Raw genomic sequence first — 115,343 nt, forward strand, 5'->3', positions numbered from 1 at the left:
CCTCGGGGTCGAGCGAGCAGGGCGGTAACCCAGCGGCACCTCGGGTGCATCAGCAGCATCTCAGCTACCGACAAGAGGATGGTGCACCAGTGAGCGGCGTCGCCTTCGTCTTCCCCGGCATGGGTCCCGCCGGCACCGGGGAGGCGGTGGCCTTCATGCGCGGCGACCCCGTGGCGGGCGAGCTGGCCGGCCGCGCCTCCGACACGCTCGGCTACGACGTGGCCGAGCGGTTCGCCGAGGGGGACCACGACTACAGCGAGTCCGCGCAGGTGGTGTTCCTGGTGAACTGCCTGGCGCTCGCCTCCTGGGCCGAACGCGAGCTGGGCCTCACCCCCGACCTGTGCGTGGGACCCAGTTTCGGCGGGAAGCCCGCCGCCGCCTACGCGCAGGCGCTCGGCTTCGAGCAGGCGGTACGGATGACCGCCGGGATCGCCCGCCTGACCGAGGCGTACTTCGCCGAGGCCCATCCCGGCGTCGTCACGCACTCCTTCGTCCGCGTGCCCGGCCCCGCCCAGGCGGAGATCATGGCCGATCTGGATCGGCGCGGGGTGTGGCACGAGCTGTCGTGCCGCGTGGACCACGACTTCGTCATGCTGTCGCTGCCCGGCACCGAGCTGGAGTGGCTGGACGGGCAGATCCGCAAGGCGGGCGGCCTGTCGCTCTACACCATGCGCCCGCCCATGCACGCCGCGGCGTTCGCGCCGCTGCGGCGCAGGGTCGAGCGGGAGGTCCTGCCGGAGCTGGAGTTCGCCGACCCCAAGCTGCCGGTGCTGGACGACGCCGACGGCACCGCGCTCACCACCGGGGAACAGGTGCGCGGGCTGCTGCTCGACGCGTTCGTCCGGCCGCCGTCGTGGCCGAAGGCGGTCGAGGCGATGCGGCGGCGGGGCGTCGGGAGGATCTGTGTGACGGGCCAGGACAGCCTGTTCGGCCGGGTCCCCATCACCAGGCGGAACTTCGCCGTGGTCGCCGTCAACCCGCGGCTGGCGCTCAAGGGACGCTGACGCGGGCGGAGCCGCGAGGGCTCCGCCCGCGGTCAGTTCGCGGCGGACAGCGCCCGCCAGAGCGTGGCGGGCGTGCCGAACGTCTCCCTCGTCAGCGCCTCCGCCGCCAGGCGCACGCCGTAGGCCTGCTCCAGCGACGTCAGCAGCTCGACAATCGCCATCGAATCGAGGCCGGCGTCCGTCAGGTCGGTGTCGGCCCGCAGTTCTTCGCCTGGCGGAAGAAAGGGCAGGGCGCCGCGGACGAGTTCTTCGAATGTGTCGTCCCAGGGGGAGGTCATTATTCCCTCGCTTTCATCAGATCAGCTTTGTCCGACGGTATATGCGGAGCCGGGATATGTCCACGACGAAAATCACGGAATCTCTTTATTCGATATTCAGGAGAGGGCTGGCGAGGAATCCCGGCGGGCGCGCGTTCACGGTCGGCGGCGACAGCCTCACCTACGCCGAGCTGGACGCGGCGGCGCGGCGGCTGGCGGGCGGCCTGACGGGCAACACGGCGGGCAACACGGCGGGCCACACGGCGGTGGGCGTGCTGGCGCCCCGCGGCCGGACGGCCTACACGGGCATCCTGGCCGGGCTGTACGCGGGGCTGACGGTCGTGCCGCTCAACCCGGCCTTCCCGCCGGCCCGCAACCTGGCGATGGCGCGGGCGGCGGGCGTGTCCGTGCTCGTCGCCGACGGCCCCGCCGCCGAGCTGGGCATCCCCGCCGCCGGTGAAGGACCCGCGCTGGACGAGCCGGTCCCGGTCCGGGCCGGGGACGTCGCGTACGTGCTGTTCACCTCGGGCTCCACCGGCACGCCCAAGGGGGTGCCGATCACCCACGGCAACCTCGCCTCCTACTTCGCGTGGGCGGCGCGGCGCTTCGGCTTCACCCAGGACGACGTCTTCTCCCAGACCTTCGACCTGACCTTCGACTGCGCCATGTTCGACCTCTTCTGCGCCTGGGGCGCGGGCGCGCAGGTGCGGGACGTGCCCCCGCACGCCTACCGCGACCTGCCCGGATACCTCGCCGCCCACGGCGTGACCGTCTGGTTCTCCACGCCCAGCGCGATCGGCGCGGTCCGCCGGGCCGGCGGCCTGACCCCCGGCTCGATGCCCGGCCTGCGCTGGAGCCTGTTCGCGGGGGAGGCGCTGAAGTGCGCCGACGCCGAGGAGTGGCAGGCCGCCGCGCCCGCCGCCACGCTGGAGAACCTGTACGGCCCCACCGAGCTGACGATCACGATCACCGCCCACCGCTGGACCCCCGGCTCGCCCGGCCTCGGCGTCAACGGCCTGGCCCCCATCGGCGCCGTCAACGACGGCCACGACCACCTGCTCCTCGACGAGGACGGCCGGCCCGCCGCCGAGGAGGGCGAGCTGTGGATCACCGGCCCCCAGCTCACCCCCGGCTACCTCGACCCGAAGCACGACCACGGCCGGTTCGTGGAGCGCGACGGCCGCGTCTACTACAACACCGGCGACCGGGCGCGCCGGACCGGCGGCGGCGAGCTGGTCTACCTCGGCCGGGCCGACTCCCAGGTGCAGGTGCGCGGCTGGCGGGTGGAGACCGCCGAGATCGACCACGCCGTGCGCGGGCTGGACGGCGTCGAGGACGCGGTCACCATCGGCGCCGGCAACGGCGACACGACCGAGCTCGTGGTCTTCTACACCGGCGTTCAAAAGAGCCCCGCCGAATTCGCTCGCGGATTACGCGAGACGCTGCCCGACGGCATCGTCCCACGGCACTACCGGCATTTTCCCGAACTGCCGATGAATGGCAACCGGAAAACCGACCGGGCACGGCTGAGGGATCTCGCCGAAGCGGTGCTAAGGGGCGAGGCATAAGCCTTTAGGGGGCCGTTAGGGGTGTGGCCCGCCGAGAGGCCGCAGTTACTTTCTCCGTTGGATTCGTACACACCTGGAGGAGCGAACATGGCCGCGACGCCGTCCCTCCGCACGGGCCTCGTCCACGGGCTCCTGGACGAGGCCGCCACCCGTCACCCGCAGGGCCGGGCGGTGCGCGACGCCCGCGGCTCCTGGACGTACCAGCAGGTCGCCGACCTGAGCAACGCCGTCGCCGGCTGGCTGGCGGCCGAAGGCGTGCGGCCGGGCGACCGCGTGCTGCTGCGGACCCGCAACCGGCGCGAGCTCGTCCCCGTGCTGCACGGCATCTGGCGGCTCGGCGCCGCCGCGGTGCCGATCAACCCCGGCATGAAGCCCTTCCACCTGCGCTCGGTCCTGGCCGACGCCGAACCGGCCCTGATGATCACCGACGGCGGCGGAGCACCGGAGGGGAGCGGCGTCCCCGGGCTCGTGCTCGACGAGGTCTGGCCGGACATCGAGATCCTGGCCGGGATGGCCGCCGTGCCCGACCCGGTCCAGGTCCGGCCCGACGACGTCGCGCTGCTCATCTACACCTCCGGCAGCACGGCCGCCCCCAAAGGAGTGGTGTGCCCGCACGGGCGGGTGTCCTTCGCCGCCTCCGCGATCAACGCGGTGCTCGGCTACCGCGCCGACGACGTCGTCTACTGCAGGCTGCCGCTCTCCTTCGACTACGGCCTCTACCAGATCCTGCTGGCCACGCTCGGCGGCGCCGAACTCGTCCTCGACACCGACGAGGCCGACCTCGGCCTGCTCAAGGCCATCGAGGCGTGCGGCGCGACCGTGGTGCCCATCGTGCCCTCGCTCGGCGCGATGATCTCCTCGCTCGCCGGGCGCGGCGGGCACGACCCGGGCCGCGTGCGGATGTTCACCAACACCGGCGCCGCGCTGCCCGAGACCACCATCCGCGCCCTGCGGGACGGCTTCCCCGGCGCCGCCGTGGTGCGCATGTACGGCATCACCGAGTGCAAACGCGTCACCATCATGCCGCCGGAGCTGGGCGACGAGCGGCCGGGCGCGTCCGGGCGGGCGCTGCCCGGCACCACCGTCCTCATCCTCGGCGAGGACGGCCGGCCCGTGCCGCCCGGCGTCACCGGCGAGATCGTCGTCGCCGGGCCGAACGTCATGGCCGGCTACTGGCGGGCGCCCGAGCTCACCGCCAAGGTCTACCGCCCCGACCCGGAGACCGGTGAGCCCCGCCTGCACACCGGCGACTACGGCCACCTCGACGAGGACGGCTTCCTGTACTTCGAGGGCCGCCGCGACGACATGTTCAAGCGCCGCGGCACCCGGATGAGCACCGTCGAGATCGAGGCCGCCGCCCTGGACGTGCCCGGCGTGCGCGCCGCCGCGGCCCTGCCGCCCGGCGACGGCCACGACCTGGTGATCTTCGTCGAGGGCGAGCTGGAACCGCAGGAGGTGCTGCGGGGCATCCGCGAACGCCTCGAACCCGCCAAGACCCCCGCCGCCTGCCACGTCCTGCCCGCCTTCCCGCTGACGCTCAACGGCAAGAACGAGCGCGCCCGGCTGGCCCTGCTGCTGGAGGAGACCCTCGGATGAGCATCAGCTACGACGACCTCACCTCCCGCTTCGGGAGTCCCCTGTACGTGTACGACCTGGACAAGGTCGCCGCCGCCCACGACGACCTCAAGGCGGCCCTGCCCGACGGGGTCACCCGCTACTTCTCCCTCAAGGCCAACCCGCATCCGGAGATCGGCCGTACCCTCCGCGAGCGCGGCGCGCGCGCCGAGATCAGCTCGACCGGCGAGCTGGACGCGGCGTTCGCGGCCGGGTTCGACGCCGCCGAGATCCTCTACACCGGGCCCGGCAAGACCCCCGACGAGCTGGCCGTCGCCCTCGACGCCGGGGTCCGCACGTTCTCCGTGGAGTCGCTGTCGGACCTGCGCCACGTCGGTGACGCCGCCACCGTGCGCGGCGTCGTCGCCGACTGCCTGATCCGCGTCAACAGCGCCGAGTCCGGCGGCACCACCAGCATCCGGATGACGGGCACGCCCTCCCAGTTCGGCATCGACAGCGAGACGCTGCCCGCGCTCATGCCCGAGCTGAGCGCCGTGCCCGGCACCCGGCTGGCCGGAGTGCACCTGTTCTCGCTGAGCAACGCCAAGGACGAGGGCAGCCTCATCGCCGAGTTCCGGCACACCGCCGCCACCGCCGCCCGGCTGCGCGAGGAGACCGGGATGCCGATCGGCCTGCTGGACCTCGGCGGCGGGTTCGCGGCGCCCTACCTGTCCCACGGCGAGCGCACCTTCTACGCGGGCCTGCGGGCCGCGCTGGAGGAGGTGCTCGACGGGTACTTCCCCGGCTGGCGCGACGGGACGCCGCGGGTGGCCGTCGAGTCCGGCCGCTACCTGGTCGGCGACTGCGGCGAGCTGGTGTGCACGGTGGTGAACGTCAAGGAGAGCCGCGGCCGGCGGTTCGTCATCCTCGACGCCGGCATCAACGTGCTCGGCGGCATGTCCGGACTGGGCCGCCTGCTGCCCATCACCGTCGGCGTCGACGCCGCCCCCGGCGAGCCCACCGAGCCCGCCACGCTGGTCGGCCCCCTCTGCACCCCCGGCGACATCCTCGGCAGGAACGTCGACGTCCCCCGCCTGAACCCCGGCGACGTGGTGACGATCCCGAACGCCGGCGCGTACGGCATGACCGCCAGCCTCGTGATGTTCCTCGGCCGGCCCGCCCCGGCCGAGGTCGTCGTGCACGGCGGCGAGGTCGTGTCCATCTCCCGCGTCGAGTTCCACCGCAAGTACGAGTGACCTCGAACCAGATCTCAACTGACGGAGTACGGAATTGAGCGAGCAGCGCAGCTTCCTGGTCAAGCTGGTACGAGACGTCACCGCCGAGATCCTGCGGGCGATGCTCCCGGATCCGCCCGGCACCGTGGACCCCGGGCGCGGATTCCGGGAACTGGGCCTGGACTCGCTCGGCGCGGTGGAGTTACACGACCGGCTCGCCGAGGCCGTCGGGGCCGACCTGCCCATGACGCTCGCGTTCGACCACCCCACGCCGGAGGCCGTCGCCGACTACCTGCACACCCTGCTGCACGGGGATGGTGAGGACCGCGACGTGGTCAGGGCCGCCGCCGGCTCGGACGAACCCATCGCGATCATCGGCATCGGCTGCCGCTACCCGGGCGGCGTCACCACCCCCGACGAGCTGTGGCGGCTGGTGGCCGAGGGCCGCGAGACCGTCAGCGGCTTCCCCGAGAACCGCGGATGGGACCTGGAGCGGCTGTTCGACGACAACCCCGAGACGCCCAACACCTCCTATCTGCGCCGGGCGCACTTCCTGCACGACGCCGACGCCTTCGACCCCGGCTTCTTCGGCATCAACCCGCGCGAAGCCCTCGCCATGGACCCGCAGCAGCGGCTCGTCCTGGAGACCGCGTGGGAGGCGCTCGAACACGCCGGCATCGACCCGGCGACGCTCAAGGGCAGCCAGACCGGCGTGTTCATCGGCGCCGAACCCCAGGACTACGGGCCCCGCCTGGACAAGGCGCCCGCCGACGTCGAGGGCTACCTCGTCACCGGCAACGCCACCAGCGTCGTCTCCGGCCGCGTCGCCTACACCTTCGGCCTGGAAGGCCCCACCTTCACCGTCGACACCGCCTGCTCGGCCTCCCTCGTCGCCCTCCACCTGGCCTGCCAGGCGCTGCGCAACGGCGAGACCGACCTCGCGCTGACCGGCGGCGTCACCGTCATGTCCACGCCCGGCACGTTCACCGCGTTCAGCAGGCAGCGGGTGATGTCCCGCGACGGCCGATGCAAGGCGTTCTCCGCCTCCGCCGACGGGGCCGCCTTCTCCGAGGGCGTCGGCATCCTCGCCGTCGAACGCCTCTCCGACGCGCTGCGCCGCGGCCACCCCGTGCTCGCCGTCATCCGCGGCTCGGCCGTCAACCAGGACGGGGCCAGCAGCGGCCTCACCGCCCCCAGCGGGCCCTCCCAGGAACGCGTGATCCGCCAGGCCCTCGCCAACGCCGCTCTCACCCCGGACCAGGTGGACGTGGTGGAGGCGCACGGCACCGGCACCAAACTCGGCGACCCGATCGAGGCCCACGCCCTCCTCGCCACCTACGGCCGCGACCGCGACGGGCGGGGGCCGCTCCGGCTCGGCTCCATCAAGTCCAACATCGGCCACACCCAGGCCGCGGCGGGCGCCGCCGGGGTCATCAAGATGGTCATGGCCATGCGTCACTCCCTGCTGCCCCGCACCCTCCACGTCGACGAACCCTCCCCGTATGTGGACTGGTCGTCCGGCAGCGTCGAACTGCTCCTGGATGACACCCCGTGGCCCTCCGCCGGCACCCCTCGGCGCGCCGGCGTCTCCTCCTTCGGCGTCTCCGGCACCAACGCGCACGTCATCATCGAAGAGCCCCCGGCTCCGGCCATTTCGGGAGAAGGCCCCAAGCAGGTTCCGGCCCATGCCACGGTTGCGGATGATGTCGGGTCGGACACCGCCGTTGCGGATGAGTCCGGAAATGTCGGGCAGGTGCCGGCGGCTTCCGCAGGTCCCGAGCAGGTGGTGTTCGCCGGAGGCGACGGGGCGGCTCTGCCCTTCGCCGTGTCGGGCAGGAGCGAGGCGGCGCTGCGGGCGCAGGCGGCGAGGCTGGCGGAGCACCTGGCCGGGCATCCCGAGGTGCCGCTCGCCGATGTGGCGCGTTCTCTGCTCACGACCCGTACTCCGTGGGAGCACCGCGCCGTCGTCGTCGCCGAGGACGCGGACGAGCTGAAGGCCGCACTGAGGGCGCTGGCCGAAGGGGAGGCCGCGCCGAACCTCGTCCAAGGCACCGCCCACAGCAGCGCCGAGGCCGTGTTCGTCTTCCCCGGCCAGGGCTCCCAGTGGCCCGGGATGGCCGCCGAGCTGCTGGACGCCAGCCCCGTGTTCGCCGCCCGCATGGCCGAGGTCGCCGCCGAGATCGAGAAGCACGTCGACTGGAACGTCCACGAGGCCCTGCACGACCCCGCCGCGCTGGACCGGCTGGAGGTCGTGCAGCCGGTGCTGTTCGCGGTGATGGTGTCGCTGGCCGCGCTCTGGGAGTCCGTGGGGGTGCGGCCGTCCGCCGTCGTGGGTCACTCCCAGGGTGAGGTGGCCGCCGCCTACGTGGCGGGCGGCCTCTCACTGGAGGACGCCGTACGAGTGATCGTCCTGCGCAGCCGCCTGTTCGCCGAGACGCTCGTCGGCAAGGGCGCCATCGCCGCCATCGCGCTGCCCGCGCAGGACCTGGAGCGACGCCTGACCGCCTGGGACGGCCGCCTGTCGGTGGGCGCCAGGAACGGCCCCTCCCACTCCACCGTCGTCGGCGACGAGGAGGCGCTGGCCGAACTGGTCGCCCAGTGCGAGGCGGAGGGCATCCGGGCCCGGCACCTGGCCAGCACCGTCGCCTCCCACAGCGACCAGGTGGACCCGCTGCGCGCACGCATGCTCGACCTGCTGGCTCCCATCCGCCCGCGCACCGGCCACACGCCCTTCTACTCCACCGTCACCGGCGACGAGGTGGACACCGCCGACCTCGATCCCGAGTACTGGTTCCGCAACGCCCGCAGTCCCGTCGCGTTCCACGACGTCGTCACCGCGCTGCTGCGGGACGGGCGCGGCGCGTTCATCGAGTGCAGCGCCCACCCGGTGCTGGTGATGAGCGTCCGCGACACGATCGAGGCGGCCGAGTCGGACGCCTGCGCCACCGGCACGCTCCGCCGCGACGAGGGCGGACCCCGCCGGTTCCTCACCTCGGCGGCCGAGGCCTACGCCGGCGGCGCGCCCGTCGACCTGGCCGCCGCCGTCACCGGCGGGTCGCCGTACCGGGTCGAACTGCCCACGTACGCGTTCCAGCGGCGCCGCTTCTGGCTGGACGCCTCGACCGGCGGAGGGGACGTGACCAACGCCGGGCTGTCGGTGGCGGGCCACCCGCTGCTGGGGGCGGCGGTGGTGCTCGCCGAGTCCGGCGGGATCGTGCTGACCGGGCGGCTGTCCACGCGGACGCAGTCGTGGCTGGCCGACCACGCCGCCGAGGGCACGGTGCTGCTGCCGGGCACGGCCTTCGTCGAGCTGGCCATCGCGGCCGGCGACCACGTGGGCTGCGGGCAGCTCGCCGAGCTGACCCTGGAGTCCCCGCTGGCGCTGCCCGAGCGCGGCTCCGTACAGCTGCAGATCGCCGTCGGCCCGGACGAGGACGGCGGCCGGCGGGTCAGCGTGCACTCCCGGATCGGCGACGGCCCCTGGACGCGGCACGCGGCCGGGCTGCTCACCCCGCACGAGGACCCGGCCGACATCGACCTCACCGCCTGGCCGCCGCCCGGGGCCGCCCCCGCTTCGGTGGACGGCCTGTACGGACGACTCGCCGAGGCGGGTTACGGGTACGGCCCGATGTTCCAGGGGCTGAAGGCGGCCTGGATCCGGGACGACGAGGTCTTCGCCGAGATCGCACTCCCCGAAGGCGCCGGCGCCGACCGCTACGGCCTGCACCCCGCCCTGCTGGACGCCGCCCTGCACGCCGAGGCCCTGCTGGGCGGGGAGGAACAGGGCGTCCGCCTGCCCTTCGCCTGGACGGGCGTCACCCTGCACGCGTCCGGCGCGGCCACGGCCCGCGTCCGGCTGCGCCGCTCGGGCCGCGACACCGTGTCGCTGGTCCTGGCCGACGCCGCCGGAGCCCCGCTGGCCACGGTCGGTTCCCTGGTCTCGCGCCCCGTCTCGGCGGCCGGGCTCGCGCCTGCCCGGCACGACTCCCTGTACCGGGTCGAGTGGACGGCCCTCCCGGACCTCCCCGCCCCCGCAGGACGCCCCGCCGTAGCCCTCGGGACCGGCGCCGACGCCCTCGTCCGCCACGGCCTGGCCACCGCCGCCTACCCCGGCCTGTCAGAGCTGACCGCCGTCGACCCGCTGCCGGGCACGGTGTTCGCCACGCTGCCGAGAGAGTCCGGCCTGACCGCCCTCAGCCTGCTGCCCGGCACGGTGCCGGGAGAGTCCGCCGCCCACCCCGGCCTGTCTGACCTCGGCCCGCAGTCGGGAGAGTCCGCCGCCCGGCTCGGTGAGACCGCCGAGCAGGCGCTCGCGCTCGTGCAGGCGTGGCTGGCCGAGGAGCGGCTCGCCGACACCAAGCTGGTGATCGTCACCGTGGGAGCGGCGCCCGCGGGGACGGACGGCGACGTCACGGACCTGGCCGCCGCACCCGTATGGGGCCTGATCAGGTCCGCCCAGTCCGAGCATCCCGGCCGGTTCGCGCTGCTCGACCTGGACCCGTCCGGCTGTGCCGTGCCCGCCGGCGCGGTGCTCGCGGCGCTGGCCGACGGCGAACCGCAGCTCGCCGTACGCCCCTCACCCGACCCCGCCGCCAGGACGGGCGTCCTGCTCGCCCCCAGGCTCGCGCGCGCCGCCACCACCCCCACCCTCGTGCCCCCGGCCGGCGTCGCGGAGTGGCGTCTGGACGCCCCCGCCAAGGGCAGCCTGTCCGCCCTGTCGCTGGTCCCGGCTCCCAGCCGCCCGTTGGAGGAGGGGGAGGTACGGGTCGCGGTCCGGGCCGCCGGGCTCAACTTCCGCGATCTGGTGGTCGTGCTCGGCATGGTCCCGGAGAACGACGAGCCGATCGGCGGCGAGATCGCGGGCGTGGTCACCGAGGTGGGCCCCGGAGTGTCCGGGCTGGCCGTGGGTGACCGGGTGATGGGCCTGATGGACGGGGCGTTCGGACCTACCGGAGTCACCGACCGGCGCCTTCTCGCCCCGATGCCCGAGGGCTGGACGTTCGCGGAGGCGGCGGCGGTCCCGGTGGCGTTCCTGACCGCGTACTACGGCCTGGTGGACCTGGCCGGGCTCCAGCCGGGGGAGAAGGTCCTCATCCACGCCGCTGCGGGCGGCGTGGGGATGGCGGCGGTGCAGATCGCCCGTCATCTGGGCGCGGAGGTGTACGGGACCGCCAGCGAGAGCAAGTGGCCCGCGACCGGCCTGGACCAAGAACATCTGGCCAGTTCCCGCACGCTCGGCTTCGCGGACAAGTTCCCGCAGATGGACGTCGTCCTCAACAGCCTGGCCGGAGAGTTCACCGACGCCTCGCTCGGCCTGCTCAAGCCCGGCGGACGGTTCCTGGAGCTCGGCAAGACCGACATCAGGACCGACAGCGGCGTCGACTACCTGCTCTACTCCCTCATGGAGGCCGGGCACGACAGGCTCGGCACCATGCTCGGCGAGGTGCTGGAGCTGTTCCGCCAGGGAGCGTTCGAGCGGCTGCCCGTACGAACGTGGGACGTACGCCGGGCGCCGGAAGCGTTCCGGCTCATGCAACGAGCCGGGCACGTGGGCAAGCTCGTCCTGTCCATCCCCCCCGTACTCAACCCGGACCGCGCGGTACTGATCACGGGCGGGACGGGCACGCTCGGCGGGCTGGTGGCCCGCCACCTCGTCCAGTCCCACGGCGCACGCCGACTGCTGCTGCTCAGCCGACGAGGCGAGGCAGCGCCGGGCGCGGCCGAACTCCGGGCAGAGCTGGAGGAACTGGGAGCACAGGTGGAGATCGCCGCCTGCGACGCAGCCGACCGTGACGCCCTGGCACAGGTTCTGCAGGGACGGTCGCTGACGGCCGTGGTCCACTGCGCAGGTGCGCTGGACGACGGCATCGTGGAGTCGCTGACCGCCGAGCGGCTGGAGCAGGTGCTGGCACCCAAGGCGGTCGCGGCCTGGAACCTGCACGAGCTGGCCGGCGACGTCGACGCCTTCATCCTGTACTCCTCGGCGGCGGGCGTCTTCGGCGACGCCGGGCAGGGCAATTACGCGGCGGCCAACGTGTTCCTCGACGCCCTCGCCGCCCACCGCAGAGCGCGCGGCCTGCCCGCCCAGTCGCTCGCCTGGGGCTTCTGGGAGCAGCGCAGCGGCATGAGCGCCCACCTCGGCGACGCCGACGTGGCCCGCATGGAACGCGCGGGCGCCCGCGGCCTGTCCTCCGAGGAAGGACTCGCGCTGCTGGACGCCGCGCTGAGCATCGACGAGCCGCTGCTCGTCCCCATCCATCTGGACCCGCGGCGCGTCACCGGCGCGCCCCGGCTCCTCGACAACCTGGTACGCAAGCCTGCCCGGCGCGGCGCCGCGGCGGGCCCGGCGGCGGGCGGCGCCGCGGGCGCACTGGAGCGGCAGCTCGTCGGCCTGCCCGAGGCGGAGCGCGACGAGCTGCTGCTCCGGCTCGTCAAGGCCCAGGTCGCGACCGTGCTCGGCCACGCCGATGCGGACTCCGTGTCGGCGCAGCGGGTGTTCACCGACATCGGGTTCGACTCGCTGACCGCCATCGAACTGCGCAACAACCTGAACGCGGCCACCGGGCTGCGGCTGCCCTCCACCCTCGTCTTCGACCACCCGACACCCGTCGCGCTCGCGGCCCATCTCAAGGAACGCCTGCTCGGCAGCGCTCCGGCCACCGCACCGGCGACTCCGGCGGCGGCCACGGCGGAGCACGACGAGCCGATCGCGATCGTCGGCATGGCCTGCCGGCTCCCCGGCGGCGCGAACTCGCCCGAGGCGCTGTGGAACCTGCTCATGGAGGAGCGCGAGGGCCTGTCGCCCTTCCCCGAGGACCGGGGCTGGGATCTGGAGAGCCTGTTCGACCCCGACCCGGACAAGCACGGCACCAGCTACGTCCGGCAGGCCGGATGGCTCCACGAGGCGGGGGACTTCGACGCCGAGTTCTTCGGCATGAGCCCCCGCGAGGCGCTGGCGACGGATCCGCAGCAGCGGCTCGTCCTCGAAGTGGCGTGGGAGGCGCTGGAGCGGGCCGGTCTCGCCCCGTCCGCGCTCAAGGGCACCGACACCGGCGTCTTCGTGGGTGCCACGGCCACCGGCTACGCGACCGGCCCCGGCCCGCTGCCCGAGGGCGTGGAGGGCTACCTGATCACCGGCACGTCCATCTCGGTCATGTCGGGCCGGGTCTCCTACCTCCTCGGCCTTCAGGGCCCCGCGGTGACGGTGGACACGGCGTGCTCGTCGTCGCTGGTGGCCTTGCACCTGGCGTGTGAGGCGCTGCGGCGCGGCGAGTGCTCGATGGCCCTGGCGGGCGGGGTGACCGTGTTGTCCACGCCCGAGGTGTTCGTCGAGTTCTCACGGCAGCGCGGGCTGGCCCCGGACGGCCGGATCAAGGCGTTCGCCGAGGCCGCGGACGGGACGGTCTTCTCCGAAGGCGCCGGAATGGTGCTGCTGGAGCCGCTGTCACGAGCCCGGGAACTCGGCCATCCGGTCCTGGCGGTCGTCCGCGGCTCGGCGGTGAACCAGGACGGCGCCTCCAACGGCCTGACCGCCCCGTCCGGCACCGCCCAGCGGCGGGTCCTCAGCCGGGCGCTGGAGCTGGCCCGCCTCACGCCTTCCGACGTGGACGTGGTCGAGGGCCACGGCACCGGCACGGTGCTGGGCGACCCGATCGAGGTGCAGGCCCTGCTCGAGGTGTACGGGCAGGGACGGGAGGTGCCGCTCTGGCTGGGTTCGGTGAAGTCGAACTTCGGTCACACCCAGGCCGCCGCCGGCGTGGCGGGTGTCATCAAGATGGTGCTGGCCCTGGAGCACGGCGTCGTCCCCGCCACTCTGCACGTGGACGAGCCGACCTCGCACGCCGACTGGTCCCGGGGCGACGTGCGCCTCGCGGGCCACGCGGTGGACTGGCCGGAGCTGGGCCGCCCCCGCCGGGGCGGGGTCTCGTCCTTCGGCATCAGCGGTACGAACGCGCACGTCATCCTGGAGCAGGCACCCGAGAACGCTCCCTCCGACACGCCTGGGAACGTGGAGCATGACTGGCCCGTGCCGGTGGTGCTGTCCGCGCGGAGCGAGGCCGGGCTCACGGCCGTCGCCGAGCAAGTGAAGGCGACACTGCCCGGCACACCGCTCGTGGACGTCGCGTACTCACTCGCGGCCAGCCGCGCGGACCTGGAACGCCGTGCGGTAGTCGTGGCCGCCGACCGGGACGAACTGGTCTCCGCTCCGCTGATCACCGATGCGGTGGCGGAGGGCAAGACCGCCTGGCTGTTCCCCGGCCAGGGCAGCCAGCGCCTCGGCATGGGGCGCGAACTCGCCCAGACGTTCCCGGTGTTCGCCCAGGCAATGGAAGAGGCCCTGGCCGGGTTCGGCGACGACGAAATCGGCGAGGTCATCTGGTCCGACCCCGAGCGCGTCGATCAGACCCAGTTCACCCAGTGCGGGCTCTTCGCGATCGAGGTGGCCACTGCCCGGCTCCTGCAATCGTGGGGCATGCAGCCCGACATCCTCCTGGGCCATTCCATCGGAGAACTGGCCGCAGCGCACGTGGCCGGGGTGCTGTCCCTCACCGACGCCTGCAAGCTGGTGGCGGCGCGAGGCCGGTTGATGCAGCGACTCCCGTCCGGCGGGGCGATGGTCCAAGTCTCCGCCGGCCTGGAGACCGTCAAACCGCTGCTGAGCGACGAGGTGGAAATCGCCGCGGTGAACGGCCCAGCGGCGCTGGTGCTGTCCGGCCCGCAACAAGCCGTCCTCGCCGCAGCCGACCAGCTCACCGCCCAAGGAGTACGCTGCCGCCCCCTCACCGTCAGCCACGCCTTCCACTCGGCGCTGATGGAGCCGATGCTGGACGAGTTCCGCGCAGTCGCGCGTACCCTCACCTTCCACCCGCCGCAGATCCCCGTGATCTCCAACCTGGACGGCACCCCGGCAGGGGAGCGGCTGACCGACCCCGAGTACTGGGTCGCCCACGTACGCCAGAGCGTCCGCTTCTCGGAAGGAGTAGCAGCACTGGCCGAAGCAGGAGTGGTGACCTGCCTGGAAGTGGGCCCGGGCCGGGCACTGTCCGGGCTCGGCCCCCAGACCACCGGCGACACCATCACCTACATCCCGACCTCCGGCCGCCGAGAAGACTCCGAGGCAAGAGCACTGGTGACAGCGGTAGGCCGTGCCTACGCCCGCGGCACCGACGTCGACTGGGACGCCTTCTACGCCCCTCTCCAGCCGCGCCGCGTCGACCTGCCCACCTACCCGTTCCAGCGCCGCCGCTACTGGCTCACCCTCAAGCCCGCCGGCACCGGTGACGCGACCGGGTTCGGCCAGCTGGCCGGTGGTCACCCGCTGGCCGGGGCACTGGTCCCGGTCCCAGGCGAAGAGCTGGTCCTGACCGGCCAGGTGTCGCTGAAGACCCACCCCTGGCTGGCCGACCACACCATCCTGGGCACCGCCCTGCTCCCCGGCACCGCCTGGGTCGACCTGGCCCTGCACGCCGGAGCCCAAGCAGGCTGCCCCACACTGCGGGAACTGACCCTGCACGCCCCACTCCCGCTCACCCACGACCCCGTCGCCCTGCACGTCACCGTCGAGGCACCGCACGAGGACGGCGACCGGGCCCTGACCATCCACTCCCGCACCGCCGACGGAGCCTGGACCCAGCACGCCAGCGGCACCCTCACACCGCAGACCACCCCTGCCAGAGGGCTCGACGCGTGGCCACCCCAGGGAGCCACCCCGGCAGACCTGGACGGTTTCTACGACCGTCTGGCCGAACAGGGCGTCACCTACGGCCCCCTCTTCCAGGGCATGACCGCCGCCTGGACCGCCCCCGACGGCACCGTCTACGCCGAGGTGGCCCTGCCCGAACGCGACGAAACCGGCTTCGGCATCCACCCGGCACTACTGGACGCCGCGCTGCACGGCACCGAGCTGACAGGCACCGGCACAGGCCAGGTGGAGCTGCCGTTCGCCTGGACCGGCGTCACCCTGCACGCCACCGGCGCCACCAGAGCCCGGGTCCGCCTCACCACCGCGGACGGGGTGACGAGCGTGCTCCTGGCCGACAGCACCGGCGCACCCCTGGCCGAGGTGGGCGGGCTGACCATGCGCCCCGTCTCCGACGCCCCCATGACGGCGCCTCCCGCCGCTTCCCGCGACGGCCTCTACCAGGTCACCTGGACCGCGACCCCACACCCCGCAGCGCCTTCGGGCGCGGCCGCGGTGGCCGGCTGGTTGCGGGAGGCGCTCACCGCCGCCGGAGTCACGGTGACGGACGACCCGGACCAGCGGACGCTCATGTACGGCGCGCCGCCGCACACCTGGTCGGCGGGTGACACACCGTCCGCCCTCCACGCCGTCCTGGACACCCTCAGGACCTGGCTGTCCGACGAGCGCTCGGCCACCACCCGCCTGGCCGTGGTCACGAGACGCGCCGTCGCCGCCCGTACCGAAGACCCGGCCCCCGAGCCGGAGCAGGCGGCGATCACCGGCCTCGTACGGGCCGCCCAGGCGGAGAACCCGGGCCGCATTCTGCTCGTCGACGTGGACGGCACCGACGCCTCCTACCGGGCGCTCCCCGCCGTCGTCCACGGAGAAGAGCCCGAGCTGGCGCTGCGCGACGGCGCGGCGCTGGCCCCGAGGCTGGCCAAGGCGGACCCGCCGCCCCTCGCGGCGGACGGCCCCTGGCGGGTGGACGTCCGCGAGAAGGGCACCATCGAGCAGCTGACCGCCGCCCCGATCGCGGACCGGCCGCTCGGCGAGGGCGAGGTCCGGGTGGCGATGCGCGCCTGCGGCCTGAACTTCCGCGACGTGCTGATCGCCCTCGGCATGTATCCGGGCGACGCGGAGCTGGGCAGCGAGGGCGCCGGCGTGGTCACCGAGGTCGGTCCCGGGGTGACCGGGCTGAGTGTGGGCGACCGGGTGATGGGCCTGTTCGACCGCGCGCTCGGCACGCACGCGGTCGCCGACCGGCGGCACCTCGTCCCGATCCCGGAGGACTGGTCGTTCGCCACGGCGGCGGCCGTCCCCGCGGTCTTCGCCACGGCCTGGTACGGCCTGGTGGACCTGGCCGCGCTCCAGCCGGGGGAGAAGGTCCTCATCCACGCCGCGGCAGGCGGCGTCGGCATGGCCGCGGTGCAGATCGCCCGTCATCTGGGCGCGGAGGTGTACGGAACCGCAAGCGAGAGCAAGTGGCCCGCCACTGGCCTGGACCACGACCACCTGGCCAGCTCCCGCACGCTCGACTTCGTGGACAAGTTCCCGCAGATGGACGTCGTCCTCAACAGCCTCGCAGGAGAGTTCACCGACGCCTCTCTCAACCTCCTCAAGCCAGGCGGGCGCTTCATCGAAATGGGCAAGACCGACCTGCGCACCGGCACCCCCGGCTACACCCCCTTCGACCTGGACGAGGCCGGACCCGACAGGACCGCCGAGATCCTCGGCACCCTGCTCGGCCTCTTCCGGTCTGGCGAGCTAACCCCCCTGCCCGTCCGCGCCTGGGACCTGCGCCGCGCCCCCGAGGCGTTCCGGCACATGCAGCAGGCCCGGCACATCGGCAAGGTCGTCCTCACCGTCCCGGCCCCGCTCGACCCCGACGGCACCGTACTGATCACCGGCGGCACCGGCGGCCTCGGCAGCGCCGTCGCCAGACACCTCGTGACCAGGCACGGCGCCCGCAACCTGCTGCTGGTCAGCAGACGAGGCGAGGCGGCGCCGGGCGCGGCCGAGCTCCGGGCGGAGCTGGAGGAGCTGGGCGCGCAGGTGGACATCGCCGCCGCCGACGCGGGCGGCGACAAGGGACTGGCGGAGGTCGTCGCGGGCCGCAGGCTCACCGCCGTGGTGCACACGGCGGGCGTCGTGGACGACGGCGTGATCGGCGCGCTCACCCCCGACCGGCTGGACGCGGTGTGGCGGCCCAAGGCGAAGGCCGCCGCGCACCTGCACGAGCTGGCCCGCGACCACGATCTGGCGGCGTTCATGCTGTTCTCCTCCTGCGCGGGCACGTTCGACGGCGCGGGGCAGGCCAACTACGCCGCCGCCAACGCCTACCTCGACGCCCTGGCCGCGCACCGCACGGCCGCCGGGACGCCCGCCACCTCGATCGCCTGGGGCATGTGGGCGCCCGAGAGCGGCGGCATGACCGCCCAGCTCGGCGAGGCCGACCTGCGCCGGGTGCGCCGCGACGGGCTGCGTCCCATGACCACGGAGCAGGGACTGGCGCTGCTGGACGGCGCGCTCGGCCTCGCCGCCCCGGCGGTCGTCGCCGCGCCGCTCGACCTGGCGGCCGTGCGCGACCGGCAGGACGGGCCGCCCGCCATGCTGCGCGGCCTCGCCGCCGGCGGGGCCCGCAGGACGGCCGACGACGCGGGCCAGCCCGCCGAGTCGCTCGCCGACCGCCTGCGCGCGCTGCCTCGTACGGCGGGGTCGCGGATGCTGCTCGACCTCGTCCGCACGCACACGGCGAGCGTGCTGGGCCATGCGGGCGCGGAGGAGATCGATCCCCGGCGCGGGTTCACCGACCTGGGGTTCGACTCGCTCACCGCGGTCGAGCTGCGCAACCGGCTCGGCACGGTGTCCGGCGTCCGGCTGCCCGCCACGCTCGTCTTCGACTACCCCACCCCGGAGGCCGTCGCCGCGTACCTCAGAACCGAGCTGGTCGGCGAGGAGCCGCCCCTTGAGGCCGAGCTGGCCGAGCTCGAACGGGCCATGGCCGGAGCGGAGCCCTCGCCCGCCGACCGCGCCCGGATCGCCGCGAAGCTGCGCGACCTCGCCGCCGCCTGGGCGGGAACGGGCGGCGACGACCTGTCCGAAGCCGGCGCCGACGAGCTGTTCAGCATTATCGACGGATCCCTATAACTCAAGTAATGCCTCGTAGTCATTACTACGGAGGATATGCAGATGGTCCTGCGGTTCGATTGCGGACGGAGCGTCACAACATACGATCGGCCTATGGGTAACGATGGGGAGGAAATCGTCCGGCTCGAATCAGTGACCAAATACTACGGCGCGAAGAAAGCCCTGGAAGACACCACCCTGCGCTGTCCGAAAAAGGACTTCACCGCCGTGCTCGGGCCGCCCGGGGCCGGTAAGACCACGCTGCTGAGGTGCGCGGCCGGTCTCGACCGGCCCACCTCCGGCACCGTGTCCATCGCGGGCCAGAACATCACCGACATGAACGAGGCCGCGCTCGACGTCCTGCGGAGCGAGCGCGTCTCGTACGTGTTCTCCTCCCGGAACCTGCTGCCTTCCCTGACCGTCGCCGAGAACCTGACCCTGCCGCTCCGCCTGACCAAGCGGTCGGCGCCGCCGTCGCTGGTCATCGACCTGGTGCGGCGGGCGGGCCTGTCGGAGCACCTCGACAGCATGCCCACCGACCTGTGCCAGAGCCGTCAGCAGCTGGTCGCCGTCGTCCGCGCCATGATCACCAGCCCGGCTGTGATCCTGGCCGACGACCCGGCCCGCGGGCTCGACCCGCGCAGCGCGGGCGAGGTGCTGGACCTGCTCGCCTCGTACGTGCGAGAGCACGACGGCAACGTCCTGCTGGCCAGCCACGACCCGATGGTGGCCGCCTACGCCGACCAGACGGTGCTGCTGAAGTCCGGCCGCGTGGTGCGGGAGCCGGGCTTCCCGGCGGGGAAGGCGGCCTTGGAACGTGCCGTTCACCTGGCGGTCTGGGAGGCGAGAGACCCGTTCTGATGTGGCCGCTGATCCTGCGCAACCTCCGTCACCGCAGGAACGCCTTCGCCTCCGCGTTCGTCGCGATGGCGGTGGCCGCGGCCGTCGTGTCCGCCTGCGCCGCGCTCGCCGCCACCGGCGCGCGGGCCGCCGTGCCGCCGTACCGGCTGGCCGGGGCCCCCGTCGTCGTGGTGGGCGACCAGACGCTCGCCCGCGCCGACGAGCGGGTGTGGCTGCCGGAGAAGGTCCGCCTGCCCGGCTCCGCCGCGGCGGCCCTGCGCGCGGTCCCAGGTGTCGCCGCGGTCGTCGAGGACGTCACCTTCCCCGCCGTCACCGCCGGGGCCGCCGCGCTCGGGCAGGACTGGGCCACCGCCCGGCTCGGCCCCTACGAACTACGGGCCGGGACCCCACCCGCCCGTCCGGGCGAAGTCGTGCTCGACGCCGAGCTGGCCGCACGCGGCGGCACCCGGGTAGGCGGCCACGCCGACGTCGAGGTGCACGGCGTCACGGCGCGCTACACCGTGACCGGCCTGGCCGCGGCCGCCCCCGGCGGGCCCGCCACGCGCCCGGCCGTCTTCTTCTCCGCCGCCGACGCCCGGCGGCTGAGCGGCCACCCGGGAACATCCGACGCCCTCGCCGTCCTGCCCGCGCCCGGCCTGTCCGTCGCCGAGCTGGAACAGCGCGTGTCCGACGCCCTCGCCGAGCTCGACCAGCGTGTGTCCGGCACCCTCGCCGGTCTTGAAGAGCGCGTGCGCGCCGTCACGCTGACCGGCGACGAGCGCGGCCTGGCCGAGTTCCCGGGGGCCCGCCAGGACGCGGGGGACCTGGCCGTCGTCTCCGCCGCGCTCGGCGCCATGACGCTGCTGGCCACCACGCCGCTGGTCGCCGGGGTGCTCGGCTCGGTGGCGGCGGGCAGGCGGCGCGAGCTGCTGATCCTGCGGACCCTGGGGGTGCCGCGGGCCCGCGTCCGGCTCATGCTGCTGGGCGAGGTCGCCGTGCTGGCTGCCGCCGCCACGCTGGCCGGGTCGATCCCGGGCCCGCACCTGGCGCGCTGGCTGTTCGACCGGATGGTGGCCGCCGGGGTGGTCGCCGCGCCGGTCGTCTTCGCCCCCGCGCCGGTCGCGCTGTCGGTGGCCGCCCTGGCCTGCCTGGCCGCCGGGCTCGTCGCCGCGTACATCACCGCACACCGTGTTTGCCGGGCCCGCCGGCCCGGCGCGGCGGGCCGCCGCTGGTCCCCGATGGCCAAGGTCTGCCTGGCCGGGGCGGGCGCGCTGACCGTCGTGACCGCTCTGCTCGTACGGGCTCCGCACGTCGGCGTCGCGGGCCTGGCCGTGGCCATCCTCGCGCTGGCCGGAGCCCTGACGGTGGGCAGGCTGACCGTGGCGATCGGCCGGGCGCTGGCCGGGCCGGTGCGCGCGCTCTCGGCCAGGACCGGCCACCTCGCCCTGCTCAACGTGAGCGGCGGCCGGGCCGGGCGGGCCGTGCTGCCGATCATGCTGGCCACCTGCCTGGCCACCACGAACCTCTTCCTCCAGGACGGCGAGGCGGACGCGGCCGGGCTCGCCTTCCACGGGCACCTGCGGGCCGACGCCGTCATGGAGACCGCCTCCGGCGGGATCGCGCCCGCCGCGCTCGACCGGGTGAACGCCTTTCCCGGCGTGACCGCCGCCGGGCTCGTCACCAGCAGGGTGCACCTGCGGGGTGACCGCTGGCAGGGCGAGACGGGCTCGCCCGCGTACGCCGTCACCGACCCGTCCGTCCTGGACAGGCTCCCGGTGACGGCGGGGTCGACGGCCGGGCTGGGCGGGAACGGCGTCGCCCTGGGAGAGCGGCAGGCACGCCGCGCCGGAGCCGCGCTCGGCGGCCCGGTCACGGTCTGGCTCGGCGACGGCACCCCCGTGAACCTGCGCGTGGTGGCCCTGCTGGAGCTGGAGCGCGACGCCGAATACCTGGTGCTGCCCGCCGCGCTGCTCGCCCCGCACACCACGGCCGCGCTGCCCGCCCAGGTCGTGATCCGCGGCGGCCCCGGCGTGGACGCCCGCCGGACGGGCGAGGCGCTGGGCCTGCGTCCCGCGGGCGCCGCCGGCCCCGACGAGCACCCCCTGCGCCGCTACGTCGACTACATGATCACCGCTGTGATCATGGTGTTCACCGCCATCGCCGTGGCCTCCGCGCAGGGCAGCGCCGCGGCCCGGCGCGGCCGGGAGTTCGGGGTGCACCGGGCGGGCGGCGCCACCCGCGCCCAGGTGATGCGCATGCTCGGCGTGGAGGCGCTGCTGCTGGCCGGCATCGGGGTGGTGCTGGGGACCGTCGGCGTGGCGCCCGTCTTGATCCCCTACTCGGTGGCCGTCAGCGGCGTGGCCCTGCCCTCCGGCTCCGCCTGGCTCTACCTGGCCGTCGTGGTGTCCGGCACGACCTCCGCGCTCGTCGCCACCCTCTACCACGCCTGGTTCACAGGGGGGCGAGAGGGGTGGCTTAGGGGTCGGAGGCAGGGCCGCCCCTAGGTAATTTCCCGGTGAACGGGAAATGCGGCCCTGGAGGAATGGTAAATGCGGGTCCTGCTCACCCAGCACGCGGCGACCGCCCATCTCAATTTGATGGTGCCGGTCGCCTGGGCGTTGAAAGCGGCCGGGCACGACGTCGTGATAGCGGGCCAGCCCGACATCGTCGACGGAATTCGCGAGACCGGAATCACCGGGGTTTCCGTCGGAAAGCTTTCCGATATCGCGGCGCGGCTCGCCGCCATGCCACCCGAGGAACACATCTACGGCTCCGGGTACGACCTGACGGAGGAGCGCGCCGACCGGCTCACCTACCCGTGGGTCCGCGACTGCCTGGCCGCCTGGGCATCCCCGCTCGCGTTCGACCTCATCACCGACGAGAGCATGTACGACGACCTGGTGGCCTTCTGCCGCGCCTGGCGGCCCGACCTGGTCATCTGGGACTCCATCACGTTCCCCGGCCCGGTGGCCGCCCGCGCCTGCGGCGCCGCCCACGTCAGGACCACCTTCGGCCGCGACCACTGGGCGCGGATGCGCGACCTGTTCCTGGAGCTGCGCGGCGACCGGGACGAGGACCCGGTGGCCGCCTGGCTGGAGGGCAAGCTCGCCCGGTACGGGGCCGACTACCACGACGACGTGATCCTCGGCCAGGCCACCATCGACTTCCTGCCGGGCTGGTCGCGCTTCCCGATGCGGCACGGGCCCGCCTACCTGCCGGTCCGCTACGTCCCGCACAACGGGCCCGCCGTCATCCCGTCCTGGCTGGTGCCCGAGCCGGAGCGGCGCCGGGTCTGCTTCACCCTCGGCGTCAGCGGCGGCGAGATGTGGGGCGGCCAGGGCAGCATCGGGGTGGCCGACCTGTTCGACGCGGTCGCCGACCTCGACGTCGAGGTGGTCGCCACCATCGCACCCGGCGGGCTCCCCGACGGGCGCAAGGCCCCCGACAATGTGCGGCTGGCCGGATTCGTCCCGCTGCACGCGCTGCTGCCGACCTGCGCCGCGATCGTGCACCACGGCGGCACCGGCACCACCTGCACCGCGCTGGTGAACGGCGTGCCGCAGCTCATCGTCCCCGCCGCCCTGTACGACGAGCGCGGCATCGCGGACGCCCTCGCGCTCCAGGGCGCCGGCATCACCGTGCAGCCCGCCGAGCTCACCCCGGAAACCCTGCGCGCGGGCCTGGTGCGCCTGCTCGACGAGCCCTCGTACACCTCGCGCGCCGCCGACCTGCGCGACGACGCGGTGTCCGCGCCGTCCCCCGCTGACCTCGTACGCGACCTTGAGGACCTGGTCGCCCGCCAGAAGAGGTGACGCATATGGAAAACGAGGCCAAGCTCCTCGACTACCTCCGCCGCGCGACCACCGACCTGCGCGAGGCGCGCCGCCGGCTCCAGGAGTACGCCGAACCCATCGCGGTCATCGGCATGGGCTGCCGGTTCCCCGGCGACGCCGACACCCCGCAGGCGCTCTGGCGGCTGCTGGAGTCGGGCGCCGACGCGACCACCGGCTTCCCCGCCGACCGCGGCTGGGACACCGGCGCCCTGTACGACCCCGACCCCGACGCGCCCGGCAAGAGCTACACCCGCCAGGGCGGGTTCCTGCACGACGCCGCCTGGTTCGACGCCGCGTTCTTCGGCATCAGCCCGCGCGAGGCCCTGGCCATGGACCCGCAGCAGCGGCTGCTGCTGGAGACCTCGTGGGAGGCGTTCGAGGACGCGGGCATCGACCCGGCCGGGGCCAGGGGCAGCGCCACCGGCGTGTACGCGGGCGTCATCTACCACGACTACGGCACCCGCGTCTCCTCGCGCGAGGACGTCGGCGGCTACCTGAGCAACGGCAGCGACGGCGCGGTCGCCACCGGCCGCGTCGCCTACGTCATGGGGCTCGAAGGCCCGGCGATCACCGTGGACACCGCCTGCTCGTCCTCCCTGGTGGCGCTGCACCTGGGCGTGCAGGCGCTGCGCCGCGGCGAGTGCGCGCTCGCCCTGGCGGGCGGCGTGACCGTCATGTCCACGCCCTCGACGTTCATCGAGTTCAGCAGGCAGCGCGGCCTGTCGCCGGACGGCCGCTGCAAGGCGTTCTCGGCCGACGCCGACGGCACCGGCTGGGCCGAGGGCGCCGGCATGCTGCTGCTGGAGAAGCTGTCCGACGCCCGCCGCAACGGCCGCCGCATCCTGGGGATCATCCGCGGCAGCGCCGCCAACCAGGACGGCGCCAGCAGCGGGCTCACCGCCCCCAACGGCCCCTCCCAGCAGAAGGTCATCCGCCAGGCCCTGGCGGACGCCGGGCTCACCCCCGCCGACATCGACGCCGTGGAGGCGCACGGCACCGGCACCGTGCTCGGCGACCCCATCGAGGCGCAGGCCCTCATGGCTGTGTACGGGGCCGACCGGAGCGGCGCGCCGCTCCGGCTGGGCTCGATCAAGTCGAACCTCGGGCACACCCAGGCGGCAGCCGGGGTGGCGGGCGTCATGAAGATGCTGCTCGCCCTGCGCCACGGCGTCCTGCCCCGTACCCTGCACGTCGCCGAACCCACCCCCAAGGTCGACTGGTCCGGCGGCGGCGTCGTCCTGGCCACCGCGAACGAGCCGTGGCCCGCCACCCCGGACCGGCCCCGCCGGGCGGCAGTCTCGGCCTTCGGCGTGAGCGGCACCAACGCCCACCTCATCCTGGAGGAGGCCCCGGAAACCGAGCCGGAACCGCCCGCGCGGGACTACCCGGTCCTGCCGTGGCCGGTGTCCGCCCGCACGCCCCAGGCGCTCACCGCCCAGGCCGCCAAGCTGCTCCGGCACCTGGAGAACGACCCCGGCACGACCCCTGACGCCGTGGCGCGGACGCTGACCCGCGCCAGGACCCCCTTCGAACAGCGGGCCGTCGTCATCGGCCGCGACCGCGACGAACTGCTCACCGGCCTGCGCGCCGTCGCCGCGGCCGACCCCGGCGCGCCCGGCGTCGCGACCGGCACCGCCGCGGCCGACCCCAGGATCGTCTTCGTCTTCCCCGGCCAGACCTCCGTCGCCCCGGGCGCGCTGCGCGACCTGCTCGACACGGCGCCCGCCTTCGCCGCCCGCATCCAGGAATGCGAGGCCGCGCTCGCCCCGTACGTCGGATGGAAACTCACCGACCTGCTGCGCGCGGACCCGGGCACCACCGCACCGACCGGCATGGACGTCGTCCAGCCCACCTCGTGGGCGGTCATGGTCGCCCTGGCCGAGCTGTGGCGCTCGTACGGGGTCGAACCGGACGCGGTCGTCGGCCACTCGCAGGGCGAGATCGCCGCCGCGGTCGTCGCCGGAGCCCTGAGCGTCGAGGACGGCGCCAAGGTCGTGGCCCAGCGCAGCCGCCTCATCGCCGAGCTCCTGGCCGGGACCGGCGGCATGATGGCCGTCGCGCTGCCCGCCGGCGAGGCCCGCGCGCGCATCGAGCCGTGGGCGGACCGGGTGTGGATCGGCGCGGTGAACGCGCCCGGCGGCGTCGTCGTCACCGGCGAGCCCGGCGCGCTCGACGAGCTCCAGGAACGGCTCCAGGCCGACGGTGTGCGCACCAACCGCATCCAGCCGCTCGACTACGCCTCCCACTGCCCCCTGGTCGAGCCGCTGCGCGACCGGCTGCCGGAGCTGCTGTCCGGGCTGCGGCCGCGCGCGGCGGAGGTGCCGTTCTGCTCGTCCGTCACCGGTGAGCCGATCGACACCCGCGCCCTGGACGCGGACTACTGGTACACCAACCTGCGCTCGCCGGTGCTGTTCGAGCAGGCCGTCGAGCACCTGGCGGGCACCGGGCACGGGCTGTTCGTCGAGGTCACCGCGCACCCCGTGCTCACGTACGCGGTGCAGGAGACCGCGGCGGGCGCCACCGTGCTCGGCACGCTCCGCCGCGACGAGGGCACGCTGGCCAGGTTCGCGCTCTCGGCCGCCGAAGCGCACGCGCACGGCGCGGCCGTGGACTGGTCGCCGCTGCTCGGTGACGGCCCGTCGGCGCCGCTGCCCACGTACGCCTTCCAGCGCGAGCACTACTGGCTCGACGGAGAGGACCGCGCGAACCTCGAGTCCGCGGGCCTGGCCGAGGCGGGCCACCCCCTGCTGGGCGCCGCCGTCCAGGTGGCCGGGACGGACGAGCTGGTGCTCACCGGGCGGCTGTCGCTGTCGTCGCACCCCTGGCTCGCCGACCACGAGGTGTCGGGACGGATCATCCTGCCCGGCACCGCCTACGTGGAGCTGGCCGCGCACGCCGGCCGGAGCACCGGGCACGGCCGGGTCGAGGAGCTGACCCTGCGGGCCCCACTGACGATCGCCCTCGACGCCACCGTACGGCTCCAGGTCGTGCTCGGCCCGCCCGGCGACGACGGCACCCGCGCGGTCGGCGTGTACGCCCGCCACGACGACGACGCGCCCTGGACCTGCCACGCCACCGGCACCCTGGCAGGGGACGAGCCGCCCGCCTCCATCGACGGCGAGGTCTGGCCGCCGCCCGGCGCGACCCCCGCGGACCTGGACGGCTTCTACGACACGCTCGCCGGGCACGGCCTGGAGTACGGCCCCTCCTTCCAGGGTGTCGTGGCCGCCTGGGTGCAGGACCAGACGGCGTACGCGGAGGTCGCCCTGCCCGACGGCACCGCGACGGCGGGCTACGGGCTGCACCCGGCGCTGCTCGACGCCGCCCTGCACGTGGAGTCCCTGCTGCTGTCCGGCAGCCCCGGCCTGCCGTTCTCCTGGTCCGGCGTGCGCGTCCGGCCGACGGAGAGCACCCGGCTGCGGGTGCGGCTGTCCCGGTCTTCCTCCGGCGAGCTCAGCGTGTACGTGACCGATGTAGACGGACGGCCGGTGGCCTCGGTGGACTCGCTCGTCTCGCGCCCCGCCGAGGGCCCGAACCTGGACCACCTCTACCGCCTCGACCGCACCCCCTCCCCGTACCACGCTCACCCTCCCCGCCGCACCAAGGTCACCGGAGACGGCGCCGCCGCCGCGGCCCTGACCGCCGCGGGGCTGGGCACGGACGACACCGGCGCGGCCGAGATCGAGTTCCTCGCGCTCCCTGCCGGGCCGGACATCTCGTCGGCCGCCCGTGCGGCGCTCGACGCCGTCCTGGCCAGGCTCGCCGGCGATGCCCCCGGTCTGCTGGTGCTGGTCTCCGTCGGCGCGGCCGAGGACCCCGCGGGTGCGGCCGTCCACGGTCTGGTACGAGGCGCGCAGGCGGAACATCCCGGCCGGTTCGCGCTGCTGGACCTCGACCCCGCCGGGGGAGAGGTCCCGGTGGCCGACGTGCTGGCCGCGCTGGAGGAGGAGCCCGAGGTCGCGGTCCGGGACGGCGTGGTCCTGCTGCCCCGGCTGGCCCGCGCCGCCAGTACTCCGGCCCTGCTGCCACCTCCTGGCCCCTGGCGTCTCGACGCTCCCGAGCCCGGCACGCTGGACGCCCTGGCTCTGGTGCCCGTCGAGGACCGGCCGCTTGAAGAGGGCGAGGTCCGCGTCGGAGTCCGGGCCGCCGGCATGAACTTCCGCGATCTCGTCGTGGCCCTCGGCATGGTCCCGGAGCGCGGCACCCCGATGGGCGGCGAGGGCGCGGGCGTGGTGACCGAGGTGGGTCCCGGCGTGTCCGGGCTGGCCGTGGGCGACCGGGTTCTGGGTCTGATGGACGGCGCGTTCGGCCCCTCAGTGATCACCGACCACCGGTTGCTCGCGCCGATCCCCGACGGATGGTCGTACGCGGACGCGGCCTCGGTGGCGGGCGTCTTCGCCACGGCCTGGTACGGCCTGGTGGACCTGGCCGCACTCCAGCCGGGGGAGAAGGTCCTCATCCACGCCGCTGCGGGCGGCGTGGGGATGGCGGCGGTGCAGATCGCCCGTCATCTGGGCGCGGAGGTGTACGGGACCGCCAGCGAGGCCAAGTGGCCCGCGACCGGCCTGGACGAAAACCACCTGGCCAGCTCCCGCACGCTCGGCTTCGCGGACAAGTTCCCGCAGATGGACGTCGTGCTGAACAGCCTGGCCGGAGAGTTCACCGACGCCTCGCTCGGCCTGCTCAAACCGGGCGGGCGCTTCATCGAGATGGGCAAGACCGACCTGCGCACCGGCATCCCCGGCTACACCGCCTTCGACCTGATCGCCGTAGACCCGGACCGCATCCAGGTGATCCTCGGCAAGGTGCTGGAGCTGTTCCGCCAGGGAGCCTTCGAGCGGCTGCCCGTACGAACGTGGGACGTACGCAGGGCACCCGAGGCGTTCCGGCTCATGCAACGAGCCGGGCACGTGGGCAAGCTCGTCCTGTCCATCCCCCCCGTACTCAACCCGGACCGCGCGGTGCTGATCACGGGCGGCACGGGCACGCTCGGCGGGCTGGTGGCCCGCCACCTCGTCCAGTCCCACGGCGCACGCCGCCTGCTGCTGCTCAGCCGACGCGGCGAGGCAGCGCCGGGCGCGGCCGAACTCCGGGCAGAGCTGGAGGAACTGGGCGCACAGGTGGAGATCGCCGCCTGCGACGCAGCCGACCGCGACGCCCTCGCACAGGTCCTGCAGGAACGACCGCTGACGGCCGTGGTCCACTGCGCAGGCACCCTCGACGACGGCGTGATCGAATCGCTGACACCCGAACGGCTGGAAGCGGTACTGGCCTCCAAGGCGGTGGCTGCCTGGAACCTGCACGAGCTGGCCGGTGACGTCGACGCCTTCATCCTCTACTCCTCCGCAGCCTCCCTGCTCGCCCCCGCCGGCCAGGCCGCCTACTCCGCCGCCAACGCCGCGCTGGACGCCCTCGCCGCCCACCGCAGAGCACGCGGCCTGCCCGCCCAGTCGCTCGCCTGGGGGCTGTGGGAGGAGCGCAGCGGCATGACCGCGCACCTGGAGGGCACCGAGGTCGACCGCATCGGCCGCTCCGGACTCGGTACCCTCACCACCGACCAGGCGCTCACCCTGTTCGACGCCGCCTGGAACGTGGACGAACCGCTCCTCGTGGCCACGCCGCTCGACCTGGCCGCCTTCCGGTCCGGCCCGGTGCCCGCCCTGCTCGCGGGCCTCGTCGCGCCGCGCGCCTCCCGCGCCGCCGGAGCCCCGGCCGAGGGCGATCTCGCCGACCTGAGCGAGGCCGACCTGACCAAGCTCGTCTGCGCGCACGCCGCGAACGTCCTCGGGCATTCCGGCTCCGACGCCGTGCAGCCGGACCGCGCGTTCAAGGAGCTCGGGTTCGACTCGCTGACCGGCGTGGACCTGCGCAACCGGCTCAACGCCGCCACCGGGCTGCGGCTGCCGTCCACCCTGGTCTTCGACCACCCGACACCCCGCATGCTGGCCGAGCACCTGCGGTCCGAACTCTCCCCGGAAACCCGCCACGACCCCGCGCAGGACGTCCTGGACGAGGTGGACCGGCTGGAGTCGGCCCTGGCCGCCGTGCCCGGCGACGACGCCGCCCGGGTGACGGCCCGGCTGCGGGCCCTGCTGCGGCGGTGGACCGACGCCCACGCGGACGACGCACAGGAGTTCGACCCGGACAGCGACGACGAGCTGTTCGGAATCCTCGACAACGAGCTCGGCACCCAATCATGAGGCGGGACGGCATGGCCAACGACGACAAGCTCCGCGACTACCTCAGACGCGCCACCGCCGACCTGCAGCGGGCCAACCGGCGGCTCCGCGAGCGCGAGGACAAGGACCACGAGCCGATCGCCATCGTCTCCATGACCTGCCGCCTGCCCGGCGGCGTGCGCGGCCCCGAAGACCTGTGGCAGGTGCTCGAATCGGAGAAGGAGGCCATCACCCCGTTCCCCGCCGACCGCGGCTGGGACCTGGACGGCCTGGCCGACCCCGACCCCGACGCCACCGGCACCTCCTACGTCACCAGGGGCGGGTTCATCGAGGACGTCGCCGACTTCGACGCCGAGTTCTTCGGCATGAGCCCCCGCGAGGCGCTCGCCTCCGACCCCCAGCAGCGGCTGCTGCTTGAGGGCGCGTGGGAGCTGTTCGAGCGGGCCGGCATCCGGCCCGGCGCGCTGCGCGGCAGCGACACCGGCGTGTTCATCGGCGCGGCCTCCAGCGGCTACGGCCTCGGCGCGGGCCAGGACGGGGTCGAAGGCCACCTGCTCACCGGCTCGTCCACCGCCGTGATGTCCGGACGCCTGTCGTACGCCTTCGGCCTGCGGGGTCCGGCGGTGACGGTGGACACGGCGTGCTCGTCGTCGCTGGTGGCCTTGCACCTGGCGTGTGAGGCGCTGCGGCGCGGCGAGTGCTCGATGGCGCTGACGGGCGGGGTGACGGTGCTGTCGACCCCTGAGGTGTTCGTGGAGTTCTCGCGGCAGCGGGGGCTGGCCCCGGACGGCCGGATCAAGGCGTTCGCCGAGGCCGCGGACGGGACGGTGTTCTCCGAAGGCGCCGGGATGGTGCTGCTGGAGCCGCTGTCACGGGCTCAGGAACTGGGCCATCCGGTCCTGGCGGTGGTACGCGGCTCGGCGCTGAATCAGGACGGCGCCTCCAACGGGCTCACCGCGCCCTCCCAGGCGGCGCAGCGGGAGGTGCTGGCCCGCGCTCTGGAGAGGGCCCGGCTGACCGCGGACGAGGTGGACCTGGTCGAAGGCCACGGCACCGGCACCACGCTCGGCGACCCGATCGAGGCGCAGGCCCTGCTCGCGGTGTACGGGCAGCGGCGTCAGGCGCCGCTCTGGCTGGGCTCGGTCAAGTCGAACATCGGTCACACCCAGGCCGCCGCCGGCGTGGCGGGCATCATCAAGATGGTGCTGGCTCTGCGGCACGGGGTCGTCCCCGCCACGCTCGGCGTCGACGAGCCGACCTCCCACGTGGACTGGACGCAGGGCGACATCCGGCTGCCCGGACGTGCCGTCGAGTGGCCCCGCCGCGACCGGCCGCGCCGCGGCGCGGTGTCGTCCTTCGGGATCAGCGGTACGAACGCGCACGTCATCCTGGAGCAGGCGCCCGAGAACGTTCCCTCCGACACGGCGAGGGACGTGGAGCTTGGCTGGCCGGTGCCCGTAATGCTGTCGGCGCGGAGCGAGGCCGGGCTCACCGCTGTGGCCGAGCGGCTGCGAGCGACGCTGCCGGAGGTGTCGCCGGCGGACGTCGGCCATTCGCTCGTGACCACCCGGGACGCGCTTGAGCGGAGAGCTGTGCTGGTGGCCGCCGATCGGGCGGAGCTGCTGTCGGCTCCGCTGATCACCGATGCGGTGGTGGAGGGCAAGACCGCCTGGCTCTTTCCCGGCCAGGGCAGCCAGCGCCTCGGCATGGGACGCGAACTCGCCCAGACGTTCCCGGTGTTCGCCCGAGCGCTGGAAGAGGCGTTGGCCGGGTTCGGCCAGGACGAGATCCGTGAGGTGATCTGGTCCGACCCCGAGCGGGTGGATCAGACCCAGTTCACCCAGTGCGGGCTGTTCGCGATCGAGGTGGCCACCGCCCAGCTCCTGCAGTCGTGGGGCATGCAGCCGGATGTGTTGCTGGGCCACTCGATCGGCGAGCTGGCGGCGGCGCACGTGGCCGGGGTGCTGTCGCTGACCGACGCGTGCAAGCTGGTGGCGGCACGGGGCCGGTTGATGCAGCAACTCCCGTCCGGCGGGGCGATGGTCCAAGTCTCGGCCGGCCTGGAGACGGTCAAGCCGCTGCTCGGGCCTGAGGTGGAGATCGCGGCAGTGAACGGCCCAGCGGCCCTGGTGCTGTCCGGCCCGGAAGAAGCCGTGCTCGCCGCCGCCGACCAGCTCGCCGCCCAAGGAGTACGCTGCCGCCGCCTGCCGGTCAGCCACGCCTTCCACTCGGCGCTGATGGAGCCGATGCTGGCCGAGTTCCGCCAGGTCGCACAGTCTTTGACCTTCCGTCCGCCGCAGGTCCCGGTGATGTCGAACCTGGACGGCACAGCGGCGGGGGAGCGGCTGACGGATCCGGAGTACTGGGTCGCCCACGTGCGCCAGAGCGTCCGCTTCTCCGACGGGGTCGCGGCGCTGGCCGAGGCCGGAGTGGTGACCTGCCTGGAAGTGGGCCCGGGGCGCGCGCTGTCCGGGCTCGGTCCGCAGACCACCGGCGACAGCATCGCCTACATCCCGACCTCCGGCCGCCGCGAGGAATCGGAGGTGCGGGCGCTGGTGACTGCGGTGGGCCGCGCTTTCGCCCGTGGCGTCGAGGTGGACTGGGACGCCTTCTACGCTCCGCTGCGACCACGCCGGGTTGATCTGCCGACATATCCGTTCCAGCGCCGCCGTTTCTGGCTTGCTCCGAAGGCTGCCGGGCCGGGCGATGCGACCGGATTCGGGCAGCTGGCCGGTGGTCACCCGCTGGCCGGGGCGCTGGTCCCGGTCCCGGAGCGCGACGAACTCCTGCTCACCGGCCAGGTCTCGCTGAAGACCCATCCGTGGCTGGCCGACCACACCATCCTGGGCACCGCCCTGCTCCCCGGCACCGCCTGGGTAGACCTGGCCCTCCACGCCGGAGCCCAAGCAGGCTGCCCCACACTCCGAGACCTGACCCTGCACGCCCCGCTCCCGCTCACCCACGACCCCGTCGCTCTCCACGTGAACGTCCACGCCCCCGAAGAGGACGGCAGCCGCGCCGTGTCCATCCACTCGCGCACCGCTGAAGGAGTGTGGACCCGTCACGCCGACGGCACCCTGACCCCAGAGACCACGACCGCCGACCAGATGGGCGCCTGGCCGCCACCCGGAGCCGCCCCGGCAGACCTGGACGGCTTCTACGACCGCCTGGCCGAACAGGGCGTCACCTACGGCGCCCTGTTCCAGGGCATGACCGCCGCCTGGACCACTCCGGAAGGCGTCTTCGCCGAGGTGACACTGCCCGAACGCGACGAAACCGGCTTCGGCATCCACCCGGCCCTGCTCGACGCCGCCCTGCACGGCATAGAACTCGCAGGCACGGACGGAGTACAGCTCCCCTTCGCCTGGACCGACGTCACCCTGCACGCCACCGGCGCCACCAAGCTCCTCGTCCACCTCACCCCCACCGCCCACGGTTTCGCCATCGAGGCGGCGGACGAGGCGGGCAACCCCGTGGTGTCGATCGGCGCGCTCGCCCTGCGCGAGGTGTCGGCCGACCAGCTCACCCAGCCGTCGACCTTCCTCTACCAGCTCGACTGGGCCCCCGTGGCACCGGGCAGACCTACCGGCGGCCACCGCCTGCTCACCCCCGGTGCCCCGATCCCCGACGACCTGGCGGAGAACGAAACCCTGCTCGCACGGGTGGACGGCGACCTGCCACAGGCACTCACCCTGCTCCAGAACTGGCTCGGAGAGGACCGCCCCCAGGGCGCCAGGCTGGCCGTCGTCACCGGGGACGCCGCAGACCCGGCCACCGCCGCAGTCTGGGGCCTGGTCAAGTCGGCCCAGGCCGAACACCCCGGCACGTTCCTCCTCGCCGAGGCAGGCGACGACGACGCCGACCTCGTCCTGGCCGCGTTCGCCGCCGGTGAGGAGCAGGTCAGGGTCCGCGAGGGCAAGGTACAGGCGGCCCGGCTCGGCCGCCTGCCCGCCGTGCTCACCCCGCCTTCGGACGTGTGGCGGGTGGACAGCGAGGACAAGGGCAGCCTCGACGCCCTCGCCGCCGTCCCCGCCCCGGAGGCCGCCGCGCCGCTCAAGGACGGCGAGGTCCGGATCGCGGTCCGCGCGGCCGGGGTGAACTTCCGTGACGTGCTCAACGCCCTCGGCATGTACCCGGGGGAGAGCGGCCCGATGGGCATGGAGGGCGCCGGCGTGGTCACCGAGATCGGCCCCGGCGTGACCGGCCTGACCGCGGGCGACCGGGTGATGGGCCTCTTCGACGGCGGCGCCTTCGGCCCGCTGGCCGTCACCGACCACCGCCAGATCGCCCCCGTCCCGGAGGGCTGGACGTTCGCGGAGGCGGCGGCGGTCCCGGTGGCGTTCCTGACCGCGTACTACGGCCTGGTGGACCTGGCCGCACTCCAGCCGGGCGAGAAGGTCCTCATCCACGCCGCTGCGGGCGGCGTCGGCATGGCCGCGGTGCAGATCGCCCGTCATCTGGGCGCGGAGGTGTACGGATCCGCCAGCGAGAGCAAGTGGCCCGCCACCGGCCTGGACCAAGAGCACCTGGCCAGCTCCCGCACCCTCGGCTTCGCCGACAAGTTCCCCCAGATGGACGTCGTCCTCAACAGCCTCGCAGGAGAGTTCACCGACGCCTCACTCAACCTCCTCAAGCCCGGCGGGCGCTTCATCGAGATGGGCAAAACGGACCTGCGCACCGGGACCCCCGGCTACACCCCCTTCGACCTGGGTGACGCCGGCCCGGCCAGGATCGGCGAGATGCTCCGCCACCTGCTGGAGCTGTTCGCCGCAGGCCACCTGCACCACCACCCGCGCACCTGCTGGGACCTCCGGGAGGCCAAGGACGCCTTCCGGCACATGCAGCAGGCCCGGCACATCGGCAAGGTCGTCCTCACCGTCCCGGCCCCGCTCGACCCCGACCGCACCGTACTGATCACCGGCGGCACCGGCGCGCTCGGCAGCGCCGTCGCCAGACACCTCGTGACCAGGCACGGCGCACGCAACCTGCTGCTCACCAGCCGCTCCGGCCCCGACGCCCCCGGCGCCGCCAAGCTCCTGGCGGAGCTGACGGAACTGGGCGCCGAGGTCGAACTCGCCGCCTGCGACGCCGCCGACCGGACCGCCCTGGCCGCCCTGCTCGACGGCCGCTCGCTGACCGCCGTCGTGCATTGCGCGGGCGTCCTGGACGACGGCGTCATCGGCGCCCTCACCCCCGACCGTCTCGACCACGTACTGCGCCCGAAGGCCGAGGCCGTGCGGCACCTGCACGAGCTCACCCGCGGGCACGACCTGCGGGCGTTCGTCCTCTTCTCGTCCCTGGCCGGTACGGCGGGCAGCTCCGGCCAGGGCAACTACGCCGCCGCCAACGCCCACCTCGACGCGTTCGCCCGCCGCCGCCACGCGGCAGGGCTCCCCGCGCTCTCTTTGGCCTGGGGGCCGTGGGCGGGCGGCATGCTCGACGGGCTCGACGAGGCCGAGCTGGCCATGCTGGCGCGCGAAGGCGTGGTGCCGCTCTCCGCCGAGGACGGGCTCGGCCTGCTGGACGCCGCGCTCGCCCGGCCGGAGCCGGTGCTCGTGCCCGCCAGGTTCGACGTCAAGGCGCTGGCCGCGCGGGGCGACGCGCTGCCGCCGCTGCTCCGCGGCCTGCTGCCCGGCCACCGCCCCCGCCGCGCCCCGGCATCACGCGGGCAGCAGGCCGATCTGGCGGCGCGGCTGGCCGGGATGGCGGAGGAGGACCGCCGGAAGCACGTCGGCGGCCTGGTGCTCGGCCAGGTCGCGGAGGTGCTCGGCTTCGGCTCGGCGGAGGAGGTGGCGGCGGACCAGACGTTCGAGCATCTCGGCGTCGACTCGCTGACCGCCGTCGAGCTGCGCAACCGGCTGAGCGCGGCCACCGGCAGGCAGCTGCCGTCCACGCTCGTGTTCGACTACGCGACGCCGGCCGCGCTGACCGAGTTCGTGCTGGGCGAGCTGGCCCCCGACGCGCCCGGCGACCAGCAGGTGCTGCGCGAGCTGGACCGGATCGCCGCCCTGCTGGCCGGGTTCGACGCCGACGAGGAGACCAGGTCCATCGTCACGGACCGGCTCGACGGGATGCTCACCCGCTGGCGGGGAGAGCACGGCGGCGGCACCGGCGGCATCGAGACAGCCAGCGCCGACGAGCTGCTCGCGCTGATCGACAAAGGTCTCTGAACCCCTCGGAAGGTGAGACGACGTGGCGGATGAACAGCGGCTCCTCGAATACCTCCGGCGGGTCACCGCCGACCTCCACGGGGCCAGGCAGCGGCTGCGCGAGATCGAGCAGGAGAGCCGGGAGCCCATCGCGATCGTCGCGATGAGCTGCCGCTTCCCCGGCGGCGTCCGCGACCCGGAAGGGCTGTGGCGGCTCGTCGCGGAGGGCAGGCACGCCATCGGCGCCTTCCCCGAGGACCGCGGCTGGGACCTGGACGCCCTCTACGACCCGGACGGCCGCCGCCCCGGCACCAGCTACACCCGGGAGGGCGGCTTCGTGGCCGGCGCGGGCGACTTCGACGCCGGGTTCTTCGGCATCTCGCCGCGCGAGGCGCTGGCCGCCGACCCGCAGCAGCGCATGCTGCTGGAGGTGGCGTACGAGGCGTTCGAACGGGCCGGGCTGGACGTGGCCGCGCTCAAGGGCAGCCCGGTGGGCGTGTTCGTGGGCGCCTTCGACAGCGGGTACGGCACCGCCGCCGGGGCCGAGGCGGAGGGCCACCTGCTCACCGGCAACGCCACGTCGGTGATCTCCGGCCGGATCTCCTACGTGTTCGGGCTCAAGGGCCCGGCCATCACCGTCGACACCGCCTGCTCGTCCTCGCTCGTCGCGCTCCACCTGGCCTGCGAGTCACTGCGCCGCGGGGAGAGCGCGATGGCGCTGGCGGGCGGCGTGACCGTGATGTCCACGCCGGACGTGTTCGTGGAGTTCAGCCGCCAGCGCGGCCTGTCACGCGACGGCCTGTGCCGGGCGTTCTCCGACGACGCCGACGGCACCGGGTGGGGCGAGGGCGCCGGTCTGGTGCTGCTGGAACGCCTGTCCGACGCGCGCCGCCACGGCCACCCCGTGCTGGCGCTGGTCACCGGCACGGCGGTCAACCAGGACGGCGCCAGCAACGGCCTGTCGGCGCCCAGCGGCGTGTCCCAGCAGCGGGTGATCCGCCGCGCCCTCACCAACGCCGGGCTCGGCCCCGCCGACGTGGACGTGGTGGAGGCGCACGGCACCGGCACCACGCTGGGCGACCCGATCGAGGCGCACGCGCTGCTCGCCACGTACGGGCAGGACCGTCCTGAAGACCGGCCGCTCTGGCTGGGCTCGATCAAGTCCAACATCGGCCACACCCAGGCGGCGGCCGGCGTCGCCGGGATCATCAAGACCGTCTCGGCGCTCCGCGCCGGGGTGCTGCCGCCCACCCTGCACGTCGGCACGCCGTCGTCGCACGTCGACTGGTCCGCCGGTCACGTACGCCTCCTCACCGACGCGAAGCCCTGGCCCGAGCTGGACCGGCCGCGCCGCGCCGGGGTGTCGTCCTTCGGCGTCAGCGGCACCAACGCCCACGTCATCCTCGAACACCCCGCCGAGGACGAACCCGCACCCGCGCTCCAGTCAGGCCCCACGGCCTGGGTCCTCTCCGGCAAGACCGAGCAGGCCCTGCGCGACCAGGCCGCACGCCTCGCCGACCACCTCGACCAGCACCCGACGACCCCGCCCGCCGACGTCGCCCGCACCCTCGCGGCCCGGACCCCGTACCGGCACCGCGCCGTCCTCGTCGGCGCCGACCCCGACCGCCTCCGCGCCGACCTGCGCGCCCTCGCCGATGGCGGCGCCCCCGGCCCGCACGGCACCGCCGAGGCACGCGGCAAGATCGCGCTCGTCTTCCCCGGCCAGGGCTCCCAGTGGACCGGCATGGCCCTCGAACTGCTCGACCGGTCACCGGCCTTCGCCGACCGGCTCCACGCCTGCTCGCGGGCGCTGGAACCGTACGTCGGCTGGGGCAAGGTCGAGGACGTGCTCGGCGACGAGGAGGCGCTGCGCCGCGTCGACGTCGTCCAGCCCGCGCTCTGGGCGGTGATGGTCTCGCTCGCCGAACTGTGGCGCTCGTACGGAGTCGAACCCGACGCGGTCGTCGGCCACTCGCAGGGCGAGATCGCCGCGGCCGTCGTCGCCGGCGCCCTGTCGCTGGAGGACGGCGCCCGCGTGGCCGCCCTGCGCAGCAAGGCCATCGGCGAGGTGCTGGCCGGGCGCGGCGGCATGGTGTCGGTCGCGCTGCCAGCCGGCGAGCTCCAGGACAGGCTCGGCGACCTCTCGCTCGCCGCCGTCAACGGCGCCCGCTCCGCCGTGGTGTCCGGGCCACCGCAGGCGCTCGACCGGCTGGTGGCCGACCTCACCGCCGAAGGCGTCAGGGCCAGGCACGTGCCCGTGGACTACGCCTCGCACTCCGCCCAGGTGGAGGAGCTGCGCGACCGCCTGCTGCGCGAGCTCGCGCCCGTCCGGCCGCACGCCGCCGGCCTGCCGCTGCTGTCCACGGTGACCGGGCGGTGGTGCGACGGCACGGAGCTGGACGCGGCCTACTGGTACGAGAATCTGCGCCGGACCGTGGGCTTCCACGGCGCCGTGACGACGCTGGCCGGGGAGGGGTACGGCGTCTTCGTGGAGTCCAGCCCCCACCCGGTGCTCACCGGCAGCATGCAGGAAACCCTGCACGAGCTGGGCCGGGACACCGCCGTCGTCACCGGCACGCTCCGCCGCGACGACGGCGGCCCGGAACGCGCCCTGGCCTCCGCCGCCGAGCTGCACGTCAGCGGCGTCCCCGTCACCTGGCCTGCCGGCGGCCGTCTCGTGGACCTGCCGACCTACGCCTTCCAGCACACCCGCTACTGGATCACCCCCACCAGGACCCAGGCCGCTCACGAGGACGACGGCTTCTGGGCCGCCGCCGAGCGCGGCGACCCCGGGGTGGGCCTGGAGCCGGAGATCGTCGGCAAGGTGCTGCCCGCGCTGACCGCCTGGCGGAGCCGCCGCCGCGAAGAGGCCACCCTCGACGCGTGGCGCTACCGGGTGTCCTGGCGCCTGCTCCAAGACCAGCCGGACGCGTCACTGACCGGACACTGGCTCATACTCACCGGCCAGGCGTCCGACCTGGCCGAGCAGGTGGCCGCCGTCATACGGGAGCGCGGCGCGACCGTGACCGTCCTCGACGCCGACCTCGCCCGGAGCATGCCGCACACCGGCCCGGACCAGAACGCGCCGGACACCGGCCTCACCCGGAGCGCGCTCGGTGACGGGACCGCCTTCGACGGGGTGCTCTCGCTGGCCGCCCTGGACGACCGGCCGCACCCGGAGCACCCCGTGCTCACCAGGGGCACCGCCGCCACGCTCGCCGCCGCCCAGGCCCTCGCCGCCGCCGGCATCACCGCCCCGCTCTGGGCCGTCACCTGCGGCGCCGTCGCCACGGAGAACCACGCAGAGGTCGCGGCGTACCAGGCCGCCGTCTGGGGGCTCGGCACCGTACTCGCCCTCGACCACCCCGCCACCTGGGGCGGCCTCATCGACCTGCCCGCCACCCCGGGCGGCGCCGACCTCGACGCCCTGCTCGCCACCCTGACCGGCGACGAGGACCAGGTCGCGATCAGGGACGGCAAGGCGTACGGCAGGCGCATGACCCGCGCCACCGGCGCGGCCCCCGACGACACCTGGCGCCCGCACGGCACGGTCGTCATCACCGGCGGCACCGGAGGCGTCGGCGCGCACGTGGCCCGCCACCTCGCGGAGCACGGCGCCGAGCACCTGGTGCTCCTGGGCCGCCGCGGCCCAGCAGCGCCGGGCGCCGCCGACCTGGAGGCCGAGCTCACCGCGCTGGGCGCGCGCGTCACCATCACCGCCTGCGACGTGAGCGACCGCGACAGCCTGGCCACCGCGCTCGACGGCCTCACCCCCACCGCCGTGTTCCACGCCGCCGGAGTCGTCCACGACAGCGTCTCGCTCGCCGACCTCACCGTGTCCGAACTCGCCGCGGTGGCCGAGGCCAAGGTCGCGGGCGCGGCCAACCTCGACGCCCTGCTCGATCACGCCCTCGACCGGTTCGTGCTGTTCTCCTCGGGCTCGGCGGTCTGGGGCCAGGCCGGTCAGGCGGCGTACGCGGCGGCCAACGCCGTGCTGGACGCGCTCGCCCACGCCCGCCGCGCCAGAGGCGGCCACGCGCTCTCGATCGCCTGGGGCGCCTGGGACGGCGGCGGGATGGCCGACGGCGAGATCGGCGAGTGGCTGCGCCGCCTCGGCCTGCGCGCCATGGACCCGCGCCGGGCCGCCGCCGTGCTCGACCGCGCGGCACGACAGGACGAGTCGCACCTGGTGGTCGCCGACATCGACTGGGCCGCGTTCGCTCCCGCCTACACGATGGCCAGGCCCCGCCCGCTGCTGCGCGGCCTCCCCGAGGTCCAGGAGATCCTGGCCGCGGACGACGGCGAGGAGAGCACCGAGGCCGACCCCGGGCTCGCCGCGCTGCCCGAGGAGGAACGCCTGCCCGCGCTCCGCGACCTCATCAGGACGCACGCGGCCAAGGTCCTCGGCCACGCGAGCGCGGACACGTTCGACGCCGACCAGAACTTCCTGGAGGCCGGGTTCGACTCGCTCACCTCCGTCGAGCTGCGCAACGCCCTCAGCAAGGCCATCGGCGTGCGCCTGCCCACCGCCGTGGTCTTCGACCACCCCAGCCCGTCCGCGCTGGCCGCCCACCTGTCCGGGCGGATCGGCCGTACGGGCGAGCAGGGCGGGCTCAGCACCCTGCTGCGCCAGGCCATGCGCACCCACCGGGTCCACGAGGGTCTGGTGCTGCTCGAAGCCGCCGCCGCCCTGCGCGACCGGTTCGGCTCGCCCGCCGACCTGCCCGCCCTGCCGCCCGCGCTCAAGCTGGCCGACGGGCCCGCCGACATGCCGCTGTTCTGCATGAGCACCCCGATGGCGCTCGGCGGCGCCGCCCAGTTCGCCCGGCTGGGCGCGGCCTTCCGCGGCGTCAGGGACCTGTACGCGCTGCCGGTGCAGGGCTACGCCGAGGACGAGAGCCTGCCGGACAGCGTCGAGGCCGCCGTCTCCCTCTGGGCCGAGATCGTGGCCGCAACCGTCCCGCCCGGCGGCCGGTACGCGCTGCTCGGCTACTGCGCGGGCGGCAACTTCGCGCACCGGGTCGCCTCCCTGCTGGAGCGGCGCGGCCTGCCGCCCGCCGGGCTGGTGCTGCTGGACACGTTCCTCCCGGACGACGCCCTCATCGACGACCTGGGCGCGGACATGATGCGGGGGATGTTCGACCGCGAGGGCAAGTTCGGCCCGTTCTCCGACGCCCGGCTGTCCGCGATGGGCCGCTACTACCGGCTCTTCCGCCAGTGCGCGCTGGAGGAGGTGTCGGCGCCGATCCTGTTCATCACCCCGGACACGCCGCTGTCGCAGCCCGCCCCTGAGCGGTGGCGGTCGTCGTGGCCCGCCGCCCAGTGCGCCAAGGAGGTCAAGGGCGACCACTTCACCATGCTGGAAGAGATGGCGCCGTCCATGACGGAGGCCGTCGAGGAGTGGCTGTCGGCACTGGGGCGGCTCTGAAGACCGGGGAAAAAAATGTCGCGGGGGATGTCGAGAATGCGCAAGCGGCTCCGTCCCCGCAGTGAACACGGCCACAATGGGCCGTGCCGCGACAAGGAGAAAATCATGGCCAAGTACCTGCTGCTCAAGCACTACCGAGGCGCGCCCGCGGCGGTCAACGACGTGCCGATGGACCAGTGGACACCCGAGGAGCTGTCCGCCCACCTGAAGTACATGCAGGACTTCGCCGACCGGCTGGAGAGCACCGGCGAGTACGTCGACAGCCAGGCGCTCTCCCCGGAGGGCACGTTCGTCCGCTACGACGGCGAGGGCCGGCCGCCGGTCACCGACGGCCCGTTCGCGGAGACCAAGGACCTCATCGCCGGCTGGATGGTGATCGACGTCGACAGCTACGAGCGGGCGCTCGAACTCGCCGCCGAACTGTCCGCCGCCCCGGGCGCGGGCGGCAAGCCGATCCACGAATGGCTGGAGGTGCGGCCGTTCCTGACCGCGCACTCGCCCACCACGGAGTGACCGGCCCGGTGGACGAGTCCCTGCTGCGGACCCTGACACCCACCGTGATCAGTGTGCTCGTCCGCCGCGGAGCCGACTTCGCGGCGGCCGAGGACGCCGTCCAGGAAGCCCTCATCGAGGCCGTGCGGGTGTGGCCGGACGACCCGCCGCGCGACCCCAAGGGCTGGCTGGTCACGGTGGCCTGGCGCAAGTTCCTCGACGCCGCCCGCGCCGACGCCTCCCGGCGGGACCGCGAGGCCCGCGCCGAGGCCGAACCCGGGCCCGGGCCGGGCGAGGCGGCGGACGACACGCTCCAGCTGTACTTCCTGTGCGCGCACCCGTCCCTGACCCCCGCCTCGGCCGTCGCGCTCACGCTGCGCGCGGTCGGCGGCCTGACCACCCGACAGATCGCCCGGGCCTACCTGGTGCCGGAGGCGACCATGGCCCAGCGGATCAGCCGGGCCAAGCGGACCGTCTCTGGTGTCCGGTTCGACCAGCCGGGCGACGTGGCCACCGTGCTGCGCGTGCTCTACCTGGTCTTCAACGAGGGCTACTCCGGCGACGTGGACCTGGCCGCCGAGGCGATCCGGCTCACCCGCCGGCTGGCCGCCATGACCTGCCACGAGGAGGCCGCCGGTCTGCTCGCGCTCATGCTGCTCCACCACGCCCGCCGCCCGGCCCGGACCCGGCCCGACGGCTCGCTCGTACCCCTCGCCGAACAGGACCGCGGCCTGTGGAACACCCGGCTCATCGCCGAGGGCGTCGACGTGCTCCAGGCGGCGCTCGCCCGTGACCGCCTGGGCGAGTTCCAGGCCCAGGCCGCCATCGCGGCGCTGCACGCCGACGCGCGGACGGCCGACGAGACCGACTGGGTGCAGATCGTCGAATGGTACGACGAGCTGGTCCGCATCACCGGCAGCCCGGTGGCCCGGCTCAACCGGGCCGTCGCGGTCGGCGAGGCGGACGGCCCGCGGGCCGGGCTGGCCGCCCTGGCGGAGCTCGACCCCGCCCTGCCCCGCTACGCCGCCGTCGCCGCCTACCTGCGCGAACGCGACGGTGACCTGCCCGCCGCGGCCCGCCTCTACGCCGACGCCGCCCGGTCGGCGCCCAGCCTCCCTGAACGCGACCACCTCCTGCGCCAGGCCACACGCCTCAACGCCCGCCTCCGCAGCTGATCACCGCACCCCGCAACGCGCGCCGTCTTTGGTGACCACCGCACGCCTCATCGGGCCCCCTGTGTGGCTGACCGCCGCACCGTCAGCCCACGCTTGCGCCGCTGGCCACCGCACCCCGCAGCGCGCGCCTGCGCGGCCGTCTGTCGCAGGCGGGAGAATTGGCGATCAGCTGCCGGAGGAGGGTCCTTGACCGTACGACTGACCTGGCTGGAGGGCGAGCCCGGAGGACCGGCGGAGTCCACCTGGGGCACGCCGTGGCCGAGGGACTGGGCCACCTGCCCGAGTGGGGCGACTACACGCTCAGCCAGCTCTCCTCCCGCGGCTTCACCGTCCGCAAACGCACCAGGAAGGGCTACGCCTGGATCCCGGTCGACCAGGGCGGCCGGGCCCCCGGCCTCGGTTACGCAGGAGGGGCGAGCGGCGGTCTGGCCTTCGGGCTGCGCGACTTCTGGCAGCGGCACCCGACGCGATTGGACGTCCGCGACGACGCCCACACCGACGCGGCCGAGGTCACGGTCTGGCTCTGGTCACCGGAGGCCGAGCCGATGGACCTGCGCTTCTACCACGACGGCCTCGGCCAGGACACCCACCGCAAGCAGCTGGACGGGCTAGCCCTGACGCACGAGGACTACGAACCCGGCTTCGCCACCCCGTACGGCATCGCCCGCAGCAGCGAGCTGACCTTCTGGGCGCTGCCCGCCACCCCGAGCGGCGAGCGGCTGGGGGAGATGGCCGACCAGGTGCGCGTCCCGCCCCAGCTGGTCAACCCGGTCGGGCAGCTCGTCGCGGCCAAGGTGTTCGGCGGGCTGTTCGCGCCGGTCGACCGTACGCATCCGATCAAGAAAGAGATCGAGGAGCACCTCGACTTCCTGTTCAACTACCACCGTTCCCAGGTGGACGAGCGCCACTGGTACGGCTTCTGGCACTACGGCGATGTCATGCACAGCTTCGACGCCGACCGGCAGGTCTGGTGCTACGACGTCGGCGGGCATGCCTGGACGAACTCGGAGTTCTCGCCTGACCTGTGGCTCTGGTACGCCTTCCTGCGCTCGGGACGCGCGGACATCTTCCGCTTCGCCGAGGCCATGACCCGCCACACCGGCGAGGTCGACGTCTACCACCTGGGGCCGTGGGCGGGCCTGGGCACCCGGCACGGGGTCACGCACTGGGGAGACAGCTGCAAGCAGCACCGCATCGCCAACGCCCTCTACCGCCGGATCTTCTACTACCTCACCGCCGACGAACGCGCCGGCGACCTGCTGCGCGAACTGGCCGATTCCGAGCGGACGTTCCTGATGCTGGACCCGCTCCGCAAGATCCGTACCGACTCGTACACCCCTGACCCGGCCGCGCTCGACGTCGGCGTCCGCACCGACTGGGGCGCGCTGGCAGGCGCCTGGTTCACCGAGTGGGAGCGGAACGGGCCGCGCGCGGCGGAGGCCCGCGACAAGCTGCTCACGAGCATGGCGTCGATCGCCGCGCTGCCGCGCGGCTTCCTCCAGGCGGACGCGCGGTACGACCTAGCCACCGGCAGGCCCACGCCCGCCTGGACGCCTACGCGGCGGCGCGGCTCGCGGACGGCGCGTACGCCGCCCGCGCCTGGCGCCACTTCCTCACTCCGTCCCTGCCGTGGGAGTACGGACATGACCGCGACTGGTCGGCCGGGCAGGTGCGGACCACGCTGAACCCCTCCACCGGCGCGCCGTGGGTGCTCACGCCGGGCACCGCGCAGTTCGCCCTGTCCGCCATCCAGTGCCTCGCCCTCATCGGCGACCGCCTCCCGTAGCAGGTCACGCACCGCCCCAGATGGGGATGTCGCCGATGTCGTCGTGCTTCCAGCTGAGGTCGTCGCGTACGGAGACGACGCCGTCGACGTTCTCGGCCAGGCGGACGGCCACGGCGGCGCGGCTGCGCTCGGGCAGGGTGCCGGCCAGGGTGACCACGCCTTCGTCGACGGTGACGTCCAGGTTGTGGGTGTCGGCGCGGAGGATCAGCCGTATCTGCCGCTCGATGTCCTCGTCCGGGCGCAGGAAGACCTTGACCAGGTCGTGGCGGCTGACGATGCCGACCAGCCGGCCGTCCTGGTCGACCACGGGCAGGCGCTTGACGCCGTAGCGGTCCATCAGGCGCGCCGCGGAGACGACCGGCGTGTCGGGGGTGGTGACGCGGGCGGGGCTGGTCATCAGCTCGCCGGCGGTCTCGCCGAGCGACTTGCGGTAGCCGCCGCCTCCGGCCCGGGTGCTGTGGCGGATGCGGGCCCGCAGCGGCGGCCGGTAGTCGTCGCCGTAGTAGCGCTGCTTGAACTCCTGCTTGGCCAGCAGGTCGTCCTCGGAGACGACGCCCACCACGCAGTTGTCGTCGTCCACGACCGGCGCCCCGCTGACGCCGCGGCTGATCAGCAGCTCGGCCACGGCGTGGAAGGAGGCGTCGCGGTTGACGGAGGCGACGTCGGTGGTCATCACGTTCTCGACGAGGGTGGTCATGGCGTTCTCCTCTGCTGTGTTTAAGGGCTTTCTCACGGTGGTCACCGGGCCTCCCACGCGGAGTCGTCCAGGTCCCAGGTGAGCTTGTCGACGACGTCGATCACGCCGTTGACGCGGGCGGTCATGCGGGCCGCGATGGCCGCCTCGGAGCGGCGCTGCATCGAGCCGGACAGCGTCACGACGCCCTGGTGCACGTCCACCCGGACGCCCGAGGTCTCCACCCACAGGGCGCGGTCGAGGATGTCGTCCCGGACCTCGGCGGCGATCTCCTCGTCGCTGCGCAGGAACAGCTTCACCAGGTCGCGGCGGCTGACGACGCCGGCCAGCCGGCCGTCCCGGTCGACGACGGCGAGCCGCTTGACGGCGTGCGCCTCCATCAGGCGGGCGGCCTCGACCGCCGACGCCTCGGGGGAGACTGTGATCGCGGGGCTGGTCATCAGTTCGGCGGCGGTCTCGCCCTCGGCCTTCTGCCGCCCCTTGGGGTGGCGCAGCCGGGCCCGCAGCGGCGGCCGGTAGCCCTCGCCGTAGAACTGCTCCCGGAACTCCTCCTTACGCAGGAGGTCGGCTTCGGACACCATGCCGATCACGTGCCGGTCGTCGTCCACCACCGGGACGGCGCTGATGCCACCGGTGATGAGCGCTTCGGCGATGTCCTTGAACGGGGTGGGGGCGGTGACGGAGACGACGTCGGTCGTCATCACGTCCGCGACGGTCATACGCATCGGGGATTCTCCTTCTCCGGTTACCTCTATGGCACCTCGCGGAGAAGGCGCGTTGCAGGGCCGGAAGTCCCCGCCGGGACCGCCTTTGGTCAGCGCTGCGTGCCCCTGGGGCGGATCACGACGACGGCGCGGACGTCCGCCAGCGGCACGGAGAACTCCTTCCGCCCCTTCTCACCGGGGAGGAAGGTGAGCCGGGCACCGTCCAGCACCAGCAGCGCCTGGTACGACCCGCACGCCGTTCCTTCGCGCCGAACCGCTTGTACTCGGGGAAGTCGAGCGGCGAGAACGCGACGGCGAAGGCCGACGGATCGCCGAATCGAACCCGAGGCAGGCAACCAATAAGAGTTACCGGTGATTCAGCGCCACCTGCTGCGTGGTCCCGGGGATAGGGGAGAAGCGTGTGCTTCGGCGATTTCATCGGACACGCGGGGCCGCCCCTCAAGAGGGTGAACAGGAGGACGCGGAGACCATGCGTCATCGCCGATCACCGGCGCGGAGCTCCGCCCGGAGGGGTGATGAGGGTCAGGACTCGGCCGGAGCGGCGTGCCGCAGGGCCGCCTCGACGATGCGGAGCGCCTCGTGCGGGTCGATGCCGACGCTGGACACCACGGCCGCGTAGTCGGCGGCGGCGCGGCGGGCGCGTTCGCGGCCCTCCTCGCCCGCGGCCGACACGAACGACCCGGCGCGGCCCCGGGTCTCGATCAGGCCCGCCTCCTCCAGCTCCCGGTAGGCCCGGCCGACCGTGTTGACGGCCAGGCCCAGGTTGGCGGCGAGGTGGCGGATCGTGGGCAGCCGGGCGCCGACGGGCAGGGTGCCGTCGTGGATCTGCGCGGCGAGCTGGGCACGCAGCTGCTCGTACGGGGGAACGGGCGACGCCGTGTCGATGACGATCATCGTACGCTCAAGACCTGACGCGCGACCGCGACGCTCGACGGCGTCCGCTTGCTGATCAGCGCGAGCACCAGAACCCCGGCGATGACGAGGGCGATGGCGGCGGCGTCCCACCAGACGGGCGCGAAGCCGAACAGCAGCAGCACGGGGAGCGTCCACGGCACGCTCGGGACGGTGAGCTCGCGCGCGTCCTCGACCCGCATGATGACGTCCGCCGTCAGGGACGTCTCGTCCTCCGCCACGATCGGCCGGACCAGCAGGTCGCGGAGCTGCAGGGCGATCCCGGCGGCGACCCCGAGCAGGCCGGCCAGCAGGACGAGGGCCGAGTGCCGCACCGTCGCGTCCTGCACGGTCAGCGCGCTCGCCGCCAGGACGATCGCGCCGCCGGAGGTGGCGATCATGAAGGCGGCGTGCGGCGTGCCGAGCAGGGTCCGCCAGCCGGGCTGGGCCAGGTGGGCCGTCCGCCGAGGCAGGGCCGCGCCGGCCCGCCGGTCGACCCGCCGCACCCACTGGTCGAGCAGGACCTGCGCCAGCAGCAGCGCGGCCACCATCGCGGCCAGGAGCAGCAGGGGCAGCGCGTGCTGCGGCCGGAACCCGAAGGTGACGCGGATGAGCGCGGCCCCGATGAACAGCGCGGCCAGCAGGACCTGATTGGCCAGCCGCGCCCGCCGCCGCACCGCGAGCCGGACGGCGAGCAGCGGTGTCGGCCGCGCCTCGGCGAGCCCGTGCCCGGACAGCCAGGCACCCGCCAGCGCCAGGTCCTTCGGCTGTAACGCGTCACTCGACATGACCCCTCCAGGTTTGTCGCAAGCATTGTCTCAATAGGATGAGTCAATCCTTGCGACAAATCAACCCCGTGATACAACCCTCGATGTGGAGAACCGACCGACACCCCTGGCCGAACGGGAAGCGGCGCTCGCCGCGCGGGCGCGCGCCTCGCGGTGGATGGCGGTGTTCTCCCCGGCGATGATCCCGCCGCTGCTCCAGACTCCTGAGTACGCACGACTCGCGCTGACGCTCGGCCGCGACGCCCCGGATGACGAGGCCGCGGCGATCAGGATGGAGGCGCAGACCGTGCTCCACGAGGAGGGGCGGCGCTTCGCGTTCCTGCTGACGGAGAGCGCGGTCCGCACCCGTCCGGGCCCCGCGTCCCTGATGCCCGCCCAGCTCGACCGGCTGGCCCAGGTCGCCGCGCTGCCCCACGTCCGGATCGGCGTCATCCCCTGGACGGCGCCGGCGGCGGTCTTCCCGCTCCACGGCTTCACCCTCTACGACGGCACCGCGAGCGTGGTCGAGACCCTGACCGGCGACCTCACGCTGACCTCGGAGGCCGAGCTCGCCGCCCACGAGGACGCCTTCGAATCCCTCGCCGCCACCGCCGTGTACGGCGACGAACTGCGCGAACTGCTCGACAAGATCGCCCGAGAGGCGTGATTACCGAGCGTCACTCACCTGGGCGGCAGTGGAAGATCACTTACCGTCACCGAACTGTCCCTGGCCGCCCGGCCGCGTGGTCCGTACCGTCCTGGTGAGAGGTCGTTCATACGTCCAGGCGAGGGAATCCATGCAAGCGTACGAGGGGGTCCCGTCCGAACCGAAGGAGAGGCACCCGATCCTCCGGCTAGGCAGGAGACGAGTCCACCAAGAGCTTCTCCAGCCCATCGAACAGAGCCGCCTCCAGCAGAAAGACCTCACGCGGAAACTGACCAAACTGGCTGAGGACATGGGCGAGCAGGTCGATCGCCTGTCCGGCGCGCCCCGCGAGACTCCCCTTCCGGAGTGGGCGGTGCGGGCCTTCACCCGGCTGGCGGAGGATCCGCTGCATACCCGGGAAAGGCCCGCGACGGATCAGTCCTCGTCCTGATAGCCGCGCAGCTCGCGGCGCGCCTGGTGACGGCTGCGGCGGCGCTCCTGGCGGCAGATGTAGTACCACTCCCGGTGCCCGCCCCGGGTCTTACGGACGAGCACGTGGTATCCGGGGGCGCCCCAGAAGCAGCCGTCCCGGCGCCAGTCGGCGCTCTCGGGGGTGATCTCTTCCGGCAGCGTGCACGGCCCGAAACGATGGTCATGCACGGGCACGCACGTGGTCAGGGGCGCGTCGGCCATCCGCACCCACCAGGGCCGGGTCTTGTCGGTCCTGCTCATACGGTCACCTTCCCGCGCGCACAGCAGATCTGCCTGGCGGGGCCATTCCGCGGGTGTGAAAGAGCGGCCCGCGAGGCCGCAGAGCGCGCCGACCAGGTCCTTCAGGCAGGCGCGTGTTCCGGATGCCGTCCGGGCTGAGCGCCACCCAGACGCGCATCTCCGACGTTGTCGACATCCGGCGGAAATCTGCCTGGGGTGAGCCTTGTCCCGCATGCCTGCGGGTTCTTCAGAGGGGATCTTCTGGGCGGAAGCTGGCTTTGATATGGACGCGTTCGCCCTGAGGTCCGAGGGTGCTGAGGAATTCCACATGATGTTCGTCGGCGTTGCCGAACCAGTCCCAAGGCCTTTGCGTTCTCGGTTGATGGACGCTCGATGGCTCGATGAGGCAGGTGTTGAGGGCACCCCAGGGTGCACATGAAGAACGCGACCCCCGATGATCGTCGGTGTCTAGCCAGTCGATCAAGAACAGGGATCGCGTTCGCGTGCCATCATCCCCGATCGACGTGCTCTCCCGCCACTTGAAACACGTCACCGTCGCCGACCCCTGCCCACCGACTGCCCGCCGAGCCGTTCGATCTGCCCACGCTCGCCGAACTCCTGGACACCATCCCGGACCCGCGCAGCCGCCGGGGCCGCCGTTACCCCCTCGGCCCGCTGCTGGCGTTATCCCTGCTCGCCGTCGCACACCCAGCACGCCCACGCCCCCCACGCCGCCCAGGTCATCCAGGTCAAACGCCGCCGCGCCGGCCACCGCACCGGCAAGACCACCATCGTCACGTGTCGAGCCTCGACGATCTCCACGTTGCGGAAGGCGCGCCCGGCCACGGTGGCGTCGATCCGGATCGGTTCGAGCGGCTCGTCGTACACGTCGCGCTGCCCGGCCAAGGGCACCAGCAGCTGCTGCAGGTCAGCTACGTAGATCACCGTCTGAGAGAAGCCGGCCAACTGTCCGTACGCGGCGACCAGGCCCGGTAGATCCTCCATCGTGGACAGCTGAGTGGCGTCCAGCAGGCGGCCCAGCATCCGCTCCCGTCACCCGTCACCTTGACGCCTTTCCCCTGGAGCCCTTCCCCTCACAATAGATCGTCTCCTCCATGCGGAACGAGCTCCTTGCAAGCGCGCTGACCAGGGCTAACGTCTCCCGAGCGTGCTGGGGAGGGTCATCGTCACTGTCTTGGTCGTCCTGTCTCGCCCTGCTTCACATCAGAAGGGCTCATGCGTCCCATGTCTCACAGCAGTCTGACAGAGAGGGGGCAGGTGGATCGCCCGTCCTGTGCCGGGGCCTGGGCGCGCGCCCGGTCACGCCACCATCGGCAGGCTGCGGTCCAGGCCGGTGATGTGCAGCAGCCGGGACATGAACGGGCGGGGCGCTTTCAGTGCCAAGGTGATGCCCATCGACCGGGCCCGGTGCTGGATGCCGACCAGGACGCCCACGCCGCCGGCGTCGCAGAACGACACCTGCGACAAGTCGAGGATGAGCAGGCTCGTGCTGTAGTGCAGCGTGCTCAGCAGTTGCCGGCGGAGCGCTTCGCTGGTGAAGATGTCGATCTCGCCGGACAGATGAACGGTGGTCGGCTTTGACGGGTCGGCCACGCCAAGTGGCGCGGTGTCGATGACGGTCATGGACGATTCCTCTGGAGAAGCTGGAATGGGATGAGACGCTCGCCGGCTGGAGATCGGTCCGCCGCCGGAACGGGCGGGTCCTTCTCCCGTCTGATCCGGTCGGCAGACGGAACGCGGGTCACGCCGGTGCTGATGGGCCTCTGGCGGGGAGGGCGGCCGCTGGTCGGTGACCGACCCGCCCTCGTTCTCCCAGCGGGCCGTGCCGTCGGCGGCTGTCCCGCGCCGCAGAGGCGGAACGGGATCGGGCGGCAAGCGTGCGCCGGTGAGAGCGTCGTCGTCCCTCAAGCCGGCGGTGTCCCGGGCGGTGAGGCCCCGGGCGGTGAACTTGAGCGTGGCCTCAGCAGGACCGGCGGCGGTGTCCGGCGGGATGACCAGCAGGACGATCGGCTCGCCGACCGCAAAGATGAGAGTGATCAGACGCGGGTCGGTGTGGCGGAACCAGCCGACGCGGACCTGACGCCCGCGTGCCGGGATGCGGTGCGGGATGCTCTGCCACGCATCGCCATGCAGGCCGATGCGGAGCGTGACACGGCCAAGCAGTCGGTCGACGCCGGCGATCAGGCCGGGCAGTTCGGTGGCCGCGTCGTGGGAGTAGGGCCACCAGGCCCCGTCCACCACAGCTCGCCGATCCAGCGCCGGGTGGAGACCGAGCCGTAGCGCGGAATCGACCCGGGGGATCGCGGGCGAGGCGGGGCTGAGCGGTGCGGATGGAGAAAGAAGTGTCGGCGTCATGGTCGCCTGACCTGTCCAGGCCTCCGAAGAGGCCGGTGGTGGTTCGCCGGGGGCGACGCAGACCTGAATGCCAACGCTCGAAAAGTCCTCGGTACCTTCAGTGTACAGCATTAGTTCCGGAATTCCGTAATTCCGGAAGTAAACTCTGACTTCCGGAACTCGCCCTCAGGAATCACGCAACCGGCCGGAGCAGCTTCCGGAAACACGGGCCGGTCGCGGGCCGTGTCACTCTCCGCCCCCCACGCCGCCGTCCTGGCCGACTACACCGCCGCACAGACCGGTTCGGAGCGGGTGCCGCGATTGTCACTCCCGTATCCCAACCCGGCTGGAGGGCACTGCGTCCGCGCCCCGGCTGCGAATGTGGAGGGCAACTGCCTACAGCGTTCGTCCCTGGGCAGGGGCCCCTTGCGGATGCTGGCGATAGGAGGCGGCCGTGCCTGAGAATGTCGCACTGATCATTCGATTCCACCTGATGGGCGGCGAAGACGTCTCCGTGATCAGCGGGGACTTCGACGGAGAGCCGGAGGCAGTGGCGGCGATCGCTCGTGCTGTGGACGAGCGGCGCAGTCTGGTGTTGATGCGAGCGAGATATGATCGCGAAGCCGACGTGAACGGCATAATCATCAACCTCGCCAACGTGGTGTCGGCGCGTGTATCGAGGACAGACAGCGCCGAGGCGGGCCAGTACCTGTAGGTCAGAACGTACCCCCACACGCCCTGACAGTGGCCAGCCGGACGCGTACAGCTCGGCCATCCGGTCGGGCAGTTCCTCGGCCGGCACGTCCAGTTGCCCGAACATCGCCGAGTCGGCCGCCGCCTCGGCGAACAGTCCCGCCTTGGACCCGAAGTAGCGGTACACCAGGGCGACGTTGGCCCCGACGTCCCGGACGCTGATCGCCTCGTAACGGTCACGGGCGAACCGTCGGCGGGCCGCTTCCAGCAGCGCCTCCCGGGTCGCCGCGGCGTCGCCGCTTTCCGTTGGGTTCCTCCGCCGCCATCACCGTCACCACCGTGGCTCGACGTCAACGCTAGCCGGTGATGAGGTTCACCGCGGCGTCGACGGCGGCGAGGTGGTCCTTCTGGGCGCCGGAGGGGTGCATGAGGATGGACCACATCAGGCCGTCCATGATCGCCACGAGGAGCTGGGCCAGGGCGTCGTGGTCCTGTCCGGGGCGTAGTTCGCCGGTGGATTCGGCGTACGAGAAGGCGGCGCGGAGGTTGTCGCGCGCCTCCCGGTTCAGCTCGTCGAGCGCCGCGGCGAACTCCGGGGAGACGGCGGCCCTGGCGTAGAAGGCGGCCCAGATGCGGGCCTCGCCCAGACGGTGCTCGTCCAGGGGGAGCAGTTCCAGGATGGCGGCGCGGAGGGCGTCGCGGAACGGCAGGCCGTCCGGGCCGAGGCGGATGTGCCGGATGCGTTCCCGTTCCTGTTCGACGACGGTGCGCAGGGCGAAGTGGAGCATCTCGTCCTTGGTGCTGAAGTAGCGCTGCACGGCGCCGGCGGAGCAGCCCGCCTCGGCCGCCACCGTGCGGACGCTGACGGCTTCCAGTCCTTCGCGTTCGGTGATCCGCAGCAGCGCGGCCGTCACGTGGCGGCGGTTTTCCGAAAGGCGGGCGGCGGGTCGCGGGCGTGCTCGCCGCGGTGAACGCGGCGGTGCTGGTCGTCGCGCTGCTGCCGGCGGTCTCCGCGTGGGGGACGGCGCGCGAGCACGGGGTGCCGCTCAGCCTGGGCGGTTATCTCGACGGGCTGTCCACCTCCGCCGGGCGCGGGCCCGACGAGACGGTCCGGTACGCCCGCGCCGGGGGAGAGGACCTCATGCTCGACGTCTGGCGGCCGGCCTCTCCTGGGTCCGGGCCGCTGCCCGCGGTGGTCAACGTGCACGGCGGGGCGCAGGACGCGCCGCAGAGCCTGTTCCCCCCGGTGGGACGTCTGGCTGGCCGGCACGGGGCACGTCGTGTTCGACGTGGACTACCGCTTCTTCCGGCCGTACGACTGGAAGTCCTCGCCGGGCGACGTGAAGTGCGCGCTCGGGTGGGTGGTACGCAACGCCGACCGCTACGGCGTGGACCCGGCGCGCATCACGCTGATGGGGCAGTCGGCCGGCGGTTACCTGTCCCTGCTGGCCGCCTTCACCACGGCCGACGAACTGCCGCCGTCCTGCGACGTGCCCGAGGTGACGCCGGCCGCGGTGATCTCCTGGTACGCGCCGGGGGACGCGACGGCCGAGATCCCGCCGGCGTTCCGGCTGTCGGAGACGGTGCGGCGGCTGCTCGCCGAGGAGACGTGGCCGCTGGCCGACGAGGACTGGGAACGCGCCTCGCCGAGCACCTACATCCGGCCCGGGCTGCCGAGGACGCTGCTCATCCAGGGCGGCCGCGACATCCTCCAGCCCGCCGCGCACACCCGGGCTTTCGCCGACCGGCTCGCCGCCGCGGGGGTGCCCCACGAGCTGGTCGAGATCCCATACGCGGACCATCAGTTCGACCTGTCGTGGGGCGGGTTCGGCAGCCAGATCGCCCGGCACGTGATCCAGGAGTTCCTGCGCGGCGGCTAGCGCAGGTGCCGGGTGAAGAACCGGTTCGCGTCCTCCCCGGCGTAGTGCGGGACACCGGCGTGCCCGCCCATGTTGGCGTGCAGGGTCTTCTCCTCGGAGCCGAAGGCGTCGAACAGGTCCAGGGCCGCCTGCCTGTCGTTGCTCTCATCGTCCCACTGCAGCAGGACGTGGAGCGGGACGGTGACCTGCCGGGCCTCCTCGAACGTCCGGCGAGGCGCGAAGCTCCCGGCGAAGAGGACCGCGGCCGCGATGCGCGGCTCGACCAGCGCCAGCCGGACGCCGATGGCGATCACTCCGCCCGCGTAGCCGACCGGGCCGCGGATCCCGGGCAGCGTCAGGAGGGCGTCCAGCGCCGCCTGGGTCTCCGGGACCGCCTTGCCGACGAGCGGGAGGACGAGGGCGTCGATGATCTCATCGGTGAGCGGCTCGCGGGCCTCCAACGCCCGGCGCATGTCGGCGTGGGCCTGTTCGAAGGCGGGCCAGCGGGGCCGGGCGCCGGCTCCGGGGAGCTCGATGGCGGCCGCGGCGAGGCCCTCCGCCGCGGCGTGCCGGGCCCGCGCCAGCAGGCGGGGATACATCTTGTCCAGCCCGAGCGGAGGGTGGCCGAGCAGGACCAGCGGGGCCGGTGCCGCCGGGGGCGTCCACAGGATGCCGGGGATCTCGCCGAGGGTGAATTCGCGTTCGAGCACGCCGTCGTCGAGGCGTCGCTCTGAGGTGAAGCGCATGGTCGTGCCTTCCGGGAGAGCTCTGAACGGCGCTCCCGGACGACCTATCGCCCGGCCGTGACCCCGGAGGGGAGCACCCACGTCGATACTGCGTTCACGGGGTACCACCTCCTCGGTTTCCGGCACGGCCTTCGGAAAAGTAACAGCGGCCGCCGCCGCCCGCCAACGGGTTTTTCACACCCTCTCGGCCAGGGTCAGGGCCAGCAGGTCCGGGCGCTGCAGGGGTATGCCGTGGCCGCACCCCGGGACGGTGGTCAGCTCACTGCCCGGGAGGGCGTCGTGGATGCGGCGCGCGGAGTCGCGCATCAGCGGGCGCTCGCGCTCGCCCACCATCACCAGCGCCGGGTTCTTGAAATCGGCCCAGCCGGCAGGGAGGGTGAAGCGGATGTTCTCGCCGACGCTGGCCACCAGGGTCTCCCGGGTGGTGCCGGCGCTGTCGCGCAGGTAGGCGGTCAGGAGCTCGTCCGGGACGAACAGCTGCTTGGCCTGGAGCTTGGCGAACCAACGCTGCCGCGCCAGCGGTGCGGTGGCGGCGAGGAGCCCGAGGGTCAGCTGGGGGAACGGCATGGGCTTGGCCTGCGCGCTGACGACGACGGCGTCCGTCACGAGCTCGGGCCGGGTCGCCGCGAGGAGGATCGTGAGCTGCGCTCCTAACGAGAACCCGGCGACGAGCGCGCCCTGCGGCGCGCGCTCCTCCAGGACCTCGGCCACCTTCCGGGCGGTCTCCTCGTGTGAGCGGTACGGTTCGGCGGCGCTGCGGCCGTGACCGGGAAGGTCGGGGACGATCACTCGGGCGCTGTCTTCGAGCCGCTCCAGCGTCGGGCGCCACATCCATCCCGCGACCCCGCCGCCGTGCAGCAGCAGGATGGGTGGAGCGTCCGCGTTACCGGCCTCATGGACGTACATGACCTTCATCCTTGCCGATAATGGCGGGTGCCGTTCACTCTGAGCCATGTTGTGGCGATCTTGCCGGTGCGGCGGTGGTTACCGCCGTCGGCGCTGGTCACCGGGGCTGTGGTGCCTGACGCGCCCTACTATCTGCCGCTGCCGTTCTCGTCGGCGAGCACGCACGCGTGGTGGGGGCCGCTGCTGTGCGTGCCGACCGGCGTGGTGCTGCTGGTGCTGTTCCACCTGGTGCTGCGGGCGCCGCTGGCCGCGCTGGCTCCGGCCGGGCTGCGGGCCCGGCTGCCGGACGCGGTGCGGCCGCCGCCGGTGGCCGTGGTGGCCGCGTTGCTCGCCGGGATGGCCACTCACCTGGTCTGGGACGCCTTCACGCAGGTCGGGGGGTTCGCGGTGGCGCACTGGCAGGTGTTGCGGGAGCCGGTCGTCGGGGCTCACCGCGTGTTCAACGTGCTGATGTACGTGAGCTCGGCGGGTGGCCTGCTGATCCTGGGCGGCTGGCTGCTGTGGTGGTACCGGCGGGCGCCGGTTGATGCCGGGAGGCCGTCAAGCCCGGGGTGGGTGCGGGGCGCGGTGCTCGCCGCGGCGGCGGTGTCCGTGACCGTCGGCGGTGTCGCCGGGGCGCTCTCGGAACGGGCCGCGGTGAGCGACTACGACCTGGTGCGCTGCGTGATCCTGGGCGGCGCGGACGGGGCGGCTCTGGTCCTCGCCTGCTACGTGCTCGTCTGGCACGGCTGGAAACTCGCCACACGTGATCAGACGGGGATCGCACACCCATGATCACTCGTTCACCTGGCGGTCAGCCGGGGGTCGTCGCCGCGTCAACCGATCATGGATGAATGTGGGCGCCCGGCCGTGTGAACCAGGGCCGGTCCCCGTCCCTTTCCAGGAGTGACCCCCACGTGAGTGCAGCACCACGGTCAAGGAAGCAGACGACGCTGGCCGTCGCCGGCGTCGCCGCGCTGCTCGCCGGCAGCCTCGCCTTCGCGCCGGCCGCCATCGGCTACGCGGCTCCCCCCAAGCATCCCGCCGCCGAGGTCCACAGGCCCTCGCCCGTGCCCGACCGGATCATCCTCACCCCCACCACCACCCCCTCCTCCAGCCAGAAGGTGACCTGGCGGGCCGAGGCCGACGCCGAGTTCGCCCAGGCCGAGATCCTCGAAGCGCCCCGGGCCCTGGGCGCGGTGGCCCCGGCCCCCGGCGCGGTCACCAAGGTCAAGGCGGTGTCCAGCACGCCGGTCAACACCACGCTCGGGTACGCCTCGACGTACCACACCGTGGAGTTCACCGGCCTCAAGCCCGCCACCCGCTACACCTACCGGGTAGGCGACGGCACCAACTGGAGCGAGTGGAACGACTTCACCACCGCCGCCGCCGACCTCCAGCCGTTCTCCTTCATCTACTACGGCGACGCGCAGAACCACCTCGACTCGGCCGTGCCGCGCGTCTTCCGCCAGGCCTTCGCCGAGCGCCCGCAGGCCAAGCTGATCGTCAATGCCGGCGACCTCATCGACTCCGCCAACAGCGAGGAGCAGTGGGGCCAGTGGTACAAGGCGTCCGGTTTCATCGACAGCCAGGTCAACAACCTCTCCATCCCCGGCAACCACGAGTACAGCGGCGGCCTGTCGGCCTTCTGGCGCCCCCAGTTCCCGTATCCGGACAACGGCCCCGGCAACCCCGAACTCCGGCAGACCGTCTACTACGTGGACTATCAGGGTGTACGGTTCATCGGCCTGGACTCCAACCACCAGGGCAACGCCACGCTGATGGCCGCCCAGACGAGCTGGCTGGAGGGCGTCCTCAAGGACAACCCGAACAAGTGGACCGTGGCGACCTTCCACCACCCCGTCTACTCCACCACCGGCACGCGTGACAACCCGCGGGTGCGCGACCAGTGGGGCCCGCTGCTGGAGAAGTACGGCGTGGACCTGGTCCTCCAGGGCCACGACCACTCCTACGGCCGCGGCAACCTGGCCGAGGCCCGCAAGTCCACCACCGTGCACAACGGCGTCGCCTACGTGGTGTCGGTCTCCGGCGGCAAGATGTACGGGCTCAACAACGGGCAGAACTGGACCGGCAACGGCGCCGAGGTCGTCAGCAGCAGCCAGAACACCCAGCTCTACCAGCTGATCGACGTCGAGGCCGACCAGATCAGGTTCGAGGCCCGCTACGCCAACGGCGAGCACCATGACGGCTTCGTCATCCGTAAGAACGCGGCGGGGGAGCGCACGGTCAACGAACTGCGCACCCCGGAGAACACCGTCGGCGAGCAGGTCTCCGTCGACAAGACCACGGTCGAGCGGCGCGGACAGCTGACCGCCACCGCGTACGGCTACGACCCCGACGAGCAGGTCACCGTCTATCTGCGCCCGGCCACCGAGCAGAAGCACGGGCGTCCCGGCGGCGACGGCATCCGGGTCGGCGAGGTGCGCGCCGACGAGCTCGGCCGGGTGAGCCACACCTTCCGGCTCCCGGCGCCGGTGAAGAAGGACAGCACCTACGTGGTCTATCTGTCCAGCGCCAACCAGAAGATCACCAGCCCGGTGATCACCGTCACCAAGTAGGCGGCGTGGTACGGGCACGGCGGCGTGCCCGTACCACCTCTCACTGGAGTTCCCGTGCTTTTCCGGTTCTGTGCGCTGGCCCTGGCCGCCGCGCTGCTGCTGCCCGCGGCGCCCGCCTCCGCCCATCCGTTCGGACCCCCTTCCACGGCGCTGATCAGCGCCGACGGATCCCGCGTCGCCCTCTCCTGGCGGGCCGCCGAAGACGACTGGGTCGCCCTCGGGCAGTCGCTGGGCGCGTTCGAGGATCCCGCCGCGGGCCCCGTCTCCACCGAGCTCACCGGCGAGCAGAAACTCGGCCGCTCACCCGCCGTCCGCGACTACCTGCTGGGACGCATCGCCCTGTCGCAGCACGGCAGGCCCTGCCCCGGCCGGATCGCGCCGCTGGAGAACCTGCTGGCCGAGGGCGCCCGCCTCACCTTCGACTGCCCGGCCCCGGTGACCGAGGTCGAGGTCACGCTGAAGACGCTGACCGACCTCAACACCGCGTACCGTACGGTCCTGACCGCGGAGACCCCGGCCGTCCCCGCGCAGGCCCTGTTCACGGCGGCGAAGAGCACCCAGCGGCTGCGCTTCACCGAGCCGGCGGCCGGCCCGCCCGCGACGGCGCTCCCGATCGCCGGCGCGGCGCTCGGCGGTCTGTCCGTGCTGGTGCTCGCCACCGTCTGGGTCGGCGTCAGCGGCGCGGGCGGGTACGCGACGGAGACGGTGACGGCCTGGATGCAGGTGGGCGTGGGAGTCGTGGTGATCGCGGTCGGCGTCCACCTGACCTGGCGGCACCTACGCGGCCGAAGCGCCGTCGGCCACGGGCATGGGCACGGGCATGGGCATGGACACGGCCATCACGGTGATGTCGATCCGTGGTCGCGGCGCGGCCTGGTGGCGCTCGCCCTGGCGGGCGGGCTGCTGCCGTCGCCCTCGGCGTTCCTGGTGCTCGTGAGCGGCCTGCTGACCGGGCGGTCGGGTGGCGCGGTCATCCTGGTGCTGGCCTTCGGCACCGGCATGGCGGTCACCCTGACCGGCGTCGGCGTCGCCACGATCAGCGGGTACGGCCTGCTGACCGGCCGCCCGCGGATGGCCGCGCTCACCGCCCGGATGCCCCTGCTGGCGGGCCTGGCGGTGTCGGCGGGAGGAGTGGTCTACCTGGTGGCGGCCGCCGGGGCGCTGGCCTGAGCGCGCAGCCACCGGGCGAAGGCATCCAGCCCGGCTTCGGGGTGGGCGCGGCCGACGCCGATGCGGAACCGGTCGGCGGGCGTGGGGGTGAGGTCGGAGCGGTAGATGCTCGCGGGCAGCAGCAGCACCCCGGCCTCCCGCACCAGGCGGGCGCAGAACTCCTCCACGCCCTCGGGGCCGAGGTAGCGCGGGTAGGCGACGCAGCCGCCGTCCGGGTGCCGCCACTCGAAGAGATCGGCGAACTCGGCGAAGAACGCGTCGAAGTGCGGCAGGTTGGCCGCGATGAGCGCCCGGTTGCGCGCCAGGATCGTGTCGCGGGCCTTGAGCGCGATGCGGGCCAGGACCTCGCTGGGCGCGGAGTTGCAGATGGTGGTGTAGTGCTTGGCCCGCTCCAGCCTGGACAGCAGCTCCCGGTCGCGGCAGGCGATCCAGCCGATCCGCAGGCCCGGCAGGCCGAGCGCCTTGGAGGTGACGTTCAGCGACAGGGCGCGCTCGGACAGGTCGGCGGCCTGCGGCAGCGTCCGGGCGGGGTCGAGCTCCAGGCCGCGGTAGACCTCGTCGCTGAACAGGTGGATCCCGCGTTCGTCGCACAGCCGCGCCAGCTCGGTGAAGGCGGCGGCGCCGATGACCTTGCCGGTGGGGTTGTTGGGGAAGTTCACCGACACGACCCGGGTGTTGGGGCGGATCGCCGCCTTCACCTGGTCGAGGTCCAGGTCCCAGTCCCGGGCGGGGTCGAGGGCGACACCGGTGACCTCGCACAGCGCCAGCGGCACGGTCTCGGCCGCCTGGTAGTTCGGCGTGATCACGACCGCGTGGTCACCGGCATCCAGCAGGACGTTCATCGCCAGGTACAGCGCCTCCTCGGCGCCCGCGAAGCAGATGACGTCGGCGGCGTCCGCCCGCTCGTACGTCCGCGCGATCACCTCGCGCAGGGCCGGGTCGCCGAAGGTCTCGGTGTAGCCCAGGGACAGGTTCTCGAACGCGGCGCGGTCCTCGTCGTCGGCCAGCGCGAGCAGTTCGCCGAGGGTCATGGTCTGGGCGTCGGAGGCGGTCATGTGGTGCCGGGCGGTGAACTCCCAGCGGGAGAAGTACGTTTCGAGCCGGAAGTCGGGCAGCCTGGTCATGGGGTCGGGTCCTTCGCGCTCGGTAACGAACTATTCAAGATCACAATTGAGTGTCGCACGACCGGGCGATCTTGACGGGCGGACGTCCATGAGTCGTGATGGGAACGTATGTTCGCATCCGATCAGGAGGTTTTCGTGCGTCATCCCAAGATTCGCCGATTAGCCGCTCACTGCGGCGCGGTCGGCCTGATCACCGGCCTGCTCGCCGTCACGGCCCCCGCCGCCTCGGCGGCCGGCACCACGACCGACCTCGGGGTCACCGCCAATTCCTACAGCGGAGACGTGGCCGTGGGCGGCGGCCGGGTGTTCGTCGCCGCCGACGACCGGATCATCGTAGCCGACACCGAGGGACAGCTCACCGGCGGCGTCGTCACCGGCCTGTCAGGCGTCCGCGAGCTGGCCCTGAGCGCGGACGACACCCGCCTGTACGCGGCGCTGACCGGCTCGGACGAAGTGGCCGAGATCGACACCGCGAGCCTCGCCGTCACCCGGCGGATCGACCTGTCGGCCCACCCGTGCCCGTCCACCCTGGCGCTGCTGGGCGAGCGGCTGTGGGTGGGGCACGGGTGCGCCGACGGCAGCGGCCCGGGCGGCGTCGTCGGCCTGGACCTGAGCGTGGCCGCACCGGCGCCGGTCGCGGTCGGGGGAGGCCACGGCCGGGGCGGCCAGGGCCACCCACCAGATCATGGTCGAATGTCCCATCGGCCGTGCCCGATCGCGGGCACGGCCCTTCGTCACACGGGAAGCAGGTCCAAGACGGCGGCGGCCTGCTCGGCGGCGGGTTGTTCGTACTTCCGCGCGAGCACCTGGAAGAGCTGCTCGGCCCGGATGGCCGGCCAGTCGTGGGGCAGGTGCTCGGCCGGGAGATGGGGGTCCTGGCGGACGAGCTGCAGCCAGTCGGTGTGGAGCAGCAGTTGCCGGGCGAGGTCGTCCGGCGCGCTGGGGAGCGGCTGGGGGACGTCCCACTGGGCGAGGAACGCGCGGTAGCGCCGGGCGATCCGCTCCAGGTCGAAGGCCTTCCTGACCAGGTCGGCGGTCTCGGTGGGCTTGAACGCGCCGGCGGTCAGCACGGTGACGTGGTCGCCCAGCTCCAGCGAGGTGATGATGTCGGTGACGTCCTTCTTGCCGGGCGCGATCCAGAGCCCGTTCTGCAGCAGGCCGAAGCCGTTCCAGATCAGCTGGGAGCGCAGGTCGTTCCGGGTGCTGCGGCGGGTGTCGGGGAGCGAGAACCCGACGAGGGTCCAGGTGCCGTCCCAGTCGCGGTTCACCGCGCCGGTCTCCCACACGCGCCTGCGCCCGTCCTTCAGGACCTCCGTGGCGTACGGGGCGAGGCCGAAGTACACCTTCCGCCCCTGCCGATGCCGGATCAGGAGGTTGCGCTTCACCATGCGCGCGAGCGTCGACCGTACCGCCTCCTCGGAGACGTGGAGCCGGGCGAACACGTCGATGACGCTGCCCGAGTAGACCGCCACGTCGCGGTCGAGCACGTAGATGCCGAGGAAGCTGAACACGAGGGACTGCGGGCGCGGGGAGTGCGCGGTCAGGTCGTCTTCATCGCCGCCGAGGGTCACAGTCAAAGGGTAGACCGTTCTTGATATCCGGCAAAACTTTGACGGCAGTCACATTAGTGCCATACATTCGGCGGTGTCACGCTTCGCAGCGAAAGGTGAAGTGCATGGAACTGTCGGGGAAGGTCGCTGTCGTCACGGGCGCGGGCCGGGGCCTCGGGCGCGCCTACGCCGAGGCGCTGGCGGCGGCCGGCGCGGCGGTCATCGTGAACGACGTGGACGGCAACGCGGCGGCCGCGGTCGCCGACGGGATCATCGCGGCGGGAGGCAGGGCTGTAGCCGTCGCCGCCCCGGTCGGCTCCGCCGAGACCGCCGATCGGCTGGTCGGCACGGCCGTCAAGGAGTTCGGCCGGCTGGACGTGATGGTCACGAACGCGGGCATCCTGCGGGACCGGGTCCTGTGGAAGATGTCCGACGAGGACTTCGACGCGGTGATCGACGTGCACCTGCGGGGCACGTTCACCTGCGCCCGGGCCGCGGCGGTGCGGATGCGCGAGCAGGGGACCGGCGGCCGGCTGATCCTCGTCTCCTCGCCCGCCGGCCAGCGCGGCAACTTCGGCCAGACCAACTACGCCGCCGCCAAGGCGGGCATCGTCGCGATGGCCCGCACCTGGGCGATGGAGCTGGCCAGGGCGAACATCACGGTGAACGCGATCGTCCCGGTGGCGGCCACCGAGATGACCAAGACGATCCCGGTCTTCGCCCCGATCATCGAGGAGTCAGAGCGGACCGGGCAGCCGCTGCCCCAGTGGCTGCGCAGGGACGAGGGCCTGGGCACGGTCGAGGACGTAGCGCCGCTCGTCGTCTACCTCGCCTCCGACGCCTCCGCGGAGGTGACCGGCCAGGCCATCGGCATCGGCGGCGACCGGCTGGCGCTCTGGTCCCACCCCAGCGAGAAGGCCGTGGCCTTCGCGAACGGCGGCTGGACGGCCGAGACCATCGCCGGCTCGTGGCAGACGGGCGTCGGCGCCGAACCCGAGACGTACGGGGTGCCCGCGCCCAAGGTCCCCGACGAGAAGAGCTGAGGTGCCGGGCATGAACGTCGGCGACCTGGTCGCGATCGACGTGCACACGCACGCCGAGGTCTCCGCCGCCGGGCACGCCTCGCTGAGCGCGGAGCTGTTCGGCGCCTCGGAGAAGTACTTCAAGGCGCACCCGAGGCCGACCATCCCCGAGATGGCCGCCTACTACCGGGAACGCAAGATGGCCGCGGTGGTGTTCACCGTCGACGCCGAGCACGCCACCGGCCACCCGCGCATCTCGAACGAGGAGGTGGCCGAGAGCTGCGCCGAGCACCCCGACGTGCTGATCCCGTTCGCCAGCGTCGACCCGTGGAAGGGCCGGGCGGGCGTCCGGGAGGCGCGCCGGCTCGTCGAGGAGTACGGGGTGCGCGGCTTCAAGTTCCACCCCAGCATCCAGGGCTTCGCGCCCGACGACCGCATGGCCTACCCCCTCTACGAGGCGATCCAGGAACTGGGCGCGATCGCCCTGTTCCACACGGGCCAGACGGGCATCGGCGCGGGCGTCCCGGGCGGGGGCGGGATCCGGCTGAAGTACTCCAACCCCATGCTGGTGGACGACGTCGCCGTGGACTTCCCCGATCTGAGGATCGTGCTGGCCCACCCGTCGTTCCCCTGGCAGGACGAGGCGCTGGCCGTCGCCACCCACAAGCCCCACGTCTACATCGACCTGTCCGGATGGTCGCCGAAGTACTTCCCGCCGCAGCTCGTCCGGTACGCGAACTCGCTGCTGAAGGAGAAGGTGCTCTTCGGATCCGACTACCCGGTGATCACCCCGGACCGCTGGCTCGCCGACTTCGACAAGCTCGAGATCAAGCCGGAGGTCCGCCCCAAGATCCTCAAGGAGAACGCCGCGCGCCTGCTCGGGCTGGCCGCGCAGGAAGGGACGACGCAGTCATGACCACGACGGTGCACGGACTCGACGAGATCAAGGCGCTCGCCGGCAAGGACCTCGGCCGCAGCGCGTGGCTGGAGGTCACCCAGGAACGGGTGAACACCTTCGCCGATGCCACCGACGACCACCAGTGGATCCACGTCGATCCCGTACGGGCGAAGGACGGGCCGTTCGGCGGCACGATCGCGCACGGCTACCTGACCCTCTCCCTGGTCATCCCGTTCTTCACCGAGCTGCTCGACATCCAGGGCGTCTCGATGAGCATCAACTACGGTCTGGAGAAGGTCCGCTTCCCCAGTCCCGTCAAGGTCGGCTCCAAGATTCGCCTCGCGGCCTCCGTGGTGTCGGTGGAGGACGTCCCCGGCGGTGTCCAGATGCTGCTCGACTTCACCGTGGAGATCGAGGGCTCCGCCAAGCCCGCCTGCGTAGCGCGTGTTATCTACCGTCATTACGCCTGACGCCGATATTCGGCAAAGTATTGACCTCCGTTACAGAAGTGCCTAACCTCCGGGGCAAGCAAGCGAGACTTCCCAGCTCGCTCCCGGATGAGGAGCTCGGTCATGTCAGTCACACCCCCCAACCGGATCCAACTCCGCCGCGCGGTCGCCTCCAGCTTCCTGGGCAGCGTCATCGAGTACTACGACTTCCTGCTCTACGCCACCGCCGCGGCAGTCGTCTTCAACAAGGTCTTCTTCTCCAACCTCAGCCCGCTCACCGCGACGGTCGCCAGCTTCGGCACCTTCGCCACGGGCTACCTGGCCAGACCCCTCGGCGGAGTGATCTTCGGACACTTCGGCGACCGGCTGGGCCGCAAGCGCATGCTGGTGCTGAGCATGACCCTGATGGGTGTCGCCAGCTTCCTCATCGGCCTGCTCCCCACGTACGCGCAGATCGGCGCCCTCGCGCCCATCGCCCTCGTCATCCTGCGGATGCTGCAGGGCGTCGCGGTCGGCGGTGAGTGGGGCGGGGCCGTACTGATGTCCGCCGAGCACGCCACCAGCCGCCGCGGGCTGTGGGCGAGCTTCACCAACGCCGGAGCTCCCTTCGGCATGGTGCTGTCCACCGCGGCGCTCGGCGGCACGGCCGCCATACTGGGCGAGGAGGCGTTCCTCAGCTGGGGCTGGCGGGTGCCGTTCCTGATCAGCGTCGTGCTGCTGGCGATCGGCCTGTTCGTCCGGCTGCGGGTCGAGGAGACCCCGGTCTTCAAGGCCGCCGCCGCCGACGCCGACCGCGACTCCCGGGCGCCGCTGCTGGACGTGCTCCGCCACCACCCGAAGACCCTCCTGCTCGGGGTGGGCGTCGGCCTCTCCGCCTTCGTCGCCCAGGGCACGCTGACCACCTACCTCGTCGCCTACGGCGTGCGGGCCGGCTTCTCCCGCCCCGACGTGCTGAACGGTCTGACGCTCTCCTCGGCGCTGGCCGTCGTGAGCATCGTCGGCTGGTCGGCGCTGTCGGACCGGGTCGGACGCCGCCCGGTCGTGATGACCGGCGCCCTGCTCATGGCCGTGTTCGCCTTCGTCCTCTTCCCGATGGTGGACACCGGCAGCGTCGTCGTCCTCACCATCGCGCTCGTGCTCGGCCAGGCGGTCTTCCACCCCTTGATGTACGGTCCACTCGCGGCGCTCTACACCGAGGTCTTCGCCACGAAGAGCCGCTACACCGGAGCCTCGCTGGGCTACCAGCTCGCCGGGCTCGGCGCCGGTCTGGCCCCGCTGCTGTTCGCCCAGGTCGACGCGTCCACCGGCGGCGGCGGCACGATGATGATCTCGGTGATCGTCGCCGCCTGCTGCCTGCTGACGGTGATCTGTCTCCTGGCGCTGGGCGAGACCAGCCGCCGGGACCTGGTCGAGGCCGCTCCGGCCGAGAAGTCTTCTGCCTGATAGGAGTCGCCGATGCGTAACGCCGGACTGGGCGGCTGGCCGGCCCGCCGGGCCCAGATGAGCCCGGACCGTACCGCCTTCGTCTTCGACGGCCGGGAGGTCACGTACGCCGGGGTGCACGAGCGGACGACGCGGCTCGCGTCGAGTCTGCGCGGCACCGGGGTGCGATCCGGGGACCGGGTCGCCTACCTCGGCCCCAACCACGTGGCCTTCGTCGAGACCATGTTCGCCACCCACCAGCTCGGCGGGATCTTCGTCCCGCTGAACTTCCGGCTGACCGCATCAGAGATCGCCTACATGCTGGAGGACTCCGGCGCGTCCGTCCTCGTCTACGCGCCGGAGTGCGCCACGGTCGTGCGCGACCTCCCGGCTCTGCCGGGCTTGCGCACGGTCGTGGCGCTGGAGTCGCCGGCGCCGGGGGAGCGGGAGTACGAGACCTTCCGGTCGGAAGGCGACACCACCCCGATCGACACCCCCGTCGCCCTCGACGACATCGCTCTCATCCTCTACACCTCGGGCACGACCGGGCGTCCCAAGGGGGCGATGCTCAGTCACGCCAACCTGGTGTGGAACTGCTTCAACCTGATGGCCGGCGTCGACGTGACGAGCACCGAGGTGACGCTGATCAGCGCGCCGCTCTTCCACGTCGCGGCCCTGAACCAGACGCTGCTGCCGACCTTCCTCAAGGGCGGCACCTCGCTGATCATGCCGTCCTGGGACGTCGAGTCCTGCTACGACCTCATCGAGAAGCACGGCGTCACCTTCATGTTCGGGGTCACCGCCATGTTCGCCGCCTTCGCGCACTCGCCGCGGTGGGCCGACGCCGACCTGTCCTCGCTGCGGACGCTGATGTCAGGGGGAGCGGCGATCCCGGTCTCCCTGATCCGCACGTACCAGCAGCGGGGCCTGGTCTTCTGCCAGGGCTACGGCATGACCGAGACCTCGCCGGGCGCCACCTTCCTCGAAGCCGGGGAGAGCGTGCGCAAGGTGGGCTCGGCCGGGGTGCCGGTCTTCTTCGCCAACGTCCGCGTGGTCCGCCCCGACGGCACCGACGCCGACGTCGGCGAGCCGGGCGAAGTCTGCATCCAGGGCCCCAACGTCACCCCCGGCTACTGGCGCAACCCGGACGCGACCACCGCCGCCCTGACCGAAGGCGGCTGGTTCCACTCCGGCGACATCGCCACCCTCGACGACGAGGGACACCTCTATATCGTCGACCGCCTGAAGGACATGTTCATCTCCGGCGGGGAGAACGTCTACCCGGCGGAGGTGGAGGGTGTGCTGTTCGAGCATCCGGCCGTGGCGGAGGCCGCCGTGGTCGGGGTGCCCGACGAGAAATGGGGCGAGGTCGGCCGCGCCTTCATCGTCCCCCGCGACGGTGTCGCCCTCACCGGGGCGGACCTGGCGGACTTCCTCCGCTCCCGGCTCGCCAAGTACAAGATCCCCGTCTACTTCGACATCGTGGACGCCCTGCCTCGAACCGGCTCCGGAAAAATCCGCAAACCAGAACTGCGAACCCGCCCCCTGCCCGCTGACCCGCGCTAGATCCAGATCAGTCATCGTCACCGTGCGATCAAGATCCGTGGCATAGAGTAATGTCATGCGCAAGCGAACGTTGCCGCTGACCCCCGTCCTGACCTCGGCGGCACTGCTGGCCGTCGGGCTGCCGACGACCGCGACGGCGCACGACGTGGAGCTGGGAAGCGGGACGAGTGACACGGCCATCAGCATCTTCCGCAACCGTGCCACCAAAAGGTGCCTGGAGGACAGCGGGGCCGGGCTCCGCGCGCACCCCTGCAACGGGCTGAACTTCCAGCAGTGGCAGGTCACCGTGGACCGCACTCTGCGGAACGTGAACACCGGACGCTGCCTCGACGACGGCGACGCCGGTCTGCGCGCCCTCCCCTGCGACGGGCTGGACTCCCAGAAGTGGAACGTCACCCGCCGCTCCGACGGTGTCGTGCTGGCCAACCACCAGACCAAGCGGTGCGTCGAGGACAGCGGCCTCGGTCTTCGCTCGTACGCCTGCGACGGGCTGAGCTTCCAGCGCTGGTACTGACCCGGACGGCTCAGCTCTTCCGATCCCACTGCAGGGTCATGGTCCTGAGCATAGAGATCAATCTCAGCGCGGATGGTCGTCCTCGACCTGTCTAGCGCGACCTCAGTCCGTCGACGACGATGGTGAGCATGCGGTCGAGCCGGGCGCGCTGCTCGGGCGCACCGGCCACGGAGAGCACGCTGGCGAGGATGCTGCCGACGTCGACGGGATCGATGTCGCCGCGCAGTTCTCCTGTCTTGGTGCCGGCCTCGAGCAGCATCCCCAGGATTCGCTGGACCTCATCGCAGACCGGTCCGGTGCCGAAGCGTCCAGAAGCGCTCATGGCGACCAGGGCTTCGCAGATGCCGCGTCGTTCGCTCGTCCACTCGGCGAAGCGGTGCATCCAGGTGTGCAGAGCCTGTGCGGGCGGCTGGGTTTCCAGGAGGGCTCGCGCGTCATCGCGCAGCGGGCGGATCTGGTCGCGGTAGACCTCTTCGACCAGGTCCTCCCGGGTGGGGAAGTGCCGGTAGAGGGTGCCGCTTCCCACGCCCGCGCGCTTGGCGATCGCGTCGAGCGAGATCGCCTGTCCGGAGGCGAATGCCTCGGCGGCCGTGGCGAGCAGGTGCTCTCTGTTGCGCTGGGCATCGGCGCGCAGGGTGCTTCGTCGAGGTGTCATGGCCTTCGCGTTCGTGAGTGTCGGGGGGCGAATCGGGGACGTCTCCGTTTAGTGTACAGTGGGCGCAAGCGGGGACCTCTCCGCTTATCAGTGGCATCCGCCCCTGCCCGCTCTACGAAAGGCTCATCATGCCTGCAGCGCTCATCACCGGCGGCACGACCGGAATCGGCAGAGCGACAGCCGAACTCCTGCACGCCCGCGGCTACCAGGTCGCCGTCACCGGACAGAACCCCGATTCCCTCGCCCGAGCAGCGCGCGAGCTTCCCGACGACGTACTCGTCGTCCGATCCGACGCACGCGTCCTGGCCGACACCGACGCTCTCGTGGCGACGGTCTCCGAACGTTTCGGCTCTCTCGACCTGCTGTTCCTCAACGCCGGGATCTTCCGCCCCGAACCGGTCGCCGGCGTGACGGAGGAGTCGTTCGACGAACAGGTCGACGTCAACTTCAAGGGCCAGTACTTCACCCTCCAGAAGGCCCTTCCGCTCATGAACGACGGCGGATCGATCGTCATCACCGTAGGCATCGGAACCCGTCGCGGCAGCCCCGGCGCCACGCTGGGGGCGGCGACGCGCGGCGCCCTGCTGGCGATGCTGCCCTCGCTCGCGCTCGAACTGGCTCCGCGCAGGATCCGCGTCAACGCCGTGAGCCCCGGGGCGACCGAGACCCCGCTGTTCGACAAGCTGGGAGTTCCCCAGAGCGGCCGGGACGCCATGCGCACGAGGATCCCGTTCGAGCGCTTCGGATCCGGCCAGGAAATCGCGGAAGTCGTCGCCTTCCTCGCCTCGGACGCCGCCGGCTACGTCACCGGCCAGGACGTCGTCGTGGCCGGCGGCTACGGGCTCGGCGCCTGACCCTCACGAACCACACCTACAGGAGAACACGATGCCACTCACCCTCGACACCTACCGGCAACTGGGGCGTTCCGGCCTGCGGGTCTCGCCGCTCGCGCTCGGGACGGCCACCTTCGGCAACGACTGGGGCTGGGGCGCGGAGAAGGACGAGGCGCGGAGGTTGTTCGACCTCTACGTCGAGCGGGGCGGAAACTTCTTCGACACAGCGGTGACCTACACCAACGGCACGTCGGAGCGCATGCTCGGGGAATTCGCCCGGGACAGACGAGACAGCCTGGTCCTGGCCACGAAGTACACGACCCTGCGCCGGCCCGACGACCCCAACTCCGGCGGTGCGAGCCGAAAGAGCCTCTTCGGGGCGGTCGAAACCAGCCTGCGCCAGTTGAACACCGACTACATCGACCTGCTCTACCTGCACGTGTGGGACGACACCACACCCGTGGAGGAGATCCTCCGCGGTCTCGACGACCTGGTCCGCCAGGGCAAAGTCCTCTACGTGGCCATCTCCAACACCCCGGCCTGGCAGATCTCACGCATGCAGACGATCGCCGACCTGCGAGGCTGGTCGCCGCTGGTGGCGCTGCAGCTGGAGTACAACCTGGTGGAGCGTACCGGGGAACGTGACCTCATCCCCATGGCGCAGGAACTGGGACTGGGAACAGTCCTGTGGTCGCCGCTGGCGGGAGGGGTGCTCACCGGCAAGTACAGCCGCCAGGACCTGACCACGCCGCCGTCCGACCAGAACGGAAGCGCCCGCAAGAGTTTCAACCTGGCCCTCGGCGGAGTGACCGAGCGCAACCTCGCCATCGCGGACGTGGTCAAGGAGGTCGCCGACGAACTGGGACGCACGCCGGCCCAGGTGGCGCTCGCCTGGACCCTGCAGAACCCGGGGGTGACAGCGCCGATCATCGGAGCTCGAACCGCCGGGCAACTGAAGGAGAACCTGGGAGCTCTGGAAGTCGAACTCACCCCGTCCCAGGTGGCTCGCCTGGACGAGGTCAGCGCGATCGACCTCGGATTCCCCCACGCCATGCTCGCGAGCGACCACATCCGCGTCCAGACCCGCGGCGACCTGAAGATCCAGGCCCGCCGCTAGCGATCGAGCAGAGCGCCACCACGTCTTTCCGGCGCACCGCGTACTGCATGATCCAGCCGCGTCTTGTCCCGCGCAGACCGGCGGCACGCTGCCTGGATGGGGGGGGTGAACGGCGCCTCGGCTTCCGCGCCGTCGTGACGAGTCCCTTGCGTCTCAGCTGTCCTGGCCGGCGGGGATGAAGTTCGCGTACTCCTCGATGCGGGTGATCAGGCCGGCGTCGTCGAAGCGGAAGTAAACCGCGGCGTGTACCTCGCCGCGCATGCCGTTCTTGGTGGCCACGTGCACGACGTGCTGCTGGAGGACTTCACCGGGCTGGGAGAGCTGGCGCGTGATGTCGTAGCGCATCGATTCGATGGTGTGGATCTGCCCCTTCATCCCTCGATGTTCTGCTCGCCCTCACCGTCGTTGTGCCAGACGGTCGCGGTGTCGAAGTCGACCGGCAAGGTGCTGCCGGGTTCCAGCAGGGGCAGCACGAGCCGGCGGCCGATCGCGGGTGTCTCGTTGCCGTTGGTCTCGTCGGTGAACACCACCAGGCGCCGGCCGGGGAAGTCCTGGAGGACGGCCAGCACGTACTCGGTGCCGTTGACAATCACCACCAGGTCGACGCCGCGAACACGGCCCGGGAAGGCATCGCCAACGCCGTCGAGGTGGCCGTCGGCACAGGCTCGCACGCGCAGAGCCTGGTCCACGCCGCCCAGCAGTCCTTCGTCGACGGCCGGCAGTAGGCGATGTGGGCCGGCGTCGCCGTCATGGGCGCTCTGTTCGTCTACATCTCCCTGCGCGGCCCCCGCGACGGCCGCCGCCGAGACCACTGAGCCCGTCACCGTCCGATGACCGCGTACGAGGTGAGGGACGGTGACCGCCGTCCATGGCCGGGTGTTGGGCACCCCGACCTCGCGGTTCCCAACACCCGGCCCCGACGTCAGAGGTCGGGCACGACGGACAGCCTCACCTGAGAAACCGTAAGGCGAGCCGGTCGAGGACTCGTCGCCGCTCTACGGGCGGGGCCCCAGCGGATCGGGTGCACCCGGGCCAAGTCAGGCGGAAGCCCGGACGTAGGAACCGGAGGTCAGCTCGCCGAGCAGGTTCGGCGACGTGGGTTTCAGCCGAGCAGTCGCCACGCCTTGGCGGAGTCAGGCGAGCTCCTCCGCGGCTGTGGGAGCCGGCCGGTTCTTCATGGTCAGGGCCAAGAGGATCGCGCCGGCGGTGAATACGGCTGCGACGGTGAAGGCCGCGGTGACTCCCTCGGTGAGGACCTGGTGGGCCGGTCCATGCGAAGCGCGCGTGGCTACGCCGAACACCGTGACGAGGATGGCCAGCCCCAGCGCACCACCGATCTGCTGCATGACGTTGAGCAGGCCCGAGGCGGCACCGGCGTCCTCGGCCCGAATCCCGGAGGACAACACGGTGGTGGCTCCCACCATCACGGCGCCCATGCCAAGACCGGCGATCATCAGGGGGCCGAGCAGCGCCGTGGCGTAGTCGGCCTGGGGCGTCAGCCGCGTCATCCACAGCAGAGCCAGGCTGATCACCCCAGCTCCGACGGCGATCAGCGTCTTGGCGCCCAGGCGCGGCAGCAGCCGGGCCGCCGCACCGGAGGACGCCAGGATCACGAGGGCCAGCGGTACGAAGGCGAATCCCGCCTGCAGCGGGCTGTACTCGCGGACCTGCTGCAGGAACTGGGTGAGGAAGAAGAACATGCCGTTGCCCGCGGCCAGGACGAACACCAGCGCGACGTAGCCGCCGGCGCGGTCGCGGTCAGCGAACAGCCGCAGCGGGACGATCGGCTGCCCGGCACGGGACTCGACGGCCACGAACAAGACCAGCATGATGGCGGCCACGCCGAGCGCGCCGAGCGTGACCACGTCACCGAAGCCCTGCTCGGCGGCGCTGACGAAGCCGTAGACGAGCGCGGTCATGCCAAGCGTCGAGGTCAGCGAACCCGCCAGATCGAAGCGGCTCGGGTGGCGATCGGTCTCGGTGATGAACAGCGGTGCCAGGATCAGAACAGCACCCACCGCCAGGAGATCCGCGTTTTGGCAAGTGTGGAGGGTTCCCGTGGCGGACCGATCAACGCAGGCCCGGCCCGCAGGGCGCAAAGATGCGCGCCGCAACTACGAGCGGCTGCTGACAACCGCCCGGACGGCTTTCGCCGAGCACGGCGTCGGCGCTTCCTTGAACGACATCGCGCGCACCGCCGGCGTCGGCAACGTGACCCTCTACCGGCACTTCCCGACCCGCCAGGCACTCCTGGAGGCGTTGCTGGGCGAAAGCCTGCGCGGCCTGAAAGCCCGCTCAGATGAGCTGCTCGCCTCCCCATCCCCGCACCAGGCCCTGACCACCTGGCTCACAGCCGCGGTCGAGCACGCCATGGCCTATCGCGGCCTCGTCGACGCCCTCGTCGACAGCCTTGCCGACCCCGCATCCGAGCTCCACGCCACCTGCCAAGCCGTCAAGGCCGCCGGGGCGCAACTCCTCGACAGAGCCCAGCGCGCGGGGACGATCCGCCCCGATATTGACGCATCAGCCCTTGTCTCTCTGATTGCTTCAGTCGCCTGGGCGGCGGAGCGAACCCCCGCACATCGCGATCGACTTCTGGCCGTCATGTTCGACGGGCTCCACCGCCGAGTGGATGAGCCGGCCTAACCCTGCTGATCCAATGAGATACGAACGGCGCCCACGCCCTGGCGCGGAATAGCCTTCGATCATGCCGTGGCGCAGTCACCCAGGCGAGACTGCCGAGGACTCGCGGGCCTTCTCCAGGCCGGCGCTGTATACCATCCCGTTATGTCAAGCGAGCTGTTAATCCTTCTGATCGCCCTCATTCTCCTCGGCGGCGGCACCGCCCTCATCGTCAGGCTCAACCGAGGCGCCCGCCACGCCGCGGCCCTCGACGAGCCCATCAGGCCCGAACACCTCGAAGAACACCTGCGCACCCTCATCCAGCAGAACAAACAGATCCGCGCCATCAAGCTCCTGCGCGAGCAGACCGGCATGGGCCTCAAAGACGCCAAGGACGCCATCGACGCCCTGGCCGCCGGACGCCCCATCAGTCACCGTGCCTACCTCTGGCTCACCCGCAGCGGCCACACCGCCACACCCGCCCTGCCGCAAGCCGATCTCGTCACCCGCGCCCGCAAACTGAAAGAGGCCGGCAAGACTGAGCAAGCCGTCTTCCTCATACGCGGCGAAACCGGCTGGAACGAGCAAGAGGCCATCGCCTTCGTCGAGGCCCTCTGACACCCGCCCGCGCCCCCTCTACGTACGCTCGAAGCATGCCCATCTCCACCGGGGGCTGATCACGCTGATCTCGTCCTCACTGTCGCGGTCATCTGCCTGATCATCCTGGCCGCCCGGCTCACCATGCGGCCCAGCAACCGGCCCTCCCCCTCGGCAGGACGCCATCGACCAGGCTCGCGCGCGCCCTGGCCTATCGCGCCGGGCGAGCCCTTGGCCAGGTGGTCTACACCCACGCGGTGGCCGCTCATGTGACTGCTCTGCCCGAGGGCGTGACCGAGGAGGACCTCGACGCGGCCCACGACCGGCTGGCAGCCCGGCTGATCGCCGGGCCGCCGGCGCAGGAGCACCGCCACCCCGTTCGCGTTCCTCTCCACGGCGGCCACCGCAAGGCTGCCCCGGGGCGTGCGGGGGTTGCTCCCTGCAAACTGACGCCCGCTGCAGATGTGCGGCACCTTGGAGCTATCCGCATCCGTTAAACAACTCAGGGTTACTTGCGGGAATGTTGCCTTCTCGCAACTAACTGATGTCGTCTCGTACGCAACGAAACAGATTTTCTGAATTTGATTTTCTAGAAAATCGATAATGCTAGGATCTGGAGGTGTGACGGAGACCGACGCGATGGTGAGACCGTGCAAGCACTGCGGTGCGCCGATCGAGCAGAGGCGGGGGCGGGGGAGGCCGAAGGAGTACTGCCCGGAAGGGGACTGTCAGGCGGCCGCCAAGCGGGAGCGGGAGTTGCGGCGGGCCACGCCCGGGCTGGAGGGGGCGCTGGCCAGGGCCGAGCAGTTGTATGAGCGTATGGAGACCGGGTTGGCGGCGGCTATTGAGCCGCTGGCGCGGGCGCTGGCTGATGAGCTGAGCCCGGCGGGGGTGGAGGCGCGGATCAGTGCGATTCAGGCGGAGGCCCACACCCGGGTGGCCATCGCGCGTACTGAGCGGGAGCAGGCGTTCGAGCAGGTGCGGCTGGCTCGGGAGGCGGCTGAACACGCGCGGCGGCAGACCAAGGAGATGCGGGCACGGATGGAGGAGGCCGAGGCCGATCGCGACACCGCGCTGACCGATGCCGAGCGTGCCCGTGAGCAGGCGCTGGCCGCGCTGCGGGAGGCCGCCAGCACTGAACGTCAGGCGCTTCAGGCGGCGGAGGAGGCCGGGCGGCGGGCGGAGGCGGCTGAGCAGCGGGCTGAGGAGGCGCTTCACCGGGCTGAGCTGGCTGAGCGGGCCCGGGAGCAGGCCGTTCGGGAGCTGGCTGAGCGGGTGGAGGCGGCCGAGGCCCGGGTCGAGGAGGCGCGTTCGGAGACCGTACAGGCCAGGGAGGACGCTGAGCGGGCGGCGGAGGAGCGTGATCGGGCCCGGGAGGAGACGGCGGCGGCGGTGCGCGCCCGGGAGCAGGCCGAGCGGGACGCCGCCGGGGCGATCGCGCGGGCGGAGGCGGCGGGGCAGGAGCGTGACCGTGCCGTGGCGCGGGCTGAGAGTGCCGCGCGGGCGGTGGCGGAGGCGGAGCGGGAGCGGGCTATCGCGGTGAACGAGGCCACGCTGGCCCGGGCGGCGGCTGAGGCTGAGGTGGCGCGGGCGCGTGAGGCTGCGGAAGCTGAGGTGAGCCGGGTTCGCGAGGCCGCGGAGGCGGAGAAGGCCGGGGTGCGGCGCGAGCGGGAGCGGGTTGAGAAGGAGGCCGCGGCGGCGGTGCGGGAGCGTGACCAGGCGCTGGTGGAGCTACGGCTTGAACGGTCGAGGCTGGCGGATCTGCGGGCTGAGCTGGAGGCGGCCCGGGCGGAGGCCGCTCAGCTGCGGGAGCGGGCGGTCGCGGCCGAGTTGGGGCGCCGCTGACGGGCTCAGGGGCGTCGGGTCAGAGCTGCCAGGCGTCAGGTAAGAGTCCTGCGGTCCTGCCGACGAAGTAAGAGCCGTGCGGTTCTAGTCGGCCTCAGGTCGGAGCCTTGCGGGCCGCCCGGATGATCGGATCGTGCAGACCCGGATGGGGTTGACGACCGTTCGTGGTCGGTCGCATCCATGTGTGGCGGGCGCTTCGGTACGGGCCGAAAAGTAACACGTCAGGGCCGGGGAGCCAGGGTGGCGAAGGCGTGGTCGATCAGTTCGCGGCGGTCGATCGTGCCGTCGTGGCGGAGCCATTCGCGGCCGGCGGCGTCCAGGGCTGCTGCGGCGCAGGCCGTGAGAAGGTCGGCGGTGAACGGGTCGAGGCCGGAGCCGGGGCGGTCGCGCAGGGCGTCGGTGATCCGGCCGCGCAGGGCGTCGCGTTTCTGGTGGAGGCGGGCGCGGAGCGCGGGCGTCGATTCGATCAGCCGCAGCACCGCCGGGTTCCGCTGCGCGGAGTGGATTTTCTCCTCCCACTCGCCGAGGACGACGTGCAGCACCGTCCAGGGCTCCTCATCCGCCGGCCGGACCCTGATGGCGTCGGCGACCTGGTCGGCCAGGTCCTCGACGTCGCCGAACACCACCTCTTCCTTGGACGGGAAGTAGCGGAAGAAGCTGCGCCTGGACACCCCGGCCGCCGCCGCGATGTCGTCGACCGTCGTCTCCTCGTAGCCGTGCTCGACGAACAGCCGCAGCGCCAGCTCCGCCAGTTCGGCCCGCACCGCTCGCCGGGTCCGCTCCCGCAGCCCCGCCCGATCTTCTGCCTTCATGCATCAAGGATACTTTGTGGCACTACATAGCTAATATGGCACTCGGTGACACACCCGAGGAGGAGCATGAACGGCAAGACCGTCCTGGTGACCGGCAGCACCGGAGGCATCGGGCAAGAGACGGCGCGGGCGCTGGCGGCGATGGGCGCGCACGTCCTCTTAGTGGGCCGCGACCGGGGCCGCGCCGAGGCCGCCGCCCAAGAACTCGGCGGCGCGACCGCCTTCACCGCCGACCTGTCGAGACCGGCGGACCTGCGAGCGCTCGCCGCCGAGGTGAGCACCCGGCACGACCGGCTCGACGTGCTGATCAACAACTTCGGTGGCATGTCCGCCACACGCACCCTGACCGAGGCCGGCGTCGAGACCACCTTCGCGAAGAACGTCCTGGCGCCCTACACCCTGACCTTCCTGCTGCTCCCGCTGCTGCGCGCCGCCCCGGCCGCGCGCGTGGTCAACCTCACCGGCGGCATCCCCGGCGGCCCGATCGACTCCGGGAACCTGGAAGCGGAGAAACGCTTCATCGGCTGGACGTTCTCCCAGTACAACCACGCCAAGACCGCGCTGATGGCGATGAGCCGCCGCTTCGCCGCCCACCTCGCCGACGAGACGATCACCGTCAACGTCGCCTACCCCGGCCACGCCTACACCCCCGGCAACCAGGCCACGCCCGCCGCCGCGTTCCCGTACGCCTACCGCCCACTGGCGCCGATCCTGCACCTGCTGGGCCCGCGGCTGCTCAGCGACCTGACCAAGCCCGCCCGATCCAGCCTCTACCTGGCCACCAGCCCCGACATGCACGGAGTCACCGGCGTCTACGTCAACGCGAAGGCGCAGCGCACCCCCTGGCCCGCCAGCGTCCGAAACGAGGCCAACTGCGACGCCGTCTGGAACCGGTGCCGGCACCACAGCGGGCTCCCCTGACCCGGACGTTCGGCACAATTGCCGGTGTGCGCGTGGGACTGCTCGGGCCGTTCGAGGTCCGCGACCGTGACGGGGCCGTGGTGGAGGTGCCGGGTGTCCGGTTACGCGCGTTGCTCGCCGCGCTCGCCCTCGAACCCGGCCGGGTCGTCACTCGTACGAGGCTCGTCGACTGGATCTGGGGGCCGCGGCCGCCCGCCGACGAGGCGAACGCCCTGCAGGCGCTGGTGTCCAGGCTGCGCAGGGTGCTGCCGGACGGGGTGATCGAAGCGGAGCCGGGCGGGTACCGGCTGGCGGTGGCTCCCGACGCCGTGGACGTGTGCCGGTTCGAGCAACTGGTCGGCCAGGCGCGCGCCGCCGAGCCCGCGGCCCGGGCGGAGCTGCTGCGTGAGGCGCTGGCGCTGTGGCGCGGCCCGGTCATGACGGATCTCAAAGGCGGTGACGCGTTCGACGCGGCGATCACGCGTCTGGAGGAGCTGCGCGTCTCCGCTCTCGCCGACCGGGTGGAGGCGGACGTCCGGCTCGGCCGCGGCGCGGAGCTGGTGGCCGAGCTGACCGAGCTGGTGGCCGCGTACCCGCTGCGTGAGGGGTTCGTGGCGGCGCTGATGAGAGCGCTCGCCGAGGCGGGGCGCGGGACCGAGGCCCTGACCGTCTACCAGCGCACCCGCGAGCGGCTGGCTGAGGAGCTGGGCGCCGACCCGTCGGCGGAGCTGTCCGCGCTGCACACGGCGCTGCTCCGCGGCGAGCTGGGCGAACGGGCCGAGCAGCGCAGGACGAACCTGCGCGCCGAGCTGACGACCTTCGTCGGCCGGGAGGAGGAGGTCGCCGCGCTCGCCACCCTGGCCACCGAGCATCGCCTGGTCACCCTCACCGGTCCGGGCGGGTCGGGCAAGACGAGGCTGGCCACCGAGACCGCGCGGACCATGCTCGGCGAGCTGCCGGACGGGGTGTGGCTGGTGGAGCTGGCCTCCGTCCGGGCGGGCGGTGACGTGGCGCAGGCGGCGCTGACCGCGATCGGCCTGCGCGACCAGGCGGTGCTGGGCGGCGCGCGGGGCGGGGAGCCGATGGACCGGCTGGTCGCCGCGCTCCGGGAGCGTTCGATGCTGCTGATCCTGGACAACTGCGAGCACGTGATCGAACCGGCCGCCGCCTTCGCCGACCGGCTGCTGGGGGAGTGCCGGCGGCTGCGGGTCCTGGCCACGAGCAGGGAACGGCTGGGCATCATCGGTGAGGCGCTGTGGCAGGTCGAGCCGCTGGCGCTGCCCGCGACAGACGCGGCGGCCTCGGCCTCTCCGGCGGTGCGGCTGCTGCGGGACCGCTCGCGTCTGGTGCGCCGCGACCTCGGCTCCGACGCGGGCACCCTGGCGGCGATGGCCCGGATCTGCCGGGCGCTCGACGGGATCCCGCTGGCCATCGAGCTGGCCGCGGCCCGGCTGCGCACCATGTCCGCCGACCTGCTGGCCCGCCGGCTCGACGACCGGTTCCAGCTGCTGACCGGCGGCAGCCGCACGGCGCTGCCCCGCCACCGGACCCTCCGCGCGGTCGTGGACTGGAGCTGGGACCTGCTGACCGAGGACGAACGGCGCGTGCTCCGGCGGCTCTCGGTGTTCGCGGGCGGGGCGAGCCTGGAGGCGGCCGAGCGGGTCTGCGGGGGTTCCGGGGTCTTGGACGTGCTCACCGCGCTCATCGAGAAGTCGCTCGTACTCGCCGACGGCGACGGCGCGCCGCGGTTCCGGATGCTCGACACCATCAGGGAGTACGCGGCGCAGCGGCTCGCCGAGGCCGGGGAGACCGAACAGGCGCGCCGGGCCCACCTCGCCTACTTCGTCGAGCTGACCGAGGCGGCCGATCCGCATCTGCGCCGGACCGAGCAGCTGGAATGGATGGCCGCGCTGGAGGCAGAGCACGACAACATCGGCGCCGCCCTGCGCGGGGCGATCGCCGAGGGCCGGGCCGAGGAGGCGATGCGGCTGGTCGCGGCCACCGGCTGGTACTGGTACCTGGGCGGCCACCGGGCGGAGGGCGTCGAGCTCTGCGTGGCGGCGGCCTCGCTGCCCGGCGAGGTGCCCGACGAGGTGCGGGCGCTGGCGTATCTCGTGGTGACGGTGTTCCTGACCTCCGGCGTCAGCGGCGACCAGTATCAGGCGCGGGAGTGGATCCAGGAGGCGCACCGGCTGGCGGAGCGCAGCGGCTCCCGCCACCCGCTGCTGGGCTTCGCCGGGCTGCTGGAGCTGACACTGCGCCACCCGGCCGAGCTCCTGCCGGCCTTCGACCCGCTCATCGCCAGTCCCGATCCGTGGGTGCGGGCGCAGGCCAGGCTCACGCGTGGCCGGTTCCGGCTCACCCTGAGCGGCGACGAGACCGGCGTGGACCTCGACGCCGAGACCGCCCTCGCCGAGTTCCGCGCGCTGGGGGAGCGGATGGGGATCGCGCTGGCGCTGACCTTCCTGGCCGACCGGCTCGCGATGCGCGGCGCCTTCGCCCGCGCCTGCGCGCACTACGAGGAGGCGGTGGTGGCGCTCACCGAGGTCGGCTCGGCCGAGGACGTGATCAGCATGCGGGCGCGGCTGGCCCAGCTGTACTGGCTGCTGGGCGACGAGCGGTCCTGCGCGGCCGCGCTGGCGGAGGCGCGCCGGTGTGCGGGCGGCATCACCTGGCCGGACGCGCTCGCCCAGCTCGCGCTGGCGGAGGCCCAGCTGGCGCGCTGGCGCGGCGAGCCGGAGCAGGCGTACGGGCATCTGGCGGCGGTGGAGGCGGCGCTGGGCGACGCCGGGATGATCGACTCGGTCCGGGCCATGACGCTGCACCTGCGCGGGTACCTCACCGGCGATCTCGGCGAGGCGCGGGCGTACCGGGCGGAGGCGCTGCGCCTGGCCGGGTCCCACGAGCGCGCGCATCCGCCGACGATCGCCGAGATGCTGGTCGGGATCGCGGATCTCGCGCTGCGCGAGGGTCAGTACGAGCAGGCCGTACGGTTGATCGCGGCGAGTGACGTGGTACGGGGCACGCCCGATCGTTCGCTGCCCGACGCGTCGAGGGTCATCGCGCGGACGCGGGAGCGCCTCGGCGAGGCGGCGTTCGCCGAGGCGGTCCGGGAGGGCCGGCGGCGGGACTGGCGGGAGCTGGCCCGGGTCACCCTCGCTTCGTGAAGTTCGCCCGCGCCAACAGGTAGCCGACGAGCGTGAGGCCGAGGCACCAGGCGACCGCCGTGACGGCCGTGCCCGCCGAGGGCCTGCCGGTGAGCAGCCCGCGCAGGGTTTCGATGATCGGGGTGAACGGCTGGTACTCCGCGAACTGCCGCACCCCCGGCCCCATCGTGCCCGCGGGGACGAAGGCGCTGCTCAGGAAGGGCAGGAGCATCAGCGGGACGGCCGCCATGCCCGCGCTCTCCGGCGTCCCGGCGGCCAGGCCGAACGCCACGGCCAGCCAGGAGAGCGCCACCACCGTCAGTACGACGAGGCCGATCACGCCGAGCCACTGCGCGAAGGTCGCCGACGGCCGGAAGCCGATGGCCAGCGCGATGGCGACGATGAGCGTGATGGCGACCAGGCTCCGCAGGGTGGTCAGCACCACGTGGGCGCCGAGCACCGCGGCCCGTGACACCGCCATGACCCGGAGCCGGTCGATGAACCCGGTCGTCATGTCGGCGTTCACCGCGATGGCGGTGGCGCTGATGCCGTAGCCGATGGCCGTGATGATCAGGCCCGGGGTGACGTAGTCGATGTACGCGACGCCCACGCTGAACGCGCCGCCGAACACGTACACCATCATGAAGATCAGGAACACCGGGACGATGAGGGCGTTGAACAGCGCCAGCGGAGTCCTCATCGCGTGCCGGAAGTTCCGCCGCACCAGGGTCGTGAAATCCGACAGGGCGTTCACCGTACGGCCTCCTCGTCCGCGCGGCCGGTCAGGGCGAGGAAGACGTCGTCCAGGTCCGGGGTGCGCACCGACAGTTCGTCGACCTCGACGGCGTGCGCGTCGAGGCGTTCGAGCAGGGCGCGGAGCGTCCGCACCCGGCCGTCGCCGGGGACGCGCAGGCTCAGCTCGTCCCCGTCCCGGGCGGACCCGGGCAGGACGCGGGCCGCGCGGTCCCAGGCGGCCTGGTCGGCGAAGCGCAGCAGGACGTGGCTGCCGGGCACCCGGCGCTTGAGCTCGTCCGGCGTGCCCTCGGCGACCAGCCGGCCCTGATCGAGTACGGCGATGTGGCCGGCGAGCTGGTCGGCCTCCTCCAGATACTGCGTGGTGAGGAAGACGGTCGTGCCGCCCGCGGCCAGCTCCCGGATGATCTCCCACATGGTGCGGCGGCTGCGCGGGTCGAGGCCCGTCGTGGGCTCGTCCAGGAAGATGATGCGCGCCTGGCCGACCAGCGTCATCGCCAGGTCCAGCTTGCGGCGCATGCCTCCGGAGTACGAGGAGACCAGCGTGTGCGCGGCCCCGGCCAGGCCGAACCGGTCGAGCAGCCGCTGGGCGGTCCGCCTGCCCTCGGCCTTGGGCAGGTGCAGCAGGTCCGCCATCATGCGCAGGTTCTCCTCGCCGGTGAGCAGCTGGTCCACCGAGGCGAACTGCCCGGTGACGCCGATGGCCGCGCGCACCGCCCCGGTCTCCGCGGTCACGTCGTGCCCGGCGACGGTCACCTTCCCGGCGTCCGGGGGCAGCAGCGTGGTCAGCACCTTCACGATCGTGGTCTTGCCGGCGCCGTTGGGTCCCAGCAGGGCGAAGATCGTGCCGTTCCGTACCTCCAGGTCGATGCCGTCCAGCACGACCTTGTCCCGGTAGGCCTTGCGCAGCCCCGAGACCGCGACGGCTGTTGCGTCCACCTCACGCCTCCCAGGTGACGGGCAGGCTCTTGACCCCGTAGATGTCCGCGGTCTCCGGGCGCAGGGCGACCTCGCCGGGCGGGACGGCCAGCCGGAGCGTGGGGAAGCGGTTCAGCAGCGCGGGGAAGGCGACCCGCATCTCGACGCGGGCCAGCTGCTGGCCCAGGCACTGGTGGATGCCGTGGCCGAAGGCCAGGTGGCCGCCGTTCTGCCTGCGCAGGTCGAGTGTGTGGGGGTCGGGGAAGCGCCCGGGGTCGCGGTTGGCGGTGTGGTACGACAGGATCACCGTCGTGCCGGCCTCGATCGTGTGGCCGCCGAGCTCGACGTCCTCCAGCGCGGTCCGCATGAACGTCTTGGCCACGCTCAGGTACCGCATCAGCTCCTCCACGGCGCTGTCGATGAGCGCGGGCTCGGCGCGCAGCGCCTCCAGCTGGGCCGGGTGGCGCAGCAGCGCGAAGGTGCCCAGTGCCAGCATGTTCGCGGTGGTGTCGAGCCCGGCCGCCAGCAGGATCAGGGCGATGCCGCGCAGCTCCTCGTCGGTCAGGTCTTCGCCGGTCAGGTCGCCGAGCACGTCGTCGGTGGGGTTCGCGCGCTTGGCGGCGACCAGCTCCGCGAGATAGTCCTGGGTCGCGGTGTAGGCCGCGATCAGCTCCTCGTCGCTCGTCTCCCCGCCGAGGAACTTGTCGACCTGCTCCTGGAAGGAGCCCCGGTCCTGGTAGGGAACCCCCAGCAGCTCGCAGATCACGACGGCGGGGATGGGCTTGGCGAACGCGGTCACCAGGTCCGCCGGCGGCCCGGTCTTCTCCATGGTGTCCAGGTGGTCGGCGGTGATCTGCTCGACGCGCTCGGCGAGCTGCCGCATCCGCCGCACGGTGAACTTGCCCACCAGCGGCCGGCGGTAGCGCCCGTGCTGCGGCTCGTCCATGAGCAGGAACTCGCCGGGCGGCGCCGGCGGGATCTCCATGCCGGAGACGTCGATCGACGGGTGGAGCATCAGCTCCTTCCGCGAGCTGAACCGCTGGTCGGCCAGGACCGCCCTGACCAGGTCGTATCCGGTGATCAGCCAGCCCTGCTTCCCGCCTGGGAAGAGGTAGCGGCTGATCGGGCCGCGCTCGCGGGCCTGGACCAGCTCCTGCGGCGGGTCGAACGGACAGCCGGGCCGGCGCGCGGCGGGCAGCGAGGTGAAGACGTGTTCCATGACGCCCACCCTCGCCCGCCGCGCTGACACCGGCCCGTCGCCGCCCTGACACGCCCGCTGACAGGACGCCTCAGCTGCCGTCCCGGGTCAGGCCGAGGGTCGCGATCAGGTCCTCGTGGAGCTCGAACCAGACCCGGTGGCAGGAGTCGACGTCGGTACGGTCGACCCAGCCGCCGTCCCCGGCCTGGGCGCGCGCCAGCGCCGAGCTGAACCGGGTGTCGTAGCCGCGGAACCGGCCGAGCACGCGCGCGAGCCGGTCGGCCAGCGGCTTGAGCGCCCGGTCGACGTTCGCCAGCTCATGGAGGACTCCGGCGTCCCATGCGGGGTCGGAGTGGTCGTTGACGGCGAGCCGGTCGCCGTCGGCGGGCCGGAGCTGCCAGTCGGTGCAGGCCCGCTGCAGGATGGCGTTGAGCGGCAGGAACGTGCGGTAGACGTCGTGGACCTCATCGGCCCGGCCGGTCCCGGCGAGCTCTTCCGCGAGCCGCCGCTCGTTCTCGGCCTTCCCCGCCTCGGTCAGTGACCAGCCGCCGTCGCCCGCGAAGGAGCTGTAGGCGACCCAGCCGCGGGCCTCGGCGTCGAGCAGCATCTCCTTCGTCTCGGCCGGGTCGAGCCCGTAGCGGCGGGCGATCACGGGGGTGTCGCCGAACCCGGTGACGCGCACGGCGTGCAGGACCAGCAGGTCGGCTGCGGATTCCCGGGTCATGAGCCGCCTCCCTGCCGGGCGGTGAGGCGAGTGTAGTGCTGCTGGCACGCCTGCGGAGAGTTGAACCCCATCGCGTCGGCCATCTGGGCCCAGGTCAGCCCGGCGCTCCTGGCGGTGAACAGCAGGCCGCTTTCGAGCCCTTCGACCTCGGCGCGGGCGGCGGGCAGGAGGGCGAGCGCGCTCAGGATGTCCTCCGGGCTCAGGTCGGTGCCGCGCCAGAGGGCGAAGTGGGCGAGGTCGATCGCCGACGGCGGCATGGGCGCGGGCCGCCACGGGCGGGGGCCGAGCGCGTCGGCGCCCAGCCGCATCAGGTGCTCGCGCGCTTCCTTCTCGCGGTGGGCCTGGGCGTGGTCGGCCCGCGCGCTCCGAGCGATGTCGTCCTTGCGTTGCATGGGCCTCAGCATGCAGAATCAACGAAACGTTGTCAACAAAACGTTGAAAGGCTGGATTGATGCTCGTACCCCTCGGCGAGGCCGACGCCGACACCTGCGGGGGCAAGGCCGGCGCGCTGGGCACGCTGCTCCGCGCGGGCCTGCCGGTTCCCGGCGGCTTCGTCGTCCCGTTCGCCGCGTACCGCGCGCGCCTCGACGCCGGCGCGATCGGGCGCGCGCTCGCCGAGCTGGGCGATCCGCCCGTGGCGGTGCGGTCGTCGGCGTCCGGCGAGGACGGCGCGCGGGCGTCGGCGGCGGGCCAGCACGAGAGCTTCCTCGCCGTGTGCGGCGCCGGCGCGGTGGCGGAGGCCGTACGGGCGTGCTGGGCCTCGCTGTATTCACCCCGGGCCGTCGGCTACCGGGCGGCCTCCGGCGGCGGCGATCCCGTCATGGCCGTGATCGTCCAGCGGCAGGTGGACGCCGAGGTGTCGGGCGTCATGTTCACCGGCGAACCGACCCGGATCGAGGCGTCCTACGGGCTCGGGCCCAGCGTCGTGGAGGGCAAGGTCACCCCCGACTCCTACGCCGTCACCGCGGACGGCCCGGTCAGCCGCACCCTCGCCGACAAGCGGACCCGCCTCGACCGGCGCGGCACCCGGCTGGTCACCACCGACGTCCCCGCCCATGCCCGGAACCGTCCGGCGATCGACGACGCCACCGCTCGACGGTTGGCCGCGGTGGGTGAGCGGATCGCCGCCGTCCTGGGCGGCCGGCAGGACATCGAGTGGGCCATCACCGGCGACGACCTCTGGATCCTCCAGTCGAGACCGGTCACCGCCGCCCTCCCTCCGCCCCTCAGCAGAGGGAACGCATCCACCACCCCGCTCACCGGAACACCGGCCGCCTCCCTGCTCACCGGGAGGCAGGACGCCGTCCCGGGCACCTCTCCGGCCGGGACGGGAGAGAGCGGGACCACCGGGACGCCAGAAGGCGCGACCGGCGCGCTGAACGGGACGCCGGGGAGCCGGGGGAGCGCGACCGGGGCCGCGAGGATCGTCCGGGGGCCGGGTGACTTCGCGCGGGTGCGGCCCGGCGACATCCTCGTCTGCCCGTACACCGATCCCGCCTGGACGCCGCTGCTGCGTATCGCCGCCGGGGTCGTCACCGAGACCGGCGGCGTGCTGTCCCACGCCGCGATCGTGGCGCGCGAGTACGGCATCCCCGCTGTCCTCGGCGTGCGGGGCGCGATGGACGGGCTCCGGGACGGCGCCCTCATCACCGTCGACGGCAACGCCGGGACGGTCACGACAGCTACGGAGATTTCATGACACGACACCTGTACCTGGCCCGCCACGGCGAGGCCGACGCGTTCGGGAACCTCACCGACACCGGCCGCAGGCAGTCGGCCCTGCTGGGCGAGCGGCTGACCAAGGTCCCGGTGGACGCCGTGTGGCACTCCCCGCTCCCGCGCGCCGCCGCGAGCGCACACGAGGCCGCCCGGCACCTGCCGGGCGTCCCCGTCAAGAAGGCCGATGAACTCATCGACCACGTGCCCTACGTCCCGAGCCCCGAGGAGACGCCCCCGTCCTGGGCCGGTTTCTTCGACGGCTACGACGAGGCGGAGGCGGCCTCGGGCCGGCGGCTCGCCGACGCTCTGGTGGCCCGGTTCGCGCAGCCCCGGCCCGACACCCACGAGCTCCTGATCACGCACGCCTACCCGATCGCCTGGCTGGTGCGGCACGCCCTGGGCGCGCCACCGGTGAGGTGGCTCGGGCTGAACAGCGCCAACACCGCGCTGACGGTCATCGAGTACCGCGACGGCCTGCCGCCCACGCTGGTGATGTTCAACGACCTGAGCCACCTCCCGCCCGGCCTGCGCTGGACCGGCTTCCCCAGCGCAGTCAGGCCGTGAAACGGGTCAGTCGAACGCGCCCGCGTACATGCCGGGCTCGTAGGAGCCGCCCGGGTTGCGCACGATCACGTTCATCCGGTTGGCCGCGTTGACCATGGCGACGAGGGCGATCAGCGCGCCGATCTGGTCGTCGTCGTAGTGCTTGCGCACCTCGGCCCAGGTCTCGTCGGACACACCCGGGGCGGCGTCGGCGAGCCGGGTGCCCTCCTCGGCGAGCGCCAGCGCGGCCCGCTCGGCCTCGGTGAACACGATCGCCTCGGGCCAGACGGCGACCAGGCTGAGCCGGAGCGGGGTCTCGCCGGCGGCCGTGGCCTCCTTGGTGTGGATGTCGACGCAGGGGGCGCAGCCGTTGATCTGGCTGATGCGCAGCATCACCAGCTCCCGCGTGGCCTTGGGCAGCGTCGACTGTTCGACGGCCATCCCGGCGCCGTGGATGCGCTTGGCGAACGTCATGGCGATCTGGCTGTCGAACAGGTTGAATCGGGGTTCCATCGTCATCCTCACTCGTGCTGATGCGTACGAACACAAGACGCCGGGTGAGCGGCACGTGTGACGGCGAGGTGACATAGCCCACAGAACGGTCACAAAACAGCGGGGAGCGGCGTCTGGTGTGTGAGACAGCCGCGAGTGAAGAGGAGTCACCCATGCCCGGCACGTCGCCGACCGCGCCCCGGGGGCGCGGCGACGCCGGAAGCGCCCGCGACCGCGCCACCGAGGCGTTCGTCGCCCACCGCAACCTGCTGTTCACCGTCGCCTACGAGATGCTGGGCTCGGCCGCCGACGCCGAGGACGTGCTGCAGGAGACGTGGCTGCGCTGGGTGGGCGTGGATCTCGACACCGTACGGGACGAGCGCGCCTATCTGGTACGGATCGTCACCCGGCAGGCGCTGACCCAGCTGCGCACCCTCGACCGGCGCAAGGAGTCCTACGTCGGCCCCTGGCTGCCCGAGCCGCTGCTCACCTCGCCCGACGTGGCCGAGGACGTCGAGCTGGCCGACAGCGTGTCGATGGCGATGCTGCTGGTGATGGAGACGCTGCAGCCGACCGAGCGGGCGGTGTTCGTGCTGCGCGAGGTGTTCGACGTGACCTATCACGAGATCGCCGAGGCGGTCGGCAAGAGCCAGGCCACGGTCCGCCAGATCGCCCACCGGGCGCGCGCCCACGTGGCGGCCCGCCGGCCGCGCGGAACCGCCACCCCGGCCCAGGCCCGCGGCGCGCTCCAGGCGTTCCAGCGGGCGGTCGAGACGGGCGACCTGCAGGGCCTGCTCGACCGGCTCGCGCCGGACGTCGTCCTGATGGGCGACGGCGGCGGCGTCAGGCAGGCGCTGCCCCGACCCGTCGTGGGGGCCGAGAAGGTGGCCCGCGTGCTGTCGGCCGGCCTGCCCAGGCTGCCCGTCGGCGTGACGGCGGAGCCGGTGCTGGTCAACGGCTGGCCGGCGCTGATCGTCCGGTTCGAGGGCGAGATCGACAACGTCGTGACGGTGCGCCTCGACGACGGCCTGATCACCGGGCTCTACGTCGTCCGCAACCCCGAGAAGCTGTCGCGGGTCGAGCACGAGACCGCCATGAGCCGCTGAAGCAGGTCACGACTCCTGCTCGGCCACGGGCACGCCCAGCGCGGACAGGAAGGCCGAGGCGGCGGGGGAGGGCCGGAACCGGCTCCAGATGAGGTGCTCCACCCGGCCCGGGGCGTCGCTGAGCCGGACGACGGGCAGGTCCGGGAGGGCGGGCGTGAAGGCGGCGGGCAGCATGCCGATCACCAGGCCCTCCCGGATCAGCCGGGCCATGAACTCGGGGGTCGACACCTCGAAGGCGACCTCGCGCCGCACGCCCGCCGCGGCGAAGGCGTCGTCGGACTGGATCCGCCCGGCCGAGCCCGCGGGGAAGTCGACGAACGGCTCGTCCGCCAGCCGGCTCAGCGGCACGCGCTCCGCCCCGGCGAGCGGATGGCCGGGCGACACCACGGCGACCAGCTCGCCGCGCGCCAGCTCCCGGCCGCGCACCCCCTTGGGCCGCGAGCCCAGGGGAAGCCCCAGGAAGGCGACGTCCATCGTGCCCTGCCGCACCCGCTCGATCATGTCCTCGCTGGCGCCGGAGCGCAGCGTTATCCGCACCGCCCGGTGGCGCAGGTGGAACCGCTTCAGCGCGACCGGCAGATCGACGGCCGTGACGGTCGGGATGGTGCCGATGGCGAGCTTGCCGCGGATCTCGCCCGCGGCGGCGGCCACCTCGGCGCGGGCCCGCTCGGCGGCGTCGATGGCCTGGCGGGCGGCCGGGAGGAACGCCTCACCGGCGGGGGTCAGCCGGACGCGGCGGCTGGTGCGGTCGAACAGCTTGGCGCCCAGCTCGCGCTCCAGCCGGGCGATCTGATGACTCAGCGCGGACTGGACGACCCGGCACTGCTCGGCCGCGCGGGTGAAGTTGCGCGTCTCGGCGACGGCGACGACATAGCGCATCTGCTGGAGCTCCATGGATCAATCGTGATGCACGATCGTTCATATGACAAACATGTGTTGGACTCATTGATCGTCGATCCCCGAAGCTGGACGCATGACATCCAGACCGCAACTTTCCCGCGGGCTGCTCCTGCTCATGTCGGCCGCGACAGGGCTGGCGGTCTCGGGCAACTACTTCGCCCAGCCGCTCCTCGACCTCATCGGCCAGGAGCTGCGGCTCGGGCCCTCGCTGGCGGCGCTGACCGTGACGGCCGCGCAGGCCGGGTACGCGCTGGGGCTGATCCTGCTGGTGCCGCTCGGCGACCTGATGGAGCGGCGGCGGCTCGCCGTGGCGCTCTACGCGGCGACCGCGCTGTTCCTGCTGGTGTCGGCCGCCGCACCCAACGGCACGGTGCTCCTGGTCAGCACCGCGCTGACCGCGCTGACCTCGGTCGCCGCGCAGGTCGTGGTGCCGTTCGCGGCCACGCTGGCCGACCCGGCGGAGCGCGGCCGGGTGGTCGGCACGGTGATGACCGGGCTGATGCTCGGCCTGCTGCTCGCCCGTACCGCCTCCGGAGCGCTGGCGGACCTGGGCGGCTGGCGGACCGTCTACTGGGTGAGCGCCGCGCTGATGGCGCTGATGGCCGTGCTGCTGCGGATCTTCCTGCCCCGCCTCGGCGGGGACGGCGAGCGGCTGTCGTACGCCGGGCTGCTCCGCTCGACGCTGGCGATGTTCCGGTACGAGCCGCTGCTGCGGTGGCGGGCCGGGATCGGGGCGCTGAGCATGGCCTCGTTCAGCGTGCTGTGGACGTCGCTCACGTTCCTGCTGGCCGGGCCGTACGGCTGGTCGGAGTCGGCCATCGGCCTGGTCGGCCTGATCGGCGTCGCCGGGGCGGTGACCGCCACGGTGGCGGGACGGCTGGCCGACCGGGGGCTCGTCCAGGTGGTGAGCGGCGCCGGGACGATCCTGCTGGTGGCGTCCTGGCTGGCGCTCGGCGCGGGGGCGAGCTCGCTGTTCTGGCTGCTCGCCGGCGTGCTCGTCCTGGACCTGGCCCATCAGGCCGTGCTCAACAGCAGCCAGAACGTCATCTACGCGCTCCGGCCCGAGGCCCGCAACCGGATCAACTCCGCCTTCATGACCGCGTTCTTCGCCGGCGGCGCGGCGGGCTCCGCGCTCACGTCGGTGATCTGGGTGCACGGCGGCTGGGCCGGCGTGTCCCTCCTGGGCGGCGTCCTCTCGGCCGGCGCCGTCGCCCTGTGGGTCCTGGAACGCGTCACCTCCGGCCGCACGACCCCGAAGACCCCGGCCCACCCGGCGCCCGCCGGATCGGCCACCCGACCCTGAAGGAGACAGCCATGTCACGCACCGTCCTGATCACCGGGGCCACCGGAACCGTGTCCACCGCGCTGATGAACGCACTGGCCGGGACCGGCGTCACCCTGCGCGCCCTGGTCCGCGACGAGTCGAGAGCCCCGCAAGGCGCGGAGATACGCGTCGGCGACCTGGACGACCCCAAGACGCTGCCGCCCGCCTTCGAGGGCGTGCAGGACCTGTGGCTGCTCACCCCGAACAGCCCGCGCGCCCCGGAGAACAGCATGAACGCCCTGTGGGCCGCGCGCCGGGCCGGGGTGGAGCGCGTCGTGCGGCTGTCCGTGATCGGGGCGGCGCCCGACGCGCCGAACCGCAGCGGCAGGCTGCACGCGCTGTCGGACCAGGAGCTCGAACACTCCGGCCTGCGCTGGACGATCCTGCGCCCGCACTGGTTCATGCAGAACCTGCTGAACGAGGCGGACGACATCGCCGCCACCGGCACGTTCTCCCTCAACATGGACACCGCCCGCGTCGGCATGATCGACGTCCACGACATCGCCGCGTGCGCCGCCCGCGTCCTCCTCGACGGCCCGGACCGTCACCACGGCAGGACCTACACGCTCACCGGCCCGCGCTCGCTGACGTTCGACGAGGTCGCCGCCGAGCTGAGCCGCGCGTGGGGCAGGCCGATCACCTACCTGCCGGTCAGCGACGAGGCCAAGCGCAAGGCGCTGCTCGGCCACGGCATGCCCGCGTGGGTGGCCGACATGCTGGAGGAGTACGCGCAGGCGTACGCCACCGGGTGGGGCGACCTCACCACCGACACGGTCGCGGCCCTGCTCGGCCGCCCGCCGCGCGACGTCGCCGACTTCGCCCGCGATCACGCCGGGGCGTTCAGCGCCGGGGCGTGATGCTCGGCCTCGGGGAAGCGGGCAGAGGGCTCGTCCGGCAAGGGCTGCCTGCTCCCCTTCAGGTGGTGGTCGAGGAAGGCCGCCACGTACGTGCGAGTCAGCCCGGAGGCACGGGCCGGGGACAGGAATCTCAATATCAAGCGGCCGTAAGCTAGCCTGCATACCTTCCGAAGCAGGCGATGAGGAGCGGCGCATGACCTGGCTCGCCCGGCCCGAGACCGAGGCCGACCGCTCCGCCGTCCGCGAGGTCAACCTGGCCGCCTTTCCCACCCCGGCGGAGGCCGACCTGGTCGACGCGCTGCGGGCCGACCCGCGGGCGTGGATCCCGGGCCTGTCCTGGGTCGCCGAGACGCCCGGCGGCCACATCGCCGGATTCGCGCTGCTCACCCGCTGCCACGTCGACGGGTCCCCGGCGCTGGCCCTGGCCCCGTGCGCCGTCCGCCCCGAATACCAGCGGCAGGGCGCCGGCTCGGCCGCCATCCGCGCCGCGCTGGACGCCGCCCGGCGGCAGGGCGAGAACCTGGTGCTGGTGCTCGGCCACGCCGCCTACTACCCCCGGTTCGGCTTCGTCCCGGCCTCGCGCCACGCCATCCGGGCGCCCTTCGAGGTGGATGACGCCTCGATGATGGTGCTCGTCTTCGACCCGGCGCGGCCGGTGCCGTCCGGCACCATCCGCTACCCGGCCGCCTTCGGCGTCTGACTTTTCCAGATTCTTCCGAAAAATACAGAATTGCGCTTCGAACGTGCGTAAAGGTTCGTGTTTTCGGTAATAGCGGTGCGTAGTCATCATGTGGCCGGAACGATAGTTCTCACGGGGATGCGCTTGGTGAACCATAGGCGCCGGATTCACTTCACCGGCAGCGGAGGTTCAGTCATGTTCGGCAAAGGCAACGCCCCAGACGAGGTCGCCACCCCGGTACGCGGAAAGCGCAACCCGAAGCGGGACGCCGTCCACTTCAAGCAGTCGATCTTCGCGAACAAACTCCTCGCCGACAAGCTCTACATCACCACCGAATACGAAACCTTCTACAACTCCAGCAGCGGTGACCGGAAAGCGGATTACGAGACGAAACTGGCCGCCCATTACGACGCCATGAGCACCTTCGATAGCGGATATTTCCGGAAGTCGACGCCACTGGATGCGATGGAAAAATACATAATAGGAACCACAGAGAACAAGTACGAGTTCCTCGCCCAGAACGGCCCGCTCCTGACCGTGCTCCTCAAGCCTGACTCGGACGACTACTTCCACTTCCTGAACTACAATCACCGATCCCGGCAGCGGAAGGAGGCGTTCCGCCGCATCGTCGTCGGGCTCTGGTCACAGGAGAACGCCCTCCCGCTCGCCGACGCCATGATCGCGCTGTTCGAGGATCGCCTGATCAGCCCGTACCTGGCCTCGTTCAAGGTGCTCCTGAGCTTCAACCCCACCAAGCCGAGACCCGACTCGGAGCCGCTCAAGGGCGACAAGGCCGTCATCTACTACCACGCCGACCTCTCCGATCTCAGCACCGACAGGGTCGGGAACACGATCGTCCGCGCCATCGACGGGGCCGTGCCGACGAGCCGCAGGGACGCCAGGTTCGCCCCCTTCTACGAGGAGATCGCGCAAGGCATCGCCTGGGCCGACGAGACGGGCCAGGCCAGCTTCACCCAGGTGCGCGACGACGTGATCAGCCGGGTCGTGCGGGCGAACCAGAACGTCAAGGACGAGGAGGAGTTCTACGAGCTCGTCCTGGCCGAGCTGGAGGAGGACAACGTGAACCCTCTCGCCACCCACCGCTACTTCGCGCTCACCGACACCCCGCCCGCACCCGCGCTCACCTGAGCCCGGGCGGCCGGACCAGGCCCGTCTCGTAGGCGAAGACGGCCGCCTGGGTGCGGTCGCGCAGGCCCAGCTTGACCAGGATGCGGCTGACGTGGGTCTTCACCGTCTGCTCGGCCAGCGCCAGCCGCTCGGCGATCTCCGCGTTCGACAGGCCCTGCGCGATCCGGGTCAGCACCTCGGTCTCGCGCTCGGTCAGGCCGGCGACGCGGTCCATGCTGGGCCGGGGCCCGGCCAGGCGGGCGAACTCGCTGATGAGCCGCCTGGTCACCCCCGGCGACAGCAGGGCGTCGCCGGCGGCCACCACCCGCACCGCCTGGGCCAGCTCGGCGGCCGAGGCGTCCTTCAGCAGGAACCCGGAGGCGCCCGCCCGCAGCGCCTCGTACACGTACTCGTCGAGGTCGAACGTGGTCAGCACCAGCACCTTGACGGCGCCGCTGACCCGGCGGGCCGCCTCGATGCCGCTCAACCGGGGCATCCGGATGTCCATCAGCACCACGTCGGGGGAGAGCTCGGCCACCTTGTCGACGGCGTCGAGGCCGTCCACGGCCTGCCCGACGACCTCGATGCCGGGTTCGGCGTTCAGCAGCACGGTGAAGCCCTGGCGGACCATCGCCTGGTCGTCGGCGACGAGCACCCGGATCATGCGTCGTCCTCCGCGGGGAGCGTGGCGGTCACCTCGTAGCCGCCGCCGGGGACGGGGCCGGCGGCCAGGTCGCCGCCCAGCATGGCGGCGCGTTCGCGCATGCCGAGCAGGCCCAGCCCGGCCCCGCGCGAGGGCGGGGCGGGCCCGGGCGGGGCGGTGTTGCGCACCGTCAGCGCGAGGGTGCGGGGCAGGTACGCGAGCTCGACCCGCACGGAGGAGCCGGGGGCGTGCCGCATGGCGTTGCTGAGCGCCTCCTGGAGGATGCGGAAGGCCGACAGCTCGATGCCCGGCGAGAGCGGCCGGCGTTCGCCGGTGACGGTGGCGGTGACGTCCATGCCCGCGGCCCGGACCTTGGCGATCAGCTCGTCCGTCTGGTCCAGGGTGGGCTGCGGGGCGTCGTCCGCCAGCCCGTCGGACGAGCGGAGCACGCCGAGGACGCGCCGCAGCTCGGCGAGCGCCTCCACGGCGTTCTGCCGGATGCCGGCCAGGTTCTCCTTCAGCTCCGGCGACGGGTTCTCGACCAGGTGCGGGGCCACCTGCGCCTGGATGGAGATCACCGACATGTGGTGGGCGACCACGTCGTGCAGCTCCCGGGCGATCCGGTTGCGCGCCTCCAGCACCGCCCGCCGCGCCCGCTCCTCGGCCGTGACCTCCTCCTGGACGACGAGCTGGGTGCGGGTCACCCGCACGCCCCGCAGCGCGGCCCCGATCACCGCCGCGCCCACGATGACGATCAGCCACACCCCAGCCGCTCCCGTGTGCGAGGCCGGACTGCCGGTCAGGCACGCCAGCGCGGCCAGCACGGTGATCGCCATCATCCCGGCCAGCACCCGCGACCTGACCCGCAGCGCCACCAGCAGCATCAGCGCCGCCTGCAGCCCCATGGCCGAGTGCGACCAGGAGAACGGCGTGCCGGCCTCATGGATCAAGGTCTGCGAGCCCGCCATCATCAGGACGAGCGAGACCCACCAGGCCGGGACCGGCCGGACCAGGGCCAGCACCAGCGCCGCCCCCTGCCCGAGGGCCAGCAGCGAGACGACCGGGTCGCCCTCCAGGCTCGCGTGGTGGATCAGGAAGAACGCCCAGAGCACCACCAGGACGTGCGGCAGCCGGGACAGCGCGCGGGGGCCGCGCATGCGGGGGAGCGGATCCGCCGCCACCGTCCACAGGTCCGACCGCAGGGTCCCGATCACGTCTCCACCCTACGACTCGAAGATCGCTCGTACGTACGGAAAAGCAGGCAGCACAGGGCCAGCGCGGCGGCGAAGACCGGCAGCCAGAGCAGCCGTGCCGCGATCCAGCCGGGTCCGTCGGGGGCGGTGTGCAGGCCGGGCAGGCGGGCGCCGGTGTGCAGCGCGGCGACGGTGACGGCGATCATGGCGGTCTGGTGCCAGAGGAAGACGGTCATGGCCGCGAGGTTGACCGCGGCCACCGCCGCCCACGCGACCGGCCCGGCCAGGAGCCGCCGCAGCGGCCCGGCCAGCAGCGCCGCGGCGCCGCACTGGGCGAGCCCGAAGGCGACGGCGGCCAGGGTGGGCGGGTCCAGGTTCGACACCGGCGCGCCCGGCACCCCGACCATCGCGGCCGGGTACCCGCCCCACGCCACCAGCGCCGCCACGGCGAGCGCGCCGCCGGCCGTCAGCGCCCATCCGGCCGCCGGCCCCGGCAGGCCGCGCCGCGCCCAGGTCAGGCCCAGGCAGTACGGCACGAGCCAGGCCGCCACCACGTTCACCTCGCCCAGCCAGGACGGCCCGCCCAGCCCGTACCGCAGCAGATCGACGCAGGCGACGGCGGCGAGCGGCCACCCCGGGTGCAGCCGCGACACCAGCGGGGTTGCGGCGGTCAGCAGCGCGAACACCAGCAGGAACCAGAGCGGCGACACCGCCAGCTTGCCCAGCACACGCACCGTCTCCAGCTCGGCCCCCGCCACGAACATCGCGCCCACGGCCAGCGCCCACACCGCCGCCGGCGCGCCGACCGGCCGGAACAGGCGGGTCAGCCGTCTTTTCAGCCATGCACCGTACGGACGAGTACGCCGGCCGTTCACCAGCCCGCCCACCAGGAAGAACACGGCCAACGTCTGGAACACCCAGGACACCGGGGCCAGCTCCGGCATCGCCCGCAGCGGGCTGCTCGCGCGCACGGTGTGGCCGGGGACCACCAGCGCGGTCACCAGCCAGTGCCCGAGCACGACGCCGAGGATCGCCGGCGCGCGCAGCCCGTCGATGGCCCGGTCGCGGCCCGGCGGGGTGGCGGTGTCGATCCGGTGGGCGAGGTGGCGCAGGGACGTCATGGGGCGAATCTAGAAATGTCGCCTTGTAGCGCGCGTCCCGCTGGAGAGTGGCTTCGCCCGTGATACTCAAGTACGAGTCCGCGATCTTCGAGGAGGGCCCGTGACCCCGAGCGTGCTGTGCGTGCACGCCCACCCGGACGACGAGGCGATCTGGACCGGCGGCACGCTCGCCCGGTACGCCGACGAGGGCGCCCGCACCGCAGTCGTGACCTGCACCTGGGCGGCGGGCCCCCGGATGGCCGAGCTGCGCACGTCGCTGGAGATCCTCGGCGCGGGCGAGCCGCGCCCGCTCGGCTACGCCGACGCCCGCGATCCGGACTCGGCGCCTGGCCGCCCGCGTTTCCTGGACGTGCCGTTCGACGAGGCGGTGGGCCGGGTGGTCGAGCACATCCGGGAGTTCCGGCCGGACGTGGTGCTCACCTACGACGGGTACGGCGGCTACGGGCATCCCGACCACGTGCACGCCCACCGGGTGACGCTCGCCGCGGTCGAGGCGGCCGGGTACGACCAGCTCTACCCGGGCACGGGCGAGCCCTGGCGGCCCCGCGCCGTCTACCTGGCGACGGTGCCGCGCTCGGTCATCGCGTCGCAGTGGGAGTCGGTCTTCGGCGCGCCGCCGAACCCGGGCCAGACCCTGCCCGGCGTCCCCGACGAGCAGATCACCACGCATCTGGACGTCGGGCCGTGGGCCGAGCGCAAGTGGGCGGCGATCCTGGCGCACGAGACCGAGGTGGCCCGGGGCGGGTCCGTGACGATGCTGACCTCGCTGCCCGAGCAGGCGCGCGCCCAGCTCCTCGGCAACGAGTGGTACCGCCGCATCGGCTACACGGGCGCAGAAGAGACGGCGCTCAGTCTGTGAGGCCCGCCGGGGAGAGCGCCGGGTTCGCGGTGGTGCCTTCGGTGTTGAGCAGCACCACCGCGACGCCGGGGCGCAGGCCGAGCGCCGAGCGGCGCTCATCGGAGCCCAGCGCGGCCCGCACCCCCGCCAGGGAGGCCGCGCCGCACGGTCCCGCGTCGACGCCCAGTGCCAGCAGGTCCCTGGCGGCGCGGGCGCCCTCGTCGTCGGGGACGGCGACGGCCGCGTCCAGGCCGTTCCGCAGGTACGGCCAGGCCAGGCTGGACGGGGTGCCGCAGTTGAGCCCAGCCATGATCGTGTCACCGGTGTCGATCCGCACCGGCTCCCCGGCGCGCAGGCTCGTCAGCACGCAGGAGGCGGTCTCCGGCTCCACGGTCATGACGGCGGTGCCGCGCCGCGCCCGGTAGTGGGTCACGGCCGCCTGGGCGAGAGAGCCGACGCCCGCGGGCACGGCCACCAGCCCCGGCGTCTCGCCGAGCTGCTCGTCCAGCTCCGCGAAGAGGGTCGCGTACCCCTCGACGATCCAGCCGGGCGTCTCCTCGTAACCGGCCCAGGCCGTGTCCTGGACGAGCACCGCGCCCGGCTCGGCGGCGGCCGACGCGGCCTGCTCGACCGCCTCGTCGTAGGCGCCGTCCACCTCGGTGACCTCGGCGCCTTCGCCGGCGATGGCGGCCACGGCCTCGGGGTGCACGCCGCCGGGGACGAACACCCGGGCCCGCTGCCCGAGCAGCGCGGCCATCCGCGCGACGGCCCGGCCGTGGTTGCCGTCGGTGGCGGTGACCAGCGTCAGCGGCCCTTCCCGCCGTTCGAGGACACGGTGGATCGCCCAGGACGCCCCGAGTGCCTTGAACGCCGGCAGCCCCAGCCGCGACGACTCGTCCTTGACCAGCAGCCGTCCCACCCCCAGCTCCTCGGCCAGCGTGGGCAGCTCGATCAGCGGGGTGGGGGAGTAGCCGGTCAGGGTGGCGTGGAACTCCCTGGCCCGGTCCGGCGGGGGCGGGCATTTCCAGTCGCGGGCGGCGGGATTGGCATACCAGTACGAGTTGAGCACCCTCTCATGGTCCCGTGACCTCTCGTCAGGGGTCCAATCGGCGGACTCTCAGCACGTTGTCGGTGCGGGTGCCCGGGGTTCCGTCGGGCGAGTCCTGGGCGCGTTCGAACTCCTCGCAGAGCTCCACCTCCCACTCGCCCGCCGCCAGGTCGAGCGAGTCCAGCACCTCGCGCGGGGTGGGGAAGTGCACGTCCTCCGGGTGGTCGTGCTGCCAGGACGCCCATCCGGCGTGGCCGACGATCAGCAGCGTGCCGCCGGGCGGGACCGCCCGCGCGGCCGCGCGCAGCACCCGCTCGCGCGGCAGTCCGTGGTAGGCGTGCAGGTAGTGCGCGGACACCAGGTCGTACGTGCCCGCGGGGATGGAGTCGGCGAAGTCGTGCCGCTGGAAGTCGATCCGGTCCGCGACTCCCGCTTCGGCGGCGAACCGCGCCGCGCGTTCCAGCGCCACCCCGGAGACGTCGGCCGCCGTCACCCGCCAGCCCCGCTGGGCCAGCCAGATGGCGTCCGCCCCCTCACCGCACCCCAGGTCGAGCGCCGTCCCGGGCTTCAGCCCGGGCACCTCTCTGGCCAGGATCAGGTTCGGCCGCCCGCTCCAGACCCGGCTGCTCTCCCGGTAGCGGGCGTCCCACCAGTCCTCCGCGACGGCTTCGTTCGTACGGTCGATCTTCGACATGACGCACCTCCGTTTCCGGACGATGGTCCGCCCTCACCCGGCAGATCGGCAAACTTCTTTGCCGGTTCGGCAAAATCTCATGGCGAGGTCCGCGGAGACGCGGACAGGCGGGCACAGCGTCTGCCCGTGCCTGTCGAACAGGGCGTCGCGAGAGGAGAAATGGCCCAGATCGGCCACGACGTGGCCGGAGAGGTCGCATGAGGAGCAGGTGACGCCGTCCCAGTCGACAGCCGTGCGGGCGACCGCGTCGAAGAGGGTCTCGCCGCCGCTGTTGGCGAACCCGCCGCCCGCGCGCAGCGTCTCCAGGTCGCCGAAGAGCTCCGAGACCGGCACCCACCGGCCGTCGAGGAGGAACTCGGGCCAGGCCAGGACCACCCGGCGCGGGATCAGCGCCCGCAGCCGGGGAAAGCGCGGATACCAGAATCGCCCGTCGACCAGCAGCCCCCTGACCCGGGTGTGGATCCCGCGGGCCCGGGCGACGGCTTCCAGGAGCGCCAGGCGCTGGCTGCACGAACCCTGCCCGAGGGCGAGGGTGGTGGAGACGGGCTGCTTCTCGTTCAGCGCGTAGATCGGCCGGATCCGTGCGGTGATGAGCCGGTGGGCGGCGATCAGCACAGCGCGATCGTCGCGCGGCTCTCCGGCCTCGGCCGCCAGGCTCAGGATGCGGGGATGTGACCAGTCGAGGATCGGCGTGGCCTCAGGTCGCATCCCCCGATCCTAACCGGCGCCGACCGGGATCATGCCCTTGTGGTGGAGGTGCCGGCGGGCGGCGGCGATCGCCTCGGGAGTGGTGTCGAACACGCGGCCCTCGTCGGCCAGCCGCTGCATCACGCCCAGCGCCTGCAACGGCTTGTGGTGACCGACCTTGAGCCCCGACACGTACACGACGATGCCGCGACTGCGCAGCCGCGAGATGGCGTCGCCGAGCACGAGCGCGCCGCTCGCGTCTATGGTGGTGACGCGGGACATGCGCAGGATCACCACCGACACGTTGGCGACCTCCGTCAGCTCCAGCAGGAAGCGGTGCGCGGCGGCGAAGAACAGCGGCCCGTCCAGCCGGTAGGCGACGATGTGCTCCGACAGCAGCTTCAGCTCTTCGTCGGTGTGGTCGCCCGGCAGGTCCTGGTGGATCGGCATCGCGTCCAGGCGGACCTGGCGCGCGATCGCCCGCAGCGCCAGCGCGCCGGCCACCAGCATGCCGATGATGACCGCCATGACCAGGTCGAGCGCGAGCGTCGCGATAGCGGTCAGCACCAGCACCACGGCATCGCTGCGGGTCGAGCGGACCATCGCCTTGACGGAGCCGGCCTCGACCATCCGGACCGCGGTGGCCAGCAGCACTCCCGCCAGCGCGGCCAGCGGGATCTTCGCCACCAGCCCGGCCGCCGAGTAGATGATCGCGGCCAGGATGGCGGCGTGCGCCAGCGACGCCAGCCGGGAGGTGGCGCCGGAGCGGACGTTCACCGCCGTGCGGGCGATGGCGCCGGTGGCCGGGACACCGCCGAACAGCGGCGAGGCCAGGTTGGCCAGCCCCTGCCCGAACAGCTCGCGGTCGGGGTCATGCTTGTGGTTGACGGTCATGCCGTCGGCGACGGCCGCCGACAGCAGCGACTCCAGCCCGGCCAGCGCGGCGACCGCGATCGCGGGAGCGATCAGCGACGACAGCGCGGCGGGGTCGATGAAGGCGAGCGACGGCGCGGGCAGCCCGGCGGGCAGCTCGCCGATGGCGGCCACCGGAAGGCCGGTCAGCTCGACCACGACGGTGGCGGCGGCCACGGCCAGCAGCGAGAACGGCACCGTCGGCCGCCAGCGCGCCCCCACCAGCATGATCGCGGCGACGGCCAGCGCGATGGCCACCGCCCACCACTGCGGGCGGGCCACGAAGTCCTGCACGGCCTGCCAGGCCACGACGACGACCTTCTCGCCCTCCGGAGTGGGCACGCCGAGCGCGGCGGGCACCTGCTGGAGCCCGATCACGCAGGCGATGCCGATGGTGAAGCCCTCGATCACGGGCGCGGGCACCAGAGCCATGTACTTGCCGGCCCGGGCCAGCGCCAGCGCGACGAGGATGAGGCCCGCGAGCACGCCGACGGTCAGCACGCCGCTGGCGCCGTGCTGGGCCATGATCGGCACCAGCACCACGGTCATCGCGCCGGTCGGCCCCGACACCTGCAGCCCGGAGCCGCCGAACACGGCGGCCAGGGCACCGGCCACCACGGCGGTGGCCAGGCCGGCCTCGGCGCCCATGCCGGACGAGATGCCGAAGCCGAGCGCCAGCGGCAGCGCCACGATGGCGACGGTGAGGCCGGCGAGCAGGTCACGGCGGGGGCGGCGGGTCATCGCCACCATGTCGGCGCGTGCGGGCAGGAGGGAACGAACTCGGGCCCAGCCCGAGGAGAGAAGTCGGTTCAATGAGTTTCGGTCTCCGCCTGCAGCAGTTCGGTGAGGAGCTCACGCTGACCGGTCAGCATCTGGGTCAGCAGCTTGCGGGCGGCGCGCAGCAGCTCGGCCACGTCGCCGCCGGCCAGGGAGTAGACGACGGTGGAGCCTTCGCGATGGGCGGCCACCATGCCGGAGCGGCGCAGCACGGCCAGGTGCTGCGACAGCCCGGTAGGCTCTACTTCGATGGCGGCCAGCAGGTCGCGCACCGGCATCGGGCTTTCCTGCAGCAGCTCCAGGACACGGATTCGTACGGGGTGTCCGAGGAGGCGGAACAGCTCCGCCTTCGCCTCGTACAGAGGCACAGACTTCACGCGGCCACTCCGCCGTCGGGGCCGAGCTCGATGTCGTGGTCGCGGGCCACCCTCTGGACGTCGTCCCACTCGCCCTCGGCGACGATCAGCGCCTCCGGGTCGTCATCGCGGCGCGCCGTCTCCAGTGCGGCGCGCACCTGGCGCGCCCGCTCCCTGATCGCGGCGGCGAAAGGCCCGCTCACATTCCACCCCTATTCTAAGACAGTCATCTTCCATGCTACCTCATCAATTGCGAAAATGCGCAATTGGTGCACAGCATGATCACGCAACCGGCTCGGATGCGAGGAGTGGGGGCCCCGGCGGCGCGTAGCGTGACCCCATGGCTTCCATCACCTGCGTCGTCCTGGAGGTGGACGACCCCGACGCGGCCGGCGCCACGGCGCTGAAGCCGGCCGCGAAGTCGCTCTGGGGCTACGGCGGGGTCGTCCAGGCCCCCGACGGCACGATCTGGACGGTCGCGTCCTCCTCCAAGAAGGACACCGGCCCCGCCACCCGACACATCGACGAGATGGTGCTCCAACTCGGCGTCGCCGACGTGGCCGCGAGCAAGCGGTTCTACGCCGACCGCGGCTTCGCCGTGGGCCGGAGCTTCGGCCGCCGCTACGTCGAGTTCGACACGAGCCAGGTCAGGCTGTCCCTCCACAAGCGCCGGGCCCTGGCGAAGGTCGCGGGCGTGGCCCCCGACGGCACCGGCTCGCACCGGCTGGCCGTCGCGGGCGACGCCGGTTCCTTCACCGACCCGGACGGCTTCGCCTGGGAGCCGGCCTGACGGCTCGTCACATCTGGTTCAGGCCGCCGTCGACGGACAGGCTCGAACCGGTGATGAAGCTGCTCTGCTCCGAGGCCAGGAAGGCCACGGCGGCGGCGACCTCCTCCGGGCGCCCCAGCCGGCCCAGCGGCACGCGCCCGCCCAGCTGCCGCCTGAAGTCGTCGGGCCGCTCCGGGTCGGGGGCCAGCCCCGCCAGGCCGGGAGTGTCGATCGGGCCGGGCGTGACGGTGTTGACCCGGATGCCGCGCTCCTTGAGCTCGTTGGCCCAGGTACGCGCGAACGAGCGGGTGGCGGCCTTGGCCGCCGCGTACACGCCGAACGCCTGATCGCCGGCCTCCGCGTTGGTGGAGCCGTTCAGGATCACCGAGGCTCCGTCGTTGAGCAGGGGCAGCGCCTTCTGGACGGTGAAGAGCGTGCCCCGGGCGTTGATGCCGAAGAGGGTGTCGAAGTGCTCCTCGGTGATCTCCTCCAGCCTGGCGAACTCGGCGATCGATGCGTTCGCGAACAGCACGTCCAGGCCCCGGCCCCGGTCGCGGACCGTGTCGTAGAGCCGGTCCAGGTCGTCCAGATTCGCGATGTCGCCGAGCACGCCGGTGGCCGACGACCCCAGTGACTGGACGGCCGCGTCGAGCTCCGTCTTGCGCCGGCCGGTGATGAACACGTACGCACCCTCGGCGACCAGCCTCGCGGCACTGGCCAGACCGATCCCGGTGCTGCCTCCGGTGACGACAGCGGTCTTGCCCTCAAGTAGCCCCATGAGAGATGTCCTTCTTCCGAAATTTTGGATCGGTCAGTTCAATAGTCGACTGTAGCACCTTCTGTAACGATCGATCCAAAAGGGGTCTACCAGGTGGCGTCGGGTGACAGGCCGCCGGAGGGCCGGCCGATCGGGACCGAGTCGCTGGAGCCGTCCCGCAGGTCCGTGCGGTGCAGCCGCCAATCCTGGGTGTAGAGCAGGTGACGTCCGGTGCCGTCGAGGTCGAACCGGATGCTGAACGACGCGCCCCGGGGCGGGGACAGCCGGGCGAGCACCTCCGGCTCCCCGCCGCCGACGGGAACGCGCTCGATGTCGTGGCCCGCCGAGTAGATCAGCGACTCGCCGTCCGGGGCGTAGGCCACCGACCCCAGCAGCGGCATACCGGTCATCGGCCTGACCAGGCGGGTGGCGGCGAGCAGGTCGGAGCCGGGGGCGGCGAGGTCCAGCTCGCCGATGCCCCAGCCGCCGTTCGCCACGGCGATCCGCCGCCCGTCGGGGGACCAGGACAGGCCGGTCACCGCCGGACCCTCTCCGGCCGCCCAGTCGCGCCGCGCCCCGGTGGCGATGTCGACCACGGCGACGATCGCGCCTCCGGGGAGCATGTCGGCGAAGGCGAACCTGGTCCCGTCATGGCTCATGGCCAGCACCGGCCGCATTCCGGCGATCTTCCCGCCGGAGTGCGGGACCGGCTCGGGCGGGCCGGGATGCCCGTTCCCGTCGAGACGTACCCGGAAGAACCGCACCTCCCCGAGCCCGGTATGGCCGGAGAGCAGGAACGTGCGGTTGTCCGGCGCCGCCGCCGCGAGCTTCCACGACGACTCGACCCCCGGCGGCAGCGGGACCTCCGCGATCAACCGCCCGGTCGCGGCGTCGTGCACGGCAGGCGGCACAGGCGTGAGGTCCGCCGTCTTGGACCCGTCGGGGAAACGGACGACGGCCGTCCTGGCGGTGACGAAGAACCGCGGCGGCCCAGTCGCGGCGAGCGGAGCCCCGGTCGCCATCGGCGCCGCCAGGGACGACGCCAGATCCGGCCGGGACGGCGTCGGCGAGGGCTCTGCCGGCGGCCCCGGACTGGGGGTCATCGACCCGGATGGAGGAGCGAGGATGGCCTCGCGTCCGGCGGCCGGGTCCTCGCCGCAGCCCGCCACCTGCGTCAGCACCAGGAGCACGGCGAGGGCGGCGGCGCGGGGAGACATGCGCCGATCATGAGCCGCTGCCGGAGCGGCGTCAAACATGACAGGCACCTGTGCGCCGCCTGACAGCGCGTTCCCGCACGCTCGGGGCGGAAACCGTGAGGAAGGACGGACATGCTGTTCATCGAGGTCAACGCACGCCCGGGCGCGTTCGGCGAGGAGGAGCTGCGGCGGCTGGCCGCCGGGCTGACGCCCAGCCGGCTCTTCGAGGGCACCGAGGAGGCCGCGGACCCGGGCGTGCTGGCCCTGCTCGACTCGCTCGGCCACGTCGTGGTGCACGAGCCCGCCGTCTGGGTGACCAGCGGCCCGGCGCGGTGCGTGGTGAACGTGTACGCGCCCGCGTGGGCGAAGGAGATGAGCGAGCACCTCATCACCCGGGTCACCGCCGCGGTGCCGGGCGGTGACGTGATCGTGCACGTCTTCGGCGTGCCCCAGGGCGGGTACGGAGTCGCGGGCCGGGTCCACCGGTCGACCGACGTCCTGTCCCTGATCGAGGGCGCCAAGCGGCAGGCACCCGAAGACGCGCCCCCGGGCACCTACGTCGACCCGGTGTGCGGGGCCACGATCCGCCAGGACCGGGCGGTCACGCTGGAACTGGGCGGGACCACGTACGGATTCTGCTGCGCTCACTGCCGCGCCCACTTCACCAAGCAGCCACAGCCCGCGCACTGATTCACCGAGCAGGCGCGGGCACTGATCGTTCACGACATACGCTGGGCCCATGTCGTGGCTGACGCTCGGCCGGGCGCGGCGCGCCCAGCTGGGCGATCTCGCGCCCGCCCTCGTGGTGCTCGCGCTGGAGCTGCCCGACGCTCTGGCGGCGGCGTCCCCGAAGGGCATCCTGGTGTCGGTCAGCGCCGCCGCGCTGATGCCGCTGAGCCGCCGCCACCCGGTCCCGGTGGCCCTGCTCACCGGGGTGCTCTACGCGGTGGGCACGCTGCCGCCCGGCTACGACGCCCCGGTCAGCGCCGTGCTGATCGCGCTCTACCGGGTGGGCCGGCACGCCCCCGCCGCCGCGTCGCTCGGGACCTCGGCGGCGGTCGTGGCGGGCGCGGCCTGGCTGCACCAGCCGTCGCTGGGCGGCCCTCCGGGGACGGCCCTGGCGCTGCTGCTCACCCCGGCGGCGCCGATCGCGGCCGGTCACATCCTGCGCCTGCGCGCGGAGCTGGCGCGCCGCCGCGAGCAGGACGCGGCCGAGCGCGCCGTACGGGAGGAACGCCGGCGCATCGCCCGCGAGCTGCACGACGTCATCGCCCACCACGTCAGCGTCGTCAACCTCTACATGGGCGTGGCCAGAAGGCAGATCCCGGCCGACCCTGAGCAGGCGGGGCGGACGCTGCTCACCGGGGAGGAGACGGCCCGGCAGGCGATGGCGGAGATGCGGCAGCTCCTCGACGTCCTGCGAGCCGACGGCGAGGAGGCGGACGACCATTCCGGTGTCGGGGTGGCCCGGCTGCCCGTGCTGGTCGAGGAGTCCGGCGACGCCGAGCTGACCATCACGGGAGAGGCCGTCACGCTGCCCGCGACCGTCGACCACGCGGTCTACCGGATCGTCCAGGAGGCGCTCACCAACACCCGCAAGCACGCGGCGGGCGCCCGGTCCCGCGTCCGGCTCGCGTTCTCACCGGGCCTGGTCGAAGTGGAGGTGGCCGACGACGGGCCCGGCACGTCCGCCCCCGGGGTGGGGCTGGGCCTGGCCGGGATGGCCGAGCGGGTCTCACTCTGCGGCGGCGAGCTCAAGGCCGGGCCGGCGCCCGAGGGCGGTTTCGTGGTGCGCGCCCGCATCCCCCTGCTGGAGAAGACGTGATCAGAGTGCTGCTCGTGGACGACCAGGTGCTGGTCCGCGCGGGGCTGCGGATGCTGCTGGAGACCGGCGACGGTCTCGTGGCCGCCGGCGAGGCGGGCGACGGCCACGAGGCGGTACGGAGGAGCCGCGAACTGCGCCCCGACGTGGTGCTGATGGACCTGCACATGCCCGGCATGGACGGGGTGACGGCCACCGAGCGGATCGTCGCCGAGCTGCCACGGACCCGGGTGCTGGCGCTGAGCACGTTCGACCTGGAGGAGAACGTCGTGGCGGCGCTGCGCGCGGGCGCCTCCGGCTTCCTGCCCAAGGACGTCTCGCCGGAGGAACTGATCGAGGGCATCAGGATCGTCCACCGGGGCGAGGCCACGCTCGCGCCCCGGCTGCTGCTCCGGCTCATCGCCACGTTCGTCCGCCCGTCCAGGCCGCGGGCGGTCGAGGTGCCCGCCGAGCTGTCCGCACTCACCGTCCGCGAGCGGCAGATGCTGGAGCTCATCGCGCATGGGCTGTCCAACCAGGAGATCGCCGACGACACCGGGCTGGCCCTGTCGACGGTGAAGAACCGGGTGAGCGACCTGTTCGCCAAGCTCGGTGTCCGTGACCGGGCCCAGGCGGTGATCGTCGCCTACGAGGCGGGCCTGGTGACGCCCGGCCGACGCGGCTGACCGGTGATCGCCGCCGCCAGCCGCTCCGCCGTCGGGGCCTCCATGACGTCCGCCGGCCGCCCGTCGGCGAGGAAGAGCACCCGGTGGGCGTGCGCGGCCACGGCGGCGTCGTGGGTGACCATGACGACGGTCTGCCCGAGACCGTCGGCGATGCCGCGCAGCATGGCCAGGATCTCCTGGCCGGAGCGGCTGTCGAGGTTGCCGGTCGGCTCGTCGGCGAAGACGACCTCCGGCCGGGCCGCCAGCGCCCGGCAGATCGCCGTGCGCTGCTGCTGCCCGCCGGACAGCTCGTGCGGGCGGCGATGTACGTGCCTGGCGATGCCTGCTCTGTCGACCAGTTCCCGCATCCACTCCGGGTCGGGCCGCCGGCCCGCCAGCCGCAGGGGCAGCTCGATGTTCTCCCGCGCGGTCAGCGCCGGGAGCAGGTTGAACGCCTGGAACACGAACCCCACCCGTTCCCTGCGCATGGCGGCCAGCTCGGCCTCCTTCAACACGCCCAGGTCGGCGCCGCCGATGCGGACCGTGCCCGAAGTGGGCCGGGTCAGCCCCGCCGCGCACTGCAGCAGCGTGGTCTTGCCCGACCCGGACTGCCCCATCACGGCGGTGAACGAACCGCGGGCGAAGCCGTAGGTGACGTCCTCCAGGGCGGTGACGGCCGAGGCGCCCGTGCCGTAGACCTTGCCCACGCGGTCGAGCCGGACCACGAGTTCACCGTTGTGCATTCCGGTTCACCTTTCGTTCCTCATGCTCGTACGTACGACCAGCAGTGATCCCGCCAGCGCGGCCGGCAGCGCGCAGCCGCCGAGCAGCGCGGTCCAGCCGAACGGGACGAACGACGCCGCCACCGCGAGCCCCGCCCCGGCCGTCACGGCCTGCACCGACGCCAGGGCGGCGGCCGCGGCCAGCGCGAGGGCGAGGGAGGGCAGCACGGTGAGCACGTTCTCCCCGCACACCATCCGCATCACCTGGCCGCGGCGCATCCCGAGCCGCCACATCCCGGCGAACTCCCGCCTGCGGTCCAGCAGCGCCAGGCACAGGCCGTTGACCGCCGCGACCAGGCAGAAGACCGCGATCAGCACCGACAGGTATGGCAGCAGCCGGTTGTTGTCGGCGCTCAGCGCCGCCTGGTGCAGGATGTATCCCTGCCGGTCGTACGCGGCGGCCGTACCCCCGGCCTGCTCGACGGTCTCCCGGTCGAGCGGGCCTCGCACGTACAGCGCTCCGTACGGCTGCGTCTGCAGGTGCGCGGCGGAGCGGGGGAGCGCGGGCAGGACCGCCTGGCCGAGCTCTCCGGTGTACGGATAGGTGGCGGCGACGGTGTAGACCTCGTCCTCGGTGGTGCCGGGCAGGCGGATCCGCATCGGCGTGCCGATCCGGGCCGCCGTCTCCTCGGTGACGGCGATCTCCCGCTCGCCCAGGGCGTCGAGCGGGCGGCCGCGCACGGGCAGGTCCAGCACGCGGGCGAGGTCGCCGGTGACGAGCGTCCCGCTGAGGCGGAGCGGGGGCCCGCCGTCCTGCGGTGTCATGGTGAGGGGCAGCATCCGGATGCCGACCGCACCGGTGGCCCGGCGCAGCTGCTCGTCCAGGCGGTTGTTGCCGCCGTCCGGGATCAGCACGTGATCGGCCCGGAGCGTCCGGGCCACGTCGTCGGCCCGGCGCCAGTCGTAAAAGGACTGCGTCGCGACAACCGCGCCGACCAGGGTCACGCCGAGCGTGAGCGCCCCCGCGGCCCCGGCGAACCGGCGGTGGTGGAACAGCACGTTCGCCACCGGCAGGAACACGCCCGCTCCTCCTGCGCGGTCCGCCCACGGCCGCAGCGGCGCGACCACGGCCGGCACGAACCACGGCGCCACCAGCCCAACCCCGGCCACGACCAGGCACAACCGGCTGAAGTCCGCGCTCAGGGCGACGAGCCGGCCGCCGCCGATCAGGCCCTGGGCCGGGACCAGGACCAGGGCCGTGCCCAGCAGCGCCAGCCCGGTCACCAGCCGCCCCCGGCTCAGCTTGCGGCCTTCCGCGGGGGCCTCGCCGAGCGCGTCGCCGGGACGGATCCGCAGCGCCCGCCGCACCGCCACCAGGCTCGCCGGCAGCGCGACGGCCACCGTGAACAGCGACGCCCCCAGAGCCGCGAGCGGATGATGATCCACCGCGAACGACACGTTCACCACACCGAAGTCCCGCAGCCGGCCGGCCACCAGCGGCGCGAGCAGCGCGCCGAGCGGCACTCCTGCCGCGGCGGCGGCCAGCGAGAGCAGCAGCCCTTCCGCGAGCAGCATCCTGCGGATCTGCCCCGGGCGGGCGCCCACGGCCCGCAGCACCGCGATCTCCGTGCTCCGGCGCCGCACCGACACCCCCAGGGCGGCGGCGACCATGCCCACCGCCACCACCGCCGTGGTCGCCACCAGGAACCAGAGCGTGTTGAACGCGCCGGCGGACGCCCCGCCGGGCGACGCGTTCCCCTCCGCGACGCCCCGGCCCGGGCCTGTCGCGACGCGGACTACCTCCGCGCCCGGCTGGTTGTACGACCGCAGTACCCCCGCCACGGCCTCCCGCAGCTCGCCCTCGCCGATGCCCCGCCTGGGAAAGACGCCGAGTTGGTCGGCCCCGCCGCGCCGCCCGGCCAGCCGCTCCGCGTGCTCGTCCGCGAAGAACAGCGCCGACTGGTGCCGCCACCGCGCCGGCGTCCCGGCCACCCCCACCACCTCGTGCGGCCGGGGCACCCCGCCCACCCGCACCTCCACCCGGTCCCCGACCGCGATCCCTGACTCCCCGGCCAGTGTCGCGTCCACTACGACCTCGCCCGCCTTGTGCGGCGGCCTGCCCTGCTCGATCCGGAACGGGGTCAGCCGGGCGCTGCTCCACCCGTGCCCCCACGGGCTCCGGTACTGGTCCTCCGCCCCGTACACAGCGCGGCCTCGGACGGCCAGCGGCGCGACGAAGCTCAGCTCCGGCACCGCCGCCGCCACCTGCGGCAACGCACGCACCTCCGCCACCAGACCGGGTGATATCGCCCCCGGGATACCACCCGTCGTGACCACCAGCGGAGTCCCGGCGAACCGCTCCACCACGGGCGGCTGCCGATCGGTCGAATCGACGACGAACCAGAGCGCGCTCATCACCGCCGAGGCGAGGACGAGGGTGATCAGCGCACCCATCACGCTGCCCGGATGCCAGCGCACCGTCCGCCACGCCATCCCCAGCAAGAAAGCCTCCTACGAGGTCACACCGCCTCACCCGGCCAACTCTTCCGCCGCCGTCAGCCTGGATCGTCCTCACCGGGCATGATCTTCAGGAGGTACGCCGGTACTGCGCCGTGCGCGCCGTCGGTACCTAGGTCCCGGGTTACGCGCCCGGCCGAGGAGAACCGGCGCGAGACGCCTGCGCGACCACAAGCGGCGCCTACGGTGCGGGCGCTCTTCTTGGCGGAGGAGCGCTGCGACTACGTCAGGCCGGGCGCGAGGTGGTCACGGATCAAGGCCAGGGCCTGGTCGGGGGTCGTGTCGCGGCCTCGGGCGTACGCGGTCTCGTACCGCTCGGCGCCGACGGTGGCGCGGAGTTGCGGGGCAAGGCGTACGAGGTCGTGATCGAGCGCGTCCAGGGCACCGATCAGGGCGTGCGCGGCGCCGAGCAGTTCGACGGCATCGATGCAGCGCTCCTCGAAGGCGAGAAGGTGCGCCAGGTGGGCAGCGGTGATGGCGGCCAGCGACGGCTCACCGCGACCGGCGTCCAGGGCGAAGACGAAACGCTCCCTCGCCTCCGCCGGCTCGCCCCGCTCCAGAGCGACCCGCGCCCGCGCGCACGCCAGCGTGACGACGAACACCGGATCCGCGGCGCCGCCGGGTTCGGGGTCGATCGCGGCGTGTGCGCGGAGGTGGGCTTCGGCCTGCCGGTAGTGGGTGTCGGCGGCGGTGAGGTCGCCGTCGCGGCGGGCCAGGTCGCCGAGGGTGAACTGGATGTACGCCGGGAGGTCGCCGGGGGTGCCTGGCAGGGTGGCCAGGGTTTCGAGGTCGGCGCGGGCCGTCGCCGTGTCGCCTGCGCGGGCCCGTGCTTCGGCGAGCCAGACGCGCTGGTGTGCGGCGTCGTCGGACGGGTCGAGTTCGCGGAGGAGGTGTACCGCCTCTTCCAGTGCGGACACCGCCTCACGGAACGCGCCGCCGTTGGTGCGTACGTCGGCCAGGGACGTCAGCGCCCACGCCAGCCCGGCCCGCTCACCGACCGCGCGGAAGCCGGCGACCGCGAGCTCCAGGTCGTGGCCCATGCCCGCGGTGTCGCCCGCGTTGCCCAGCAGGACGGCGCGGACGAGCCGCAGCATGGCCCGGGTCCAGGCGTCCGGGTGGGGGAGCCGCTGCTCGATCGCCGCCAGGGCCGCCGGTTCGTCCCCGGAGGCGGCGGCGAGGACCGGTTCGACCAGGACGGCCAGGGGGTGGTGTGCGTCCTCCTTGTCTGTTAGGCGGAGGTGGGCGGCTTCCTCCGGGGGCATCTCCAGGCCCGCCCAGGTGGTGGCCGCCAGCAGGTGGAGGGCGCCTGCGATGGTGCGGGTCTCGGCGGGGGCGCGGCCGGGGGTGTCCAGGGCCAGGCGGGTCCAAGACTCCATGGCCTGCCGGTCGCCTCGTACGAGCCAGAAGACGCCCAGCGCGACGCAGAGCCGCAGCGCGCCCGCCGCGTCGCCCGTCTCGTGGGCGAAGCGGAGTGCGGCGAGCAGGTTGGCGCGTTCGGCGGCGAGCCGGGTGATCCAGGGGAGTTGCCCGGCCTCGCGCAGATGGGGTTCGGCGCGGGCGGCCAGGCCGGTGAAGTAGGCGGCGTGGGCGGCGCGGACCCGGGCGAGTTCCCCGGACTCGATCAGTTCGCGCAGCCCGTACTCCCTGATCGTCTCCAGCATCCGGTAGCGCTCGCCGTCGAACCGCAGCAGCGACCGGTCGGCGAGCGCCGCCGGCAGGTCCGGGCGGGCGGCGGCGACGGCCTCCGCGCTCTCCACGGTGATGCCGCCGGGGAAGGCCGCCAGCCTGCGGGCCAGCCGCCGCTCGTCCTCTTCCAGCAGGTCCCACGTCCAGGCGACCACGGCGCGCAGCGTGCGATGGCGCGGCTCGGCCGCCCGGCTGACCCCCGAGAGCAGGGCGAACCGGTCGTCCAGGCGGGCCACCAGTTCGTCCAGCGGGAACGAGCGGAGCCGGGCCGCGGCCAGCTCGATCGCCAGCGGCAGGCCGTCCAGCCTGCGGCAGACCTCGTCCACCAGGCCAGGGTCGCGCACCGTGAATCCCGGCCGCGCGGCTGCCGCCCGCTCGGCGAACAGCCTCGCCGCGGCGTCCGGCTCCAGCGGCGGGACCTGCAGCACCGTCTCGCCCGGCACGCCCAGCGGCTCCCGGCTGGTGGCGAGCACGCGCAGCTCCGGCGCGCGGCCCAGCAGGTACGTGACGACACGGGCGGTCTCGCCCGCCACCCGCTCGCACCCGTCGAGCACCAGCAGCGAACCCGGCAGCGCCTCGGCCACCCGGTCGAGCAGCCGTCCCCCGCCGAACGCCGCCTCCCGCACCCCGACCGCCCGCGCTATGGCGAGCACCACTCCGGCCGCCTCAGCATGAGAGGGCTCCGTGCGCCTCCCGTCGGACGAGACGTCCGGAGGGTTCGGGTGCTCAGGGCCCTCTCCGAGGGGGGACAGTTCGACCAGCCAGGCCGTGGGTAAATGGCCGGCGGCTTCGATGGCCAGGCGGGTTTTGCCGACGCCGCCCGGACCGGTGAGCGTCACCAGGCGCGTCGCCCGTACCGCGTCCAGCGTCTCCGCGAGGTCGTCCGCCCGGCCCACGAGGGACGTGAGCGCCGCCGGGAGGTTGCCGGGTCGGGGGCGTCGTTCGTCGTGCAGCAGCTCAAGATGGATCTCCCGCAGCTCGGCCCCGGGGTCGGTGCCCAGTTCGGCGGCCAGGAGCCTGCGGGCGTCCTCGTACGAAGCGAGCGCCTCGGCCCGTCTGCCCTCCGCGGCCAGGGCTCTGATGAGCAGGGCGTGCAGCCGTTCCCGGAGCGGGTGCGCGGCCGCGAGGGCTTCCAGCTCGGCCACCAGCCCTTCGGCCCGGCCGCAGGACAGCGCCGCCTGGGCGTGGTCTTCGCGGGCCGCCAGCCGCAGTTCCTCCAGCCGCCGCCGGACCGGTTCCGGTACCTCGGCCGGCGGGTCGCCCCGCCACAGCCCGAACCCCTCCTCCAGCAGCCGCAGCGCCGCCTCCGCCCGCCCGGCGGTCAGGGCTCGCCGTCCCTCGCCGGCGAGGCGTTCGAACCGGCGGGCGTCCACCGCGTCGGGGTCGGCGTCGAGCCGGTAGCCGCCGCCCGCCGACACCAGCCGGCCGGCGGGCAGGGCCCGGCGCAGCCGGGACACCAGCGACTGCAGCGCGTTGGCCGGGTCGCCGGGCGTCCCCTCGGGCCAGAGCGTCTCCGCCAGCGTCTCCGTCGTCACGGTGCGCCCGGCGTCGAGGGCGAGGCGGGTCAGCAGCGTACGGAGGCGCGCCCCGCCGACGGGCACCCGTTCCCCGTCGGCCGTGACCTCGAGTGGCCCGAGAATGTGCACCCGCATGCCACCAACGTAGTTCGCTGGGAAGGATTTCCGGCGAACCTGTCCGGACCGGGTGGGCGGCTCCGACGTCTCCGGTGAAAGGCATCGAGAGAAGGAGAAACCCGTGAAGTACATGATCATGCTGTACGGCTCGCAGCAGGACTACGACCTGATCACCGGCAAGCCGGTCGAGGGCAGGGCCGCCTGGACGCCGGAGGAGATCGGGGCCATGCACGCGTTCATGGAGAAGTGGAACGGCGAGCTGGTCGAGTCCGGCGAGTTCGTCGACGCCCAGGGGCTGAACTCGCCGGTGCACACCCGGCGGATCCGGCTGGAGGACGGCGTCCCGGTCGTGACCGACGGCCCGTACGCCGAGACGCAGGAGGTCCTGGCCGGATACACGATCGTGGAGTGCGACAGCTTCGACCGGGCGACGGAGATCGCCGCCCGGCTGGCCGGCGCCCCGCAGCCCGGGCACGCCGCCCGCGACGAGTGGTACGTGGACGTACGGCCCATCCACGGCAGCGCGGACGAGATCGTTTGACCGAGATTCTGCTGCGTGAGCTGGCGCCGCAGGTCCTCGGCGCGCTGGTGCGCCGCTACGGCCACTTCGACACGGCCGAGGACGCGGTCCAGGAGGCGCTGCTGGCGGCGGCCCTGCGGTGGCCGGAGGAGGGCGTGCCGGACAACCCGCGCGGCTGGCTCGTCACCGTGGCCTCGCGCCGGCTGACCGACCTGCTCCGGGCCGAGCAGGCGCGGCGGCGGCGCGAGGACACGGTGGCGCGATGGCGGGTGCCCGAACCGGTGCGGAGCGGCGACGACACGCTGGTGCTGCTGTTCATGTGCTGCCATCCGTCGCTGCCGCCGGCTTCGCAGATCGCGCTGACCCTGCGGGCGGTGGGCGGGCTGACCACGCAGGAGATCGCGCGGGCGTTCCTGGTGCCGGTCCCGGCCATGACCAGGCGCATCACCCGGGCCAAGCAGCGGATCAAGGAGAGCGGCGTCCCGTTCGGCCTGCCGCCCGCCGCCGAACGGGGCGCACGGCTGCGGGCGGTGCTGCACGTGCTCTACCTGATCTTCAACGAGGGGTACGCGAGCACGTCCGGCCCCAGGCTGCTGCGGGACGAGCTGTCGGCGGAGGCCATCCGGCTGGCCCGCCTGCTGCACCGGCTGGTGCCCGACGACCCGGAGGTGGCCGGGCTGCTGGCGCTCATGCTGCTCACCGACGCCCGCCGTCCGGCCCGTACGTCCGCTGACGGGGCGCTGATCCCGATGGCCGAGCAGGACCGCGGCCGGTGGGACGCGGCGCTGATCGCCGAGGGCGTCGCGCTGGTGTCGGCGGCGCTGCCGCGCGGCCCGACGGGGCCTTACCAGCTTCAGGCGGCGATCGCCGCCGTGCACGACGAGGCGCCCAGCGCGGCGGAGACCGACTGGCCGCAGATCGTGGCTCTGTACGAGGTGCTGCTGCGGATCTCCGACACCCCGGTCGTCAGGCTCAACCACGCCGTCGCGGTGGGCATGGCGAGCGGGCCGCGCGCGGGGCTGGCGCTGCTCGACGACCTGGCCGACGAACGGATCTCGGGCGACCACCGTACGTTCGCGGTCCGGGCGCATCTGCTGGAGATGGCGGGTGAGCGGGAGGCGGCGCGTGAGTCGTACGAGGAGGCGGCCCGGCGGGCCGGGAGCCTGCCCCAGCAGCGGTACCTCAACGCCCGCGCGGCCCGGCTGGCGTGAACCGCCCCCGCGCTGATCACGTACCGCAGCAGCGCACGCCAGCACGGCCAGAGAGGCGGTGACCTTGCTGCGGACGGCCGGTGGCAGGTGCTCATGGTTCTCCTCGGGGACGGTCGCCGTCGGCCAGGTCGGCGAACGGCAGCGGGCAGTCGGGGCAGGTGCAGCGGGTCAGGCTGTCGCAGCCCGCGCTGACGACCTGTCGCAGCGCGGCCCGGATGGTGGTCAGGTCGGCGATCTTCGCCTCGATTTCGGTGATCTTGGTTTGGGCGCGGTGGCGCAGGTCCGGGGTGGGGTGGCCGCGGCGGCCGGTGTCGAGGAGTTCGGCCACCTCCTGGAGGGTGAAGCCGAGCCGCTGGGCGGCTTTGATGACGGTGAGCAGGGTGACGGTCTCGGGCGGGTAGGCGCGGTGCCCGCCGGGGCTGCGCGGCGGTTCGGCGATCAGGCCGCGGCGCTCGTAGTAGCGCAGTGTCTGCAGGTTGACCCCGGCCTGTTCGGCGACCTGCCCGCTGCGCAGGTAGGGCGTCACCGCCGGCCCAGCGCGTCCAGCACGTCGGCGTGCTCGGGCGGGACCGTCACGTCCAGGGTCAGGCGGCCGTCGGCGATGGTGAGGGTGAAGGTGAAGAAGGAGCAGCAGCCGGTCTCCCGGGCGGCCAGGTCGGCGGCCCGGGCGGCGTTGCCAGGGCTGAAGGCGAGCTCCAGCCGGAGCCGTGCCGGGTCCCGGGTGGCCCGGACCGCCTCGGAGAACAGGGCGTCGAACTCGGCCACCCGCAGCGGCCGGTCGGCGGTGGGCAGGGTGCACGCGGAGGGGGCCCATCCCGCGACGTCAGGTGTCATACCTCGACGGTAAAGCTGTACCTGGGTACCGGATGCAAGCCCTTCACGCGAAAGGACGAAGGGGTACGAAGACCCCTTATGCTGAGTCCAGATCGTTACCGGATGGGCCTGTTGGTTCGCGTGTGCCGGGCCGTGGTGCGGGCACTGTCCGTCGACCGGAGAAGGGACGACAGCCGTTCGGCGCTGTCTGGAAAGGGTGGCGGTGCCGGAATGATCGGTGGAGATCAGCCCGCCCTGCCGCTGGTGCTCCTGGTGGAGGACGACCATCAGGACGCGTTCATCGTGCGGGAGCTGCTGGAGGACAGCGGCCTGGCGGTGCG

At 72.9% G+C, this 115,343-nt stretch carries 92 protein-coding genes and 2 pseudogenes (1 of these 94 running past the window's edge); 49 read left to right on the forward strand and 45 right to left on the reverse strand.

What is annotated here, in order from left to right:
- The first annotated feature begins 89 nt into the window (after window positions 1-89).
- Complete coding sequence (locus tag AB0J42_RS03240) at window positions 90-1,004, forward strand: ACP S-malonyltransferase (RefSeq protein WP_364288227.1); 915 nt, start codon at window positions 90-92, stop codon at window positions 1,002-1,004.
- Between the two features lie 32 nt (window positions 1,005-1,036).
- Here the strand turns inward: AB0J42_RS03240 and AB0J42_RS03245 are convergent, their stop codons facing one another.
- Window positions 1,037-1,282: an acyl carrier protein gene (locus AB0J42_RS03245; RefSeq protein ID WP_364288230.1), complete on the reverse strand. Its 246-nt coding sequence runs from the start codon at window positions 1,280-1,282 to the stop codon at window positions 1,037-1,039.
- Window positions 1,283-1,338: 56 nt separating this feature from the next.
- Between AB0J42_RS03245 and AB0J42_RS03250 the strand changes: the two genes are divergently transcribed.
- The 14 genes and pseudogenes from AB0J42_RS03250 (at window position 1,339) to AB0J42_RS03315 (ending at window position 44,308) form a co-directional block, all read left to right on the forward strand.
- Window positions 1,339-2,829: an AMP-binding protein gene (locus AB0J42_RS03250; protein ID WP_364288233.1), complete on the forward strand. Its 1,491-nt coding sequence runs from the start codon at window positions 1,339-1,341 to the stop codon at window positions 2,827-2,829.
- An 87-nt stretch (window positions 2,830-2,916) separates the two neighbouring features.
- The gene (locus AB0J42_RS03255; protein WP_364288236.1) at window positions 2,917-4,425 is read left to right on the forward strand and encodes an AMP-binding protein; all 1,509 of its coding nucleotides are present in this window, start codon (window positions 2,917-2,919) and stop codon (window positions 4,423-4,425) included.
- A complete protein-coding gene (locus tag AB0J42_RS03260; RefSeq protein WP_364288239.1) occupies window positions 4,422-5,639 on the forward strand; it encodes a type III PLP-dependent enzyme in 1,218 nt (405 codons plus the stop codon). The genes AB0J42_RS03255 and AB0J42_RS03260 overlap by 4 nt, the downstream gene beginning before the upstream one ends.
- 34 nt (window positions 5,640-5,673) lie before the next feature.
- Window positions 5,674-18,447: an SDR family NAD(P)-dependent oxidoreductase gene (locus tag AB0J42_RS03265; RefSeq protein ID WP_364288242.1), complete on the forward strand. Its 12,774-nt coding sequence runs from the start codon at window positions 5,674-5,676 to the stop codon at window positions 18,445-18,447.
- A gap of 132 nt (window positions 18,448-18,579) precedes the next feature.
- Complete coding sequence (locus AB0J42_RS03270) at window positions 18,580-19,287, forward strand: ATP-binding cassette domain-containing protein (protein WP_364288245.1); 708 nt, start codon at window positions 18,580-18,582, stop codon at window positions 19,285-19,287.
- Entirely contained in the window at window positions 19,287-21,770 is a 2,484-nt protein-coding gene (locus tag AB0J42_RS03275; RefSeq protein ID WP_364288248.1) for an FtsX-like permease family protein, read from the forward strand. Before AB0J42_RS03270 ends, AB0J42_RS03275 begins: the two co-directional genes overlap by 1 nt.
- Before the next feature lie 45 nt (window positions 21,771-21,815).
- Window positions 21,816-23,078, forward strand: a complete 1,263-nt coding sequence (locus tag AB0J42_RS03280) for an activator-dependent family glycosyltransferase (RefSeq protein WP_364288251.1) — start codon at window positions 21,816-21,818, stop codon at window positions 23,076-23,078.
- Window positions 23,079-23,083: 5 nt separating this feature from the next.
- Window positions 23,084-29,299 carry an SDR family NAD(P)-dependent oxidoreductase gene (locus AB0J42_RS03285; protein WP_364288254.1) on the forward strand — a complete coding sequence of 2,072 codons (6,216 nt, stop codon included), beginning with the start codon at window positions 23,084-23,086 and terminating at the stop codon, window positions 29,297-29,299.
- 11 nt (window positions 29,300-29,310) lie between these two features.
- Window positions 29,311-35,448 carry a type I polyketide synthase gene (locus tag AB0J42_RS03290; protein WP_364288257.1) on the forward strand — a complete coding sequence of 2,046 codons (6,138 nt, stop codon included), beginning with the start codon at window positions 29,311-29,313 and terminating at the stop codon, window positions 35,446-35,448.
- 22 nt (window positions 35,449-35,470) lie between these two features.
- Window positions 35,471-40,855 carry a type I polyketide synthase gene (locus tag AB0J42_RS03295; RefSeq protein ID WP_364288260.1) on the forward strand — a complete coding sequence of 1,795 codons (5,385 nt, stop codon included), beginning with the start codon at window positions 35,471-35,473 and terminating at the stop codon, window positions 40,853-40,855.
- Between the two features lie 105 nt (window positions 40,856-40,960).
- Window positions 40,961-41,368 (forward strand): YciI family protein, encoded by a 408-nt coding sequence (locus AB0J42_RS03300; RefSeq protein ID WP_364288263.1) that lies wholly within the window; start codon window positions 40,961-40,963, stop codon window positions 41,366-41,368.
- 8 nt (window positions 41,369-41,376) lie between these two features.
- A complete protein-coding gene (locus tag AB0J42_RS03305) occupies window positions 41,377-42,522 on the forward strand; it encodes a DUF6596 domain-containing protein (RefSeq protein WP_364288266.1) in 1,146 nt (381 codons plus the stop codon).
- Between the two features lie 254 nt (window positions 42,523-42,776).
- Window positions 42,777-43,978 (forward strand): annotated as a pseudogene (locus AB0J42_RS03310) (Tat pathway signal sequence domain protein); the annotation flags it as partial.
- Complete coding sequence (locus AB0J42_RS03315; RefSeq protein ID WP_364288269.1) at window positions 43,931-44,308, forward strand: hypothetical protein; 378 nt, start codon at window positions 43,931-43,933, stop codon at window positions 44,306-44,308. The pseudogene AB0J42_RS03310 and the gene AB0J42_RS03315, both read left to right, overlap by 48 nt.
- Before the next feature lie 4 nt (window positions 44,309-44,312).
- Here the strand turns inward: AB0J42_RS03315 and AB0J42_RS03320 are convergent, their stop codons facing one another.
- From AB0J42_RS03320 to AB0J42_RS03335, 4 genes are all read right to left on the reverse strand, one after another.
- Window positions 44,313-45,005 carry a CBS domain-containing protein gene (locus tag AB0J42_RS03320; protein ID WP_364288272.1) on the reverse strand — a complete coding sequence of 231 codons (693 nt, stop codon included), beginning with the start codon at window positions 45,003-45,005 and terminating at the stop codon, window positions 44,313-44,315.
- Window positions 45,006-45,046: 41 nt separating this feature from the next.
- Window positions 45,047-45,727: a CBS domain-containing protein gene (locus AB0J42_RS03325; RefSeq protein WP_364288275.1), complete on the reverse strand. Its 681-nt coding sequence runs from the start codon at window positions 45,725-45,727 to the stop codon at window positions 45,047-45,049.
- A gap of 522 nt (window positions 45,728-46,249) precedes the next feature.
- Window positions 46,250-46,621 carry a GntR family transcriptional regulator gene (locus AB0J42_RS03330; protein ID WP_364288278.1) on the reverse strand — a complete coding sequence of 124 codons (372 nt, stop codon included), beginning with the start codon at window positions 46,619-46,621 and terminating at the stop codon, window positions 46,250-46,252.
- Window positions 46,618-47,406 (reverse strand): hypothetical protein, encoded by a 789-nt coding sequence (locus AB0J42_RS03335; protein ID WP_364288281.1) that lies wholly within the window; start codon window positions 47,404-47,406, stop codon window positions 46,618-46,620. Before AB0J42_RS03335 ends, AB0J42_RS03330 begins: the two co-directional genes overlap by 4 nt.
- Before the next feature lie 85 nt (window positions 47,407-47,491).
- Between AB0J42_RS03335 and AB0J42_RS03340 the strand changes: the two genes are divergently transcribed.
- A complete protein-coding gene (locus AB0J42_RS03340) occupies window positions 47,492-48,052 on the forward strand; it encodes a DUF5753 domain-containing protein (RefSeq protein WP_364288284.1) in 561 nt (186 codons plus the stop codon).
- 414 nt (window positions 48,053-48,466) lie between these two features.
- Here AB0J42_RS03340 and AB0J42_RS03345 read toward each other — a convergent pair whose 3' ends face one another.
- The 3 genes from AB0J42_RS03345 to AB0J42_RS03355 form a co-directional block, all read right to left on the reverse strand.
- Window positions 48,467-48,763: a hypothetical protein gene (locus tag AB0J42_RS03345; protein WP_364288287.1), complete on the reverse strand. Its 297-nt coding sequence runs from the start codon at window positions 48,761-48,763 to the stop codon at window positions 48,467-48,469.
- 663 nt (window positions 48,764-49,426) lie between these two features.
- Complete coding sequence (locus tag AB0J42_RS03350) at window positions 49,427-49,747, reverse strand: hypothetical protein (protein WP_364288290.1); 321 nt, start codon at window positions 49,745-49,747, stop codon at window positions 49,427-49,429.
- Window positions 49,748-50,062: 315 nt separating this feature from the next.
- Window positions 50,063-51,118, reverse strand: coding sequence for a DUF5994 family protein (locus tag AB0J42_RS03355; RefSeq protein ID WP_364288293.1), 1,056 nt, complete (start codon window positions 51,116-51,118; stop codon window positions 50,063-50,065).
- Between the two features lie 433 nt (window positions 51,119-51,551).
- Between AB0J42_RS03355 and AB0J42_RS03360 the strand changes: the two genes are divergently transcribed.
- Window positions 51,552-51,812: a hypothetical protein gene (locus AB0J42_RS03360; RefSeq protein ID WP_364288296.1), complete on the forward strand. Its 261-nt coding sequence runs from the start codon at window positions 51,552-51,554 to the stop codon at window positions 51,810-51,812.
- Window positions 51,813-51,944: 132 nt separating this feature from the next.
- Here the strand turns inward: AB0J42_RS03360 and AB0J42_RS03365 are convergent.
- Together AB0J42_RS03365 and AB0J42_RS03370 are read right to left on the reverse strand one after the other, a co-directional pair.
- A pseudogene (locus AB0J42_RS03365) lies at window positions 51,945-52,061 on the reverse strand (TetR family transcriptional regulator); the annotation flags it as partial.
- Between the two features lie 85 nt (window positions 52,062-52,146).
- Window positions 52,147-52,704 carry a TetR/AcrR family transcriptional regulator gene (locus AB0J42_RS03370; protein ID WP_364288299.1) on the reverse strand — a complete coding sequence of 186 codons (558 nt, stop codon included), beginning with the start codon at window positions 52,702-52,704 and terminating at the stop codon, window positions 52,147-52,149.
- Between the two features lie 345 nt (window positions 52,705-53,049).
- Here AB0J42_RS03370 and AB0J42_RS03375 point away from each other — a divergent pair, with 345 nt between their 5' ends.
- The gene (locus AB0J42_RS03375; RefSeq protein WP_364289113.1) at window positions 53,050-53,670 is read left to right on the forward strand and encodes an alpha/beta hydrolase; all 621 of its coding nucleotides are present in this window, start codon (window positions 53,050-53,052) and stop codon (window positions 53,668-53,670) included.
- Here the strand turns inward: AB0J42_RS03375 and AB0J42_RS03380 are convergent.
- Both AB0J42_RS03380 and AB0J42_RS03385 read right to left on the reverse strand, forming a co-directional pair.
- On the reverse strand, window positions 53,667-54,395 hold the full coding sequence (locus AB0J42_RS03380; protein ID WP_364288302.1) for an alpha/beta hydrolase: 729 nt from the start codon (window positions 54,393-54,395) through the stop codon (window positions 53,667-53,669). The genes AB0J42_RS03375 and AB0J42_RS03380 overlap by 4 nt on opposite strands.
- A 174-nt stretch (window positions 54,396-54,569) precedes the next feature.
- The gene (locus tag AB0J42_RS03385; RefSeq protein WP_364288305.1) at window positions 54,570-55,301 is read right to left on the reverse strand and encodes an alpha/beta hydrolase; all 732 of its coding nucleotides are present in this window, start codon (window positions 55,299-55,301) and stop codon (window positions 54,570-54,572) included.
- Between the two features lie 27 nt (window positions 55,302-55,328).
- On the opposite strand from AB0J42_RS03385, the gene AB0J42_RS03390 reads away from it, so the two are divergent.
- The 3 genes from AB0J42_RS03390 (at window position 55,329) to AB0J42_RS03400 (ending at window position 59,029) form a co-directional block, all read left to right on the forward strand.
- Window positions 55,329-56,075, forward strand: coding sequence for a DUF4184 family protein (locus tag AB0J42_RS03390; protein WP_364288308.1), 747 nt, complete (start codon window positions 55,329-55,331; stop codon window positions 56,073-56,075).
- A gap of 122 nt (window positions 56,076-56,197) precedes the next feature.
- Complete coding sequence (locus AB0J42_RS03395) at window positions 56,198-57,859, forward strand: metallophosphoesterase family protein (protein ID WP_364288311.1); 1,662 nt, start codon at window positions 56,198-56,200, stop codon at window positions 57,857-57,859.
- Between the two features lie 54 nt (window positions 57,860-57,913).
- A complete protein-coding gene (locus tag AB0J42_RS03400) occupies window positions 57,914-59,029 on the forward strand; it encodes a hypothetical protein (protein WP_364288314.1) in 1,116 nt (371 codons plus the stop codon).
- On the opposite strand, the gene AB0J42_RS03405 is transcribed toward AB0J42_RS03400, so the two are convergent.
- From AB0J42_RS03405 to AB0J42_RS03415, 3 genes are all read right to left on the reverse strand, one after another.
- Window positions 58,996-60,153 carry a pyridoxal phosphate-dependent aminotransferase gene (locus tag AB0J42_RS03405; protein ID WP_364288317.1) on the reverse strand — a complete coding sequence of 386 codons (1,158 nt, stop codon included), beginning with the start codon at window positions 60,151-60,153 and terminating at the stop codon, window positions 58,996-58,998. The two genes, AB0J42_RS03400 and AB0J42_RS03405, sit on opposite strands and share 34 nt — an antisense overlap.
- Before the next feature lie 381 nt (window positions 60,154-60,534).
- The gene (locus AB0J42_RS03410) at window positions 60,535-60,840 is read right to left on the reverse strand and encodes a hypothetical protein (RefSeq protein WP_364288320.1); all 306 of its coding nucleotides are present in this window, start codon (window positions 60,838-60,840) and stop codon (window positions 60,535-60,537) included.
- Between the two features lie 47 nt (window positions 60,841-60,887).
- Window positions 60,888-61,724, reverse strand: a complete 837-nt coding sequence (locus AB0J42_RS03415) for a PaaX family transcriptional regulator C-terminal domain-containing protein (RefSeq protein WP_364288323.1) — start codon at window positions 61,722-61,724, stop codon at window positions 60,888-60,890.
- 104 nt (window positions 61,725-61,828) lie between these two features.
- Between AB0J42_RS03415 and AB0J42_RS03420 the strand changes: the two genes are divergently transcribed.
- The 6 genes from AB0J42_RS03420 (at window position 61,829) to AB0J42_RS03445 (ending at window position 67,574) form a co-directional block, all read left to right on the forward strand.
- Window positions 61,829-62,746, forward strand: coding sequence for an SDR family NAD(P)-dependent oxidoreductase (locus AB0J42_RS03420; protein ID WP_364288326.1), 918 nt, complete (start codon window positions 61,829-61,831; stop codon window positions 62,744-62,746).
- A 10-nt stretch (window positions 62,747-62,756) separates the two neighbouring features.
- Complete coding sequence (locus AB0J42_RS03425; protein WP_364288329.1) at window positions 62,757-63,641, forward strand: amidohydrolase family protein; 885 nt, start codon at window positions 62,757-62,759, stop codon at window positions 63,639-63,641.
- On the forward strand, window positions 63,638-64,093 hold the full coding sequence (locus AB0J42_RS03430) for a MaoC family dehydratase (RefSeq protein ID WP_364288332.1): 456 nt from the start codon (window positions 63,638-63,640) through the stop codon (window positions 64,091-64,093). Before AB0J42_RS03425 ends, AB0J42_RS03430 begins: the two co-directional genes overlap by 4 nt.
- Window positions 64,094-64,195: 102 nt before the next feature.
- A complete protein-coding gene (locus AB0J42_RS03435) occupies window positions 64,196-65,515 on the forward strand; it encodes an MFS transporter (RefSeq protein WP_364288335.1) in 1,320 nt (439 codons plus the stop codon).
- Between the two features lie 12 nt (window positions 65,516-65,527).
- Complete coding sequence (locus tag AB0J42_RS03440; RefSeq protein ID WP_364288338.1) at window positions 65,528-67,060, forward strand: long-chain fatty acid--CoA ligase; 1,533 nt, start codon at window positions 65,528-65,530, stop codon at window positions 67,058-67,060.
- Between the two features lie 55 nt (window positions 67,061-67,115).
- Window positions 67,116-67,574 carry an RICIN domain-containing protein gene (locus AB0J42_RS03445; protein WP_364288341.1) on the forward strand — a complete coding sequence of 153 codons (459 nt, stop codon included), beginning with the start codon at window positions 67,116-67,118 and terminating at the stop codon, window positions 67,572-67,574.
- Window positions 67,575-67,665: 91 nt separating this feature from the next.
- Here the strand turns inward: AB0J42_RS03445 and AB0J42_RS03450 are convergent, their stop codons facing one another.
- Entirely contained in the window at window positions 67,666-68,229 is a 564-nt protein-coding gene (locus tag AB0J42_RS03450) for a TetR/AcrR family transcriptional regulator (protein ID WP_364288344.1), read from the reverse strand.
- A 128-nt stretch (window positions 68,230-68,357) separates the two neighbouring features.
- Here AB0J42_RS03450 and AB0J42_RS03455 point away from each other — a divergent pair, with 128 nt between their 5' ends.
- Complete coding sequence (locus AB0J42_RS03455) at window positions 68,358-69,083, forward strand: SDR family oxidoreductase (protein ID WP_364288347.1); 726 nt, start codon at window positions 68,358-68,360, stop codon at window positions 69,081-69,083.
- A 31-nt stretch (window positions 69,084-69,114) separates the two neighbouring features.
- Complete coding sequence (locus AB0J42_RS03460) at window positions 69,115-70,179, forward strand: aldo/keto reductase (RefSeq protein WP_364288350.1); 1,065 nt, start codon at window positions 69,115-69,117, stop codon at window positions 70,177-70,179.
- A 153-nt stretch (window positions 70,180-70,332) separates the two neighbouring features.
- On the opposite strand, the gene AB0J42_RS03465 is transcribed toward AB0J42_RS03460, so the two are convergent.
- The 3 genes from AB0J42_RS03465 to AB0J42_RS03475 all read right to left on the reverse strand — a co-directional run bounded on the left by AB0J42_RS03465 (window position 70,333) and on the right by AB0J42_RS03475 (window position 72,197).
- Window positions 70,333-70,554, reverse strand: coding sequence for a hypothetical protein (locus AB0J42_RS03465; RefSeq protein WP_364288353.1), 222 nt, complete (start codon window positions 70,552-70,554; stop codon window positions 70,333-70,335).
- Window positions 70,551-71,003: a hypothetical protein gene (locus AB0J42_RS03470; protein ID WP_364288356.1), complete on the reverse strand. Its 453-nt coding sequence runs from the start codon at window positions 71,001-71,003 to the stop codon at window positions 70,551-70,553. The genes AB0J42_RS03465 and AB0J42_RS03470 overlap by 4 nt, the downstream gene beginning before the upstream one ends.
- A 309-nt stretch (window positions 71,004-71,312) precedes the next feature.
- Window positions 71,313-72,197: an MFS transporter gene (locus AB0J42_RS03475; protein WP_364288359.1), complete on the reverse strand. Its 885-nt coding sequence runs from the start codon at window positions 72,195-72,197 to the stop codon at window positions 71,313-71,315.
- A gap of 40 nt (window positions 72,198-72,237) precedes the next feature.
- Here AB0J42_RS03475 and AB0J42_RS03480 point away from each other — a divergent pair, with 40 nt between their 5' ends.
- Both AB0J42_RS03480 and AB0J42_RS03485 read left to right on the forward strand, forming a co-directional pair.
- Entirely contained in the window at window positions 72,238-72,825 is a 588-nt protein-coding gene (locus AB0J42_RS03480) for a helix-turn-helix domain-containing protein (protein WP_364288362.1), read from the forward strand.
- Between the two features lie 141 nt (window positions 72,826-72,966).
- Complete coding sequence (locus AB0J42_RS03485) at window positions 72,967-73,419, forward strand: ribosomal protein L7/L12 (RefSeq protein ID WP_364288365.1); 453 nt, start codon at window positions 72,967-72,969, stop codon at window positions 73,417-73,419.
- A 59-nt stretch (window positions 73,420-73,478) separates the two neighbouring features.
- Here AB0J42_RS03485 and AB0J42_RS03490 read toward each other — a convergent pair whose 3' ends face one another.
- On the reverse strand, window positions 73,479-73,793 hold the full coding sequence (locus AB0J42_RS03490) for a hypothetical protein (protein WP_364288368.1): 315 nt from the start codon (window positions 73,791-73,793) through the stop codon (window positions 73,479-73,481).
- 226 nt (window positions 73,794-74,019) lie between these two features.
- Here AB0J42_RS03490 and AB0J42_RS03495 point away from each other — a divergent pair, with 226 nt between their 5' ends.
- Window positions 74,020-75,243, forward strand: a complete 1,224-nt coding sequence (locus tag AB0J42_RS03495) for a hypothetical protein (protein ID WP_364288371.1) — start codon at window positions 74,020-74,022, stop codon at window positions 75,241-75,243.
- Between the two features lie 221 nt (window positions 75,244-75,464).
- On the opposite strand, the gene AB0J42_RS03500 is transcribed toward AB0J42_RS03495, so the two are convergent.
- Complete coding sequence (locus AB0J42_RS03500) at window positions 75,465-76,055, reverse strand: TetR family transcriptional regulator (RefSeq protein WP_364288374.1); 591 nt, start codon at window positions 76,053-76,055, stop codon at window positions 75,465-75,467.
- 66 nt (window positions 76,056-76,121) lie between these two features.
- Here AB0J42_RS03500 and AB0J42_RS03505 point away from each other — a divergent pair, with 66 nt between their 5' ends.
- Both AB0J42_RS03505 and AB0J42_RS03510 read left to right on the forward strand, forming a co-directional pair.
- Window positions 76,122-76,976, forward strand: coding sequence for an SDR family NAD(P)-dependent oxidoreductase (locus tag AB0J42_RS03505; protein ID WP_364288377.1), 855 nt, complete (start codon window positions 76,122-76,124; stop codon window positions 76,974-76,976).
- Window positions 76,977-77,002: 26 nt separating this feature from the next.
- Window positions 77,003-80,122: a BTAD domain-containing putative transcriptional regulator gene (locus AB0J42_RS03510; protein ID WP_364288380.1), complete on the forward strand. Its 3,120-nt coding sequence runs from the start codon at window positions 77,003-77,005 to the stop codon at window positions 80,120-80,122.
- Here AB0J42_RS03510 and AB0J42_RS03515 read toward each other — a convergent pair.
- The 5 genes from AB0J42_RS03515 to AB0J42_RS03535 all read right to left on the reverse strand — a co-directional run bounded on the left by AB0J42_RS03515 (window position 80,106) and on the right by AB0J42_RS03535 (window position 84,086).
- Window positions 80,106-80,855: an ABC transporter permease gene (locus AB0J42_RS03515; protein ID WP_364288383.1), complete on the reverse strand. Its 750-nt coding sequence runs from the start codon at window positions 80,853-80,855 to the stop codon at window positions 80,106-80,108. The two genes, AB0J42_RS03510 and AB0J42_RS03515, sit on opposite strands and share 17 nt — an antisense overlap.
- Window positions 80,852-81,793: an ATP-binding cassette domain-containing protein gene (locus AB0J42_RS03520; RefSeq protein WP_364288386.1), complete on the reverse strand. Its 942-nt coding sequence runs from the start codon at window positions 81,791-81,793 to the stop codon at window positions 80,852-80,854. Before AB0J42_RS03520 ends, AB0J42_RS03515 begins: the two co-directional genes overlap by 4 nt.
- Window position 81,794: 1 nt before the next feature.
- On the reverse strand, window positions 81,795-82,991 hold the full coding sequence (locus tag AB0J42_RS03525; protein WP_364288389.1) for a cytochrome P450: 1,197 nt from the start codon (window positions 82,989-82,991) through the stop codon (window positions 81,795-81,797).
- A gap of 70 nt (window positions 82,992-83,061) precedes the next feature.
- Window positions 83,062-83,694: a transcriptional regulator gene (locus AB0J42_RS03530; RefSeq protein ID WP_364288392.1), complete on the reverse strand. Its 633-nt coding sequence runs from the start codon at window positions 83,692-83,694 to the stop codon at window positions 83,062-83,064.
- A complete protein-coding gene (locus AB0J42_RS03535) occupies window positions 83,691-84,086 on the reverse strand; it encodes a DNA-binding protein (protein ID WP_364288395.1) in 396 nt (131 codons plus the stop codon). The genes AB0J42_RS03530 and AB0J42_RS03535 overlap by 4 nt, the downstream gene beginning before the upstream one ends.
- A 59-nt stretch (window positions 84,087-84,145) precedes the next feature.
- On the opposite strand from AB0J42_RS03535, the gene AB0J42_RS03540 reads away from it, so the two are divergent.
- Both AB0J42_RS03540 and AB0J42_RS03545 read left to right on the forward strand, forming a co-directional pair.
- Entirely contained in the window at window positions 84,146-85,393 is a 1,248-nt protein-coding gene (locus AB0J42_RS03540) for a PEP/pyruvate-binding domain-containing protein (protein ID WP_364288397.1), read from the forward strand.
- Window positions 85,390-85,977 (forward strand): histidine phosphatase family protein, encoded by a 588-nt coding sequence (locus AB0J42_RS03545; protein WP_364288400.1) that lies wholly within the window; start codon window positions 85,390-85,392, stop codon window positions 85,975-85,977. Before AB0J42_RS03540 ends, AB0J42_RS03545 begins: the two co-directional genes overlap by 4 nt.
- A 6-nt stretch (window positions 85,978-85,983) precedes the next feature.
- On the opposite strand, the gene AB0J42_RS03550 is transcribed toward AB0J42_RS03545, so the two are convergent.
- A complete protein-coding gene (locus AB0J42_RS03550) occupies window positions 85,984-86,469 on the reverse strand; it encodes a carboxymuconolactone decarboxylase family protein (protein ID WP_364288403.1) in 486 nt (161 codons plus the stop codon).
- Window positions 86,470-86,621: 152 nt separating this feature from the next.
- Between AB0J42_RS03550 and AB0J42_RS03555 the strand changes: the two genes are divergently transcribed.
- Window positions 86,622-87,554: an RNA polymerase sigma-70 factor gene (locus AB0J42_RS03555; protein ID WP_364288406.1), complete on the forward strand. Its 933-nt coding sequence runs from the start codon at window positions 86,622-86,624 to the stop codon at window positions 87,552-87,554.
- A gap of 6 nt (window positions 87,555-87,560) precedes the next feature.
- Here the strand turns inward: AB0J42_RS03555 and AB0J42_RS03560 are convergent, their stop codons facing one another.
- Window positions 87,561-88,448, reverse strand: coding sequence for a LysR family transcriptional regulator (locus tag AB0J42_RS03560; RefSeq protein WP_364288409.1), 888 nt, complete (start codon window positions 88,446-88,448; stop codon window positions 87,561-87,563).
- Between the two features lie 79 nt (window positions 88,449-88,527).
- Between AB0J42_RS03560 and AB0J42_RS03565 the strand changes: the two genes are divergently transcribed.
- Together AB0J42_RS03565 and AB0J42_RS03570 are read left to right on the forward strand one after the other, a co-directional pair.
- Window positions 88,528-89,757: an MFS transporter gene (locus AB0J42_RS03565; protein ID WP_364288412.1), complete on the forward strand. Its 1,230-nt coding sequence runs from the start codon at window positions 88,528-88,530 to the stop codon at window positions 89,755-89,757.
- Window positions 89,758-89,768: 11 nt separating this feature from the next.
- The gene (locus tag AB0J42_RS03570; protein WP_364288415.1) at window positions 89,769-90,635 is read left to right on the forward strand and encodes an SDR family oxidoreductase; all 867 of its coding nucleotides are present in this window, start codon (window positions 89,769-89,771) and stop codon (window positions 90,633-90,635) included.
- Here the strand turns inward: AB0J42_RS03570 and AB0J42_RS03575 are convergent.
- The gene (locus AB0J42_RS03575) at window positions 90,605-90,775 is read right to left on the reverse strand and encodes a hypothetical protein (RefSeq protein ID WP_364288418.1); all 171 of its coding nucleotides are present in this window, start codon (window positions 90,773-90,775) and stop codon (window positions 90,605-90,607) included. The genes AB0J42_RS03570 and AB0J42_RS03575 overlap by 31 nt on opposite strands.
- Before the next feature lie 53 nt (window positions 90,776-90,828).
- On the opposite strand from AB0J42_RS03575, the gene AB0J42_RS03580 reads away from it, so the two are divergent.
- Together AB0J42_RS03580 and AB0J42_RS03585 are read left to right on the forward strand one after the other, a co-directional pair.
- Window positions 90,829-91,335 (forward strand): N-acetyltransferase, encoded by a 507-nt coding sequence (locus AB0J42_RS03580; RefSeq protein WP_364288421.1) that lies wholly within the window; start codon window positions 90,829-90,831, stop codon window positions 91,333-91,335.
- 174 nt (window positions 91,336-91,509) lie between these two features.
- Entirely contained in the window at window positions 91,510-92,463 is a 954-nt protein-coding gene (locus AB0J42_RS03585; RefSeq protein WP_364288424.1) for a hypothetical protein, read from the forward strand.
- Here AB0J42_RS03585 and AB0J42_RS03590 read toward each other — a convergent pair.
- From AB0J42_RS03590 to AB0J42_RS03600, 3 genes are read right to left on the reverse strand one after another with little or no spacing between them, the layout of a single operon-like run.
- Entirely contained in the window at window positions 92,456-93,106 is a 651-nt protein-coding gene (locus tag AB0J42_RS03590; protein ID WP_364288427.1) for a response regulator transcription factor, read from the reverse strand. The two genes, AB0J42_RS03585 and AB0J42_RS03590, sit on opposite strands and share 8 nt — an antisense overlap.
- On the reverse strand, window positions 93,103-94,299 hold the full coding sequence (locus AB0J42_RS03595; RefSeq protein WP_364288430.1) for a sensor histidine kinase: 1,197 nt from the start codon (window positions 94,297-94,299) through the stop codon (window positions 93,103-93,105). The genes AB0J42_RS03590 and AB0J42_RS03595 overlap by 4 nt, the downstream gene beginning before the upstream one ends.
- Window positions 94,296-95,399 (reverse strand): acyltransferase, encoded by a 1,104-nt coding sequence (locus AB0J42_RS03600; RefSeq protein ID WP_364288433.1) that lies wholly within the window; start codon window positions 95,397-95,399, stop codon window positions 94,296-94,298. The genes AB0J42_RS03595 and AB0J42_RS03600 overlap by 4 nt, the downstream gene beginning before the upstream one ends.
- 100 nt (window positions 95,400-95,499) lie before the next feature.
- Here AB0J42_RS03600 and AB0J42_RS03605 point away from each other — a divergent pair, with 100 nt between their 5' ends.
- A complete protein-coding gene (locus tag AB0J42_RS03605) occupies window positions 95,500-96,258 on the forward strand; it encodes a PIG-L family deacetylase (protein ID WP_364288436.1) in 759 nt (252 codons plus the stop codon).
- On the opposite strand, the gene AB0J42_RS03610 is transcribed toward AB0J42_RS03605, so the two are convergent.
- From AB0J42_RS03610 to AB0J42_RS03635, 6 genes are all read right to left on the reverse strand, one after another.
- Complete coding sequence (locus AB0J42_RS03610; protein WP_364288439.1) at window positions 96,248-97,306, reverse strand: pyridoxal-phosphate dependent enzyme; 1,059 nt, start codon at window positions 97,304-97,306, stop codon at window positions 96,248-96,250. The genes AB0J42_RS03605 and AB0J42_RS03610 overlap by 11 nt on opposite strands.
- A gap of 25 nt (window positions 97,307-97,331) precedes the next feature.
- Entirely contained in the window at window positions 97,332-97,979 is a 648-nt protein-coding gene (locus AB0J42_RS03615) for a class I SAM-dependent methyltransferase (protein ID WP_364288442.1), read from the reverse strand.
- 33 nt (window positions 97,980-98,012) lie between these two features.
- Window positions 98,013-98,687, reverse strand: coding sequence for a transglutaminase domain-containing protein (locus AB0J42_RS03620; protein WP_364288445.1), 675 nt, complete (start codon window positions 98,685-98,687; stop codon window positions 98,013-98,015).
- Window positions 98,688-98,696: 9 nt separating this feature from the next.
- Window positions 98,697-100,319 (reverse strand): SulP family inorganic anion transporter, encoded by a 1,623-nt coding sequence (locus tag AB0J42_RS03625; RefSeq protein WP_364288448.1) that lies wholly within the window; start codon window positions 100,317-100,319, stop codon window positions 98,697-98,699.
- Between the two features lie 68 nt (window positions 100,320-100,387).
- Complete coding sequence (locus tag AB0J42_RS03630) at window positions 100,388-100,732, reverse strand: metalloregulator ArsR/SmtB family transcription factor (protein ID WP_364288451.1); 345 nt, start codon at window positions 100,730-100,732, stop codon at window positions 100,388-100,390.
- Window positions 100,729-100,914, reverse strand: a complete 186-nt coding sequence (locus AB0J42_RS03635; RefSeq protein WP_364288454.1) for a hypothetical protein — start codon at window positions 100,912-100,914, stop codon at window positions 100,729-100,731. Before AB0J42_RS03635 ends, AB0J42_RS03630 begins: the two co-directional genes overlap by 4 nt.
- A gap of 137 nt (window positions 100,915-101,051) precedes the next feature.
- On the opposite strand from AB0J42_RS03635, the gene AB0J42_RS03640 reads away from it, so the two are divergent.
- Window positions 101,052-101,501 (forward strand): hypothetical protein, encoded by a 450-nt coding sequence (locus AB0J42_RS03640; RefSeq protein WP_364288457.1) that lies wholly within the window; start codon window positions 101,052-101,054, stop codon window positions 101,499-101,501.
- Between the two features lie 7 nt (window positions 101,502-101,508).
- Here AB0J42_RS03640 and AB0J42_RS03645 read toward each other — a convergent pair whose 3' ends face one another.
- Both AB0J42_RS03645 and AB0J42_RS03650 read right to left on the reverse strand, forming a co-directional pair.
- Entirely contained in the window at window positions 101,509-102,258 is a 750-nt protein-coding gene (locus tag AB0J42_RS03645) for an SDR family oxidoreductase (protein ID WP_364288460.1), read from the reverse strand.
- An 86-nt stretch (window positions 102,259-102,344) separates the two neighbouring features.
- The gene (locus AB0J42_RS03650) at window positions 102,345-103,454 is read right to left on the reverse strand and encodes a hypothetical protein (protein ID WP_364288463.1); all 1,110 of its coding nucleotides are present in this window, start codon (window positions 103,452-103,454) and stop codon (window positions 102,345-102,347) included.
- A gap of 111 nt (window positions 103,455-103,565) precedes the next feature.
- Here AB0J42_RS03650 and AB0J42_RS03655 point away from each other — a divergent pair, with 111 nt between their 5' ends.
- The 3 genes from AB0J42_RS03655 to AB0J42_RS03665 are packed head-to-tail and all read left to right on the forward strand — an operon-like array spanning window position 103,566 to window position 105,920.
- Window positions 103,566-104,123, forward strand: coding sequence for a YHS domain protein (locus AB0J42_RS03655; protein WP_364288466.1), 558 nt, complete (start codon window positions 103,566-103,568; stop codon window positions 104,121-104,123).
- Between the two features lie 49 nt (window positions 104,124-104,172).
- Window positions 104,173-105,258, forward strand: coding sequence for a histidine kinase (locus tag AB0J42_RS03660; RefSeq protein ID WP_364288469.1), 1,086 nt, complete (start codon window positions 104,173-104,175; stop codon window positions 105,256-105,258).
- Window positions 105,255-105,920, forward strand: a complete 666-nt coding sequence (locus AB0J42_RS03665) for a response regulator transcription factor (RefSeq protein WP_364288472.1) — start codon at window positions 105,255-105,257, stop codon at window positions 105,918-105,920. The genes AB0J42_RS03660 and AB0J42_RS03665 overlap by 4 nt, the downstream gene beginning before the upstream one ends.
- Here the strand turns inward: AB0J42_RS03665 and AB0J42_RS03670 are convergent.
- From AB0J42_RS03670 to AB0J42_RS03680, 3 genes are all read right to left on the reverse strand, one after another.
- Window positions 105,881-106,642, reverse strand: coding sequence for an ABC transporter ATP-binding protein (locus AB0J42_RS03670; protein ID WP_364288474.1), 762 nt, complete (start codon window positions 106,640-106,642; stop codon window positions 105,881-105,883). The two genes, AB0J42_RS03665 and AB0J42_RS03670, sit on opposite strands and share 40 nt — an antisense overlap.
- Before the next feature lie 6 nt (window positions 106,643-106,648).
- Window positions 106,649-109,114 carry an ABC transporter permease gene (locus AB0J42_RS03675; protein WP_364289115.1) on the reverse strand — a complete coding sequence of 822 codons (2,466 nt, stop codon included), beginning with the start codon at window positions 109,112-109,114 and terminating at the stop codon, window positions 106,649-106,651.
- A 245-nt stretch (window positions 109,115-109,359) separates the two neighbouring features.
- Window positions 109,360-112,476 carry a BTAD domain-containing putative transcriptional regulator gene (locus AB0J42_RS03680; protein WP_364288476.1) on the reverse strand — a complete coding sequence of 1,039 codons (3,117 nt, stop codon included), beginning with the start codon at window positions 112,474-112,476 and terminating at the stop codon, window positions 109,360-109,362.
- 112 nt (window positions 112,477-112,588) lie between these two features.
- On the opposite strand from AB0J42_RS03680, the gene AB0J42_RS03685 reads away from it, so the two are divergent.
- Both AB0J42_RS03685 and AB0J42_RS03690 read left to right on the forward strand, forming a co-directional pair.
- Window positions 112,589-112,999 carry a YciI family protein gene (locus AB0J42_RS03685; RefSeq protein ID WP_364289117.1) on the forward strand — a complete coding sequence of 137 codons (411 nt, stop codon included), beginning with the start codon at window positions 112,589-112,591 and terminating at the stop codon, window positions 112,997-112,999.
- A complete protein-coding gene (locus tag AB0J42_RS03690) occupies window positions 112,996-114,189 on the forward strand; it encodes a DUF6596 domain-containing protein (RefSeq protein ID WP_364288479.1) in 1,194 nt (397 codons plus the stop codon). Before AB0J42_RS03685 ends, AB0J42_RS03690 begins: the two co-directional genes overlap by 4 nt.
- A gap of 91 nt (window positions 114,190-114,280) precedes the next feature.
- Here AB0J42_RS03690 and AB0J42_RS03695 read toward each other — a convergent pair whose 3' ends face one another.
- Window positions 114,281-114,715 (reverse strand): MerR family transcriptional regulator, encoded by a 435-nt coding sequence (locus tag AB0J42_RS03695; RefSeq protein ID WP_364288482.1) that lies wholly within the window; start codon window positions 114,713-114,715, stop codon window positions 114,281-114,283.
- Window positions 114,712-115,023, reverse strand: coding sequence for a hypothetical protein (locus tag AB0J42_RS03700; RefSeq protein WP_364288485.1), 312 nt, complete (start codon window positions 115,021-115,023; stop codon window positions 114,712-114,714). Before AB0J42_RS03700 ends, AB0J42_RS03695 begins: the two co-directional genes overlap by 4 nt.
- 210 nt (window positions 115,024-115,233) lie before the next feature.
- Here AB0J42_RS03700 and AB0J42_RS03705 point away from each other — a divergent pair, with 210 nt between their 5' ends.
- On the forward strand, window positions 115,234-115,343 hold the 5' portion of the coding sequence (locus tag AB0J42_RS03705; protein WP_364288488.1) for a SpoIIE family protein phosphatase. The gene runs 1,066 nt beyond the window's last position; only the first 110 of its 1,176 coding nucleotides appear in the window; its start codon is at window positions 115,234-115,236; its stop codon lies off the right edge, out of view.

It is taken from the genome of Nonomuraea sp. NPDC049649, from assembly GCF_040675175.1.
In the GTDB taxonomy this organism is placed as follows: Bacteria; Actinomycetota; Actinomycetes; order Streptosporangiales; family Streptosporangiaceae; genus Nonomuraea.

What these genes read in the sequence shown, in the direction of transcription:
- AB0J42_RS03275 (WP_364288248.1), top strand. Translation starts at nt 19,287, where the DNA reads ATGTGGCCGCTGATCCTGCGCAACCTCCGTCACCGCAGGAACGCCTTC.
- AB0J42_RS03330 (WP_364288278.1), bottom strand. Translation starts at nt 46,621, where the DNA reads ATGATCGTCATCGACACGGCGTCGCCCGTTCCCCCGTACGAGCAGCTG.
- AB0J42_RS03430 (WP_364288332.1), top strand. Translation starts at nt 63,638, where the DNA reads ATGACCACGACGGTGCACGGACTCGACGAGATCAAGGCGCTCGCCGGC.
- AB0J42_RS03655 (WP_364288466.1), top strand. Translation starts at nt 103,566, where the DNA reads ATGCTGTTCATCGAGGTCAACGCACGCCCGGGCGCGTTCGGCGAGGAG.
- AB0J42_RS03280 (WP_364288251.1), top strand. Translation starts at nt 21,816, where the DNA reads ATGCGGGTCCTGCTCACCCAGCACGCGGCGACCGCCCATCTCAATTTG.
- AB0J42_RS03420 (WP_364288326.1), top strand. Translation starts at nt 61,829, where the DNA reads ATGGAACTGTCGGGGAAGGTCGCTGTCGTCACGGGCGCGGGCCGGGGC.
- AB0J42_RS03530 (WP_364288392.1), bottom strand. Translation starts at nt 83,694, where the DNA reads ATGACCCGGGAATCCGCAGCCGACCTGCTGGTCCTGCACGCCGTGCGC.
- AB0J42_RS03670 (WP_364288474.1), bottom strand. Translation starts at nt 106,642, where the DNA reads ATGCACAACGGTGAACTCGTGGTCCGGCTCGACCGCGTGGGCAAGGTC.
- AB0J42_RS03545 (WP_364288400.1), top strand. Translation starts at nt 85,390, where the DNA reads ATGACACGACACCTGTACCTGGCCCGCCACGGCGAGGCCGACGCGTTC.
- AB0J42_RS03620 (WP_364288445.1), bottom strand. Translation starts at nt 98,687, where the DNA reads ATGCGACCTGAGGCCACGCCGATCCTCGACTGGTCACATCCCCGCATC.
- AB0J42_RS03325 (WP_364288275.1), bottom strand. Translation starts at nt 45,727, where the DNA reads ATGCGTATGACCGTCGCGGACGTGATGACGACCGACGTCGTCTCCGTC.
- AB0J42_RS03700 (WP_364288485.1), bottom strand. Translation starts at nt 115,023, where the DNA reads ATGACACCTGACGTCGCGGGATGGGCCCCCTCCGCGTGCACCCTGCCC.
- AB0J42_RS03570 (WP_364288415.1), top strand. Translation starts at nt 89,769, where the DNA reads ATGTCACGCACCGTCCTGATCACCGGGGCCACCGGAACCGTGTCCACC.
- AB0J42_RS03290 (WP_364288257.1), top strand. Translation starts at nt 29,311, where the DNA reads ATGGCCAACGACGACAAGCTCCGCGACTACCTCAGACGCGCCACCGCC.
- AB0J42_RS03640 (WP_364288457.1), top strand. Translation starts at nt 101,052, where the DNA reads ATGGCTTCCATCACCTGCGTCGTCCTGGAGGTGGACGACCCCGACGCG.
- AB0J42_RS03585 (WP_364288424.1), top strand. Translation starts at nt 91,510, where the DNA reads ATGTTCGGCAAAGGCAACGCCCCAGACGAGGTCGCCACCCCGGTACGC.
- AB0J42_RS03560 (WP_364288409.1), bottom strand. Translation starts at nt 88,448, where the DNA reads ATGGAGCTCCAGCAGATGCGCTATGTCGTCGCCGTCGCCGAGACGCGC.
- AB0J42_RS03550 (WP_364288403.1), bottom strand. Translation starts at nt 86,469, where the DNA reads ATGGAACCCCGATTCAACCTGTTCGACAGCCAGATCGCCATGACGTTC.
- AB0J42_RS03485 (WP_364288365.1), top strand. Translation starts at nt 72,967, where the DNA reads ATGTCAAGCGAGCTGTTAATCCTTCTGATCGCCCTCATTCTCCTCGGC.
- AB0J42_RS03540 (WP_364288397.1), top strand. Translation starts at nt 84,146, where the DNA reads ATGCTCGTACCCCTCGGCGAGGCCGACGCCGACACCTGCGGGGGCAAG.
- AB0J42_RS03320 (WP_364288272.1), bottom strand. Translation starts at nt 45,005, where the DNA reads ATGACCACCCTCGTCGAGAACGTGATGACCACCGACGTCGCCTCCGTC.
- AB0J42_RS03505 (WP_364288377.1), top strand. Translation starts at nt 76,122, where the DNA reads ATGAACGGCAAGACCGTCCTGGTGACCGGCAGCACCGGAGGCATCGGG.
- AB0J42_RS03460 (WP_364288350.1), top strand. Translation starts at nt 69,115, where the DNA reads ATGCCACTCACCCTCGACACCTACCGGCAACTGGGGCGTTCCGGCCTG.
- AB0J42_RS03455 (WP_364288347.1), top strand. Translation starts at nt 68,358, where the DNA reads ATGCCTGCAGCGCTCATCACCGGCGGCACGACCGGAATCGGCAGAGCG.
- AB0J42_RS03465 (WP_364288353.1), bottom strand. Translation starts at nt 70,554, where the DNA reads ATGAAGGGGCAGATCCACACCATCGAATCGATGCGCTACGACATCACG.
- AB0J42_RS03350 (WP_364288290.1), bottom strand. Translation starts at nt 49,747, where the DNA reads ATGGAGGATCTACCGGGCCTGGTCGCCGCGTACGGACAGTTGGCCGGC.
- AB0J42_RS03300 (WP_364288263.1), top strand. Translation starts at nt 40,961, where the DNA reads ATGGCCAAGTACCTGCTGCTCAAGCACTACCGAGGCGCGCCCGCGGCG.
- AB0J42_RS03650 (WP_364288463.1), bottom strand. Translation starts at nt 103,454, where the DNA reads ATGTCTCCCCGCGCCGCCGCCCTCGCCGTGCTCCTGGTGCTGACGCAG.
- AB0J42_RS03675 (WP_364289115.1), bottom strand. Translation starts at nt 109,114, where the DNA reads ATGGCGTGGCGGACGGTGCGCTGGCATCCGGGCAGCGTGATGGGTGCG.
- AB0J42_RS03355 (WP_364288293.1), bottom strand. Translation starts at nt 51,118, where the DNA reads ATGACGCCGACACTTCTTTCTCCATCCGCACCGCTCAGCCCCGCCTCG.
- AB0J42_RS03255 (WP_364288236.1), top strand. Translation starts at nt 2,917, where the DNA reads ATGGCCGCGACGCCGTCCCTCCGCACGGGCCTCGTCCACGGGCTCCTG.
- AB0J42_RS03500 (WP_364288374.1), bottom strand. Translation starts at nt 76,055, where the DNA reads ATGAAGGCAGAAGATCGGGCGGGGCTGCGGGAGCGGACCCGGCGAGCG.
- AB0J42_RS03580 (WP_364288421.1), top strand. Translation starts at nt 90,829, where the DNA reads ATGACCTGGCTCGCCCGGCCCGAGACCGAGGCCGACCGCTCCGCCGTC.
- AB0J42_RS03450 (WP_364288344.1), bottom strand. Translation starts at nt 68,229, where the DNA reads ATGACACCTCGACGAAGCACCCTGCGCGCCGATGCCCAGCGCAACAGA.
- AB0J42_RS03440 (WP_364288338.1), top strand. Translation starts at nt 65,528, where the DNA reads ATGCGTAACGCCGGACTGGGCGGCTGGCCGGCCCGCCGGGCCCAGATG.
- AB0J42_RS03405 (WP_364288317.1), bottom strand. Translation starts at nt 60,153, where the DNA reads ATGACCAGGCTGCCCGACTTCCGGCTCGAAACGTACTTCTCCCGCTGG.
- AB0J42_RS03345 (WP_364288287.1), bottom strand. Translation starts at nt 48,763, where the DNA reads ATGAGCAGGACCGACAAGACCCGGCCCTGGTGGGTGCGGATGGCCGAC.
- AB0J42_RS03380 (WP_364288302.1), bottom strand. Translation starts at nt 54,395, where the DNA reads ATGCGCTTCACCTCAGAGCGACGCCTCGACGACGGCGTGCTCGAACGC.
- AB0J42_RS03425 (WP_364288329.1), top strand. Translation starts at nt 62,757, where the DNA reads ATGAACGTCGGCGACCTGGTCGCGATCGACGTGCACACGCACGCCGAG.
- AB0J42_RS03625 (WP_364288448.1), bottom strand. Translation starts at nt 100,319, where the DNA reads ATGACCCGCCGCCCCCGCCGTGACCTGCTCGCCGGCCTCACCGTCGCC.
- AB0J42_RS03445 (WP_364288341.1), top strand. Translation starts at nt 67,116, where the DNA reads ATGCGCAAGCGAACGTTGCCGCTGACCCCCGTCCTGACCTCGGCGGCA.
- AB0J42_RS03660 (WP_364288469.1), top strand. Translation starts at nt 104,173, where the DNA reads ATGTCGTGGCTGACGCTCGGCCGGGCGCGGCGCGCCCAGCTGGGCGAT.
- AB0J42_RS03680 (WP_364288476.1), bottom strand. Translation starts at nt 112,476, where the DNA reads ATGCGGGTGCACATTCTCGGGCCACTCGAGGTCACGGCCGACGGGGAA.
- AB0J42_RS03615 (WP_364288442.1), bottom strand. Translation starts at nt 97,979, where the DNA reads ATGTCGAAGATCGACCGTACGAACGAAGCCGTCGCGGAGGACTGGTGG.
- AB0J42_RS03245 (WP_364288230.1), bottom strand. Translation starts at nt 1,282, where the DNA reads ATGACCTCCCCCTGGGACGACACATTCGAAGAACTCGTCCGCGGCGCC.
- AB0J42_RS03590 (WP_364288427.1), bottom strand. Translation starts at nt 93,106, where the DNA reads ATGATCCGGGTGCTCGTCGCCGACGACCAGGCGATGGTCCGCCAGGGC.
- AB0J42_RS03645 (WP_364288460.1), bottom strand. Translation starts at nt 102,258, where the DNA reads ATGGGGCTACTTGAGGGCAAGACCGCTGTCGTCACCGGAGGCAGCACC.
- AB0J42_RS03260 (WP_364288239.1), top strand. Translation starts at nt 4,422, where the DNA reads ATGAGCATCAGCTACGACGACCTCACCTCCCGCTTCGGGAGTCCCCTG.
- AB0J42_RS03565 (WP_364288412.1), top strand. Translation starts at nt 88,528, where the DNA reads ATGACATCCAGACCGCAACTTTCCCGCGGGCTGCTCCTGCTCATGTCG.
- AB0J42_RS03555 (WP_364288406.1), top strand. Translation starts at nt 86,622, where the DNA reads ATGCCCGGCACGTCGCCGACCGCGCCCCGGGGGCGCGGCGACGCCGGA.
- AB0J42_RS03250 (WP_364288233.1), top strand. Translation starts at nt 1,339, where the DNA reads ATGTCCACGACGAAAATCACGGAATCTCTTTATTCGATATTCAGGAGA.
- AB0J42_RS03600 (WP_364288433.1), bottom strand. Translation starts at nt 95,399, where the DNA reads ATGACGTCCCTGCGCCACCTCGCCCACCGGATCGACACCGCCACCCCG.
- AB0J42_RS03410 (WP_364288320.1), bottom strand. Translation starts at nt 60,840, where the DNA reads ATGATCTGGTGGGTGGCCCTGGCCGCCCCGGCCGTGGCCTCCCCCGAC.
- AB0J42_RS03685 (WP_364289117.1), top strand. Translation starts at nt 112,589, where the DNA reads ATGATCATGCTGTACGGCTCGCAGCAGGACTACGACCTGATCACCGGC.
- AB0J42_RS03385 (WP_364288305.1), bottom strand. Translation starts at nt 55,301, where the DNA reads ATGTACGTCCATGAGGCCGGTAACGCGGACGCTCCACCCATCCTGCTG.
- AB0J42_RS03285 (WP_364288254.1), top strand. Translation starts at nt 23,084, where the DNA reads ATGGAAAACGAGGCCAAGCTCCTCGACTACCTCCGCCGCGCGACCACC.
- AB0J42_RS03525 (WP_364288389.1), bottom strand. Translation starts at nt 82,991, where the DNA reads ATGGAACACGTCTTCACCTCGCTGCCCGCCGCGCGCCGGCCCGGCTGT.
- AB0J42_RS03535 (WP_364288395.1), bottom strand. Translation starts at nt 84,086, where the DNA reads ATGCAACGCAAGGACGACATCGCTCGGAGCGCGCGGGCCGACCACGCC.
- AB0J42_RS03335 (WP_364288281.1), bottom strand. Translation starts at nt 47,406, where the DNA reads ATGTCGAGTGACGCGTTACAGCCGAAGGACCTGGCGCTGGCGGGTGCC.
- AB0J42_RS03435 (WP_364288335.1), top strand. Translation starts at nt 64,196, where the DNA reads ATGTCAGTCACACCCCCCAACCGGATCCAACTCCGCCGCGCGGTCGCC.